This window comes from Salinicoccus hispanicus, assembly GCF_009831115.1.
Lineage (GTDB): Bacteria > Bacillota > Bacilli > Staphylococcales > Salinicoccaceae > Salinicoccus > Salinicoccus hispanicus.
On record NZ_WUUK01000003.1, the window covers coordinates 114,905 to 230,247 of the forward strand.

At 47.1% G+C, this 115,343-nt stretch carries 105 protein-coding genes and 2 riboswitches (2 of these 107 running past the window's edge); of the genes, 26 read left to right on the plus strand and 79 right to left on the minus strand.

Going from position 1 to position 115,343, the window contains the following annotated elements:
• A protein-coding gene (locus GQ671_RS08065) for a M20 metallopeptidase family protein (protein WP_160655376.1) crosses the window boundary here: on the minus strand, positions 1-497 show its 5' end (the start). It extends 664 nt beyond the left edge of the window; only the first 497 of its 1,161 coding nucleotides appear in the window; the start codon lies at positions 495-497; its stop codon lies beyond the left edge, outside the window.
• Between the two features lie 168 nt (positions 498-665).
• On the opposite strand from GQ671_RS08065, the gene GQ671_RS08070 reads away from it, so the two are divergent.
• Positions 666-986 carry a winged helix-turn-helix transcriptional regulator gene (locus GQ671_RS08070; protein WP_160655379.1) on the plus strand — a complete coding sequence of 107 codons (321 nt, stop codon included), beginning with the start codon at positions 666-668 and terminating at the stop codon, positions 984-986.
• Between the two features lie 40 nt (positions 987-1,026).
• Here the strand turns inward: GQ671_RS08070 and GQ671_RS08075 are convergent, their stop codons facing one another.
• From GQ671_RS08075 to gltB, 3 genes are all read right to left on the minus strand, one after another.
• Positions 1,027-2,193 carry an MFS transporter gene (locus GQ671_RS08075; protein WP_160655384.1) on the minus strand — a complete coding sequence of 389 codons (1,167 nt, stop codon included), beginning with the start codon at positions 2,191-2,193 and terminating at the stop codon, positions 1,027-1,029.
• A 103-nt stretch (positions 2,194-2,296) separates the two neighbouring features.
• Positions 2,297-3,757: a glutamate synthase subunit beta gene (locus GQ671_RS08080; protein ID WP_160655387.1), complete on the minus strand. Its 1,461-nt coding sequence runs from the start codon at positions 3,755-3,757 to the stop codon at positions 2,297-2,299.
• 16 nt (positions 3,758-3,773) lie between these two features.
• Positions 3,774-8,243 carry a glutamate synthase large subunit gene (gene gltB / locus GQ671_RS08085; RefSeq protein ID WP_160655390.1) on the minus strand — a complete coding sequence of 1,490 codons (4,470 nt, stop codon included), beginning with the start codon at positions 8,241-8,243 and terminating at the stop codon, positions 3,774-3,776.
• 118 nt (positions 8,244-8,361) lie between these two features.
• Here gltB and GQ671_RS08090 point away from each other — a divergent pair, with 118 nt between their 5' ends.
• Positions 8,362-9,243 (plus strand): LysR family transcriptional regulator, encoded by an 882-nt coding sequence (locus tag GQ671_RS08090; RefSeq protein ID WP_160655393.1) that lies wholly within the window; start codon positions 8,362-8,364, stop codon positions 9,241-9,243.
• A 52-nt stretch (positions 9,244-9,295) separates the two neighbouring features.
• A complete protein-coding gene (locus GQ671_RS08095; protein WP_160655396.1) occupies positions 9,296-9,724 on the plus strand; it encodes a pyridoxamine 5'-phosphate oxidase family protein in 429 nt (142 codons plus the stop codon).
• Between the two features lie 81 nt (positions 9,725-9,805).
• Here the strand turns inward: GQ671_RS08095 and GQ671_RS08100 are convergent, their stop codons facing one another.
• From GQ671_RS08100 to GQ671_RS08130, 7 genes are all read right to left on the minus strand, one after another.
• Positions 9,806-10,255 (minus strand): hypothetical protein, encoded by a 450-nt coding sequence (locus GQ671_RS08100; protein ID WP_160655399.1) that lies wholly within the window; start codon positions 10,253-10,255, stop codon positions 9,806-9,808.
• 3 nt (positions 10,256-10,258) lie between these two features.
• Positions 10,259-11,059, minus strand: coding sequence for a DUF3100 domain-containing protein (locus GQ671_RS08105; protein WP_160655401.1), 801 nt, complete (start codon positions 11,057-11,059; stop codon positions 10,259-10,261).
• A gap of 144 nt (positions 11,060-11,203) precedes the next feature.
• Positions 11,204-12,265 carry a tartrate dehydrogenase gene (locus GQ671_RS08110; protein WP_160655404.1) on the minus strand — a complete coding sequence of 354 codons (1,062 nt, stop codon included), beginning with the start codon at positions 12,263-12,265 and terminating at the stop codon, positions 11,204-11,206.
• A 26-nt stretch (positions 12,266-12,291) separates the two neighbouring features.
• Positions 12,292-13,722, minus strand: coding sequence for an SLC13 family permease (locus GQ671_RS08115; RefSeq protein ID WP_160655407.1), 1,431 nt, complete (start codon positions 13,720-13,722; stop codon positions 12,292-12,294).
• A 147-nt stretch (positions 13,723-13,869) separates the two neighbouring features.
• Positions 13,870-15,351, minus strand: a complete 1,482-nt coding sequence (mqo, locus tag GQ671_RS08120) for a malate dehydrogenase (quinone) (RefSeq protein ID WP_160655410.1) — start codon at positions 15,349-15,351, stop codon at positions 13,870-13,872.
• 52 nt (positions 15,352-15,403) lie between these two features.
• Positions 15,404-17,146, minus strand: coding sequence for an L-lactate permease (locus GQ671_RS08125; RefSeq protein ID WP_160655413.1), 1,743 nt, complete (start codon positions 17,144-17,146; stop codon positions 15,404-15,406).
• Positions 17,147-17,280: 134 nt separating this feature from the next.
• On the minus strand, positions 17,281-18,021 hold the full coding sequence (locus GQ671_RS08130; protein WP_246153210.1) for a FadR/GntR family transcriptional regulator: 741 nt from the start codon (positions 18,019-18,021) through the stop codon (positions 17,281-17,283).
• 141 nt (positions 18,022-18,162) lie between these two features.
• On the opposite strand from GQ671_RS08130, the gene GQ671_RS08135 reads away from it, so the two are divergent.
• Together GQ671_RS08135 and GQ671_RS08140 are read left to right on the plus strand one after the other, a co-directional pair.
• On the plus strand, positions 18,163-19,602 hold the full coding sequence (locus GQ671_RS08135) for a carbon starvation CstA family protein (protein ID WP_160655416.1): 1,440 nt from the start codon (positions 18,163-18,165) through the stop codon (positions 19,600-19,602).
• 19 nt (positions 19,603-19,621) lie between these two features.
• A complete protein-coding gene (locus GQ671_RS08140; protein WP_160655420.1) occupies positions 19,622-20,686 on the plus strand; it encodes a branched-chain amino acid aminotransferase in 1,065 nt (354 codons plus the stop codon).
• Between the two features lie 63 nt (positions 20,687-20,749).
• Here GQ671_RS08140 and GQ671_RS08145 read toward each other — a convergent pair whose 3' ends face one another.
• Positions 20,750-21,496: a 2-keto-4-pentenoate hydratase gene (locus GQ671_RS08145; protein ID WP_160655423.1), complete on the minus strand. Its 747-nt coding sequence runs from the start codon at positions 21,494-21,496 to the stop codon at positions 20,750-20,752.
• Between the two features lie 169 nt (positions 21,497-21,665).
• On the opposite strand from GQ671_RS08145, the gene GQ671_RS08150 reads away from it, so the two are divergent.
• A complete protein-coding gene (locus GQ671_RS08150; RefSeq protein ID WP_160655426.1) occupies positions 21,666-22,835 on the plus strand; it encodes an aminotransferase class I/II-fold pyridoxal phosphate-dependent enzyme in 1,170 nt (389 codons plus the stop codon).
• Positions 22,836-22,862: 27 nt separating this feature from the next.
• Positions 22,863-24,467, plus strand: a complete 1,605-nt coding sequence (locus GQ671_RS08155) for a M20/M25/M40 family metallo-hydrolase (RefSeq protein WP_160655429.1) — start codon at positions 22,863-22,865, stop codon at positions 24,465-24,467.
• Here the strand turns inward: GQ671_RS08155 and GQ671_RS08160 are convergent.
• The 10 genes from GQ671_RS08160 to GQ671_RS08205 all read right to left on the minus strand — a co-directional run bounded on the left by GQ671_RS08160 (position 24,464) and on the right by GQ671_RS08205 (position 35,406).
• Entirely contained in the window at positions 24,464-25,369 is a 906-nt protein-coding gene (locus GQ671_RS08160; protein WP_160655432.1) for an AEC family transporter, read from the minus strand. The genes GQ671_RS08155 and GQ671_RS08160 overlap by 4 nt on opposite strands.
• 95 nt (positions 25,370-25,464) lie before the next feature.
• A complete protein-coding gene (locus GQ671_RS08165; RefSeq protein WP_160655434.1) occupies positions 25,465-26,958 on the minus strand; it encodes an anthrax toxin lethal factor-related metalloendopeptidase in 1,494 nt (497 codons plus the stop codon).
• Between the two features lie 181 nt (positions 26,959-27,139).
• Entirely contained in the window at positions 27,140-29,068 is a 1,929-nt protein-coding gene (locus tag GQ671_RS08170; protein ID WP_160655437.1) for an FtsX-like permease family protein, read from the minus strand.
• Positions 29,058-29,816: an ABC transporter ATP-binding protein gene (locus GQ671_RS08175; RefSeq protein ID WP_160655440.1), complete on the minus strand. Its 759-nt coding sequence runs from the start codon at positions 29,814-29,816 to the stop codon at positions 29,058-29,060. The genes GQ671_RS08170 and GQ671_RS08175 overlap by 11 nt, the downstream gene beginning before the upstream one ends.
• Before the next feature lie 104 nt (positions 29,817-29,920).
• The gene (locus tag GQ671_RS08180) at positions 29,921-30,913 is read right to left on the minus strand and encodes a sensor histidine kinase (protein ID WP_160655443.1); all 993 of its coding nucleotides are present in this window, start codon (positions 30,911-30,913) and stop codon (positions 29,921-29,923) included.
• A 5-nt stretch (positions 30,914-30,918) separates the two neighbouring features.
• A complete protein-coding gene (locus tag GQ671_RS08185; protein ID WP_160655446.1) occupies positions 30,919-31,596 on the minus strand; it encodes a response regulator transcription factor in 678 nt (225 codons plus the stop codon).
• A 90-nt stretch (positions 31,597-31,686) separates the two neighbouring features.
• Positions 31,687-32,679, minus strand: a complete 993-nt coding sequence (locus GQ671_RS08190; RefSeq protein ID WP_160655449.1) for a FecCD family ABC transporter permease — start codon at positions 32,677-32,679, stop codon at positions 31,687-31,689.
• A complete protein-coding gene (locus GQ671_RS08195; RefSeq protein ID WP_160655451.1) occupies positions 32,672-33,643 on the minus strand; it encodes a FecCD family ABC transporter permease in 972 nt (323 codons plus the stop codon). The genes GQ671_RS08190 and GQ671_RS08195 overlap by 8 nt, the downstream gene beginning before the upstream one ends.
• Positions 33,633-34,448 (minus strand): ABC transporter ATP-binding protein, encoded by an 816-nt coding sequence (locus GQ671_RS08200; protein WP_160655454.1) that lies wholly within the window; start codon positions 34,446-34,448, stop codon positions 33,633-33,635. Before GQ671_RS08200 ends, GQ671_RS08195 begins: the two co-directional genes overlap by 11 nt.
• A gap of 19 nt (positions 34,449-34,467) precedes the next feature.
• On the minus strand, positions 34,468-35,406 hold the full coding sequence (locus tag GQ671_RS08205) for an ABC transporter substrate-binding protein (RefSeq protein ID WP_246153211.1): 939 nt from the start codon (positions 35,404-35,406) through the stop codon (positions 34,468-34,470).
• A 145-nt stretch (positions 35,407-35,551) separates the two neighbouring features.
• Here GQ671_RS08205 and GQ671_RS08210 point away from each other — a divergent pair, with 145 nt between their 5' ends.
• Positions 35,552-36,571, plus strand: a complete 1,020-nt coding sequence (locus GQ671_RS08210; protein ID WP_160655460.1) for an NAD(P)/FAD-dependent oxidoreductase — start codon at positions 35,552-35,554, stop codon at positions 36,569-36,571.
• A gap of 8 nt (positions 36,572-36,579) precedes the next feature.
• Here GQ671_RS08210 and GQ671_RS08215 read toward each other — a convergent pair whose 3' ends face one another.
• The 13 genes from GQ671_RS08215 to GQ671_RS08275 form a co-directional block, all read right to left on the minus strand.
• Positions 36,580-37,464 (minus strand): type II secretion system F family protein, encoded by an 885-nt coding sequence (locus tag GQ671_RS08215; protein WP_160655463.1) that lies wholly within the window; start codon positions 37,462-37,464, stop codon positions 36,580-36,582.
• A 35-nt stretch (positions 37,465-37,499) separates the two neighbouring features.
• Complete coding sequence (locus tag GQ671_RS08220) at positions 37,500-38,423, minus strand: type II secretion system F family protein (protein ID WP_160655468.1); 924 nt, start codon at positions 38,421-38,423, stop codon at positions 37,500-37,502.
• Between the two features lie 4 nt (positions 38,424-38,427).
• Positions 38,428-39,843: a CpaF family protein gene (locus GQ671_RS08225; RefSeq protein WP_160655471.1), complete on the minus strand. Its 1,416-nt coding sequence runs from the start codon at positions 39,841-39,843 to the stop codon at positions 38,428-38,430.
• Positions 39,840-40,586: an AAA family ATPase gene (locus GQ671_RS08230; RefSeq protein WP_160655474.1), complete on the minus strand. Its 747-nt coding sequence runs from the start codon at positions 40,584-40,586 to the stop codon at positions 39,840-39,842. The genes GQ671_RS08225 and GQ671_RS08230 overlap by 4 nt, the downstream gene beginning before the upstream one ends.
• A gap of 21 nt (positions 40,587-40,607) precedes the next feature.
• Entirely contained in the window at positions 40,608-41,615 is a 1,008-nt protein-coding gene (gene cpaB, locus GQ671_RS08235) for a Flp pilus assembly protein CpaB (protein WP_160655477.1), read from the minus strand.
• A gap of 10 nt (positions 41,616-41,625) precedes the next feature.
• Positions 41,626-42,528: a TadE/TadG family type IV pilus assembly protein gene (locus GQ671_RS08240; protein ID WP_160655480.1), complete on the minus strand. Its 903-nt coding sequence runs from the start codon at positions 42,526-42,528 to the stop codon at positions 41,626-41,628.
• 1 nt (position 42,529) lies between these two features.
• Positions 42,530-42,904 carry a TadE/TadG family type IV pilus assembly protein gene (locus GQ671_RS08245; protein WP_160655483.1) on the minus strand — a complete coding sequence of 125 codons (375 nt, stop codon included), beginning with the start codon at positions 42,902-42,904 and terminating at the stop codon, positions 42,530-42,532.
• Positions 42,901-43,317, minus strand: a complete 417-nt coding sequence (locus GQ671_RS08250; RefSeq protein WP_246153212.1) for an A24 family peptidase — start codon at positions 43,315-43,317, stop codon at positions 42,901-42,903. The genes GQ671_RS08245 and GQ671_RS08250 overlap by 4 nt, the downstream gene beginning before the upstream one ends.
• A 126-nt stretch (positions 43,318-43,443) precedes the next feature.
• On the minus strand, positions 43,444-43,638 hold the full coding sequence (locus tag GQ671_RS12950; RefSeq protein WP_211364903.1) for a Flp family type IVb pilin: 195 nt from the start codon (positions 43,636-43,638) through the stop codon (positions 43,444-43,446).
• Between the two features lie 53 nt (positions 43,639-43,691).
• Positions 43,692-44,030, minus strand: a complete 339-nt coding sequence (locus tag GQ671_RS08260) for a DUF192 domain-containing protein (protein WP_160655488.1) — start codon at positions 44,028-44,030, stop codon at positions 43,692-43,694.
• Positions 44,031-44,258: 228 nt separating this feature from the next.
• A complete protein-coding gene (locus tag GQ671_RS08265; RefSeq protein ID WP_160655491.1) occupies positions 44,259-44,501 on the minus strand; it encodes a hypothetical protein in 243 nt (80 codons plus the stop codon).
• A 210-nt stretch (positions 44,502-44,711) separates the two neighbouring features.
• A complete protein-coding gene (locus tag GQ671_RS13080) occupies positions 44,712-46,784 on the minus strand; it encodes a response regulator transcription factor (RefSeq protein ID WP_281354843.1) in 2,073 nt (690 codons plus the stop codon).
• A 109-nt stretch (positions 46,785-46,893) separates the two neighbouring features.
• Positions 46,894-47,406 (minus strand): thioredoxin domain-containing protein, encoded by a 513-nt coding sequence (locus GQ671_RS08275; protein WP_160655494.1) that lies wholly within the window; start codon positions 47,404-47,406, stop codon positions 46,894-46,896.
• Positions 47,407-47,576: 170 nt separating this feature from the next.
• A riboswitch (SAM riboswitch) is annotated at positions 47,577-47,678 on the plus strand.
• Between the two features lie 85 nt (positions 47,679-47,763).
• Here GQ671_RS08275 and GQ671_RS08280 point away from each other — a divergent pair.
• Complete coding sequence (locus GQ671_RS08280) at positions 47,764-49,056, plus strand: Na+/H+ antiporter NhaC family protein (protein ID WP_160655497.1); 1,293 nt, start codon at positions 47,764-47,766, stop codon at positions 49,054-49,056.
• Positions 49,057-49,110: 54 nt separating this feature from the next.
• On the opposite strand, the gene GQ671_RS08285 is transcribed toward GQ671_RS08280, so the two are convergent.
• From GQ671_RS08285 to GQ671_RS08300, 4 genes are all read right to left on the minus strand, one after another.
• Complete coding sequence (locus GQ671_RS08285) at positions 49,111-50,280, minus strand: M20 metallopeptidase family protein (protein WP_160655500.1); 1,170 nt, start codon at positions 50,278-50,280, stop codon at positions 49,111-49,113.
• A gap of 25 nt (positions 50,281-50,305) precedes the next feature.
• Positions 50,306-51,835 carry an AbgT family transporter gene (locus GQ671_RS08290; RefSeq protein ID WP_160655503.1) on the minus strand — a complete coding sequence of 510 codons (1,530 nt, stop codon included), beginning with the start codon at positions 51,833-51,835 and terminating at the stop codon, positions 50,306-50,308.
• A gap of 224 nt (positions 51,836-52,059) precedes the next feature.
• Positions 52,060-53,553, minus strand: a complete 1,494-nt coding sequence (locus tag GQ671_RS08295; protein ID WP_160655505.1) for a sodium:solute symporter family protein — start codon at positions 53,551-53,553, stop codon at positions 52,060-52,062.
• 19 nt (positions 53,554-53,572) lie between these two features.
• Entirely contained in the window at positions 53,573-54,952 is a 1,380-nt protein-coding gene (locus tag GQ671_RS08300; RefSeq protein WP_160655508.1) for an LLM class flavin-dependent oxidoreductase, read from the minus strand.
• An 85-nt stretch (positions 54,953-55,037) separates the two neighbouring features.
• Positions 55,038-55,138: riboswitch (SAM riboswitch) on the minus strand.
• A 251-nt stretch (positions 55,139-55,389) separates the two neighbouring features.
• Here GQ671_RS08300 and GQ671_RS08305 point away from each other — a divergent pair.
• From GQ671_RS08305 to GQ671_RS08320, 4 genes are all read left to right on the plus strand, one after another.
• Positions 55,390-57,045, plus strand: a complete 1,656-nt coding sequence (locus GQ671_RS08305) for a catalase (protein WP_170288671.1) — start codon at positions 55,390-55,392, stop codon at positions 57,043-57,045.
• A 171-nt stretch (positions 57,046-57,216) separates the two neighbouring features.
• Positions 57,217-58,044 (plus strand): BglG family transcription antiterminator LicT, encoded by an 828-nt coding sequence (licT, locus tag GQ671_RS08310; protein ID WP_160655511.1) that lies wholly within the window; start codon positions 57,217-57,219, stop codon positions 58,042-58,044.
• Between the two features lie 224 nt (positions 58,045-58,268).
• Positions 58,269-60,233, plus strand: a complete 1,965-nt coding sequence (locus GQ671_RS08315; RefSeq protein ID WP_160655514.1) for a beta-glucoside-specific PTS transporter subunit IIABC — start codon at positions 58,269-58,271, stop codon at positions 60,231-60,233.
• Between the two features lie 25 nt (positions 60,234-60,258).
• Positions 60,259-61,695: a 6-phospho-beta-glucosidase gene (locus GQ671_RS08320; protein ID WP_160655517.1), complete on the plus strand. Its 1,437-nt coding sequence runs from the start codon at positions 60,259-60,261 to the stop codon at positions 61,693-61,695.
• A gap of 85 nt (positions 61,696-61,780) precedes the next feature.
• On the opposite strand, the gene GQ671_RS08325 is transcribed toward GQ671_RS08320, so the two are convergent.
• The 7 genes from GQ671_RS08325 to GQ671_RS08355 all read right to left on the minus strand — a co-directional run bounded on the left by GQ671_RS08325 (position 61,781) and on the right by GQ671_RS08355 (position 67,585).
• A complete protein-coding gene (locus GQ671_RS08325; RefSeq protein WP_160655520.1) occupies positions 61,781-62,551 on the minus strand; it encodes an ABC transporter permease in 771 nt (256 codons plus the stop codon).
• Entirely contained in the window at positions 62,548-63,426 is an 879-nt protein-coding gene (locus GQ671_RS08330; RefSeq protein WP_160655523.1) for an ABC transporter ATP-binding protein, read from the minus strand. Before GQ671_RS08330 ends, GQ671_RS08325 begins: the two co-directional genes overlap by 4 nt.
• A gap of 1 nt (position 63,427) precedes the next feature.
• Complete coding sequence (locus tag GQ671_RS08335; RefSeq protein WP_160655526.1) at positions 63,428-63,625, minus strand: PLDc N-terminal domain-containing protein; 198 nt, start codon at positions 63,623-63,625, stop codon at positions 63,428-63,430.
• A gap of 1 nt (position 63,626) precedes the next feature.
• Positions 63,627-64,721 (minus strand): helix-turn-helix domain-containing protein, encoded by a 1,095-nt coding sequence (locus GQ671_RS08340; protein ID WP_160655529.1) that lies wholly within the window; start codon positions 64,719-64,721, stop codon positions 63,627-63,629.
• A gap of 163 nt (positions 64,722-64,884) precedes the next feature.
• Positions 64,885-65,937, minus strand: coding sequence for a 2,3-butanediol dehydrogenase (locus tag GQ671_RS08345; protein ID WP_160655533.1), 1,053 nt, complete (start codon positions 65,935-65,937; stop codon positions 64,885-64,887).
• Positions 65,938-66,008: 71 nt separating this feature from the next.
• Positions 66,009-66,602, minus strand: a complete 594-nt coding sequence (locus tag GQ671_RS08350) for an alpha/beta hydrolase (RefSeq protein ID WP_160655538.1) — start codon at positions 66,600-66,602, stop codon at positions 66,009-66,011.
• A gap of 23 nt (positions 66,603-66,625) precedes the next feature.
• Positions 66,626-67,585 carry a ring-cleaving dioxygenase gene (locus GQ671_RS08355; RefSeq protein WP_160655542.1) on the minus strand — a complete coding sequence of 320 codons (960 nt, stop codon included), beginning with the start codon at positions 67,583-67,585 and terminating at the stop codon, positions 66,626-66,628.
• 250 nt (positions 67,586-67,835) lie between these two features.
• On the opposite strand from GQ671_RS08355, the gene GQ671_RS08360 reads away from it, so the two are divergent.
• The 3 genes from GQ671_RS08360 to GQ671_RS08370 are packed head-to-tail and all read left to right on the plus strand — an operon-like array spanning position 67,836 to position 72,498.
• A complete protein-coding gene (locus GQ671_RS08360; RefSeq protein WP_322789466.1) occupies positions 67,836-68,846 on the plus strand; it encodes a LacI family DNA-binding transcriptional regulator in 1,011 nt (336 codons plus the stop codon).
• Positions 68,847-68,898: 52 nt separating this feature from the next.
• A complete protein-coding gene (locus GQ671_RS08365) occupies positions 68,899-70,566 on the plus strand; it encodes an alpha-glucosidase (RefSeq protein ID WP_160655545.1) in 1,668 nt (555 codons plus the stop codon).
• A 15-nt stretch (positions 70,567-70,581) separates the two neighbouring features.
• Positions 70,582-72,498, plus strand: a complete 1,917-nt coding sequence (locus GQ671_RS08370) for a PTS beta-glucoside transporter subunit IIBCA (protein WP_160655548.1) — start codon at positions 70,582-70,584, stop codon at positions 72,496-72,498.
• A gap of 68 nt (positions 72,499-72,566) precedes the next feature.
• Here the strand turns inward: GQ671_RS08370 and GQ671_RS08375 are convergent, their stop codons facing one another.
• Positions 72,567-73,577, minus strand: coding sequence for an aldose epimerase family protein (locus GQ671_RS08375; protein ID WP_160655551.1), 1,011 nt, complete (start codon positions 73,575-73,577; stop codon positions 72,567-72,569).
• Between the two features lie 142 nt (positions 73,578-73,719).
• On the opposite strand from GQ671_RS08375, the gene GQ671_RS08380 reads away from it, so the two are divergent.
• Both GQ671_RS08380 and GQ671_RS08385 read left to right on the plus strand, forming a co-directional pair.
• Positions 73,720-74,451, plus strand: a complete 732-nt coding sequence (locus tag GQ671_RS08380; RefSeq protein WP_160655554.1) for a class I SAM-dependent methyltransferase — start codon at positions 73,720-73,722, stop codon at positions 74,449-74,451.
• Positions 74,452-74,555: 104 nt separating this feature from the next.
• Positions 74,556-75,323, plus strand: coding sequence for an SDR family NAD(P)-dependent oxidoreductase (locus GQ671_RS08385; RefSeq protein ID WP_160655557.1), 768 nt, complete (start codon positions 74,556-74,558; stop codon positions 75,321-75,323).
• A 126-nt stretch (positions 75,324-75,449) separates the two neighbouring features.
• Here GQ671_RS08385 and rpsN read toward each other — a convergent pair whose 3' ends face one another.
• Together rpsN and GQ671_RS08395 are read right to left on the minus strand one after the other, a co-directional pair.
• Positions 75,450-75,719 carry a 30S ribosomal protein S14 gene (gene rpsN / locus GQ671_RS08390; RefSeq protein ID WP_160655560.1) on the minus strand — a complete coding sequence of 90 codons (270 nt, stop codon included), beginning with the start codon at positions 75,717-75,719 and terminating at the stop codon, positions 75,450-75,452.
• Between the two features lie 21 nt (positions 75,720-75,740).
• A complete protein-coding gene (locus tag GQ671_RS08395) occupies positions 75,741-76,940 on the minus strand; it encodes a GTP-binding protein (protein WP_160655563.1) in 1,200 nt (399 codons plus the stop codon).
• Between the two features lie 217 nt (positions 76,941-77,157).
• Between GQ671_RS08395 and GQ671_RS08400 the strand changes: the two genes are divergently transcribed.
• Positions 77,158-78,837 (plus strand): glutathione ABC transporter substrate-binding protein, encoded by a 1,680-nt coding sequence (locus GQ671_RS08400; protein WP_160655567.1) that lies wholly within the window; start codon positions 77,158-77,160, stop codon positions 78,835-78,837.
• Positions 78,838-78,900: 63 nt separating this feature from the next.
• On the opposite strand, the gene GQ671_RS08405 is transcribed toward GQ671_RS08400, so the two are convergent.
• Genes GQ671_RS08405 through pfkB form a run of 3 tightly spaced genes read right to left on the minus strand, consistent with a single transcriptional unit; the run spans position 78,901 to position 82,637 of the window.
• Positions 78,901-79,812, minus strand: coding sequence for a tagatose 1,6-diphosphate aldolase (locus GQ671_RS08405; protein ID WP_160655570.1), 912 nt, complete (start codon positions 79,810-79,812; stop codon positions 78,901-78,903).
• Positions 79,812-81,707, minus strand: a complete 1,896-nt coding sequence (locus GQ671_RS08410) for a fructose-specific PTS transporter subunit EIIC (RefSeq protein ID WP_160655573.1) — start codon at positions 81,705-81,707, stop codon at positions 79,812-79,814. Before GQ671_RS08410 ends, GQ671_RS08405 begins: the two co-directional genes overlap by 1 nt.
• Entirely contained in the window at positions 81,708-82,637 is a 930-nt protein-coding gene (gene pfkB / locus GQ671_RS08415; RefSeq protein ID WP_160655576.1) for a 1-phosphofructokinase, read from the minus strand. It abuts the gene before it with no gap.
• A gap of 124 nt (positions 82,638-82,761) precedes the next feature.
• On the opposite strand from pfkB, the gene GQ671_RS08420 reads away from it, so the two are divergent.
• The 6 genes from GQ671_RS08420 (at position 82,762) to GQ671_RS08445 (ending at position 90,110) form a co-directional block, all read left to right on the plus strand.
• Positions 82,762-83,541 (plus strand): MurR/RpiR family transcriptional regulator, encoded by a 780-nt coding sequence (locus GQ671_RS08420; protein WP_160655579.1) that lies wholly within the window; start codon positions 82,762-82,764, stop codon positions 83,539-83,541.
• Positions 83,542-83,916: 375 nt separating this feature from the next.
• Entirely contained in the window at positions 83,917-85,134 is a 1,218-nt protein-coding gene (locus tag GQ671_RS08425; RefSeq protein ID WP_246153213.1) for a hypothetical protein, read from the plus strand.
• A gap of 297 nt (positions 85,135-85,431) precedes the next feature.
• The gene (locus GQ671_RS08430; protein WP_160655581.1) at positions 85,432-86,223 is read left to right on the plus strand and encodes a sugar phosphate isomerase/epimerase family protein; all 792 of its coding nucleotides are present in this window, start codon (positions 85,432-85,434) and stop codon (positions 86,221-86,223) included.
• Between the two features lie 64 nt (positions 86,224-86,287).
• On the plus strand, positions 86,288-87,316 hold the full coding sequence (locus tag GQ671_RS08435; RefSeq protein ID WP_160656350.1) for an ABC transporter substrate-binding protein: 1,029 nt from the start codon (positions 86,288-86,290) through the stop codon (positions 87,314-87,316).
• Between the two features lie 25 nt (positions 87,317-87,341).
• Entirely contained in the window at positions 87,342-89,069 is a 1,728-nt protein-coding gene (locus tag GQ671_RS08440; RefSeq protein WP_160655584.1) for an ABC transporter permease, read from the plus strand.
• Positions 89,070-90,110 (plus strand): ABC transporter ATP-binding protein, encoded by a 1,041-nt coding sequence (locus GQ671_RS08445; protein WP_160655587.1) that lies wholly within the window; start codon positions 89,070-89,072, stop codon positions 90,108-90,110.
• 176 nt (positions 90,111-90,286) lie between these two features.
• Here GQ671_RS08445 and GQ671_RS08450 read toward each other — a convergent pair whose 3' ends face one another.
• From GQ671_RS08450 to GQ671_RS08570, 26 genes are all read right to left on the minus strand, one after another.
• On the minus strand, positions 90,287-91,444 hold the full coding sequence (locus tag GQ671_RS08450) for a M20 metallopeptidase family protein (RefSeq protein WP_160655590.1): 1,158 nt from the start codon (positions 91,442-91,444) through the stop codon (positions 90,287-90,289).
• Positions 91,437-92,465, minus strand: coding sequence for a TRAP transporter substrate-binding protein (locus tag GQ671_RS08455; RefSeq protein ID WP_160655592.1), 1,029 nt, complete (start codon positions 92,463-92,465; stop codon positions 91,437-91,439). The genes GQ671_RS08450 and GQ671_RS08455 overlap by 8 nt, the downstream gene beginning before the upstream one ends.
• 2 nt (positions 92,466-92,467) lie before the next feature.
• Positions 92,468-93,247 carry a creatininase family protein gene (locus tag GQ671_RS08460; protein ID WP_160655595.1) on the minus strand — a complete coding sequence of 260 codons (780 nt, stop codon included), beginning with the start codon at positions 93,245-93,247 and terminating at the stop codon, positions 92,468-92,470.
• A 19-nt stretch (positions 93,248-93,266) separates the two neighbouring features.
• A complete protein-coding gene (locus tag GQ671_RS08465; RefSeq protein WP_160655598.1) occupies positions 93,267-94,544 on the minus strand; it encodes a TRAP transporter large permease in 1,278 nt (425 codons plus the stop codon).
• The gene (locus GQ671_RS08470; protein ID WP_160655602.1) at positions 94,545-95,009 is read right to left on the minus strand and encodes a TRAP transporter small permease; all 465 of its coding nucleotides are present in this window, start codon (positions 95,007-95,009) and stop codon (positions 94,545-94,547) included.
• 16 nt (positions 95,010-95,025) lie between these two features.
• Positions 95,026-95,730, minus strand: a complete 705-nt coding sequence (locus tag GQ671_RS08475; protein ID WP_160655605.1) for a GntR family transcriptional regulator — start codon at positions 95,728-95,730, stop codon at positions 95,026-95,028.
• Positions 95,731-95,933: 203 nt separating this feature from the next.
• Entirely contained in the window at positions 95,934-96,590 is a 657-nt protein-coding gene (locus GQ671_RS08480) for a haloacid dehalogenase type II (protein ID WP_160656353.1), read from the minus strand.
• A gap of 182 nt (positions 96,591-96,772) precedes the next feature.
• Complete coding sequence (locus tag GQ671_RS08485; RefSeq protein ID WP_160655608.1) at positions 96,773-97,123, minus strand: hypothetical protein; 351 nt, start codon at positions 97,121-97,123, stop codon at positions 96,773-96,775.
• The gene (locus GQ671_RS08490) at positions 97,123-97,665 is read right to left on the minus strand and encodes an ADP-ribosyltransferase (protein WP_160655611.1); all 543 of its coding nucleotides are present in this window, start codon (positions 97,663-97,665) and stop codon (positions 97,123-97,125) included. Before GQ671_RS08490 ends, GQ671_RS08485 begins: the two co-directional genes overlap by 1 nt.
• Positions 97,666-97,748: 83 nt before the next feature.
• Positions 97,749-98,156, minus strand: a complete 408-nt coding sequence (locus GQ671_RS08495; RefSeq protein ID WP_160655614.1) for a hypothetical protein — start codon at positions 98,154-98,156, stop codon at positions 97,749-97,751.
• A 102-nt stretch (positions 98,157-98,258) separates the two neighbouring features.
• Positions 98,259-99,308 (minus strand): galactitol-1-phosphate 5-dehydrogenase, encoded by a 1,050-nt coding sequence (locus GQ671_RS08500; protein WP_160655616.1) that lies wholly within the window; start codon positions 99,306-99,308, stop codon positions 98,259-98,261.
• Positions 99,309-99,324: 16 nt separating this feature from the next.
• Complete coding sequence (locus tag GQ671_RS12900) at positions 99,325-99,501, minus strand: hypothetical protein (RefSeq protein WP_170288673.1); 177 nt, start codon at positions 99,499-99,501, stop codon at positions 99,325-99,327.
• A gap of 48 nt (positions 99,502-99,549) precedes the next feature.
• Positions 99,550-100,221: a deoxyribose-phosphate aldolase gene (gene deoC, locus GQ671_RS08505; RefSeq protein WP_160655619.1), complete on the minus strand. Its 672-nt coding sequence runs from the start codon at positions 100,219-100,221 to the stop codon at positions 99,550-99,552.
• A gap of 24 nt (positions 100,222-100,245) precedes the next feature.
• Positions 100,246-101,277 (minus strand): zinc-binding dehydrogenase, encoded by a 1,032-nt coding sequence (locus GQ671_RS08510; RefSeq protein ID WP_160655622.1) that lies wholly within the window; start codon positions 101,275-101,277, stop codon positions 100,246-100,248.
• Between the two features lie 27 nt (positions 101,278-101,304).
• Positions 101,305-102,564 carry a galactitol-specific PTS transporter subunit IIC gene (locus GQ671_RS08515; RefSeq protein ID WP_160655625.1) on the minus strand — a complete coding sequence of 420 codons (1,260 nt, stop codon included), beginning with the start codon at positions 102,562-102,564 and terminating at the stop codon, positions 101,305-101,307.
• Positions 102,565-102,633: 69 nt separating this feature from the next.
• Complete coding sequence (locus tag GQ671_RS08520; protein ID WP_160655627.1) at positions 102,634-102,912, minus strand: PTS sugar transporter subunit IIB; 279 nt, start codon at positions 102,910-102,912, stop codon at positions 102,634-102,636.
• 13 nt (positions 102,913-102,925) lie between these two features.
• Complete coding sequence (locus GQ671_RS08525) at positions 102,926-103,396, minus strand: PTS sugar transporter subunit IIA (RefSeq protein ID WP_160655630.1); 471 nt, start codon at positions 103,394-103,396, stop codon at positions 102,926-102,928.
• A gap of 19 nt (positions 103,397-103,415) precedes the next feature.
• Complete coding sequence (locus tag GQ671_RS08530; protein ID WP_160655633.1) at positions 103,416-105,467, minus strand: BglG family transcription antiterminator; 2,052 nt, start codon at positions 105,465-105,467, stop codon at positions 103,416-103,418.
• 206 nt (positions 105,468-105,673) lie between these two features.
• Positions 105,674-106,216, minus strand: a complete 543-nt coding sequence (locus GQ671_RS08535) for a hypothetical protein (RefSeq protein ID WP_160655636.1) — start codon at positions 106,214-106,216, stop codon at positions 105,674-105,676.
• 12 nt (positions 106,217-106,228) lie between these two features.
• Positions 106,229-107,854 carry a sodium:solute symporter gene (locus GQ671_RS08540; RefSeq protein ID WP_160655639.1) on the minus strand — a complete coding sequence of 542 codons (1,626 nt, stop codon included), beginning with the start codon at positions 107,852-107,854 and terminating at the stop codon, positions 106,229-106,231.
• A gap of 138 nt (positions 107,855-107,992) precedes the next feature.
• Positions 107,993-108,463 (minus strand): hypothetical protein, encoded by a 471-nt coding sequence (locus tag GQ671_RS08545; protein ID WP_160655642.1) that lies wholly within the window; start codon positions 108,461-108,463, stop codon positions 107,993-107,995.
• A 64-nt stretch (positions 108,464-108,527) separates the two neighbouring features.
• The gene (locus tag GQ671_RS08550; protein WP_160655645.1) at positions 108,528-109,718 is read right to left on the minus strand and encodes an alpha-amylase family glycosyl hydrolase; all 1,191 of its coding nucleotides are present in this window, start codon (positions 109,716-109,718) and stop codon (positions 108,528-108,530) included.
• A gap of 314 nt (positions 109,719-110,032) precedes the next feature.
• On the minus strand, positions 110,033-110,728 hold the full coding sequence (locus tag GQ671_RS08555) for an amino acid ABC transporter permease (RefSeq protein WP_160655647.1): 696 nt from the start codon (positions 110,726-110,728) through the stop codon (positions 110,033-110,035).
• Positions 110,721-111,446 carry an amino acid ABC transporter permease gene (locus GQ671_RS08560; RefSeq protein ID WP_160655650.1) on the minus strand — a complete coding sequence of 242 codons (726 nt, stop codon included), beginning with the start codon at positions 111,444-111,446 and terminating at the stop codon, positions 110,721-110,723. The genes GQ671_RS08555 and GQ671_RS08560 overlap by 8 nt, the downstream gene beginning before the upstream one ends.
• A 28-nt stretch (positions 111,447-111,474) precedes the next feature.
• Positions 111,475-112,311 (minus strand): transporter substrate-binding domain-containing protein, encoded by an 837-nt coding sequence (locus tag GQ671_RS08565; RefSeq protein ID WP_160655654.1) that lies wholly within the window; start codon positions 112,309-112,311, stop codon positions 111,475-111,477.
• A 27-nt stretch (positions 112,312-112,338) separates the two neighbouring features.
• A complete protein-coding gene (locus GQ671_RS08570) occupies positions 112,339-113,082 on the minus strand; it encodes an amino acid ABC transporter ATP-binding protein (RefSeq protein ID WP_160655656.1) in 744 nt (247 codons plus the stop codon).
• A gap of 189 nt (positions 113,083-113,271) precedes the next feature.
• On the opposite strand from GQ671_RS08570, the gene GQ671_RS08575 reads away from it, so the two are divergent.
• The gene (locus GQ671_RS08575; protein WP_246153215.1) at positions 113,272-114,453 is read left to right on the plus strand and encodes an acyl-CoA dehydrogenase family protein; all 1,182 of its coding nucleotides are present in this window, start codon (positions 113,272-113,274) and stop codon (positions 114,451-114,453) included.
• 155 nt (positions 114,454-114,608) lie between these two features.
• On the opposite strand, the gene GQ671_RS08580 is transcribed toward GQ671_RS08575, so the two are convergent.
• Positions 114,609-115,343 carry the 3' portion of a GntP family permease gene (locus GQ671_RS08580; RefSeq protein WP_160655659.1) on the minus strand. Its footprint extends 615 nt past the window's final position, so the window shows 735 of its 1,350 coding nt (coding positions 616-1,350); its start codon lies beyond the right edge, outside the window — the gene reads right to left on this strand; the stop codon is at positions 114,609-114,611.

Sequence of the window (115,343 nt, forward strand, 5' to 3'; positions counted from 1 at the left end):
CACGTATGGAACATGATCATCTTGTCTACAGGTATTTCAAGACGCTTCAGTTCGTCATTGATATATTTCGCACCTTCCAGCGTCTCCTCTGCAGGCTGGAAAATGAAGACCAGGTTACATTTGAGATCTTCATGCAGTTCATTGATCACTTTCGCAAACCCATAGACGATGCTCGTATGGATGTCGTGCCCACAGGCATGCATGACGCCTTCATTTTCAGACTTGAAATCAAGATCGTTCTGCTCTGTAACCGGCAGGGCATCCATATCTGCCCGTACACCGATATACTCGTAGCTCGGATCCTTCTCCAATACTCCGATCAGCCCGGTCTCCTCTGACAGTTCATAAAATTTTATATTCGTGTCCTCCAGACCATTGGCTACAAGTTTCGTCGTCTGATATTCCTTGAAGCTCAGTTCCGGTTCCTTATGAAGTCTTCTTCTGAAGTTGATGACATGGTCCAGATGGTTTTCTATTGCGTGATCTTTTACAGTCATGATAAACCCACTTTCTTTTTAATGTCATTGTAGAATCCCATTCATAGTATGTTTAGCCGTTTCAGATGGGACTAAACACCAGATATCAATTTTGAATTGCATGACATTTTCCATTTGATTGTAAAATGCATATAGAAAAGGGTATAATATTACTCAAGGAGTGATGATATGGATTATGCAATCTGTCCAAAATTAGAAAATGCAATGGGTGTTCTCGGCCAGCGGTGGACAGGACTCATCATCTATCAGCTGATGGCCGGTCCGAAGCGCTTCTGCCACCTCGAATCTTCCATGGGTGTCAGTGGCCGTGTGCTTTCGGAACGTCTCAAGACGCTTGAAAAAGAAGGCATTGTAAAACGGGAAGTCTATCCGGAGACACCGGTCAGAATAGAGTATATGCTCACTGATAAAGGCAGGGCCATGGAGACGTTCATCAATGAACTGCAGAAATGGGCCGAAGCATGGTCTGAGGTTCCACAGAAAGTATAAACGCAAAAAGGGATGTGTTCCTAGGAACACATCCCTTTTTCTATGCCCTGCTCCGTTCATACCTTCCATAGACCATGTAGTATACGATGGCACCGAGAACGACAAGCACGACCATCGCGCTGTACAGTCCATTGTAGCCGAGTTTCGGCACCAGTGTACCGAGAATGTACGAGCCGACCCCAAGACCGAAGTCGAGGGCAATGAAATAGGTCGAAGTCGCAAGACCGACATTTTTAGCATCCGCCACCTTGATGCAGAGCGCCTGTGTAATCGACTGGAAATTGCCGTATCCGAAACCGAGCAGCACACCGGACAGCAGCAGCATGAAACCGGAAGATGTCTGCCCGAGCGCCAGATAGCCGAGGGCAAGTACCACAAAGGACGGGTAGATGACGATATTGGCACCGCGCTGATCCATGATCCTGCCTGTAACTGGACGTGTGATCAGGATGATGGTTGCATAGACGAGGAAGAAGTAGCTCGCTGTGGCGACCAGATTCTGCTCTTCCGCAAAAAGTGAAATGAACGACAGTACGGTCGAGTAGGTCATGCAGATGATCAGCACAACAATACCGATCGGCATGGCGTTCTTATCAATCCACTCAAACTTCGGTTTCGGCTCTTTTGTCAGATCGACTGTCGTGTTATCCGTCTTGACGAAGACGGTGAACACACTGGCAATCAGCACAAGCACAAATACGATCAGGAATAATGTCTGATACGTAATATGCTGGAGCAGGAAGAATGCCATGAACGGCCCGAGTGCCGTAGCCATGACAAAGCTCAGGCTGAAGTAGCTGATGCCTTCTCCCCGGCGCGACTTCGGCAGCGCAAGTGCTGCGATGGTGCCGACTGCGGTTGTCGCAACCCCATTGGCCAATCCATTGAAGAAACGGACCAGAAGCAGTGTCGGCAGGTTTCCTGCGATAAAGTACAGCCCATAGGTGACGATGAACATGCCCGTCCCGATATACATGATTTTTTTCGCCCCGAGCAGACCGAGCTGATGCCCGGTCAATATCCGGCCGATCAGCGAACCGACGATGAAGATGCCGGCCACGAGCCCTGCGGTGCTGGTGGAAACATTGAATTCGTCCACTGCGTATCCGCTGATGGTGACCATCAGCAGAAACATTGCGAGCATGATGAAGAAGTTGAAAATGAATACGATCACAAAATCTTTCGTCCAGAGACGTTCTTTTCCCATTTGACCATTCCTTAATATGTATGACTATCCCACTATTCAATCCACATCATACCATATTTGCTGGAAACGCAGAAAATGCCGGTCGCAACGACCGGCACTCCTCTTATGAATATATTCTATTCTGTACAGCGAATTTATGCGCTGAACGAGCTACTTCGCGCCCTTCTTTTATTGCCCACACTACAAGGCTCTGGCCGCGTCTGGCGTCTCCCGCAGCGAAGACCTTCCTGCGGTTCGTCTTGTAGTCATGCTCGTCTGCAGCAATCTTGTTGTTCTCAAGCTGTAGCTGGAATGCTTTCGGCAGTGCACTTTCCACACCTTCAAAACCGATGGAGAGCAGTACAAGGTCCGCCTTGAAATAGCGTTCCTGATCTTCCATCGTCACATCTGTTAGAGGCTGCTGGCTGAGTACCTGCGTCTGTATTCCATTCAGGTCACCGACAAGGTCGACATCGTACGCCATTGTCTGGACACCATACGCACGCGGCTCCTGTCCGAATGCACCTTCGTACTCGGCATGTGCGTAGTCCAGTTTGAACACCTGCTTCTGCAGTGGCCAGAATGGGTTGCCGTCGACCTTGTCCGGCAGACGATCATACTTGTTCAGCTGGAAGACGGATTTGCAGCCTTCCCTGAGTGCCATCGCTACACAGTCGGCACCTGTATCACCGCCGCCGATGACGATGACGTGCTTGTCCTTGGCAGTGATGGATGGGGCGTCGATTTCATCGAACTGGTGCTGGATCTGTTCAGTGAGGTAGTCCATCGCAAACTGGATATCCTTGCTCTGCCTGCCTTCAAGCTTCAGATCCCTCTGCTTGCGCGCGCCTGTGGCGACGATGATGGCATCGTACTTCTCATCGAGTTCCTCATATGAGATATCCTTGCCGACTTCGACGTCGCAGATGAAATTGACGCCGGCTGCTTCCATCAGCTCAACTCTGCGCTCAACAACTGCTTTATCAAGCTTCATGTTCGGAATGCCGTATCTCAGCAGTCCGCCCGGTTTGAAGTCTCTTTCATACACATCCACATTATGACCCCAGGAATTGAGTTCATCGGCTGCTGTCATGCCAGCCGGCCCACTGCCGATGATGGCGATGCGTGTCTCAAGCCTATGGTTCGGCGTTCTCGGTTCCACCCAGCCCTGTTCGAACGCTTCATCGATGATGGTGCGTTCGATGCCTTTGATGGCAACCGGGTCGCTGTTGATCGACAGCACACATGAAGACTCACATGGTGCCGGACATACATTCCCGGTAAATTCCGGGAAATTATTGGTTTCCATCAGACGTCTGTAGGCTTCCTTGAACTGTCCCTTGTAGACAAGATCATTCCATTCAGGGATGTAGTTGCCGATCGGACAGCCGACCGTCTCTTTGCCGACACCTACGCCTGTCTGGCAGAAAGGTGTGCCGCATTCCATGCAGCGCGCGCCCTGCTCACTCGCATCTTCATTGCAGAAGCGATGCTGGAACGCCTCATAATTGGAGAGCCTCTCTTTCAGATCCTCTTCCGCCAGAGCTTTTCGACGATAATTCATGAACCCTTTAAATTCACCCATATTACACCGCTCCTTTCTAAAATATGTTCATTTTATCCAATTCTTTATCTTCGAAGACCAGTTCTCCGTTGAATGCTTTCAGTTCCGCTTCAGCCAGGGAATGCGCGTTTTCAAGACCGTAGCGGATTTTCTGCTGCATTTTTCTATATTCGACAGGGATGACTTTGATGATTTCAAGTTCCCCTGCTTCTATCTTCCTGATTGCATCACTTGCTCTGCCACTATTTGTGAAATCCTGATGATCGTAGAGCATGTGCATCACACTCGCGAGTTCTTCCACATCTTCCACAAGCCCGACCTCAATCATTTCATGGTTCATGTTGACCTGGTTCTCGATGACCGACTTCTCATTGATGATATAGGCGATCCCGCCGCTCATACCTGCAGCAAAGTTCTTGCCGATGCTGCCGATGATGACGACACGACCCCCGGTCATATATTCGAGTCCATGATCACCGATGCCTTCGACAACAACTTCGGCACCACTGTTTCTGACGCCGAAACGCTCTCCGGCAACACCATTGATGAACACCTGACCGTCAATTGCACCGTACAGGCAGACATTGCCGACAATGATGTCATGGCTTCTTTCCGCAACAGGCGCCTCGACAATGATGCGTCCGCCGGAGATGCCCTTGCCGACATAGTCGTTCAAGTCTCCGATGTGGTGCATCGTCAGACCTTTTGGAATGAATGCGCCGTAGCTCTGGCCTGCATGACCGAATGTATTCACCTTGTATGTGCCGGTGTCGAGCGTGGTCATGCCCTGTTTCTTTGTGATCAGGCTGCCAAGCTGGGTACCGATGTTCCTGTGCCTGTTTCTGACATGGTATGCCGCTTCATGCGGTTCGCCTGCCTCCACCTTCTTTTCGAAGTCGGGCAGCAGGTTGAGATCGTCCAGTGACCACTCGAACGGGTGCTTCTGGACATCGACTTTTCTTCTTGCTCCGTCAATCGGTGTGAGGAGTGGTGCCAGATCAAGCTCGCCCAGATGGTGATTGGCCGTCTTCTCCGTATCCACTTCAAGATGCTCCACCGCACCAACGAGGTCGTCCATGGATTTCAGACCAAGTTCGGCCAGAATCTCCCTGATGTCCTCAGCGATGAAGTGCATGAAGTTGACCACATGCTCCGCCTTGCCGGTATAGAGCTTGCGCAGATCGCCATTCTGTGTGGCGATGCCGACCGGGCATGTATCCTTATGGCATACACGCATCATGATGCAGCCGAGTACGACGAGCGGCGCCGTTGCGAACGCAAATTCTTCTGCACCGAGTGCACACGCAATCGCCACATCACGACCCGTCATGAGCTTGCCGTCCGTCTCAAGTGTCACCCTGGATCTCAGACCATTCAGCTGCAGCGTCTGATGGGCTTCTGTCAAACCGAGCTCCCACGGAAGTCCGGCGTGCTGGATACTTGTCAGTGGAGAGGCACCTGTACCGCCATCAAAGCCACTGATGACAATCTTATCTGCGTAGGCTTTCGCTACACCGGCAGCAATCGTACCGACACCGCCCTTGGCAACGAGTTTGACTGAAATATCCGCATCCTTGTTGGCATTCTTCAGATCATGGATCAGCTGTGCAAGATCCTCGATGGAATAGATGTCATGGTGCGGTGGCGGTGAAATCAATCCGACACCCGGTGTCGAGTTGCGGATTTCAGCAACCCATGGATATACTTTCTGTCCTGGAAGCTGACCGCCTTCACCCGGCTTCGCTCCCTGCGCCACTTTGATCTGTATTTCCTTCGCACTGTTCAAATATTCACTGTTGACGCCGAAGCGTCCGGACGCCACCTGCTTGATGGCACTGTTCAGGTTTCTGCCATCCTCTTTCGGTGCAAAGCGTTCCCTGTGCTCCCCGCCTTCACCACTATTGCTTCGTCCGCCAATCTGGTTCATCGCTTCCGCAAGTGTTTCGTGCGCTTCCTGCGACAAGGAGCCGAAACTCATTGCGCCTGTCTTGAAGCGCTTCACAATCTTTTCCTTCGATTCGACCTGGTCGATGTCGATCGGGCGACGGGATTTGAATTTCAATAGATGACGGATGCTTGAGTTCTGGCTGCCATGCATGTATGTCTTATATTCTTCGTATGCTTCCTGGTCATTGGTACGGCAGGCGACCTGAAGCAGTCGGATGGAGTTCGGGTTGATGACGTGGTCTTCACCCTGCTGACGCCATTGGAATCTGCTTCCGGACTCGAGATGTTCAAGTCTTCTGTCCTGCATCTGTTTATTCCTATAATCAATGTCTTCAATCGACAGTCCGCCGATCTTGGACGGTGCATCCCCGAAGTAGTCGTGCATGACGGATTTTCCAAGGCCGACAGCTTCGAATACTTGTGCGCCGTGATAACTCTGGACCGTCGAAATGCCCATCTTTGCCATGACTTTGATGAGTCCTTCCGTCAGGGCCTTGTTGTAGGCACTGACAGCAGTCGTATCCCCTCCGGAAACGGAGACAAGCGTCTCCTGTGCAATATACGGATGGACTGCATTGGCACCGAAGCCGATCAGTGTGGCAACGTGATGCACTTCCCTGACTTCAGCCGTCCTTACGACGATGCTTGTCTTCGTGCGGCATTCGCCGGAGATGAGCGCCTGATGAACTGCACTGGTCGCGAGAAGGGACGGAATGGCGTATCTGCCAGGCTCATCCAGGATACGTTCATCGGTCAGTACGATGACGCCATGTTTTTTTGCCTGCTCGGCAGCCTGGTACCGGATGGATGACAGCGCATCTTTCAATGAACCTGTATACGTCGTATCGATCTCGATGACACCAAGACGCTTTACATCTTCACGGTCCATGACACGCTGGTCGATGACCGGGCGTTCCAGCTGGACGCGGTCAACCGCCTTGACACCTGGTGTAAGCAGGCGCCCTTCCTTGCCAAGATAGGTGATTTCACTTGTGACGATCTTCTCACGATAGGAATCGAGCGGCGGGTTGGTAACTTGCGCAAAGTGCTGTTTGAAGTAGTCGAACAGAAGCTTTGAATGGTTCGACAGGAATGCCAGTGGCTGGTCGAACCCCATCGCTCCAATCGGATCTTTGACCTCGCGCGTCAGCGGCTTCATATACTTCTCGATATCTTCCTTCGTATATCCGAAACGGACCAGTACTTCGTGCAGTACATCCTTATCTATCGGTTCACGCTTGAATGGTGCCGGTTCCACGTATTCACTGCGTTTCTGTGACATCCATTGGCTGTAAGGTTTCTGTGTCGCGATATTGTGCTTCAGTTCATCATTCTCGATGATCTTCGACTGGTCGAAGTCGACCAGCAGCAGCTTTCCTGGACTCAGCTGCCCTTTATATAGTACTGCCGACTCTTCGACATCAACGACGCCGACTTCGGAGGAGTAGATGATTTCATTGCTTTTTGTGACATAGTAGCGTCCTGGGCGCAGACCGTTACGGTCGGTCAGTGCCCCAAGCTTATGATTGTCACAGAAGCTGATCATTGTCGGTCCGTCCCATGGCTCCATCAGATAGCTGTAGAACTCGTAGAAATCCTTGACGGCCGGGTTGTCGTAGTCCTGATACTTCCACGGCTCGGGAATCATGATCATTGCAGCCTGCTCTGGTGACATCGTCAGACTCATGAACTCCATGACATTATCAACAATGGCGGAGTCACTGCCGGATTCATCGATGATGGCTTCTATTTTCCTGCCCTTTTCACCGAATGTGTCGACCAGCCACTGCTTCGTGCGGGCCTTCATCCAGTTCATGTTGCCTTTGATGGTATTGATTTCCCCGTTGTGCATCAGAAGGCGGTTCGGATGCGCCCGCGCCCAGCTCGGGAAGGTATTCGTACTGAAGCGGGAGTGGACGGATCCGAATTTCGACACATAGCGCGAATCATTCAGATCCAGATAGAACTGCTTGATCTGCCCGGCACGCAGCCATCCCTTATAGACGATTGTTTCGCTGGAAAATGAGGCGACATAATGGCCGACATCCGCTGCTTCCAAATTCTGCTCGATCATTTTCCTCATATAATAAAGGTCCAGCGCCGTATGGCAGTCCGTGACCACCTGCATGAACTGCGGTACCGTTTCACGGACATTATCCGCCAGTACATCGTCATTGACAGGTAATGGTCTGAAGGCGATGACATGCTGTCCTTCTGCTGCAACGGTCTCTTCGACCACTTTTTTGAAAGTTTCAAGAGATGCCTCTGTATCAATCAGATACATGCCGACGGAATATTGGCCGAATTCCGGCAGTCCCTGAAGCTCTTCCTGCAGGAGCGCATGTGGTATTTCCGTCATGATACCAGCGCCATCACCTGTCACACCATCATTACCAACACCACCCCGGTGATCCAATCTCTCAAGCATTTCAAGAGATTTGATGACGATGCCATGGGAACGGATATTATCCATGTTGGCATAGAAACCGATGCCGCATGCGTCGTGTTCGTCCATATGATGATATAAACCTTTTTGTTTTATTGGCTGATACAGACTCATACCAGGTCACCTCTTTTTCAGAATATTTTAGTAAGTCTATATTATCATCCCAACCACCTATACAATCAATATATCAATGATATAATATTAATATCAAAATTAGATTGGTGATAAAAATATGGAGATTAAACAACTGAAATATTTCATCGAAACAGCCAGACAAGAACATATGACCGAAGCTGCGCTGTCTTTGAACGTTGCCCAGTCGGCTCTTTCCAGGCAGATCAACATGCTGGAAAGTGATCTCGGGGTCAAACTGTTCAATAGAGTCGGCAGAAATATCAAGTTGACGGATGCAGGCAGGCTTTTTTATGAAGATGCCGTAAGTATCATTGAAGCAGTCGAAAAATCCAAAGAGAAAATCAATGAAGAGAACATACAGAAAAAATATACACTGAATATTCATATCACACGCTCCGATATGACTTCCAAAGTGCTGCAGTCTCTGAATCAATTTCTAAGACAGAATAATGAAGTGGAATTCAATATCCATACATTGGATGAAGCCAGTGTCGAAGAAAAGCTGCTTGATGAGACACTCGATATCGTCATATCTGCCAACAAGTCGGATCACCATGATATACAGAGTGCCCTGCTTTTTGAGCAGAACTACTATTATGTATTCAGGGCAAGCAACAGCGTCCAGCTGCCTACCCGTGCGTCTCTTAATGAACTCGAAGAATTTCCGCTTGTCGCCTATGATCCGGTCTATGACAGCCGTGACCTGTTCAGACGCGAAGATATTGGTATATATAAGGATATGACCATCATCCAGCACCTTCTGATCGATCACGGACATGTCGCCATACTTACACACGAAGAGACAAAGCAGCTTACCTACAGCTACCCGAACTTTACCGTCCATAGCCTGAATCATCTGAACATCAAGCACCCGATGTATGTCAGCATGCGCCACGGCAACCAGAAGACATTTGTGAGGAGATGGTACAACCAGCTGCACCAGTCCTTCAACCCATTATTTCAGCCATATTCAGATTAAATCGGATGATAAAGGGTAGAAGTGACATAGGTATAAATTAGGAGGGAATTTCATGAATAGAGAAGACTTCAAAAACACTTTGAAAGAGATTCTGGACAACAATAAGATTGGGACCCTGGCTACAATCCGTGACAATAAGCCGATCAGCCGTTATATGTATTTCTATAATGACGGACTGACACTGTACACATATACGAAAAAAGATACGTATAAAGTTGAAGATCTCGAAGAAAATCCGAATGCACATGTACTTCTGGGATATGAAGAAAGAGAAGACCTGGGAGAGAGGTATGTAGAGATCCAAGGCAAAGCCAGCCTGCCGGAAGAAGTGACACCCGACGTAGACGAAATGCTCGCAAAACTGGGCAACCTTTATGAAAAACTGAAAGGCGAAGGCGATCTTCAGACAATCAAGATCGATATCGATACAGCAAGAATCATGAATGACGATGATAAAGATCCGAAGACCGTAGAACTATAGATGATGATTGACCGATAGAGCATCATTCCAAAAACTTTAAAAACGACCTGCTTCCATATATAGGAAGCAGGTCGTTTTCTTCTATATGATTCCTTGAATTCTCAATACGACTTCGGCAATCAGGGCAGAGCCTAGAAACGTCCCGATAAATACGAGTATGGCAACAACAAGCGATTTCCAGCCCATTTCTTTGAAATCCAACCAGTTTCTCCCGATGGATATGCCGGCATAGGCAAGAATCGGTGTGGTGATTGCCAGTAATTCAATCTGGCTCGTCCACTCAACAATGTAATCCGAACCAGGAAACCACGGCACGGAAATGATGATGCCGATCAGTGCGATATAACCCACTGCCGGAATATTTACAGGTATGTATTCTTCCATTATCATGCCGAGAAGCGCAATGGCAATCAATACAAATATGCCTGGAACGGCACCCCAGCTGTAGATGTCATAGCCGATCATGTTACCGATCAGTGTCACCCCGGCGAATATCAGAAGTATCAGTGTCCAATCCATTATTTTCCTCATCGTCTATTCTCCTCCAGCCTTGTTCTTATTCATCAGGGCATAGATCTTATTGGCCAGTGGCAGTCCGATCAGCATGCTCACGTAGAGTCCAGTGGCGAGGGATATCAGGTTGCTCGCCCCGGCCAGCGCGATGATCTGCGACTCGAGTTCCGGGTAGGCTGCGATCAGAGTGCCGCTTCCTGCTGCCATCATGCTGCCGCTGCCCACGCCGGAAGCGAGCGCAAAGGATAGAGGATGGATCGGTGTTACCGTCGCCAGAAGTCCTGCGATCAGTCCGAGGAATATTGCACCGAATACCGTACCGAAAATATACATCGTCATGACGCCCCGCCCTTCCGGAGAATCGAAACCATAGCGGTCCATGATCAGACCCACGTTCGGCTCCCGTCCGATGGAGTGTGTCATTCCGACACTTTCACGTTTCATGCCAAGCCATATCGCCACTGGCAATGCAATCAGGATCGTACCGAGATTACCGAGCTCCTGCAGGAGCAGAGCTGGTCCGACTGCGATAAGATCTTCGATTTGCGGACCGATGACGACACCGATTTTGGCAATGAGTACGCCAACACCCATGACAATTAATGGTTCTGCATTTTTTGACTGTTTCTTTGAAATGACTGGTGTAAAATAAAGCCCGAAACCGATCGCCAGGGCATACAGCATCGGCAGCAGCAGTATGGCACCGGGCCCGACCGGTATCGAAATCTGCCCGATGAATTCGGTCAGGATGACGATGATCAGAACTACCGCATGCAGCCGCCAGTCTTTCAGAATAGATTTCATTTCCACTTTTTCACTCATAAAATATCCCTTCTCCCTAAGCATGACTTCCTTCTCATAAGCACCCTTACGATTAAACTGAATATTATCACAAGGACCAGACAACAACAATTTTTATTTTGAAAATAAAAAAGCCGAATGAACATCGGCTTTTACCAGTACTATCTATACTTTTGCTTTCAGCTGCCTGATCAGTGCATCAACCACTTCATCCGTCTGCTTGTCTCCACCGACATCAGGTGTCAGGAATCCATCCGCCGTCACCTGCTCCATCGTATCGAGGAGGAGTCTGCCCATCTCTTCTTCTCCATGATGATCGAGCAGCAGTTTTGCTGTCCAGATCTGTCCAATCGGGTTGGCTATGCTTTTCCCGACGATGTCAGGTGCTGAACCATGCACCGGTTCAAACATGGAAGGGTGTTTGCCGTTCAGGTTGAGGTTCGCAGAAGGGGCGATGCCGATGCTGCCCATGATGCCGGCACCGATATCTGTCAGCACATCCCCGAACAGATTGCTTGCGACAATGACGTCATAACGCTCAGGATGTGTTACAAATGTCGCCGCCAGCGCGTCGATGTGCTGGGAAACTGTATTGATACCTTCATATTCGGCTGCAGTCTCCTTGAACACTTCATCCCAGAAAGGCATGGAGTGGAAGATGCCGTTCGACTTTGTTGCGCTTGTCACATGCCTGCGGCGTGACTGCGCCAGTCTGAATGCATGTTCCATGGCCTGTTTGGTCGCACGCTTCGAGAAGACATTGTTCTGGATGGCGATTTCATTATCCCCCTGGTACATCCTGCCCCCGACCGAGCTGTATTCCCCTTCACTGTTCTCACGCACAACAATCAGGTCGAAACCCTTCGGATTGCGGAGCGGCGACTGTATGCCCTTGAACACTTTTGCCGGACGCACATTGATTTCAAGTTCGAACTCGCGCCTGATTTTAAGCAGCAGACCCCACAGGGAAATGTGGTCCGGCACTTTCGACGCGTCACCAACGGCACCTAGAAATACACTGTCCGACTGCCCCAGGCGGTCCATTCCATCCTCCGCCATCATGTCACCATGTTTGAGATAATAGTCGCATCCGTAATCGAAATGTTCATATTCGAACGATAGTCCACCATGCATTTCTGCGATGGTATCCAGAACCTTTAGAGCGTGTGGGACGACTTCAACACCGATGCCATCTCCTGGTACTACAGCAAGCTTGATCTTCTTCATAGAAATCCTCCTGTTGTTCTAACTATTTAAGGCCAAAAACCGATCCATCTCCAGTAAGTATACGCGATGACGATCATTATTACGATGCTCGCAAGCGTCAGCCAGAGCCCAGGCCACAGGAAATCCTTCTGGCTGACCTGTCCGGTGCCATGTACGACAACATTCGGCATCGTTTCGACGACAAGCAGAAAACCGAGCAGCATGGCGATGGCGGAAGTGATGACGATGACGACCGGATCCACCCCCGCCTGCACCGACAGACTGATCAGCACCGGCATCAGTGTGATGACTGCTGTCGATACATTGGTCACGCCAAGGTGGTAGACCTGGGACAGAATGATGGTGATCGGAATCGCAAGCCATGGATTGCTGAACGTATCCAGAACAATCTGAGGAGAAATCAAAACCTCCAATAGATCGATTGCGCCCGACTCTATCAATGAATAACCGAGGGAGAGTGTCGCACCGATCAGCAGCACCATGCCGAAATTGATATCGAGCATCTTCTTCCAGTCCGCGAAACCGGTGGCCGGAAGCGACATCAGCACAACCGCAAGCAGCGCACCGAATGTCGGATGGTAGCCATGCCAGGATTCTGTGAACCATATCAGAATTGTGATGATCAGTATGGCTGTACATTTCTTTTCATCCACGGTCAGATGGCCGAGCGACTGGTACTTGCCCTTCATTTTATTCTGCAGCCTTTCAAATGAATGTGCTTCAGGCGGATAGCATTTCCAGACGATGTACATCGTTGCGAGTACAAGCATCAGCCATACTGGTGCAGCATAGATGAACCACTGGAGGTAGGATATCGAGACACCTACGTACAATCTCAGAATCTCGACAGCCAGGATGTTGCCGATGGCGGCAGTCAGAACAACGATGCCACTGACACTGCCACCAAAGGCCGCACCGATATACATCAGCTTGTTGAAGTTCGATTGCTTATCGACCCCGGTCTCCTCAATGATGCTGCTGAGGATGGGGACCATGAGCGACGCCCGGACAGCTGTTGCAGGAATGAAAAAAGCCTGGATCTGCATGAGAATGAAAAAGCCCGTATAGATGCCTTTGGCCGAGCCGCCCATGCGTGACAGCAGGAAGTAGGTCATCCTTTTGACAAGAAGCGTCTGGTTCACCCCCATCGCCATCATCATGCCGCCGATTATCAGAAAGACGGCAGGCGAAGCAAACCCGCTCAGAATGACATCCATCTCAGTGCCTTTCATCACCATAAGCAGTATAAGGATGATGATCGAAGTCAGATCGATTGGAATCGGAGCAAACGCCCAAAGGATCAGACCGAACAGCATGATCGCAATCGTACTTCTGGCCGGCCAGGCCACCGTTTCCGGCAACAGTATGAGGACGGCGAAGAACAGTACGACAGCTGAAATGAATACAGCAATCCGACTCCATTTTATACGTCTGTACCTGTTAGGCTTGTCTCTCATCCGACTGCCTCCCCCACTATTCATTTCTTCATTAACATCAATTATATAAAAAGGCTTTGCCGAAGCAAAGCCTTCTATAGTATTCATTTTCCACTACTATATCATTCGGGAGGCTCGAACCGTGTACACCGACGGTCAGTTTCATGTCTATTCCAAACCAAGGTCTTTCGCAGTTGTCTTCCGGATTCCTTTCAGCAAGGCACTGTCTTCTATCAAGGAGTGGCCATATGAAGGAATCATTTCTTTTATTTTAGGCTCCCATTTTTCCATATATTGCGGGAAGTTTTTTTCAAAGACCTCCAGCGCAACAGATACAGATGTAGAAGCGCCTGGAGATTCTCCCAGCAGGGCCATGACAGATCTGTCCTCAGAGTGGACAACCTCCGTTCCAAATTGAATATATCCCTTTCCATACTCATCGGTATCTTTGATTACCTGTACACGTTTCCCAGCTATGATCAGATCCCAATCCTCATCTTTTGCTTCAGGCACAAATTTCCGCAGCTCCTTCATCCGATCTGCCTTGTTCATCATGACCTGCTGAATGGAATATTTGACCAGTGCAACGTTCTTGATGCCGGAAGATACCATGGTCAATATATTATTCCGTTTAATGGATCTGAAAAGGTCCAGATTGGAGCCATTCTTCAGGAATTTAGGCCCTATAGCCGCAAAAGGGCCAAATAATAGACTCTGGTCACCTTGAATGTACCGTCTATCCAAGTGGGGCACAGTCATCGGCGGTGTGTTTGGCGGTTCTTTCCCGTAGACTTTGGCACCATGCTGTTCTACTATTTCTGGATTCTTACAAACTAGAAATGCACCACTTATCGGAAAGCCGCCAAGATTTCTGCTCTCGGGAATTTTTGTTTTCTGCAGCAGTGGAATGGCGTTGCCTCCGGCTCCGATGAAGATATAGTCTGCTACATGATATTCAGCCCTGCCATCTTCAAGGTTACGGACCTTGACGCCCCATTTGTTGTCTCTTCTTCTTTCGAAATCAAGCACCTCATGATTATAATGCACTTCTGCGTTATCATGTCCACTGATGTTTTTCATCATTTTCCGAGTAAGTTCACCAAAATTGACATCAGTTCCTGTGTCTATTTTACTCGCAGCAACAACTGCATCCGGGGCACGTCCTTCTGTCATCAAAGGAATCCATTTTTCCAACTCATCAAGGTCCTCTGAATACTCCATGCCTTCAAACATCGGCAGTGGGGATAACGCCTCATACCGTTTCCTTAGGAAATTCACATTATCCGTGCCCTGTACAAAACTGATATGAGGCAATGGACGAATAAATTCCTCCGGATTTTGTATTTCTTTATTTTTGACCAGGTGCGACCAGAATTGCTTGGAAACTTCGAATTGCTCATTTATTTCCTTCGCCTTTTCAATATCTATCGATCCATCTTCCTGTTCAACTGTATAATTCAATTCACATAAGGCAGCATGGCCTGTTCCGGCATTATTTTTTTCATTTGAGCTTTCTATCGCTGGTTGATCCAATCTTTCAAACAGTTTAATATTCCAGTCCGGCTCTATATTTTTTAGAAATGAACCAAAAGTACTGCTTAAAATACCAGCACCGATCAGAATGACTTTTTTCGGTTCTGCATTATCCATTTTACGGTCACCTTTCCAATTTAAAATAATCTATTTTAATAATACTTCTCTCTTAATTTGTTTCCGCCCGCTTCTGGGAGCGTAGAATCATTGAGAATATGACTGCCAATATGGCGATGATGAGAAAGAGTCCTATATTCAGACCCAGACCGTTCACCCATACATATCCGACGGCACCAGCCAGGATCAGGTAGAAGGTGGTTGGAATGAGGAGCCTTGAAATCAATGTTCCCTCTTTGCCGATCAGGCCTGCGGCTGCACTTGCTGCAACGACGTTATGCACACAGATCATATTGCCTGCAGCTCCTCCTACTGCCTGGAGTGCGACGATATAGAGTGGATTCGCTCCGATCTGATCTGCCACTCCGAACTGGAAAAGACCAAACATCATATTGCTTACCGTATTGCTGCCTGCCGCAAATGCACCGAGTGCACCGATGGCCGGAGAGATGAGCGGCCAGCTATCTCCGAACATATTCGCCGCTCCCTGTGCAAGGACAAGCGGCATGGAATCGAAGCCGCCATCATTGATGCCTGAATTGATGAATACCTGCACAAGTGGCACCGAGACGATCAGTGCGGCCATGGCGGCCACTATGGTCTTGCCGGAAACTTTGAAGGCGCTGGCCATACCTTTGCCATCGAGTCGGTGCAATACCCCTGTAAAAAGGGCGACCACAATGAATACAACCCCTGGAATCATGAATGGTGTCAGACTATGGTCGATGCCTGTCCCCAGTATATTCTCAAAGGAAACAACCCAGCTTGAGACCAGCGCGCGCACTCCCAATGCCTCGATACGAGTCACGACAAGCAACAGTGCGACGAGCACGTATGGCATCCATGCTTTGATCATGGAAATGTTCCTTGCCGGCTTCACTTCGGCAGCAATGTCACTGAACCATGATTTCTGCCATGTTTCACGTGGCTCGAAGTCGAAAGTGTCCTTCGGCATGAGGAAGCCCTTTTTTGCCAGCGGAATGACGATTGCCATACCGATCAGGCCACCGAGGAGTGATGGGAACTCAGGCCCGAGGAAATTGGCGACCAGTGAAAACGGAATGACAAAGGCAAGTCCGGCAAATATTGCGAACGGCCATACCGCGAAACCTTCCCTGAAACTCCTGTTCTTCCCGAAGAACTTTGTCAGCATGGCCGACATGAGCAATGGTACGAACAGTCCGACGATGGCGTGAAAGATCGACACCTGGGCACCGACATCAAAAACAAAACTGGACATTTCCTGCCCATTGGCGCTTATGTAGCTGTCAACGACCGGCTGATTTTCAAGGCTTGTGTTGACTCCGACGAGTATGGGTGTCCCGACTGCACCGTATGAAACAGGTGTAGACTGCAGCATCAGTGCGATCATCACCGCTGCCAGTGCAGGAAAACCGAGTGCTATCAGCAAAGGTCCCACAATTGTTGCCGGCGCCCCCCAGCCTGCCGCACCTTCGAGAAAAGTGCCGAACAGCCAGGCAACGATGATTGCCTGGACCCTTCTGTCCGGAGAAATGCTTGTGAATGATGCGCGGATTGTATCGACTGCGCCGCTCTCCTTCAGTACATTGAGCAGGAGGACTGCACCGAATACGATGACGCCGACTTCAAGCGCAGTCATCACCCCTTTCAGTGATGCTGCTGTAATGCTGACAGCCCCCATCTGCCAGCCGAAATAGGCGATGAGTACCGTAATGATGAAACTGAAAAACATTCCTTTCCGAGCAGACCATCTCAATACGACGAGAAAGAAGAAAATTGACAAAATCGGCAAAATGCTCAATAGAACCAGCATGAATAACCTCCACATCCCATATTAGGCTACAGTCAACCAGTCATCATATGACTATATCTCTCCATATTCTATGAAAGCGATTTCCAAATGTCAAATCAATTTCAAAAAAAAAAAAAAGAGACCTCAGGTCTCTTTCATCCATCATGCCGGGTCAGAAGAACCGATGCCACTTCTTCGAGATGACTCAGCATCGCACCAGTTGCTTCCTTTACATTACGCTTCTCTACGGCTTCATGAATCGCCTGATGCTCATCAAAGATCTTCTGTATGGACTTCTTTTCTTCATACAGCCATATCCTTCTCGTTTCCTTCATTGTCTCGATCATCTTCTCCGAAACATTACCAAGCAGATCGATAAGCATCTGGTTGCCTGTCGATTCCGCAATCGCCATGTGGAATTCATAATCTGCCTGTTCTCCCAGCTCATTATTCATTACAGCTGTACGCATCTTGTCGAGTGCATCCTGCATCTTTTTCAGATCCGCTTCTTCTGCTTGACTGCATGCCAGTTCTACACACCCGACCTCGATGATCTTCCGGAGATCCAGCAGATTTTCGATATCCTTTCGTGTGATGATTTCAAACTCATGCTCAAAACCGAGCGGCATACGTGCTTTTATATAGGACCCCTGCCCATGCTTGACTTCTATGACGTCCATCACACTCAAAGTATTCAACGCTTCCCTGATGGATGCTGAAGAAACCTGGTAGTGTTCGGCCATCCCGGTAATCGAGGGCAGCTTGTCCCCTGGATTCAATACACCGTCCCTGATATCCTTCATGATCAGATCTGCAATTTCTTCATATACTTTTTTCCTTGAAATGCCCATTGGATCGACCTCTTTTGGATTATTACTGTCCGTATATGATAGCATATATACATTCTTTACAGTAACTTATCATTATATAAGTAAATTGTAATGAAAATGAAATCGAAATTATCAGAAAACATGTTGCTTTATGCTGCTGAAATTGTTAAGATGTATACAATTTTCAAATATAGGGAGGCATTAGATATGTTGACGCTCACTTTTTCCATTCTACTACTCGTACTTGGCTATATGGTGTATGGAAAAATTATTGAGAGAATTTTTGTCATCGATGACAACAATGAGACACCCGCCTACAAAAGCGGTGACGGTGTCGACTATATTCCAATGCACCCGATAAAAGGCTGGCTGGTACAACTACTCAATATCGCAGGACTTGGTCCGGTGTTCGGCGCAGTTGCGGGTGCATTATACGGGCCCGTCGCACTCATCTGGATCGTCGTCGGCTGTATTTTCGCCGGCGCAGTACACGATTATTTCTCTGGAATGCTGAGCATCCGCAACAATGGCTCGCAGTTTCCTGCACTTGTAGAGAAATACCTTGGAAAAAGCGTAAAGCTTTTCATCTATGTGGTTTCACTGGCACTCATGATTCTTGTTGCTGCGGCTTTCACTGCAGGGCCTGCGGAGCTGATATCACTGAAGACAGGCGGTGCAATTCCATTCTTCGTTGCACTGATCGTCATTTTCTCGTATTTCCTTATCGCTACAATACTGCCGATCAATAAGATCATCGGCAAAATCTATCCGATATTCGGTGCCATACTGATCATCATGGCAGTGTCGGTATTCATCGGTCTCCTATTCTCTGGAGCGAAAATACCCAACTTGACGCTATCCACTGCCCACCCTGAAGGATTGCCTGTATGGCCGCTTCTGATGGTCACCATATCATGTGGTGCCATTTCAGGCTTCCATTCGACGCAGAGTCCGATCATCGCCCGTACTGTACGTAAGGAATCCGATGCCCGGCGCGTATTCTTCGGTGCCATGATTGCAGAAGGCATCATCGCACTCATCTGGGCCACTGCCGGCATGACGTTCTTCGGTGGTACGAATGGGCTCGGTGCTGCACTCGCCAATGGCGGTCCTGCTGGTGTCATCGACACCATCTCCATCGAATACCTCGGCGCTGCCGGTGCATTCCTGGCATTCATGGGTGCCGTAGTACTACCGATTACTACAGGCGATACGGCACTACGCTCTTCCAGAATGATCCTGACCGAAGCAGTTGGAAACTTCGTCAAAGTCGGCAACAGAAAAAAGATGCTGCTCATGACGTTATGTGTAGCAGTGCCCGCATTCCTGCTCGCTACAATCGACTATTCCTTCCTATGGAGGTATCTCGGCTTTACCAATCAGACCGTTTCAGCTACAATGCTCTGGGTAGCCACCGCCTACCTCATCAAAGAAGGCAAACTGCATTTCATTGCAGGCATCCCGGCATTATTCATGACCGGCGTTGTCGGCACATACTTCTTCTACGCACCTGAAACACTGAATATGAACTATGAAATATCACTGGTACTCGGAATGATTCCAGTTCTCGCTACAGCTGCACTCTACATCAGAGCCGTCTACAAATACAGAGTCAGAAGCATCGCAAAACCTACGCATATCGGCTAACAATTAAGGAGGAATTCATATGGGACAGACATTACAGATAGAACGGGCAAATCAATTGAAGAACAAACCGGACGTTTCAACAATCAAATTCGGTACAGTATTTACAGACTATATGTTTACAAACAGGTATACATCGGAATACGGCTGGTCGGAGCCTTCCATCATACCTTATCAGAACCTGCAGCTTTCCCCGAGCTGCCAGGCACTCCATTACGGCCAGTCCGTATTTGAAGGCCTGAAAGCCTATAAGAATGGCGACGATGTACTGATCTTCAGACCCGATGAGAATTTCAAACGGATGAACCAGTCCCTATCCCGCCTCTCCATGCCCGAAATAAATGAAGAGAATGCACTCAACGCCCTCCTTGAACTCCTGAAAGTCGAACGCGACTGGGTACCGGATGGCGATGGCCAGTCCCTCTATATCAGACCTTTCGTCTTTGCAGATGAGCCATTCCTGGGTGTAAGACCTTCAGAGTCCTACCAGTTCAACATCATCCTTTCACCTGTCGCAAGCTACTACGGTGCACAGCTGAATCCATCGAGCCTTTATGTGGAAAGCGACTTTGTCCGTTCGGTCCGCGGCGGTGTCGGCTTTGCGAAAGCAAGCGGCAACTATGCCGCGAGCCTGCTCGCACAGAAGAAGGCAAATGAACTCGGCTACGAGCAGGTGCTCTGGCTGGATGGCGTCGAGCAGAAATATGTTGAAGAAGTCGGCAGCATGAACATCTTCTTCGTCCGGGATGGCGAACTTGTCACACCTAAACTGAACGGTTCCATCCTGCCCGGCATCACACGCAAATCCCTCATCGAGCTTGCCAACTACAAAGGATACACGGTGAAGGAGGAATCGATCCATATCGATGACCTTGCCAATGATCTGCATAGCGGCAGAATCACGGAAGTTTTCGGCGCCGGTACGGCAGCAGTCATCTCGCCTGTCGGCAGACTCAATATCCATGGCGTCGATCACATCGTCAATGACAATCAGATCGGTCCCGTTTCACAGGATCTCTATGATCATTTCACAGATATCCAGTACGGACGTCAGGAAGATCCATTCGGCTGGGTCGTGAAACTATAGCATCAAAATATAAAATCCCTTTGGAGCAGCACTTTGACAGTGTCCGTTCCAAAGGGATTTTTTCTATGCATTGACTTCAAATGTCACCGTGCCTACATTTTCATACTGGATTTCATATGTACCTGGCTCAAGAGCAATCGGCAGATTGAATGTGCCTGACGAAACGAAAAGACCAGGTTTCAGTACCTTCCCCTCCTCTGCAAGTGTGCCGGCCAGCCACTCGATCGCCTTCGCAGGGTGACCGAGTACTTCTGTCGAACGCCCTTCCTTGAGGATGGTGCCATCGTGCGACAGCGTACCTTTAATATTATCAAGGTCATCGTAATCATATCTCTTTGCTTCACCGTATATGACTGCCCCATTCACTGCACCATCCGCAATGATTTCAACCAGCGCTGTATTCGGGAACCAGTTCTTATAGCGGGCATCCGGTACTTCCGCACCCGGCGCCACCCGGCACTTCTCCATGATCTGCACTGCCGTATCCTCTGCGGTTATCTCCTCATCTATCAGGAAGACAAGCTCCATTTCCAGCAGCGGCATATTAAAATCGGACAGATTGATCTCCTTTTTCACCGTGCGGTCCGTCATCACGCCGTAGAGCGGCGAGCTACTATTGAACAGATCCTGTGTCTCCTGGCTCGTCAGGCTGACCTTATAGCCCATCAGCACCTCGCCATTCTCTTCCTTCATCTTCATGACAGCATTCTGGATGCTGTATGCTTGCTCAATGGAAGCAATATCAAGTGCTCCGAGAGCCAGTGGTTCATTTGCTGAATAGGCAGTGTACAGCTGTTCGACAATCGACATGAAAATCCTCCTTTGCTTTATTCTAATATAACATATCTGAAAATAAATATTTATTGCTATATTCGCATCATTATGAATAAAACATTGTAGCAACGAAACAATATTGATATCATATTCCTATCTATTCATAATGGACTTCATATTCAATATTGTCAGGAGGAGGCAGAACATGCTCGATATCAATCCAATTGTAAAAACAATCCAAGTTCCCGGAATACGGATCTTCTCAAATAAGGTGGCCGAATATCCAGACGGCATCAATCTGACCATCGGACAGCCGGATTTTCCAACGCCTGAGAACGTAAAGGAAGCCGCAGTGGCGGCCATCCGTGAGAGCAGGACAGGCTATTCCCACAATGCCGGACTTCTTGAGCTGAGGCAGAGCGTCGCGGATTTCTTCCAGGATACATATCATTTTTCATACGCCCCTGAGGAGGAGGTCATTGTCACGAATGGTGCGAGCGAGGGACTGGATTCCGTTCTGAGGACAATCATCGAACCGGGTGATGAAGTCATCCTTCCCGCACCGACATATTCCGGCTATGATTCCCTCGTCAGACTGAATGGAGGGATACCTGTCCATATGGACATATCCGGGTCCCACTTCAAACCTGAAGCGGAAGCAATCAGACGCACCGTTACGGATAAGACGAAAGCGATCATATTCAACCATCCGTCCAATCCGACGGGTGTCTCGCTGTCTCATGCCGAAATGGCTGTATTGGCTGATACGCTCGCGGAACTGGACGTGTTTGTCATATCGGATGAAATATACAGCGAGAATACCTTTTCCGGCAAGCATACATCTTTCGGTTCGTTCAATTCGCTCCGTGACAGGCTGTTCATCATCCATGGGCTTTCAAAGTCCCATGCCATGACCGGCTGGAGGCTCGGCTTCATACTCGGGCCGGCCGATGTTATGAAATATGTGCTGAGAGTCCATCTGAACAATTCCATCTGTGCTTCGCTGCCAAGCCAGTATGCTGCTATAGAAGCACTGAAACATACCCGGAACTTTCCTCTGGAAATGAATGAAAAATATATTGAACGCAGAGACTTCGTCCACGGGAAACTGACCGCAATGGGACTCTCGTGTGAAATACCGACAGGCGCGTTCTATATCTTTCCGAGCGTTGAAGGGACAGGCTTTGATGATGTCACTTTTGCAGAGCGTCTGCTTGAGGAGGAGCATGTCGCTGTAGTACCGGGTTCCACTTTCTCCAAAGAGGGCAGAAACCATATCAGAATTTCATATGCCAGTGCCATGATGCATCTTGAAGCAGGCATGGAACGCATGGAACGGTTTGTTAAAAAGTATCAGCCGAAAGTGAATGACTAGCCAGACAGGATATTGGGGGGAATAACAATGTTTTGGGAATCACAGAAGCAGCTTGAGGAGCTGGTATGCCAGCTTGTATCCTGGGATAGCAGGACCGGCACCGAAGGAGAGGTTCTATTTCCTTTCAAATTGAAGGATGAACTGGCGAAGCTGGAATACTTCGAGCAGCATCCGGAATATATTGCGCTTCATGACTCAGGCAGGAACAGGAATGGCCTGTCTGCACTCTATAAGCACGGGTCAGCCAGCAGAACAATCATTCTGATGAGTCATTTTGATACAGTACATACTAAAGAATTCGGTTCAAACAGCCACCTGGCATTTTCACCTCATGAGCTCGGCAACCGGTTCAAGGAAATTGCGGATGACTTTCCGGAAGAAGTCAGAGCGGATATCCTTTCCGGCGACTATCTTTTCGGCCGGGGAACAATGGATATGAAGATGGGCATTGCGCTCCATATGCATCTGGTCGAAAAAGCCATCGCGCACGACTGGCCGATCAATCTGCTCCTTCTGACCGTACCGGATGAGGAAGTCGATTCTGCCGGCATGCGTGCGGCTGTGGGTCATCTTGAAGATCTGGCGTACGCGCATGGCTTGGACTATGCTTTATTTCTGAACAGTGAACCGAGCTTCACCCAGTACCCGGATGATCCGAACTACTATTTCTATTCCGGAACAATCGGCAAGATCATGCCGTCCGTCCTATTCTATGGCGTCGAAACGCATGTCGGCGAACCGTTGCGCGGTCTCAACGCCCACTTCATGGCGTCATTCCTCAATCAGCAGATGGAGTTCAGCAACGTCTTCTCCGAAACGGCATACGGTGAGAAGACACCGCTTCCGGTAACATTGAAATATTATGATATGAAAGCCGACTACTCGGCCCAGACATCCAATCATGCTGCGTCACTATACAACGTCTTTGTCATGGAACAGAATGCAGATGATATTTTCAGCAAGTTCCATCATCTGGTGGAGGAAACGATGGCCCAGTGCCAGAACCATTACGAAGCGATCTGCCGAAGGGAGAATACACGTCCAGCCGGCGGTATCCGCACCATGTCCTATCAGTCGCTTCACGACTATATGCTTAAGAAGTACGGCCAGGTGAAAATTGATGAAATCATCACCCAGTATACTGCGCGCGATGATCTGGACGACCGCGAGAAGTCGATGCACATCACTAACCGCATGATCACCTACTGCAAGGAGCTCGTTCCGCTTGCGGTCACACTATTCGTTCCGCCGTACTATCCTGCTGTAAATGCTTCAGAGGATCCGCTGGTCAGAAGCATTTCTGGTCTGGTCCAGGAATTTCTGGATACTCATTACGGCATCATGCCTAAAGAGATCCACTACTTCAACGGAATATCCGATGCCAGCTATGTCACCTACGACAGTCATGACGACAGCTGGGAAACGTATAAGACCAACACACCTGTATGGGGAAAGACGTATACCATACCATTCGAGTCCATGCAGAATCTGCAAGTGCCGCACATCAATATCGGACCATTCGGCAAAGACCCGCATAAGCTGACCGAGAGGCTTCACAAGCAGAGCGGATACGAAATCACCCCGAAACTGCTGGAGGCAGTCGTCAAGCACTGCATGACCGTCACTGTCTAGACGCCGAGAAGATAGAGGCAGATCGGTATCGTGATCAGACTGAACAGTGTGGTGACGAGTGTCGAGAAGGAGACCAGATTCGGCTTGACGTTGAACTGGACGGCCAGCATGGTCGAATTGGCAGCGACCGGCATGGCATTCAGTATGATAAATACCGCCTTCATCGTATCATCGATTGGCATGAACATTACAAGAATCATCGCGATGATCGGAGAAATGATCATTCTGACGGCAATGACCGTAGTGATATTTTTTACTTTGAATTTTTCCTTCGTGATCTGGGCCAGCTGCATGCCGAGAATGAGCATGACTACAGGAATGGAGGCATTGCCGGTCATCTCGATGATTTCCATCAGCTTATCATCGATGGTGATGTCAGCCAGCTGTATCAGAATGCCTGCCAACGCACCATAGATGACGGGGATTCTGAAGATGCTGACCACCGCCTCCTTTACAGAGATCGTTGCACCGTTGCCGAATGAAGCGATGAAGATGCCGACAGTACTGATGATGAAACCGTGCAGTACCATAAGGACGACTGCATAGTCGAACGCAGTGGCACCGATCGCAAAAAGCACAACCGGGGAACCATAGTTCCCACTGTTCGGAAATAGAGTGCCGAGCAGCATGGCAGAAATATCTTCCTTAGTCGATTTCATGAAAAAACCGATAGCGATTGTGATCCCTGCAAGAATGGCTGTAATGATCAGCGAGAAAAGGAACAGGTAGAAATAATCCATCGTGATTTCATTGCGGTAGAAAGTGTTGAAGGTCAATAGTGGCAATAATATGTATAGCGCAAGTGCAGAAACGGACTTGATATCCATATCAAGCAGCTTCTGTGCAATATACCCTGCACCGAATATAAGAAAAACAGGGAGTATAATCATTAACAGTTGCATCAGTTTTCATCCTCTTTCCATATTTTCCATACTTCCATCATAGGACATTATGAAATGAAAAAGAAGCCGGATTTCATCCGACTCCCATATTTTTACTATTTTCTTCTAGCCAGCAGAACGATTGCAGCTATCGCAGCAAGGACAAAGAGGACGATTCCGCCAATGATCAGCAAGGTGTTGGAAGACTGGGCCGTCGCCTGTTCACTCTCCTGTGCCGTATCGATTTCCGCTTCGCTCGTCTCCTCCTCTGCCGGTTCCTCTTCGGTCGTCACTTCTTCTGTATTTTCTTCAACAGTTGATGCTTCGTCGGTAGAAGGTTCTGCCGTTGCTTCTTCAGTACTTTCCTCGAGAGAAGGCTCTGCGCTCTCCTCCGTTGTTGCTTCTTCAGTACTCTCCTCAAGCATCGGCTCTTCTGTCGATGATTCAGTGCTTTCCTCCGCGGTCGCTTCCTCTGAAGATTCTTCTTCCGGGACTTTTGTCTCATCATTATTTGAAAGTGCTGTTGTCAATACCGTTACAGATTCATCAATCTGATCCTGTCCTGCGTTGTCATCTTCAATTAGCGCATATGCATTTTCAAGTGCAGACTGCAGCTCTGGTGCTCTGGCTTCTGCAGGCACCTCCTCCACTTCACTGATCGTCTGCTCCAGCTCCGCCGTGTCAACTACTGGTGCATCGCTGACGTTTGTAGTCGTTGCTGTTCTGAAATAGGAAGTCAGCAGCGGATTGTCATTCTGATCCATTGCACGCACATGGTAATCATAAGTAGTCGATGTCTCAAGTCCACTGTCCTGGTAGTAGCCGTCCTGCGTCGTGTCTATGAGCTGGTCGTTCCTATACACTTCGTAGTAGGCAGCACCCTCTAGTGGATCCCACGAAAATTCGGCTGTATTGCCTGTCGTCCCCTGGATGGTGACGAGCCTATTGTGGAATGACTCCATGAACTGGTATGTCATCGGTGCACGCTCAGCCAGGCGGGCACTCGCATTCCCACCGAGGTAGTACATTGCGAATGTCTCCGCAAAATATTCTCCTGGCACATCAAAGTAGCCCGGCACTTCATGATCATAGAACAGATTGCCCTTTTCCTGGGCCATGATATCCATGAACTCCTGTGAGCCGCTTACTGTAAAGCCTGCTGCATAACTGTCGACAGCATGTCCGTATTCATGCAGTTCAAGGTTTATCGTCGAATGGCCGTTGCCCGGATTACTGTACCCGATTCTGGCGGCAGTCGTGTATCCACCAGCACCCGGCACGTCATCCCATGTCCGGCCGGTATTTTCCCAGCCTCTCGGGGTGACACCGGAAAGATATTCAAATTCCGGCAGTTCAGTCAACGGCTGGTCCATCAGTATGATACCGACACCGGCGCGGTTCGTATGAGCCAGTATCCTTTCATCCACCCGACCGAGACGGTTGATCATCGCCTGGGCCTCATTCACGTCGTGATTGCCATCCGGATCTCTGATTTCAATCATGTTCTGGAGGCTCGGGCTGGCTGCTGATGCCTGCAATGGGAAGAATGCTGTAATCATCAGCATCAGACCGAGCATCATAGCGATTCCCGAAAGGGTTTTCTGTTTCATATATTTCCCTACCTTCATTCATTCTGATTTCCTTATTATCGTATTCCCCATAATACGCTCTTTAGTCATCCCGGTCATGTAATATGATGGCAAGTTCACCGAATCCTCACAAAGACGGACAGCCTCCATCCATCATCGAACTGGTTGCGGGCTGTCCGTCTCTTGTATCATATTGTTCTTTCTAGTTGAGACTTTCTCTGACAATCCGCTTGTAATAAAGCAGTGACATAATGGCAAATAGAGAGTAGAGGGCGGTATAGACCCCCATAACAGTGAGCATCGGCGTCCACATCTCCGTTCCGAATATGAACCATCCTGCATTTACCGCAAAATATGCATGCAGCAGACCGATCAGCAATGGAATACCGAAGGTGATGGCCATCTTGATGGACAATCCTTTGATGATTTCACGCTCTGAAAAGCCGAGCTTTCTGAGCACGTTATAGCTGCCACGTTCATCCTCGCTCTCACCCACCTGTTTGAAGTATAGAATACAGCCTGAAGTCAGAAGGAAGGAGAGTCCGACAAATGCGATGATGAACATTGTCATCCCGAGTGCCTGCATCTGAACCGTATATTGTTCAATCTTGGATTGGAAGTATGGATTTTCTTCCTGGTCCATCATTTTGAAAATTTCCATACTGTCCTCTCCCGCTATATCGAGCGCATACGTCCGAGTCATTTCCGCTGTACGGGCTTCCTCGGACTGATTATCAGCCAGTTGCTGATAAACCGCTTCATCAACAATGGCGGCAGGAGACCCGAAAGATATCTGGCTCGGCAATATTGCCCGATCCTGTATATCCACCAATTCCAAAGAATGCTTATAGTCACCGGATACGAACGTCACCGGTTCATTCAGACCATAGTCGACGAATGATTGCATCACATCGGAAGTGCCGGTAATGATAGTTTCATTCTCACCAACATCCACCGAATCGAAATATGCTTCACTCACCACCATCATAAGCAGTGTTGAACCATTGATGTCCATAAGTTCGAGATCTGCACTGATTGCGCCGTCTGTATCTGCTTCATATTCCAGGGACGGGAGCTGGATCGTTTCATATTCGATGCCTTCTTCAGTGAGCAGGGATTCGTAGAAATCGAGCCCTTCCGCATCTTCGAAAACATAGTCATACGGCATGGTATTTTCCACCGAGCTGCCGGCTGAATAATAGGTGATGTAGGAAAGTGACATCAGACCGACACTCAATGCACTGATGATACTGATCATTGATAGAAGGAATGAATTGGATTTCATTTTGAACATGATGCTTGTCAATGACAGAACATCTGTTATGCCGACGTGTCCTTTTTTTGATTTTCTGATTACATTCAAAACAAATGCGATCGAGAACTTGAACGTAATATATGTTCCGATGACGACCACGACAAGCACTGTGAATACGAGTGGAACCGCCATTTCTATATAATCGAGCAGTAATGTGGACAGGTAATAGCCCCCTGCAACCATGCTGATGCCGACAATACCCATCAGTACGGTGCCGAACCCGAGACGTCTGCTGTCGGACTCATTTGTCCGATTCAGGGTAATCATGTCAATCAGCTTTGTACGCTTCAGGAAAATGAAGTTCTGAATCAGCAGCAATAGGAATATGGCAATGAACAATCCCGCAGTCTGGAGGACTGCTTCCGTCGAAAAACTCAGCCCGACAGAGAGTTCGATTTGCATGATTCTGAGAAGAACCATCAGCAGTATTCTCGACAGCAGGAAGCCAAAAAGAATGCCAATGATCAGACTGCCGAAGTAGATGATCGCATTTTCCTGCAACAGTATCCGGAAAACCTTGTTTCTGTTCAATCCAATGAGCTGGAAGAGCGCAAGTTCAGTATTTCTACGCTTCAGGAATATGGAGTTGGCGAACATGACAAAAGTGACGATGATAACGACGAGCAGTATGGATCCGATAAGAAAACCAGATGACATCATTGTGCTTGAAGAAAGCTCTTCCGCTGCACTGTCGTCTTTTGACATGAGTACGAATGAGAAATACAGCGACACACTGAAGACGAGCGCAAAAATATAGAGACCGTAGTTCCTGATATTTCTGAAGAAGTTTTTCAGAATGATCCGATTAAGACTCAACGCCGACACCACCCAATACACTCTGAGTACTCATGATTTCCTTGTAGAAATCCTCCTGTGGCCGATCTCCTTTCCTGAGTGTGGAATAGACGAGACCGTCCTTCAGGAAAATAACTCTACTCGAGTAGCTTGCAGCTGTGGCATCATGTGTGACCATCATGATGGTTGAACGACTGTTTGTGTTCATCTGCTTCAGCTTGTTGAGAAGGTTGCTTGCAGACTTGGAATCGAGTGCCCCTGTGGGTTCATCTGCGAAGATGATTTTCGGCTGGTGGACGAACGCGCGCGCCGCACTTGTACGCTGCTGCTGGCCACCGGAAATTTCATTCGGATACTTTTCACTCAGTTCATGGATATCAAGTTCATTCGATACCACATCGAACTGCTTCTCCACTTCATCTTCCTTCATATTTCTGATGGACAGTGGCAGCAGTATGTTCTCCTTTACAGTCAGTGTATCGAGCAGATTATATTGCTGGAAGATGAATCCGAGATCATTCTTTCTGAAGTTCGCAAGTTTCTTATCCTTCATTGCTGTGATGTCTTCGCCCTCGATAAAGATGTGCCCGCTGCTCACCCGGTCGATCGAGCTCAGCACGTTGAGCAATGTGGTCTTCCCCGAGCCTGACGCGCCCATGATGGAGACGAACTCCCCTTTTTCTATCTCCAGATCGATTCCCTTCAGCACTTCAGTGCGGTTGAACCGGTTGCCATATGATTTTTTGATTCCCTTCGCTTCAAGTATCATCATGACGCCTCCTATATTTTTTATTATAATCATATTCTATCTGCATTCTTCCTCCGGGTCGTTTGATTCCGGTGACAGATGCAGAAAACCATGTGACATTTCTGTCACATGGTTTTCACTTTATGGTAGGCGTTCTGTTTTGTGAAGGTAAGCATCATCCGCGTGCCACTGCCATACTCAGACTGGACATCAATACCGAGATGCATGGCCTCTGCAGCCTGACCCGCAAGATACAGTCCCATTCCTGTAGACTGGCCATCTTCGTGATCACTCGTCGAAGTGAAGCCTGCCTCGAATATGCGAGGCAGATCTTCCGACCGAATGCCTCTGCCGTGGTCCTCCACTGTCAGTACGACGGCATCCTCCACAACACTGCTCACAATGCTTATCTCATCATTCTCCGTATATTTCACACTGTTGGCAACAACCTGATCCAGAATGAACGACAGCCATTTGACATCTGTTTCAACTGAAGAAGCAGATAGTGATATGTCGAAGCCGATATCCTTCTCCATGCAGAGTGTCCTCAATTTCCGTATGCTCCGTCTGATAATCGTTTCCAGTTCGGCCGTTTCGATATAGAGGTCATTCTGTATGTTCGGCAGACGCTTCATATAGAGCATCTCGTTCAGCATGCCTTCCAGCCGCTGCCACTCATTCGTCAGCTTCATACGTTTCTGGCCCTCTACATCATCAATGAGCAGTTTGAGCATCGTCATTGGCATCTTCATATCATGGATCCATCGTGTCATTTCATCCATGTTCTCCTCCGTTTTCACCGACTCCGCATCAATGCGCATATTATGCGACTGCCTCACCTGCATCAGCCGTTTCTGGAGGGCATGCTGATATTGGGTTGTTGGGAGCGGGAGTGATTCGATATCGTCGATGTCATCCATTTTCATCAGCTCTTTCGTATACTTCCTGCCCCTGACATACTGCCAGATGGCAAACAGAATGAAAATCAACGTATTGATGAGGGCAATATAAAGAATCGACAAGTCCGATACCGAAACATCCAGCAGACCGATGCCAAGCGTCACACCATTGATCAGAATAAAAAGCAGCCACCATGGCAGATGCTGCGAAAAATACATGACATTCACTCCTTCAGCATATATCCGAGCCCTGTTTTGGTGACGATGGCATCCTCGAGCCCCATTTCTTCGAGTTTCTTGCGTATGCGATTTATATTGACGGTCAGCGTATTGTCACTGATGAATTTAGCATCATCCCACAGCTGCTCGATCAGCTCATCCCTTGAGACGACCTGGTCCTTGTTTGCTGCCAGGATGGAAAGAATGAACGATTCATTTTTCGTCAGCTGGAGGACCTGTCCCGATCGTGCACCAGTCAGTCTCTTGAAATCAAACACAGCGTCCCTGAAACGGATGACGTCCATGCTCTGGTTCTGATACTGGTAGGCACGTCTGAGCAGTGCATCGATCTTCGCCACCAGCACATCAAAATTGAACGGTTTCTGTATATAGTCGTCACTGCCCAGCTGCATGCTCATCACCATGTCGGACGGATGATTCCGCGATGACAGGAAGATGATCGGCAGGCTTGATATATCACGTATTCTTCTGCACCAGTAGAATCCATCATACTTCGGCAATGTAATGTCGATGAGGACGAGTTCAGGCTCGAAGCGGATAAAGTCATTCAGTACATTCGAAAAGTCGGATACCCCGGAAACAGTATGATCCCATTCCTCAAGGCGCGACTTCAGTTCCTCGTACAGCGGCAGATCGTCTTCGATAATGAATATTCTCGACACTGTGATAGCCCCGCTTTCGTTATTTCAAAATAAATATCCAGTTCCCATTATAAAGGAAACTGGATATTTTGCATCGTTTCAATGATTCAACTATATCTGCCTGGCTCTCATCAGCAGCCATAGGAAGTATGGACCGCCGATCAGTGCAACGACAATACCTGTCGGAATGATTGCCGGAGCAAGCAGGAGCTTGCCGAGCAGGTCGGCTGCCGTAAGCAGTACACTGCCGATCAGAATGGATGAGAAGAACAGTACACGCATATTTTGACCGAACAGCATTCTTGAGATGTGCGGTGCAATCAGGCCGATGAAACTGATGGCACCACATACACTGACAGCGAGACTCGACAGCATGGCAGAAAGAATGATGAGGATGATCTTTTCCTTATTCACATTCATGCCGAACCCGGTCAGCATCTCGTCATCAAGGTTCAGCATGCCCATCTCACGGATCCTGAAGAATACGAAGAGCGAGATGAGCAGGATATAAGGGACCGAAATGTAGACGAATGGCCATGTATCACCCCAGATATTGCCTGCAAAGTAGCGGTTCAGCATTTCCATCTGGGTTTCATCGAACACGGATGTAAATACGTAGACGAAGCCCGTTACACCCATTGCTGTCGCGATGCCGATCAGTATGAAGATATTACTTTTGAATGCCCCGCCGATGAACGACAGGAAGAAGATGATGAGCACAGTCAGAAGCCCACCGACAAAACTCATCAGAGGCAGTGCATACAGATGCTGGCTCATCGAACTGCTGATGAAGGTGATGAACAGGACCACACCGAATCCACTGCCGGCGTTGACACCGATGATACCCGGGTCGGCCAGCGGGTTTTTGGAGATGACCTGCAGAATGAGACCACTCAAGGCAAGGGCGGCACCACAGACCAGCACGACGAGTATTCTTGGTAATCTGAACTCGAACAGCACGAGCCTGACATCATCATTCGCCTGGTTGGCAAGTATGTTAAGAAGATCGGTCCATGTCAGACTGAATGTACCCGTAAAAAGATGTGTCAGCACAATTGCAGAGAGCAGTGCGATGATAATGATGAATTTGGCCTGGTTACGCATATTTTGCACCTCTCTTCTTGATGATGTAGATGAAGAAAGGCAGGCCGATGACGGCGATGATCGCGTTGACCGGCGTTTCATTGAAAACTCTCGCCAGCGTGTCGGCCAGGGCAAAGATGATGCCACCAGCCAATCCGGTATAGATGATGGTGAACCGGTGCAGGTTTCCAAACAGCATCTTGATGATATGCGGCACAAGCAGACCAAGGAAAACGACATTGCCGACCATGGCAACCGCCATGCTGGCAAGCATGATTGCCAGTGTCAGCGTCACTCTGCGGTACAGCGTCTGGTTCTGCCCGAGTGATACAGCCATTTCGTCACCGAACAGGAGCACATCCAGTTCTTTTGACAGAAACAGCAGGATGATGACCAGCACAACCGCAATCGGAAAGACGATTGCGATGTTGGACATGGACTGTCCGGCCGCGCCGCCTGCCGTGAAGAAGGCGACGTACTGTCCAAGATTGAATGTGATGACCAGAAAGTCGGTCACTGCATAGAGCAGCAGGCTGATGCCCGCTCCCGCCAGAATGAGATGCATCGGCGAGCGGTAGCGTGTCATGGAAAGGATGAACAGTCCGACAATCATCCCCCCGATGAAGCCGCTTGCCATTACACCGACGAATGGCAGTGCCGGCAAGAGCAGCGCTGCCAGGATGATGGCAAGATTGGCACCGGCATTGACGCCGAGAATGCTCGGTTCACTCAGTTCATTATGGGTCACTGACTGGAGGACCAGCCCCGAGATGCTGATCATGAAGCCGGCAAGCAGTGCACCAAGCACTCTTGGCATCCGGATTTCATAGAGTATCTGATGACTCTGATCTGTCATATTCAGATTGAATATGACATCAAACACTTCTTTCAGCGTATATGTATTTGTCCCAAACATCATTGCCAGCACAAAAGACAAAAGAATACCCATCACAACGATGGGCAGGGGATACCATTTACGATCCATGATGGACCTCTTTGACTGTCTGGCAGAACAGATCATAATCTGCAAGAATCGGCTTGCCTGTCAACGGGTCGGTAGTGATCTTACCATTTATATTGAACACATTGTTGAGGATGTCATTGGTCAGTACATCGCTTGGATGTCCACTTTCAATGATTTCACCCTCGTTCATGATGACAAGATGATCGGAATACTTGATGGCATGGTTGATATCGTGCAGCACCATGACGACTGTCTGCTTTGTCTGCTCGTTGAGACGCCTGACGATGTTCAGTGTCTCGAGCTGATGATGGATATCGAGGTATGTGGTCGGTTCATCCAGCAGCAGTACATCCGCGCCCTGTGCGAGCAGCAGGCTGATCCAGACGCGCTGGGCCTGACCGCCTGACAGTTCGCTCATCATGCGTTCGCTGAATTCGTTGGCACCCGTCTCCTTCAGAGCCCAGTCGATGATCTTATAGTCGTCCGGCTTCAGGCTCTGGAATCTTTTGAGGTGTGGATAGCGGCTGAAGCCGACCAGATCCCGCACCCTGACATCATACTGCAGACGGTTCTTCTGGGAGAGTATGCTTATTTTTTTGGCAATATCCTTCGACTTCATCTGACGGATGTCCATATCATTGATATAGACGCCGCCTTCCTTGGCAGAAATGATTCTTGAAATCGTCTTCAGCATCGTGGACTTTCCGCAGCCGTTCGGCCCGATGATCGTCGTCACTTTGCCTTCCATCAATTCCATATTCGTATGCTTCAGAATTGTACGTTCATTCAGTTCGACTTTGACATCTTTTAGCATTACACTCGTCATGCATGACACCTGCCCAATATTATTTAGTCAATGCTTCCATAATGATATCCTTCTGGTATTCCAGTGAGTACGGATCGTTATAGTAGAAAATGGAAGAATTGAATTCGACGACTCTTTCATTCTGTACAGCTTCAAGGTTGTTCCAGACCGCTGTGTCCCTGTATGCATTATCCGCGCCGGAATCCCCAGAGCCGACAAACATGTAGTCACCGGAGTATTTCTCTATTTCCTCGGCGGATATGGCCTTCCATCCTGTTTCAACCACTTCATCCTGGATGGCCTGCGGCACATCGACACCGAGTCCCTGGTACAGGATTTCAGTACCGCGACCCCAGTTTGTACCGTATACGTAAATATCCTTAGCATACTGTTCGACGACACTGGCTGTCGCATCTTCACCGATGGCTTCCTCGACGGTTGCCCTATCTTCTTCAAGTTCCGCTTCCCAGCCTGCAATCCATTCCTCAGCCTTTTCTTCCGTGTTCGTAATCTTGCCGAGCTCCCTGTGGACATCAAGATAGTTCCACTTGGCGTAATCGATAGGAACAGTTGGTGCGACTGCTTTCAGTTTATCTAAATTCTCGTCGGAATTAAAGGTTATGATCAAATCCGGATCAAGATTCATCACTTGTTCAATATTTCCATCTTCCACAAGTTCAATATCTTCAGTGTACGGCTCGAGTACATCGCTCTCCGTCACTCTTGCGTGCGCACCGACGACATTCGCCTCCAGCTGCATCACATTCCCGAAATAGCTTGTTGCCAGAATGACCACGCGTTGCGGATCTTCCGGAATTTCAATTTCTTCACCGGCATCTGTTGTGTATGATACCATGCCGCCTGACGCTTCTGTGGATTCTTCACTCGAAGCTTCTGACGCCGAGCCTTCATTTTCTTCTACGGAACTTTCTGAAGACTCTTCGGAATTTCCACATGCTGCCAGAACCAATACCATCATCAAAGTAATTATACTGATTAACCTTTTCATTTTTGTTATCCTTCTCTCGCTCAATTTATTTAAAACCTTACGGATTGATAATCATTCTCATTGCCTATATAATATAGTAGAATGAAAGAGATTTCAATAGAAAAGGGGATTATGTATGAATATTTCAGATACACTCATCATAGGTGGCGGCCCTGCCGGACTTTATTCCAGTTTTTATGCCGGATTGAGAGGCATGAGTGTCCAGCTGATCGAACACCATTCCGAGCTTGGCGGCAAGTTGAACATCTATCCTGAGAAAATTATCTGGGATATTGGAGGCATGCCCCCTGCGCCGGCTGAAGATGTAAGAAATCAAATGATAGAGCAGGCCAGGACGTTTGATCCGGAGATCCATGTGTCAACGACATGTGAAACTGTCATCCAGCATGATGACTATTTCGAAACCATCACTGATCAGGGCGCATTTTACAGCAGAACTTTAATTATCGCCTCTGGTGGTGGCATGTATACACCTGTTCGTCTCAAAATTGATGGCGCAGAGGCTTTTGAACTGACAAATTTACATTATACAGTTAAACGGCTCGGAAGCTTCAAGGATCGCAACGTTCTGATTTCCGGTTCCGGCAATACTGCAGTCGATTGGGCTGAGGCTCTTAGTGATATTGCCGCTTCCATTACGATGGTCTACCGGAGCGAGGAGATGAAGGGGCACGAAGCCATGATCGCAGCGCTTAAGAAAAAAGATAATATCCACATGTGCGGCCAGTGTAAAATAGAGAAACTGATATCGAATGAGGCTGGCGATGAAATCGCTGTTGTCGAGCTGACCGATGGAGGCAAGTTTGATGTGGACGATGTTCTGATCAGTCATGGATATGAGTCCAATTGTGCTTTCCTTGAAAATATCAAAGGTGATTTCACCTATAATGAGTATCAGATGATCGAGACGACCGAGACTGCGAAAACCCCTGTCCCCGGCATTTTTGCATGTGGAGACCAGATCACCCATGAGGGTAAAGTCCGTCTGATTGCCGGATGTTTTACAGAGGCTGCACAGGCTGCCAATCATGCCAAGACATTTCTGCAGGCAGATGCACCCACTGGTGGAATGGTGTCGTCGCATAATGACATATTTAAAGAAAAGAACAAGCAGCTCATCAAGGAGATGCACTAGTCCACTTTCTACATCTCCTGCATGGTTGCCATGAACTGCATGATGGCCGGGCTCAATAGGATGATGAAAAGTGTCGGAAAGATGAAGAACACCATCGGAAACAGTATTTTAATTGGTGCTTTGATCGCTTTCTCCTCCGCCCGCTGCTTTCTCAATTCACGGATCTCTTCCGTCTGGACACGGAGGACAGTCACCATGCCGATACCGAGTTTTTCAGCCTGGACAATACTGAACACCAGACTTTTAAGCTCTTCAATCGGAAGGCGTTCGGCCAATGCGGTCAGCGCCTCTTTTCTCGTTCTGCCGAGACGCACTTCTTCTATCACCGATTTGAACTCGCTTGACAGTTCACCAGGCTTCTTTGAAACCACCTTGCTGAGCGCTGCATCAAATCCAAGCCCCGCCTCCAGACTGATGGTCAGAAGATCGAGGAAATCCGGCATCTCTTTCAATGCCTGGGCCTGACGTTTTTTCACCTTCATGCTCATGTATATCCTGGGCAGTGCGATTCCAGTTCCGATGGCTGTAATGAAGAGCAGCAGACCATGGACGAATGTGAGATTCGCAAAATACATGGACAGCGTGGCGAATACCATCAGAAAACCTGTCACCATCCATTGGATCATCTTGAATTCGATGGGGCTGAGCTGCATCCCGGCCTGCTGAAGACGTGCTTCGATCCTGCCCACTTTTTCTTTATCCAGCCTGCGCTGGGATTTCTTTTTCAAACCCTTCCAGAGCGGTTTGATCATGCGGTCCCTGAACGATCCCATTTCATCCGTTTCTACATCGGTCATTTGATGTTCGTCCGGGAAATATAGGCCGATCCGCGCCGGCACCATTCGGTTCCTATGGGCTGGGATGGCCATTGCCGCATATATCAGAAGCGTCATGGAAATAAAAAAGCTGAATGTAAGGAACAGCATATCTACACCTCGATTATTGTCATTTTACGGATGAATATAAAACCGATGATCTCGGAAACAGCTGCTCCGGCGAGAAGCATGCGACCAATCGGTTCAGTGAACAGCAGGCTCATATAGTCGGGGTTGATGACATAGATCAGCGTACCCACGGCAACAGGCAGAAGCCCGATGATCAGGCCGGAGAGCTTGCCCTGGGCGGTCAGCGTGCGGATCTGGTTTGCCAGTCTTGTCCGCTCGCGTATCGTTTCAAGAATCTTATCCAGAAGATACACCAGATTCCCCCCGACCTCGCGCTGGATCAGTATGGATTCCACAAGCATGTCGAGTTCAGGACTCGGCATCCGCTTTTTCCAATCGACCAGTGCATCCTCAAGACGCGTACCATACTGCAGCGCCTTCAGTACGTACTGCACTTCCTCCTTCAGAGGAGAATAGGATTCCTCCTCCACCATCTGGAGTGACTGCAGCAGACTGAAACCTGCCCGGAGCGAGCCACTGATGGAAGTGATCATGCCCGGCAGCGACTCATTGAACTGCTTGACCCGCTTGTTCTTTTTTCGTGTCACCACAATGGTAGGCAGGAAATATCCAAAAGCACCTCCGATGAATGCCAGAAAGAAATTGCTTGTTATGATGTACAGCAGCCCCCCGGCGATGACGAATGCCATTGCCTTGAAAGCAATGAATTCCTCCACTTTCATCATGATGCCGGCAGCTGTCAGTTCACTTTCGAGCGCCTCCCGCCTCCTGCTTTTCTTTCCTCGTCTGACAAGCAGATTTTTGAGGGCATTGTTGGCATTCTTCAGGCTTCCTTTCACAGAGACAGGGGCCTTCGTCTGTTCTTTTTCAGTATTTCTGGACGATGAAATAAATAGAAGCAGCATGAATATGGTCATGAAACTGCCGGCAATCAGAATGACTTCCATGCAATCACTCCTTTTCCACGAACAGGGAAGCCGGCAGATCGATGCCTTCCCGCTCCATGATTTCATAGAATTGCGGCCTTATGCCTGTAGGAATCAGCTTGCCGATGATCTTGCCATTTTCATCCACACCGTTCTGCTTGAAGACGAAGATGTCCTGAAGGACGATGATATCCCCTTCCATGCCCTGCACTTCGGTGATATTGGTGATTCTTCTTGTCCCGTCACTAAGCCGTGTCTGCTGGATGATCAGGTGCAATGCACCTGCAACCTGCTCACGGATGGCTTTGATCGGCAGATCCATGCCCGCCATCAGCACCATCGTTTCAAGGCGTGAGACCATGTCGCGCGGGCTGTTCGAGTGTCCTGTTGCAAGGGAACCGTCGTGGCCGGTGTTCATCGCCTGAAGCATATCGAGTGCCTCACCGCTTCGCACCTCACCGATGACAATTCGATCCGGACGCATACGCAGGGAATTCTTGACGAGGTCCCGGATGGTTACAGCACCTTTGCCTTCGATGTTTGCCGGCCTTGTCTCCAGAGACACCACGTGCTCCTGTCCGAGCTGCAGTTCCGCGGCATCTTCGATTGTTACAATACGATCCTTGTTCGAAATGAAGGAGGAGAGTACATTCAATGTCGTCGTCTTGCCGGAACCCGTACCGCCGCTGACGAAAATATTCAGCTTCGCCTCGACACACGCCTTGATGAAGGCAGCCATCTCTTCAGTCAATGTACCGAACCGCACCAGATCATGTATTGTGAACGGATCTTTCGAGAACTTACGGATCGTGATTGTCGGTCCTGCAAGTGCGAGCGGCGGGATGATCGCATTCACACGGGAGCCGTCCTTCAGACGCGCATCGACCATCGGGCTGCTTTCATCCACCCTTCTGCCAAGCGGGGACAGAATCTTTTCAAGGACCGCCATGACATGGTCCTCATCCCTGAAGGTGACATCCGTCAGAGAAAGCTTCCCACTCCGTTCCGCATAGACCATCTTCGGACCATTGACCATCACCTCGGATACTTCTTCATCAAGAAGCAATGGATTGATGGGGCCATAACCCGTCAGGTCATTCTTCAGTTCTACTTTCAGCTTCTCGATGTTGCTGATGTCCTGAATATGGTCATTCTCCTGAAGAATATCCTGGATGATGTCATCCATATCCATGACAATGTTATCGATGTCTTCATTCTTGCGCTCTTTAAGAATATATTTCAGCGTCAGGTTCTTCAGTTCCATATATTCGCTGTCTGGTGCTTCAACCGGTTTTTGTACCGGCTTTTCCACTGTCTCTTTCTTTGAGGAAGACGGTGGCGCTTCGTTCTTATCCACTACAGATTCGACTGCAGTTTCTTTTGCTGCTGGGACACCATCAACTTTTTCACCTTTTGTCTGCAACCTTGCCAGGAGACTCATGCTTCAACCACCTGTCTGTCATTTTGGGCCAGGATTTGCTCCGCCACTTTTTTCAATTTCTTTGAAAATTTATGCTTCGGACTGCTGGATACTACTGGTACACCCCGGTCGAGCGAATAAGAGATGTCTTTCAATGCATATGGCAGAAAGAAGACATTTTCCTGGTCTATTTTCAGGTGATCATGAACTTTTTTAGTTTCCATCAGCGTCGGTACTGAATGCTTATTGACGATCAGCTTCGTCTTCTCTCCGTGGCCGAGTGCACCAAGCGTCTCTACCATGAGACGGGTGTTCTTCAACGCAGCCATACCTGGTGTCGTCACAACGAGGATACGATCCGCCAGGTCCATCAGAACCATATTCTGTTCGGTCAAGCCATGGTGTGTTTCCACGATGATGACCTCGGCCTGTGATTTCAAGTTTGTAATGGCAGAAGCCAGATCAAGAGCGTCGACCAGATCTGCAAACTCGGGCCGCGTTGGCGCAGGAAGCAGACGGACACCGGAAGAATGTCTTGTGCAGAATGCATGAATATTCGCAAAGTCGTTCCGCTCCACCGCTTCCTTGATGCTGATGCCGGGTGTCAGATCGAGAGCGAGTGCCATATCTCCAAACTGCAGATCACCATCCACCAGTACGGTACGCCTTCCCTCTGCCTGGAATGCCACACCTAAGTTTGTTGTTACAACTGTTTTGCCAGCGCCACCTACGGCGCTCGTTACAAGTATGATTTCAGCGGCCATTGCCACCACACCTTTCTTCCATTATTCGTTACCCATCTTGATGATGCGGCTGCTGATCCAACCCTGTATGCCGGATTTAGTCTCCACATGCAACCAGATGCGGCCGTCCGCATCCGCCGCTTCCTCATTTTTCGTCACCAGTTCATCCCCCGCATCAACAACCGTCAGAACGTTCGCATCAAGAGATGGACCATTTCTGACGTGCGCACGTTCAGGTAGGACAATGATATCAGGAGATGTCGTCTTATCAGTTGTGTCTGCTGTTTCTTCGACTGACAGTTCAGACGCTTCGCCTTCTATTTCAGAAGCTTCAGCTGTATTCGTCATACCATCGACACTTTCAACAGCTACATCCATTACTTCGCCATTCTCTTTCAACCGGCTGATCAATAGGAGATGAAGAGGACCACGATAATTTGCATCTGCCACTTTAACCGCATCAGCTTGTTTCATTTCCACCGTTACAGCAGTATATTCCCCTATAGCTTCACCTTCTGCCGTCTCTTTCATACGCTGATTGACTGCCAATACTTTCACATTTTCAAACAGTATTTCGGCTGGTGCATATCCATTTTCATCAGTCTCATCGTTCGGCAGATGTACGATATCCACCCTATCATTAGGTTGAACCATATTAGATACCGATTGAACGTAATCCAAACCAAACGATACCGCACGGTAGCCATAAGCCACTTTTTTGGATAATATATCCGCCTCGCCCCGCTGTTCGATATGATGACCAAGCAGCACTTCCCCTGCAACAAGTTCTGTCGAAGCGTATTCACCGACCGCTTCATCCTTATCTTTTATGGCTGCCGGATGTACTTCCGACTCGCGCATTTCAGCCATCTGCAGATTCTCATCAGTGAGCTGTACATTCTCCCCGATATCCGCTGCTGCAGAAATCACCTGCACCATGATCGGCTCTTCCACTTCCGCTGCAGTATTCTGCTGCATGAATATATAGAATACACCTGTTGTCAGCAGACCTGAGAAAATCGCCAGCAACAGTATTTTTTTCGGTTTCATTACATTCCACCTACCGTGTTAGTTTAATCGTATATGCGCCGCGGTCTAGAGGAGCATCGCCATTGGATTCGCCTGATCCGGCTCTTTTGATGAAGATGCCGTTAATTTCATCTTTACTATTCATCGAGTCTGTCAGATAGAAGTAGGCGAAACCTGTAATTTCGACTTGACCCATCTGACCCCCGGAATAGTTGTATGGCTTGTACACTGGAACCAACATGATCCTTGCACAGTCCCGCTCTTGAGAGTCAACATTCGGACAACTTGCAATCCTATAATCGACGCCATTTTTAGTCTTTCCTGCAATATTACCTGTTTGGGTGTTGATTACATCTCCAACTTTCAACTCTTCATCAAATCCGTGCTTCAATGTTTCCTCATAAGTTTTCGCACCAGGTCCATCGAGCGCAAGTATGCCGAAGTTTCCATGGTCCGAGTCACCGGCACCTACCTTCAATGGATAAACCTTCCCATATTCAAGCGGCATCGACTCATCCAGCCCGAGCGGCACAACACCAACCCCTGCAGTCATGGCATGCAGACCTGCTTTCGCTTCAGCATTAAGCATGACGTTATCAATACCGAATAAGGAGGAAAAGAATAAAGGCACTTCCCTGCCGACACCAACGTGAAGCAGTTTCTCCGAGTCTACTTTGGAAAAAAGCAGACTTCCTGATTCATTATGATGATTGAGGATCTCTCCTACTACCTGATCCACCTTCTCCTGGGAGTTTGGCAACTCCTGCGCTCCCGATACAGCTGCTGCATTAGCAGTTTTCTGCAAATGACTTTTGGTCATGTAAAGCTGTCCTCCGTCAATTACCAATCCAAGAATCCCAATTGACAGAAACATTGTCAAAGCCATAAGCAGATACATATTGCCTTCCTCATTACGAAACAACTTGCGCATCATATCACTCCACTCTCGTTGTCGAGCTCGTTTTCACCGTAAAGGGAATTGAATAATCCCCCAGCATATTGAATATGCTCTCCGGATAGGTCATTTCCACCGTTACGTATGTGCCCGAGTCTTTTTCACCATCAGGGGAAACAGTGACATCAAGTTTTGATGAATCACCTGAAACAAAATTATCAAGTGCATACGACTTCACCCTCTCATCAGACTCTCCAAGACCAGCCATGCGTGCTGCATCCTGAGTGACCAATTCAAGCTGAAGTTGTGAATGGATGACACGTCCGAAATCCACGATACCTACCAATAGTGCCAAAATCAGAGGCACGAGGATTGCGAACTCCACTAAAGACTGCCCGTCTTCCCTTTTGATCATAACAGTGTCACATCCATCAACAGTGCCATGACAGCACCACCTGCAATTGCCACCCCGTAAGGCATGCCGACGCCAAGAGAGTTCCTAAATCCACCGCGCATGATGATGACGCCTATCGCAAGAATTCCACCAATAACGGCCATATATATGAAAGATTCAAGGACAAATTCATATCCTTTGAATGCACCGACCAATGCCATAAGCTTCACATCACCAGCACCCATCCCACCAAATATATACGGAATAAGGAGTAGAGCAAAGCCGACAATGAAACCAAGAAAGGCTTCTTCAAATCCTCTAAATCCACCCAGCGCTGTATTCAGAACAAATGCAGCAATGAGCGACGGGAAAATCACCTTGTTATATATTTTTCGTTTGCGAATATCAGTTACGACACAGACTCCAAGTATCATCAGTAAAATGACATTGATCGGCATATTTCCTCTTCCTTTCATCTCACCTGATTTTCTATTCTAAAAAAAACAGACCCACTAAAAAGTATGGGTCTGTAGTGCACCAAGTTGAATTATTGCAACTTATTATGGAGTCGAAGTAGTTGCTGCTTCTGGGTCTTTGAGTATATCAGCAACAGATTGCATAAGAGTTTCAAACTGTGGTGTGAGAATAACAAAAGCTGCAACAACTGCGACAACGAGCAATCCAAGAATCAGACCGTATTCCGTCATGCCTTGTCCTTCTTCTTCCATTAACAAACCTTTAAAAAATTCCATCATGTGTATTTCCCTCCATTTATATAGTAAGTAGCGTCAAGCTATAGTACATGGGTTCATTCAGCAAATGCCAGAGTGTCACCTCGGGAGACGCCGTAGAGTTTGCCTGCCGGCAGCTCTACGACTGAGCGGGCTTCTTTATATCTCCAGCCCATCTTTCCCGGAACAAGGTTCGTTTCAATACCGACCACTTCGTTTTCTTCATTGAGGTAGATGACATCGATGTCGAACTTCATGAAGAAAGTGTGGATGGACTTGCACGGATACAGATGCAGTGCGGCGTCACTCGGCATCGAGCACTGGAACATCAATCCTTTGAATCTGGACCAGAAGCTGTGTGCCTGCCTGAGATCTTGTGCCAATACTGTATCCGTTGTGCTGTTGATCAGTTTCATTCCGGTGCTTCCTCCCTGTGCGTCAATGGCTTTGCTGTGTGATTACAATATGAATTATGCGCTTAAATGCAATCTACAACTATCCCCCATCGTTCCCATTGTGCAAAACAGGCTTCAATAAGAACATGCTCTTATATGTATAGGAGCAGTGTCCTACTCTGCTCCTATAGGGCACAAAAAAACGGAGAATGATTTCTCATCCTCCGCCAGTTTCGCTGGTTCATTCCATTATGGATTCATTTCAAATTCTGAAGCGGCCTCGGGCTCATGATATCTATATCTTTCCGGCCCTGATGTGTCAAGCTGTTCAACGATACCTTGTTTCATCAGCAGCTCCATAACAGGTTGAAGATCCTCGACTGTATGATTCAGCCTATCCGAGAGCTCTTCTAATGAATGGGTCGACTGTGGGTTGGATTGAAATAGCATGATGCACTCCATCTGAAGCGGCAGACATGTCCTATTGTTCATCCCTTCCCCCTCCTCACCTGATTCGGCAATACAGATACTATCGATTGCCGTCTTCTTTTAAACGTAAGCAACTTCTACTGCCACTCCATCATAGCTCTATTCGGAAAATAAATAAATCCACTTCCATTCCCTAATTATAAAGCACCGGTCATACGCATAGGAAACGAGAGCTAGAACGCAATGGCCTCATCTCCTATACCCTTTCCGGCGCTATTTATGAAGGTAGCTGTAAACTTTTGATATGGCACCGACCCTGTCTGAGACGTTCAGCTTATGGAAGATCTTTGTCACATGATTCTTGACTGTATGGGTGCTGATATAGAGGGTCTCGGCTATTTCCTGATTATTCTTCCCTTTTGAAAGCAGCGTCAGTACTTCCCTTTCTCTTGGCGATAGATCCTCAAGACTGCTCACTGCACCGGCGATTGCTTCCCTGTCATCTGCTTCAGGTTCACCCGGGAGATCGAAGACCACTTCACTGACATGCTCTGCCCGCATAAATGACAAGTATACTTCGAAGGCCTGTTCATCTATGCATACCAGATTTTTGACTGCTTCCATATCTTCTGCAGTACAAATGGCGTATATATAGCCTGCAATCCTGTGCGGATGATCTTCAGGCAATAGTTTATGTGCTTTGATCAGGTGTCCCGCTTCCATTACTGCACCTATATCCCTTTTTGGAAACATCTTCTTGACGAAGGCAGGTGAGTAGTAGGACAGCTGGCAGGCCCGCACTATCGGGAGGGCAGTATTCTCCGGCAAGTGGAGCCGGGTGGTGATGACTGCGGCCAGTTCAGCGCTGTCTTTTGATCTTTCATAAGCTGTGCTGTCCAGTTCTGCTACAGCAAGCTGGAGTGCTTCGGTCTTCTCTGCAGCGACGCATGTATCCTTGTGCCCTGCAAGCTGGAGCGATACCCCTCCAATGATGGATAGCGTCTGCAGAAAAGCGGTATTTTCAACCATGTCGATTTCTTTTGCTTCATTGATGCCGACTGACAGTATACCCATCAGGTCACTCCCATAGGACAATGGACATTCGATGACCCTTTCTCCATCAGGAAGTACCTGGATATGGGGTTCACTGCTCGTACTTTCAGGAAAACGGGTGAGCTGGTCTGTCCGATCCATCACTGACCTGACATACTGGTTAACATCCCCTCCATAGGTGCCCCGAGTAAAGAGTTTGCCTTTCCCGTCTTTATCATCTTTGATGAGTATAAGTGAAAATGGCCCCTCAACCAGATTGATGCTGATATCAAGAAGGATGAGTACCATCCGTCTCGGGTCGGGCGTCGATGCCATCAGACCGCTCAGCTCCACCAGTGACGTGAGACGGGAGAGCTGTTGTGAATTTTCATGACGCAGTCCTTCTACCAGCATGCTGGATTCGACCAGTATGGAAGCCATCTGCATGATAATTGTGGTGGAAGGACTGGCTTTCTTTTTTGACAGACTGCCCCCGAAGATGACCGATATGGAGCCATCGCCCATTTTTATTACATCTATAAACAGGAACTCGGGCCGTGTATTCATAGGAGAAAAGAACTTTGCACGCCTGTCATGCCCAATGTCTTCCCAATAGGAGCGCTCCTCCATCAATGCAGCCCTGCCGAGAAAACCTTCTCCGACAAGGAATTTTCTGCCCTTGAGCACTTCTGCTTCTTCACCCATGATCTTTGTTACCGTATATGTATCCTCGCCTGTCTGTTCTGCAATCCCCATGAAGTCGACTTCTCCACCTTTCCCGGTCATCTGGGAGAACATCTCGGTGCTGGCATCCTTATGCTCCTGCATGTACTTTCTGAATTTCTCAATGCAGAATCCGGCCAGCGGTGTCTCCGCTTCATTTCTCAGACAGAGCGAGGCGAGTTCTGCCATCCTATCGATGAGATCAAGCCATTCCTGACGATCTTCTTCGTGCAGTACAGGAACTGCATCCTGGACTTTGAGGTGATCTTGCACTTCTGCATCCTGCTCCACCAGCACACCTGCCCATAGATAACATGTTACGCCTTGATCGTCTGTCACCGGGGATACCATGATATGGACTCCTGAACCCACTTCATAGATCAGGGATCTATTTATTCTTCCATTGTTTCTGAGTATGCCTTCAATTTCCTGCAAAAGTCCTTCTTGTTCCAGCATTACCATGCACAGCCTGTTATTTCCTTCGACCGAGGTGAGCATTTCACCTTTTTCATCAGTAAGAAAGAATGTCAATCCATACTGTGATGCGAAAGTCTGCTGAAACTTCTCTATTAATTCAATCGCTGAAGCCATCGTCCAACATCTCCTCTGCAGATTTCTTCGGTTGTATCACTAGGTCGGGAAGTCTATCCTTGATTTTACCCGAAGATGCTAGAAATATGTAGAGTGAATGGAAATGAATTCAAATTGAGTCAATTGCTTTAACCAGTCTTTCTGCAACTTCTCCAATGGGACCCCGACTTTCAAACTTGAATACTTCATCATTGATGAACACGGTGGGAACAGCAGTAATGGAGCGTTCAAGAGCTTCTTTGGTAATATCAAGACTCAGATTCATCGTACTGCGCTGCTCTTCGCATCCGTATTCCTGCTGCATCATCTTCTCAATTTCACTGCTATCCAGCAGACGCCATTCCTGCTGCGTCCGGAAAAGGGAATGCAGAAGGTCGTATGCTCTTCCAGGCTGGTTGTAGTCGATGAACAGATTTGCAATCGTGCCGTGAAGCAGTCGCACTTTAGGCTTGTCATAGTGTTTGATGGTGTACCTTACATCCCCCGCTTCAACTCGTGGCATCAGTGCCTCATGTGCTGCCAGAAAGAAGTTGACACAGTAGGGGCAGGCAGTGTTCAGAAAGACTTCCACATGTTTGTGGGCATCACTACGACCAAGACTGAGTGGTGGTGCATGTTCCATATTGAAAACGCTCCCTTCCATCGTTCTATTTTGCTATTCAAGTATATAGGAAGATTTGACATTTTAAAAGATTGAATAATTACACAATTTTAACATTATATCAAATTTTTATTTCTCATTGACACGAATGTAGAAAGGCGGTAAAGTTTATTTTAAATTAAATTGAATGATTCTTATCCAGAGAGGTGGAGGGACTGGCCCTTCGAAGCCTCGGCAGCAGCTCTATGAGCCCCGTGCCAATTCCAGAAGCCCTAGCGCTTGAAAGATAAGAAGAGATGGATTGCTGCCCTCTTCTTTATGAAGTGGGTTTTTTTATTTCTCTGGATCAATTCCTTTCATTCACTGGAGGCATAAACTATGAAAAACAATATCCGGGGGAGTGCGATTGCTCTATTACCACTCCTCGTCTTCGTCGCACTATTCATCGGGACCGGTATCGCCACGCAGGACTTCCAGGCCATGCCGATTACTGTGGCACTCTTCATCGCCATCATCGTCGCAATGCTCCTGAAGCCGAAAGATCGCTTGAATGAAAAGATTTCCATATTCACTAAAGGTGCGGGCCGTGAGAACATCATGCTGATGGTACTCATCTTCCTGCTTGCGGGTGCATTCTCCCAAGTCGCTGAAAATATGGGTGCTGTGGAATCGACAGTCAACCTTGGTCTGTCGCTGCTGCCAAGCAATCTGCTGCTCGTCGGACTATTCATCATCTGCTGTTTTATTTCCATATCCATGGGAACATCGACAGGCACAGTCATCGCCCTGGTACCGATTGCCATCGGTATCGCTGAACAGACCGAACTGCCGCTTGCGCTGGCAATCGCCACTGTCATCGGTGGGGCAATGTTTGGTGACAACTTGTCCGTCATCTCCGATACCACCATCGTTTCCACACAATCACAGGAAGTCAGGATGGTCGACAAATTCAAGACGAACTTCTTCATTGTTCTGCCGGGCGCGCTTGTGACCATTGTCATCCTATGGTTCATTACATCCGAACAGTCGACCACCCCTGCAACCGATCTGGAATTCAGCCTGATTAAAGTGCTGCCCTACCTTGCCGTTCTGGTCATCGCATTGATGGGCGTCAACGTACTGATCGTTCTGATCGGGGGAACCGTCTTCGCGGGACTCATCGGCCTGGTTGATGGATCCTATACTTTCACTTCCTTCATCACAGCCGCTGGAGAAGGCATCGCCAATATGCAGAATATCGCAATCATCGCCATTCTGATCGGCGGACTGATTGCACTGATCCAGCACTATGGCGGCATCGACTATCTGTTGCATTTCATTACCAGCAGAATCCGCTCGAAGAAAGGGGCGGAGTTCGGTATCGCCGCACTCGTCAGTGCGACGGACTTGAGTACAGCCAACAATACGATATCCATCATCATCACCGGACCATTGGCGAAAGACATCGCCGACGAATACGGCGTCGATCGCAGAAAGTCAGCAAGTCTGCTTGATATATTCGCTGCTGCATTTCAAGGTCTGATTCCTTACGGTGGCCAGATGCTCGCTGCGGCCGGTCTCGCCGCCATATCACCCGTCGCCGTGATTCCCTATTCCATCTATCCTGTCACACTGCTCATTTGCGGCATTATCGCAATACTGCTCGGTTTCCCGAGGAAAAAGAAAGCGTAGTCGGAAGTATCAAATAAAAAGAAGCCCGATCTGCCGATCGGGCTTCTTTTTATTCTATTCTTTTGTCATTCCAAGTGCGGTATGGACCATCATTTTAACGCCATCGATGAAACCATCTTCATCGATGCCGAATTTCGGATGGTGATGCGGGTACTCCATATTCTTATCCTTATTGCCGGCACCGATCCATGCATAGGTTGCAGGGATGATGCGGGAAAATGCGGAGAAGTCCTCGCCACCCATGGCGAGCGGGAATTCGAATACTTTGTCTCCGAACTCGCCTTCAGCAATCTCTTTCACCTTTTCTGTCATCGCTGCATCATTGACGACGGCGGAATAGCCGATATTGAATGAGAAGTCATACGTTGCACCGTACATGGCGCATATGCTCTCAACTGCTTTTTCCATCCGTTCGCTGACCACTGCGCGTGTCTCATCACTCAGTGTCCTTACACTGCCTTCGAGCATCGCAGTGTCCGGAATGATGTTTTTCGCACTGCCCGCATGGAACTTCGTCGTCGAGATGACGACGGAATCGAGCGGCGAGGTGATCCGGGAGACGATCGTCTGGAACTGGTTTAGAATCTGGCCGCCTATGATGATCGGATCAATGGCGTTTTCCGGCTGGGAAGCATGGCCCCCACTGCCCTGGATCCTAAGATCGAAACTGTCGGAGTTCGACGTGATCGGACCTGCCTTGATGCCGATCCGACCTGTTGGAATCGGTGTAAACAGATGCTGGCCATAGATGAAATCCAGATCATCGAACAATCCTGTCGCGACCATCTCAGCGGCGCCGCCTGGCGGCACTTCTTCTGCATGCTGGAAAATCAGATACACTTCCCCATGCAGGGAATCGATATTACCGACGAGCACCTTCGCTGCACCAAGCAGTATTGCCGCATGACCATCATGACCGCAGGCATGCATCGCATTTTCATTTTCAGAGATGAAATCAATATCATCCCGCTCCTCCTGGATCTGGAGCGCATCGATATCGGCGCGCAGGCCGACTTTCCTACCCGGATTGGCACCTTTTATAATGCCGAGCACGCTTGTTTCGGTCGGCCTCGAAATTTCTATCTTGCCGATCTTCTCAAGTTCTCCTTCTATATAACTGCTTGTCCAATGCTCCTCGAATGAAATCTCCGGATGGCGGTGCATCGTACGACGCCATGAAACCACTTCTTCCATTACATTTTCAATTTGCTGATCTATATTCATTTCTCCACTCCTCATTCAGTTTATTTTAGGATTCAGGCAGATGGATCGGTCCATCGACACCTAATGGTATGCCGAGCAGATACCATACGATGAGCAGAAGTGTCCAGGCGAAGAACAGGACAATTGCGTATGGGAGCAGGGCGGCTATGAGAGTACCAAGCCCTGCATTTTTATCGTACTTCTGGGCGAATGCCAGCAGCAGTGGCAAATATGGCAGCATCGGGGTGACCGGATTCGAGAAGGAATCCCCGATACGATAGAGCAGCTGTGTTAGCGCCGGATCATATCCGAGCAGCATGAACATCGGTACGAATACCGGCGCGAGTATGGCCCATTTTGCCGAGGCACTGCCGATCATCATGTTGATCAGCCCCGCCAGAATGATGAAGCCGATGAACAGTGGTATGCCTGAAACGTTCATCGTTTCAAGCAGGTTCGCGCCTTTGATGGCGATGATCGGACCGAGGTTGCTCCAGTTGAAATAAGCAAGCATCTGCGCCGCAAAGAACACAAGAACAATATAGCTTCCCATGGTCCCCATCGCGTCACTCAGCATGCGTCCAAAATCTTTCGACGTACGCAATGTACCGGCCACGAGACCATAGACCAGACCCGGAACAAAGAACAGTATCGTCAGAATGAATACAATCGAGTCCATGAATGGTGATTCCTGCACAATCGAACCGGTTTCAGGGTTTCGCAGAATGCCGTTCTCAGGAATCACGAAGATCATGAAAAAGATGGCAGCGAGAATGACCGAGACATTGGCCCACCTGAGCGCTGTGATCTCTTTACGTTTCAAGGGTTCATTGCTGGTCATCTCCTCTCCTTCATATGTACCGAGACGGGGAATCGTAATCTTCTTCGTCACATAGAAGATGATGATGAGCAAGAAGAGCGTCGCTACAGCTGTAAAATAGTAGTTCATAAGCAGATTTCCGGTGTAGTCCGGATTGAGAATCTGTGCAGCGGGCACAGTGAACGCCATGGCCAGCGCTTCAGACATTCCCGGAATGACATTCGCTGAAAATGCACCCAGTGCCGCAGCATAGGCCATGACCAGACCGACAAAGGGATGGTAGCCGAGACGCATGACCACCATTGCTGCAATCGGCGGGAGAATGATCGGTCCTGCATCGCCGGCCACGTTACCGATGATGCCGACCAGAATGATGGCCGGCAGCATAAGCTTTTGGGGAGATACTTCAATCGCCCGTCTCATCGCAGTCTCGAAGTATCCCGACTTTTCAGCCAGTCCGATACCAATCATGACAACCAGCACCATGCCGAGCGGTGGAAACGCGCTGAAGTTGCTGATGGCTTCAGTCAAAATTTGTACCATACCGCTGCCAGACAGCAGATTGACTGCCTGTATCGTCTCGCCATCTGCCGGATTTTCTGCTTCAAGACCTGCCATTCCTGCAAAGAATGAAGCAATCAGTATCGCAATCATCAATATGATGAACAGGACAATCGGATCCGGCAGTTTATTGCCAAGACGCTCGATTACATTCAGGAACCGGTTGAACAGTCCTGATTTTTCTTTCGTCTGCATAATGGACCTCCTTTTTAAAATTTTCAAACAATACAAATATTATTTCAGACCACCATGCAAAGCACAAGATGGTTATGGAATAGAATTACACAACAGAAAAAGGAGCATCTCCAAAGAGATGCCCCTCCGCTATTTCATATATCCTTTCCATATGAAAATTCCGATAAAAAGCAGTGCAATGATGAATCCGTAGAGCCATATCGACAGCATTTCATTTACAAACATCAGGACCCTCCTTCTTCAGCCGGCTTCACTTCCCGGGATGGCTGGAGCATCCAGGAAGCGATATTTATGGTCGCGATACCGATGAAGGTGGCTGCAGCACCGGCAGACATCGTACTCGGAATGATGCCGCTGAAGTATAGGAAGAGGTACGATCCGAGGCCGACGATCATCGACAGTTCGGCTGCTCTTGCCGGCGCCTTTCTTTTGGCATAGACGGCCTGCAGTATCGGTCCCATAGTGCCAGCGGCGATGCCGGAAATACCGATCCACATGACATCCCCCATGTATTCCGGTGGACGGATGACGATGAGCAGTGCCAGCAGGCCGATAATCGGCACGGTCAGCCGGCTGATATGGAAAGCTGTCCGCTGCGCTTTTTCGTCACTCGTTCTGATGTAGCCTCTTTTGACAAGAAACTTGAGATAGATGTCATTGGCGAACACTGTTGAAATGGAAACGAATATGCCATCGGTCGTGGACATGGCCGCAGCAAGAATCACAACGCCGAACAGGGCGACGAAAACCGCAGGGAATGCCCAGATGATATAGTCGACAAGCGCGAGATCCGTCGCCGCAGCAGAAGCACCAAGTGCCACCCTGCTGTATAGTCCGCCGAACAGTACAAGGACACATAATGCTGCCACAACAACGTATGTCCCAATCATCTTCCCGAGGTCCTTCTCATGCTTCAATCCGAGCACCTTATTGAACAGATGCGGCGCCGAGGCGAAAGCCCACTGGATGGCGATTGCACCGAATACAGCGCCGAAGGAGTAGAAATGCAGGGACTCCGGATTGAAGACCGATACCAGATTGCTGTTTTGGGAAGCAAGGTTTGCCGTGATGCCCCTGAATGTATTTGAAATGCTGCCCTCCCAGAAGATGACGATGCCCGAGATGAAGATGACAACGCCAGTGACTGCCATGAGGACCGCCTGTATGGCATCGGTATATATATCCGCCAGTGCACCCCCTGCAAATACATATGCCACGACGATGACCGTAATCAGGATGAGGCCTGTTGTATAGGACATGCCGAGCAGATATTCGAATATCCTGGCACCGGCGACAAACTGGGCGGCGATATAGAATATATTGAAAAGCAGAATCAGCGCAGTGCCCACCCTGATGATGTCGCTTTTATAGAAATCTCCCAACCAGTCCGGCAGGGAAAGGGATTTCTGTTTCGTATTCAGTTTCCTGATTCTTTTGGCGACCATCAGGACACCGACCGGTCCACCAGCAATCATGGCCAGGAACAGCCAGAGATTGGAAAGCCCCCATTCATAGGACCATCCGGGATAGCCGAGAAACGTGGCGGCACTCAAGTATGTCGCTGCGAACGAAAAACCGAGTACGTAAGGACCGAGACCGCCGCCGGTCGCAAAGTCGCTGATCGTCTTCATTCTTTTTGAACTCAGATAGCCGACCGCGACCATCAGCAGAAGGAAAATTGAGAATCCGATCCATGTATAAAGGGTAATCTGTTCCATTGGTATCTACCTCCTCACCCTAATATGGCTGTCCTGTCAGATTCGATCTTCTGGCCGGATGACTGTCTGCCAGATGCCGACTGCCCTTGCCGAACATGTTTTCACGCAATGTCTCCCCCTCGTAGTCCGTCCGGTAGATGCCACGCGCCTGCAGTTCAGGAACAACGTGATCCACGAACTCTTCGAAGGTACCCGGGGAGTAGCTCTGGGCAACATTGAAACCATCTGCATCGCCGACAGATGCCCATTCTTCAATACGGTCGGCAATCTGCTCAGGAGTCCCGACAAATTTCACGGTGCCATTGCCAAGGCCATGATTCTTGATGGCTTCACGGAGCGTCCATCTGCGATTCGGATCTTTCGTATACATGTCGAGATTCCCCTGCACAGCCTCTGTCTCGAGATCTTCAATATACTGGTCGGGATCATATTGTGAAAAATCGATACCGGTATGGCCCGACAGCAGCGCAGCCGTGCCTTCATAGCTGACACTGTTCTGCAGTGCTTGATATTTTTCATAGGCTTCCGCTTCAGTACGCCCGATGATCGGCAGTATCATGGGGAATACCTTTATATCATCCGCCTGTCTGCCCTGTGCCACAGTCCGTTCCCGTATATCCTTCACATAGGCGGAGAGCGCTTCAAGTGAATGATTTTTCGTAAATACGGCCTCCGCATGTTTCGCTGCAAAGTCGCGCCCTTTGGGAGAGGCACCGGCCTGGAAGAGTACAGGGGTCCGTTGGGGAGAAGGTTCCACCAGATGCGGGCCCGGCACATTGAAAGATTCCCCGTGATGATTGATCGGGTGAACCTTCTTTGGATCAGCGAATGTATCATGCTCGCGGTCGTACACGACTGCGTCACTCTCCCAGCTGTCCTCCCACAGCTTATATACAACTTCGAGGAATTCGTCCGCACGGTTGTACCTCATCTCCTTCGGCAGACGCGTTTCAAGTCCCAGGTTCACGGCTTCACTTTCAAGATATGATGTGACGACATTCCATGCCACCCTGCCTTCTGTCAGATGATCGAGCGTCGACAGCTGCCTTGCCAATGCGTAGGGCTGTGCATATGTCGTCGATATCGTCGGGGCAAATCCGAGATGTCTGGTAACGGACGCCATGGCGGTGATTGCCAGTGTCGGATCATGGGCAGGCAGCTGGACGGCATGCTCCACTGCCGCTTCATGGCTGTCTCCATAGACGCTGTATGTACCTAGGACATCTGCAATGAACATCGCATCAAATTTTCCACGCTCAAGTGTTCTGGCAGTATCCAGCCAGTAGTCTAGACGATTATGACGGGTTCCGTGGTCTTTCTCATGCTTCCATAATCCTGTAGAGTGCGGGGATGGCGAATTCTGGATGAAACCGTTCAAATGAATCTGTTTCTTTGTCATATTCATGCCTCCATTGTTGAAATATTAAAAGCCCCCACTTCTTTTAGATAAGAAGAGGGGGCCTGGATATATATGAAAGCATCCCTTCTTATCTTCTAGCAAAAAGCTACTGGAATTGGCACAGTACACATATGGTCTGTTGCCGAGGTATCAAAGGGCCAGTCCCTCCACCTCTCTGGATAAGAATTTTCAGAAAATATTAAGTTGTGATGACTAGAATAGCCCACTCCATTTATAAAGTCAATACTAAATCTTACTTTTTTAATAGGAATTGAATTCATGCATAATTCTTGTGTATCATTTGATTTTAGATATTTCAGAAATTATACTTATGAGTGTACAGTTTAGAAGAATTATAAATTATAGCCTATCCGATTGATGTGTTTTCAGTACCATACGCATTTGGTTGAACGACTAATTCATAGGAGGTTTTGATTTTGGCAGATAAGAACTATCAAAAAGATTCCGAGATTCCACGCGAAAAGGAAACGAAACGCGATACACTGACGACCCGTCAGGGAAGACCTGTAACAGATAACCAGAATTTGCGCACCATCGGGGACCGGGGACCGGCGACGATGGAGAACTACCATTTCCTTGAGAAGATTTCCCACTTCGACCGCGAGGAAGTACCGGAGCGCGTCGTACATGCACGCGGCACCGGTGCTTTCGGCTACTTTGAGACATACGGCAAAGTCGGCGATGAGCCAGTGGAAAAATATACACGCGCCAAAGTGTTTTCGGGTGCAGGCAAGAAGACGCCACTCATGGTCCGATTCTCTACGGTAGCGGGTTCCAAGGATTCACCGGAAACGGAACGCGATCCGAGAGGATTCGCTGTAAAAATGTATACTGAGGACGGCAACTGGGACCTCGTCGGCAACAACCTCAAAATCTTCTTCATCCGTGATGCCATGAAGTTCCCGGACATGATCCATGCCTTCAAAGCCGATCCAGTGTCCAATGTTCCGGATCCGACACGAATGTTCGACTTTGTTTCCCGTTCACCGGAAGCGACACACATGATCACCTTCCTGTTCTCTCCATGGGGTATTCCTGCGACATATCGGCACATGCAGGGCTCTGGTGTCAACACGTATAAATGGGTCAACGATGAAGGTGAAGCTGTACTCGTCAAATACCACTGGGAGCCGAAACAGGGCATCCGCAATCTGACACAGGAGGATGCAGGGTACATCCAGGCGAAAAATGTCGCCCATGCCACACAAGATCTATATGCCTCAATCGAGCGCGGAGATTATCCGGAATGGGAGCTGTACGTCCAGATCATGGAGGATGGCTACCACGAAGAACTCGACTTTGATCCACTTGATGATACAAAACTCTGGCCGGAAGACAAGTTTCCATGGCTGCCAGTCGGCCGTATGGTGCTGGATGAGAATCCGACAGACTTCCATGCACAGATTGAACAGGCATCATTCGGAACAGGCGTCCTCGTCGACGGCATGGACTTCTCGGATGATAAAATGCTGATCGGCCGCACGTTCTCCTACTCGGATACACAGCGCTACCGCGTCGGTGCCAACTATCTTCAAGTCCCTGTCAACGCGCCGAAAAACAAGGTGCGTACAAATCAGCACCGTGGTCAGCTGGACCACCGTAACCCGGAAGAAGGCAGCGGTGACCCGAGCATCAACTATGAACCATCCATGATCGGGGGACTCGAGGAAGCAGAGGAAAAATCACCACAGCATCAGCCGACATACAATGCGGCAGCAATGACCAAACCGATCGATCGTCCGAACAACTACGGTCAGGCAGGAGAAACCTATCGAAATCTGGCCGACTGGGAACGCGAAGAACTGATCAAGAACCTTTCCAATGTGCTCTCGCAGTGCGATGAACGTATCCAGGAAGCGATGGTCTACCACTTCAGCCAGGCCGATGAAGAATATGGCCGCCTAGTCAAGGAAGGCATCGCAAAGAAAACCGAGGAAATGGAAGACATGCAGGAAGAGGAAATGCCTGGCCGTGAAGCCGGAGAGCAGTCCAGATACGGCAAAGGCACCGCGAACCAGCAAAAAGCTTCCGAAGAAGCGGTGGATAAGGGCAACGAATCCGAACCGTATTAGAATAATCAGCAGCAAAAAGTTTGCAGTCGGGCATCCGGCTGCAACTTTTTATTTCCTGGAGTATATAGTGGATTTTTATCATTCATATGTAAAAAAACGTTATATTACAGTTGAATATCAGCTATTATTTAAATAGTCAAACGTGCTAGAATACATCTGAGGTGTCATATTATGGTGATAAATAGAGTAATCAACAATAATGTAATCAGCGTATTGAACGATGTCAGCGAACAGGTCATCATGGGAAGTGGTGTAGGCTTCCAGAAAAAACCGGGCGACCCTGTGGATGAATCGAAAATCGAAAAGATCTTCAGCCTCGATAATAAGGAACTATCAGATCAGTTCCAGACACTGCTGAGGGAAGTGCCCATCGAAACCATGAAACTGGTGGAGGATATCATACAGTTTGCGAAGACAACCTACAGCAAGAAATTGAATGACATCATTTATGTCGCTCTGACAGACCATGTCAACTTTGCGATCGAACGGCAACTGAACCAGCAGGAAATCAAGAATGGCATGCTCTGGGAAATTAAAAAGTTCTACAAGGATGAGTTTGCAATCGGCCTTGCAGCCGTACAGATGATTGAAGACCGGCTCAATGTAGCCATGTCAGAGGATGAAGCGGGCTTCATTGCGATGCATATCGTAAACGCAGAAATGAATCAGAATCTTTCTGATGTAAATGAGATTACAGAAGTCATCCAAAATATCCTGAACATCGTCAAATATCATTTCAACATCGATTTCGATGAAGATTCCTTGAACTATTTCCGGTTCATCACCCATCTTAAATTCTTTGCACAAAGACTTTTAAGTAACACTTACATGCAAGATCAGGATGATTTTCTCTACAGTGCAATCAGGCAGAAATACCCACATTCCTTCGAATGCACGAACAAGATCAGCACCTTCATTAAAAAGAAATATGACTACCAGCTGCCGAACGAAGAAAAGCTATATCTGACCATCCATATTGAACGTGTTGTCCATCGATAGATCAAATGAAAGCGTTGACATTAATTTTATGTGGTGATATATTATGTTTAACTTGAAAAACAACATATGAATCTTAATGTTATTAGGATTGTTACTGGACAGGCAGGCAAGACCTAAATCATTGATAGTTGCGGTTCCCGGGGAGGACTGTATCTATTTGTGGTTTGGGTCTTTTTTATTTGCTTTTCGAGGCATTGTTTTTCATATTACTGGAGGTGTCGAAAATGGATAACAGAAAACTGGCAAGAGAAATCATTGATCTGGTCGGGGGTGAAGAAAATATCAATAGTGTGACACACTGTGTGACACGGCTTCGCTTCAGACTGAAAGACCGGGACAAAGCAGACAGGAAAGCACTGGAAAATCACGAGGGTGTAGTGACTATCCGGGAAAGTTCCGGACAATTCCAGGTCGTCATAGGCAATCATGTCCCTGACGTCTATAAAGCTGTTTTAGCAGAAGGTGGATTCGGAAACGAAAAAGCAGACAGCGCCGATGGAGAGGATGAGGACGAAAAGAGAGGGATCTTCTCAAAATTCATCGATATCATTTCAAACATCTTCCTGCCCGTCCTGCCACTGCTCATGGCCACAGGAATCATAAAAGGGTTCAATTCGATGTTCGTTGCTTTTGGCTGGCTCGAAAATACGAGTGGTACATATCAGATACTCAACGTCATCGGTGATGGATTCTTCACATTCCTTCCGATTTTCCTAGGGTATACTGCGATGAAGAAATTCGGGGGCACACCATTCCTCGGCATGGCCATTGCAGCTGCGCTTGTACACCCAAGCCTTGCCGCAATCGGTGAAAGTGAACCGACGAGAATCCTGTTCGGCGGCACCGTTCTTGAATCACCAGTACAAGTATCATTTCTTGGAATACCGATCATCCTGATGACTTACACTTCTTCGGTAGTGCCGATCATCCTGTCCACCTACTTTGCTTCCAAAGTGGAACGTTTCTTTGCTTCGATCATTCCACAGGTGGTCAAATCATTCATTGTGCCATTCCTGACGCTGCTGATCATCGTACCTTTGACATTTATCATCATCGGTCCCATTGCAACATGGCTCGCACAATCGATCGGGTTTGCCATCCAGACAGGCTATGAATTTGCACCACTTCTTGCTGGTATCGTAGTCGGAGGTTTCTGGCAGGTACTCGTCATCTTCGGTGTCCATTGGGGGATCATCCCGATCTACTACAACAATCTTGCCGTACAAGGGTACGACATGCTGATCGCAATGACGTTCGCCGCTTCCTTTGCCCAGATTGGTGCCGTCCTTGCGGTATGGATCAAAACGAAGAACCAGAAACTCAAAAGTTTGAGTTTCCCTGCATTCATATCCGGATTCTTTGGAGTGACCGAACCGTCCATATACGGTATCACTCTACCACTGAAAACGCCGTTTATCATGAGCTGTATCGGTTCTGCGTTCGGTGGCGCAATCATCGCCACTACTGGCGCTGCGCTCTATAGTGCCGGGCCGCTCGGGGTATTTAAGATACCGACTTTCATCAGCCCGGAAAACGGCATCGATGGTGGGTTCTGGGGTATGATAATTGCGATTGTCGTTGCCTTTATCGTCGCGTTCGTCCTCACCTACTTCTTCGGTCGCATCAACCAGAAGGAAGATTCACAAGCCGTTGCTGGTGATGAAGAGATAAAGAATGAAGCACGGGAAGAGACACCCGTCGAGGATGTACCGCGTGCATCAGGTTCTGCCGTCAGAAACGAAAATCTGCTGAGTCCGCTGGAAGGGCGAATTGTGCCGCTTTCCGATGTTTCCGACGAAGTATTTTCTTCAGGTACAATGGGCGACGGCGTTGCCATCCATCCTTCGGCAGGTCGTGTCTACGCACCAGCAGATGGCATAGTATCCACACTATTCAAAACGAAGCACGCAGTGGGTATTACATCGGATAATGGTGCCGAAGTACTGATCCACATCGGTATTGACACAGTCCAGCTCGAGGGGGAATTCTATACTGCCCATGTGAATCAAGGAGATCGGATCAAGACAGGTGAGCTTCTCGTGGAGTTCGATATCGATCAGATAGAAGCAGGCGGCTATTCCGTGACAACCCCTGTCATCGTGACCAATACGAATGCTTATGATGAACTTGAAATTGTTTCCGGCAAAACCATTACTGAAAAGGATGTAATGATCACAACCAGATCATAATTATTTAAATCAAGGAGGAACTACAATGACTGAACAAAATAAATTTCCAGAAGGATTTCTATGGGGCGGCGCTATTGCCGCCAATCAGGTCGAAGGTGCATACAAGGAAGATGGCAAGGGACTTACAAATGTTGATCTCCTGCCTACAGGACCCGAAAGAAGAAAAATCATGGAAGGCTATATAAAAGACCTTTCTCCAAATAGAGACCACTTCTATCCGAGCCATCAAGCAATCGACTTCTACCACAACTACAAGGAAGATATCGCTTTATTTGCAGAAATGGGTTTCAAATCGTTCAGACTGTCAATTTCCTGGGCAAGAATTTTTCCAAATGGTGATGAAGATACACCAAACGAAGTAGGATTGAAATTCTATGATGACCTGTTCGATGAACTGATCAAACATGATATCGAACCTATAGTCACCATTGCCCATTTCGATGTACCTGTCTCACTTATCAAACGTTTTGACAGTTGGAAAAGCAGAGCACTGGTCGATATGTTCGAAAATTACTCACGCACCCTCTTCGAACGATATAAGGATAAAGTGAAATACTGGATGACATTCAATGAAATCAACATGCTGCTGCATCTGCCTTTCATGGGTGCCGGCATTGTTCTCAAAGAAGGCGAAAATCGCACACAGTCCCTCTATCAGGCTGCTCATCATCAGCTCGTTGCGAGTGCCAAAGCAGTCAAGGCATGCCATGAAATCATTCCTGATGCGCAGATTGGCTGCATGCTTGCTGCCGGCATGACCTACCCCTATTCATCCAACCCGGAAGATATATGGAAAGCGATGGACAGGGACAGGGAATCCTTCTTTTTCATCGATGTACAGTCCCGCGGTGAATATCCGGGCTATGCGAGACGATTCTTCGAAGACAATGATCTGGATATCCATATGGAGTCAGGTGATGAGTCGCTGCTCAAAGAAAATACAGTCGACTACATTGGGTTCAGCTACTACTCCAGCAGGTGTACAAGCACTGATCCCGAAATAATGAAGAAACAGACATCAGGCAACGTTTTCGGATCCATCAAAAATCCATATCTCGAAGTATCGGAATGGGGATGGACCATCGACCCTAAAGGTTTCAGAATCACTGCCAACCAATTATGGGATAGATACCAGAAACCGTTGTTCGTCGTAGAGAATGGTCTCGGGGCAATGGATGCTCCAGATGAAAATGGAAAAATTGATGATGACTACCGCATTCAATACTTGTCCGAACACCTCAATGCAATGGCCGAGGCGATCAGAGATGGCGTCGACATCATTGGTTATACCAGCTGGGGACCGATAGATATCGTCAGTGCCTCCACAGGTGAAATGAAAAAAAGATATGGCTATATATATGTAGATAGAGATAATGAAGGAAATGGTACATTGGCACGCAGCAGAAAGAAGAGTTTTGAATGGTACAAGGAAGTCATTGAAACCAATGGAGAAAGTTTATAATAAGTGCTTGATGGGCAGACAAATCACCCCCGAAAGTCAGATATCAGATCTGGCTATCGGGGGATTTTAAATTCCTTTTGGAACATCAGTTCATCGGTGCTTTTCTGAATCTCAATACGGCAAGCAGGAAAAGCACCAGCGTTACACCCCCTGTTATGACAGAAGGCCACAGGACATCTCGAGGTTCAACTTCGCCGGCAAGCAGACCGACATTATTCCCAATCAGATATTGTGGTAAGTATTCTGCTACGTCTGGATGAATGCTTGCCATCATCATCATGATGACAATAGCCACCACACTGAGCAGCACTGCAATGAAGCTGTTGGTGAACAGGGTCGATGCGAACATGACCAAACTGATGATGAACAATCCGTACATCCATGTCATTGTGAACGATAGTATTAGATGATCCACTGCCTCATCCCAATAGTATAGGGTGTAGATATAGGTCACCAGTGCACTGACCACATATCCCATCGTCCAGACGAATATGAGAAATACCGATTTTACAACGATGACATTTGTTCTCTTCAGCCCTTTTGTCACGAGGTTCACCAATGTGTTGCGGCTGAACTCATGGGTGAGAATACTGCCGAATACGATGACGAAGATGACCAGCCCCATCTGGTTCATATTGGTGAAAAACTGTGTATAGGAATCCAACGCTGCGGAGTCAGGAATCTCCGCCATAATGCCTGAATCCTTCATCACCATGCCAAGGATATCCGGCAGTATAAGTGCTGTAAAAGGACTGAGCACCCCGATGATGATGAATACGATGAGAATCGCCATCAATCTGAAGTTGCGCCAGGATTCAACGACTTCTTTTCGGAATAAGGCCGACATCTGAATCATGATGTCACCTCCAGGTACACATCTTCAAGCGATTTCTGCTCTTTTACAATTTTTGAAGGATAAATCTTATGGGCGTGCAGTGTATCATAGATCTCCTTCATGGAGTGGTCAGCTATGATGTAAGTGGTACCGACCATACGCCGGATGTCGAGCAGCGGCTTCAATGTTTCATATGCACCCGCATCCAGTTCGACGGCAATGCCCTTTTCGCCGAATGATTCCTGATTCAGGTCAAACGCCTTCACGATTGCGCCATCATAGAGAATTCCCACTCTGTCACAGATCCGTTCGACATCGGTCAATATATGCGTTGAGAATATGACCGTCGTCTCTTTCGTGATCTCCTTCAGGATCTTCAGTATCTCCATCCGCCCTTTCGGATCGAGGGCACTCGTCGGCTCATCGCAGATCAGCAGTTTCGGCCGATGGATGAGTGCCTGGGCAATGCCAAGCCGCTGCTTCATGCCACGGGAATAGTTCTTGATTTTCGTCTTCTCGCCTTTCAGTCCGACAAGTTCGAGCAGTTCATCGATCCGCTCCTTCTGCGCAGACTTCTCCACCCCGGTGATATCAGCACACAGTTTCAGATATTCCACTGCGTTCATATAGGTGTAAAATTCCGGTACATCCGGCAGATAGCCGACATGCCGGTTTGTAAGGGTATCTCCGAAACGTACCTTTTCATCACATACATATATGTCCCCTTCATCTGCCGCGAGCAGGCCGAGCACCATTTTCATCGTCGTCGTCTTACCTGCACCGTTGCTGCCGATGAACCCATATATTTCATGGGAACCCACCTCAAGTTCCAGATTCTCAATGACCGTTTTCTCATTGAATGCCTTCTTCAGCCCTTCTATCCTTAGAATACTCATATCATCTACGCTCCAATACGAAATAAAGGATCGGTCCGACGATATTAAGGATGATCACAATGATGACCCATGCCATCCGATTGAGGTATCTGAAGTCCTGTTGCCTGATGATCATGACCAATGCAGTCGCCACTAGGACCAGCTGCAGCAGGAACAGTGGAATCAGAAACGGCAGATATTCCTGTATATCCATATTCATGTCAATTTTCCTCCACAATCTTTTTCAATTTATGAACAATATTCTTGAACGCTATATCCTCTTTCAACTCCGAGAAGGCTGGGTTATCTACAAGCGCATTCGCCAACTGTTCCTTGGCAATACCGAAATTCACCGGCACATCCTTTCCGATGTCGAAATCCGCCACCCACTCATCGATTTCCGTGAAGAATTCGTCTCCATGCAGATAGTAGTCGCTGATCAGATTTTCTACAGACTCCAAAAACGCCTCGAGATGATGGAAGCACTGTTTCTTGTCACCGACAAGCTGCATGGCTGAAACAAGGTGGAAATTCAGCATCGAATTCGGATGCAGTGCCTTGAGGTTGAATGCCGCATCCATGGTTTCCCCTCTTGAAATCAGATTTTCAAGATCATCGTAGAGTCCGCTCTTTATCATCATTGTCAGGTCTCCGATGATAAAGACGATATTCTGATAGACTTCAATCTGCAGAACAGCTTTCGCTTTTTGATTGCCTCCCTGCATCTGATAGGACTGGGCCAAAAGTGTACTTGCCGGGAGCTTGGGAAGGGCCGCATCCTCGAGGAGGTCGACCGCTTCTGAGGGCTGCTGCTCCATCAGATGAATCATGGCTCTGAAGAATGTGACCTGTTCCTTGAAATGCAGAGAGTCGGAATTCAGAAGGACTCTGGAAATGAGCTGTTTGGCCAACTCGAATGTCTCTGTTTTGTCTTCCTTCAGATAAGCATGATTGAGCAGCAGTCCGGTCAATACGGTTAAAAAACGATAGCAGCTGTAATAGCGGTGGGCATGGTTCCGCACCGCTTCCAGTGCATCATCGTAATCATCTGTCTCGAACATTCCTGCCAGCTTATGATAGAGGGTTCGGATCTGCTGCCTCGAAAGCTGGGGCGAATAGTTGACCAGTTCATCCAGAGTGATATCAAATAGTACAGCCAACCGTGCCAGATAGTTGATCTCGGGCAGGGAATGCCCCTTCTCCCACTTCGACACCGCAGCTTTACTGATATTGAGAAACGCCGCAACATCCGACTGTGTATACCCGATCCGCTTACGATTGCTTAAGATGCTCTGACCCACATTCATATCTTTCATACTTCTGCCTCCTCTTCTTCCATCATAAATAAATTCATGCATATTATGTATCACCAATATATAAACTATCGTAGTTAAAGTAAACTATAGGTTTACTTTATTGACGACAATGCAAAAAGGCAGGAGTGATAATACTCCTGCCTTAAGAAAATAATATTGAATTTTATTTCTCTCCACCAAGTCTCACAAGAATCTTCGACTGGCTCTTGTCATTCAGCAGTGCTTCGAATCCTTTATCCACAATCTCATTCAGCTCGATATGATCTGTAATGACAGGGAATGGATCGATCTGCCCGGTTTCGATCATCTTCACCGTCGCTTCGAAGATATCCGGCTCATATGCCAGGGTAGAAGCAATGCGTACACCGCTTGCGGTCAGATCCATCGGATTCAGCTCGATCGGTTTCTCGAAGATTGAGACGATCGTCACCATGCCGCGGGCGCGCGTCACTTTTATGGACTGGTTCACTGTAATACCGACTCCTGCCACTTCGAAAGTACGGTCGACACCGTCCGGGTAGTATCGGTGGATATACTCGACCGGATCTTGATTACCGGAATTGATCGCGTGCGTTGCACCGACTTCCTTCGCTTTTTCGAGACGGTCATCACTGAGGTCGAAGGCGAAAATATCCTTAGCCCCTGCTGCACGTGCGGCAATGATGGTGAGCAGACCGATCGGCCCTGCGCCGAATACCGCCACGGAGTCGCTGAACTGCATCTCGGACTCCCGGATGGCCTGCAAAGCAACAGCCGTCGGTTCAACCAGTGCACCGAGCTCAAGTGATGTATCCTGATCAAGCTTAATCACATTCTTTCTATCGACCAGAACGTAATCGGCGAAACCACCGTCACTGCCAAGACCGACAAACGTAAACCCTTTATACATATCAACGAGTGGATTTTCATGCGCTTCCTGAGTAATCAGCGGGTTGATCGTCACTTTGTCTCCGACACTAAGTCCTTCTACACCTTCGCCGATTTCTTCGACTGTACCTGAGAATTCATGACCCATCGTGAGTGGTGCCTTCTGATTCGTCAGCGGAGATGCTTCCCCTTCAGGAATGAAAATCGGGCCTGCATTGTACTCATGCAGGTCACTTCCGCAAATACCAGCCCATGCGACTTTGACCTTTACCTTGCCTGCACTTACTTCCGGTGTTTCGATGTCTTCAACTCGAATATCCTTTGCATTGTGGAAAACTGCAGCACGCATATAAAACCCTCCAATATGTTATTTAATTCACAATAATTATATAACAACTATCAGACTAATGGAAATAATAACTATCGGTTCAGCCACTCTTTTGCTTTTTCTGCGGCTTCCTGCGGTAGGCTGTGTCCATTGACCCATGTGGTCGTCACATCGGCGCCTCTTTCTTCAAATATACCGATGACTTTCAGACTCTCCGGTTCAGGAACGATCGGATCGCCCTTGCCCATGGATAGGAAGACTTCCGCATTGCTCAGATCCTTCTCATCTTCAAGTGTCATCGGATAGAGGGGTGCAAACAAAGCAGCTTTTTTGAATTGCGCAGACTCCCTGAGCATCAGATTGATGGCGATGTTAGCACCATTTGAAAAACCGACCAGTACGACATCCTCAAGGTCGAAATCATGTTCCTCAGCGGCCTCGATGATGAAGTCATGCAGTTCCCCACCGCGGAATTCGAGATCTTCAAGGTCATACTGCCCTTCACCATGGCGTTTGAAATAGCGGTTCATGCCGTTTTCCGATACATTGCCACGAATGCTGAGTACGTTGTATTCCGGATTGAGCATGCCAGCAAGTGGCAGGAGATCGTGCTCCGTGCCACCGGTGCCGTGCAGCAGTACGAATACTGGTGCACCTTTTTTCGTCTCATTATATATATGATTCATTGCGAATCCTCCTCAAGTATTGATTATTTGGAGCGTGTCGTATCGAACGGACGGACCTGCGCTTCGATGTACTCGCGTCTTTCTTCAAGGAATGGCGGAAGTGCGAGACTCTCACCTAATGTTTCATATGGTTCATCATCCATGAAGCCCGGACCGTCAGTGGACAGTTCGACCAGAATATGACCGATGCGTGTGTACAATGCCTCAAAATAGAAGCGGTCGACGTTTCCGGAGTGGCGCATGCCACGTTCGTTGTACTTCTCTTCCCACTTCTTGATGACGTCGTGGTCGGCGACTCTGAATGATACGTGGTGCACTTCACCATACCCTTGACTCGCTGAACTTGATTCATCTTTTCTCAAAATGACCTGGCCGCCATTGCCGCCTTCTCCAACATCAAGCAGAGTCACGTCTGCTTCTTCAGCGATCGGTTTCATGTCATAGACATCCATCAGCACCTGTTTGAAATCTTCATAGTAGCTGACGTGGATTTCAATCGGTCCGAGACCATAGATTGCCTTGTCTTCAGGTACAGGTCCGTTCTTCCACGGCTTGCCGGGCGCCACGCCTGTATTATTTTCATCGGAAACCAGCTGGTACTTCTGTCCGTCGGCTTCTTCAAACGGCAGCACTTTCTTGTCGAAAAGGTCCTGGATACCTTCATGTTTCACTTCGAACTGGTCAAAACGATCTCTGTAGTATTCCAGTGCTGCATCGCTCGGTACTCTGAAGGCTGTACGGTAGATCGAATTCGATCCCGGCGAACCTTTCGGATTGTTCGGGAAGTCGAAGAATGTCATATCCGTTCCCGGCGAACCGACATCATCGGCGAAGAATGTATGATACGTATGGATATCATCCTGGTTGACCGTCTTCTTCACCAGACGCATGCCGAGCACATTCGTAAAGAATTCGTAGTTTCTTACTGCATCGTCCGTCATCGCGGTTACGTGGTGGATACCAAGCAGATTTTCATTTGTCATAATAGAATCCCTCCAAGAGTTATTAATATAATAATATCTCGAATTTGAGATAATTTCAAGATGTATGCTTGAACTCCAATAAATCAGGAAAAATTCAAAAACTCATTTTCTATCGAAAATGTATTGCCTTTGCCTTTTGAATGAGGTGACCGGGAAATCAAAGGCATTTACTGTTCAATTCTTCTATTTTTAAGCTTGACTAGTATAGCGCTTTCAATTACTATGAAATCGATACCACATAAACAAGAAGGTGATCTGGATAGCGACAATCAAAGATGTAGCTCATAAAGCGGGTTTATCTGTAACCACAGTTTCAAGATATTTGAACAATCATCCTTATATATCAGATGAGAAGAAAGAAAAGATCAGAGATGCCATGGAGGAGTTGGACTATGTGCCCAGTTCCCTGGCCACTCAACTGCGATCCAATCGTGGAACGATGATTGGAGTACTCGTCTCCAGGCTTACAAACCCCTACTTTGCATATCTCGTCGATGCAATCGAGAAGAAAGCGAAGCAGCAGGGATACCGCCTCCTCATCATGCAGACATACGGTGATAAGCAGGAAGAAATAAATACTTTGGAAATGCTGAAGGAAAAAACAATCAGTGGCTTGATAATGTGTGCAGTGGAAAACGACCTCGAAACAGTGGAATCATATGCAAAGTATGGAGCAATCGCCGTATCCACTCAGACCGATTACAAAAGTGACCGGCTCCGTCTCATTACAACCAATCAGGAACAGGCGACATATGATGCAATCAATTTTCTGATCCGTAAAGGCTATACTGGCATCGCCTATTCTACGGGCGGCGATTTTACCGACCAAAGCCATGGGTCATACAGAAATAAAGGATACTTGAGGGCACTTGAGGAATCAGATATAAAGCTGAATGAGAGATGGATCTTCAAAAACAACCATACAATTGAGGACGGCATGGAGATTGCTGTTCAGCTTTCACGGTTGAATGAAAAAGACCGCCCTGATGCAATCTTCGCAGGCAGTGATGAAGTGGCAATCGGCATCATCCGGAAGTTTGAACAGCTTAATATACGCGTACCTGCAGATATTGCTGTCATGGGTTTTGATAACCAGCCTTTTTCATCCCTGGCAAAGATACCTCTGACAACTGTCGGGCAACCGATGGAAACTCTCGGACAGCAGGCCGCTTCATTAATTATCAGCATGATCGAAGGAACCGAATTTGCAATAGACGAATCGCAACTAAAACTGAAAATTATCGAAAGAGAATCTGCCTAGTCAGATTCTTTAAAATCATATATATGGTATCGATACCATAAGGAGGAAGAGCATGACAAAGTGGTGGCAGGAAGAAATGATATATCAAATTTATCCGAAAAGCTTTAAAGACAGTAATGGTGACGGTATTGGAGACATCAATGGCATCAGGGAGAAACTGCCCTATCTTAAAGACCTGGGTATTACGATGCTCTGGATCTGTCCCATCTTCAAATCGCCGATGATTGATAATGGTTATGATATTTCGGATTACCAGGACATCAATCCGGATTTCGGCACACTTGAAGATCTGGAAAATTTAATAGAGGATTCAAAAAAAGTGGGCATCAAGATTATACTGGACCTGGTTGTGAACCATTCCTCCGACGATCACCCATGGTTTCAGGAAGCGCTGGCCGATCCAGACAGCAAGTACCGCGACTACTACATCTTCAAAAAATCCGTAGATGGCAGACCACCCAACAATTGGCGCTCGATATTCGGAGGCAGTGTCTGGGAGAAGGTTCGCAGCGAGGATATGTACTACTTGCATACATTTGATAAGAGACAGCCGGATCTGAACTTTGAAAATCCTGAACTACGCAGAGAAATCCATAAAATGATCAATTGGTGGCTGGACAGAGGCATTGCCGGATTCAGAATCGATTCGATCACCTTCATCAAAAAAGACCAGGATTATCTTTCACTCGAAGCTGACGGCGTAGATGGACTGGTAACCTGCAAGCATAAAATGCGCAATCGTCCTGGCATCAGTGAGTTCCTGCATGAACTGAAACAGGAAACATTTAATAAATATGATTGCGTGACCGTCGGGGAAGCACCTGGAGTCGGATACGACGAATTCGGTGATTACATCGGTGAAGATGGCTACTTCTCGATGATATTCGATTTCAAATATGCAGATATCGATGTGGAATCAGGCAGTGACTGGTTCAAGCGTACAGACTGGACGGTAAAGGAATTCCGTGATCTGATATTTCAATCGCAGGAAGCAATCCAGAAAGTGGGATGGGGCGCCAACTTCATAGAAAATCATGATCAGCCAAGGGCGATATCCAAACTGATCAGAGAACCGCAATACCAGAACTATTTCGGCGGCAGTGCCCTGGCCCTGATGTACCTCTTCCTGCGCGGTACACCCTTCCTGTATCAGGGACAGGAAATCGGAGCGACAAACTTCACCCGCCAGTTCATTGAACAGTTTGATGATATATCAAGCATCGACAACTACTACCGTTCAATGAGTGAAGGATTCACCAAAGAGGAAGCACTCAACTTCGTCAATCTCCGCAGCCGGGACAACACCCGCACCCCGATGCAATGGGACAGTAGCAGATATGCAGGATTCTCGACGCATACACCCTGGCTTGAGACGAATGAGAACTATGAAACAATCAACGTCGCCTCACAGGAAAATGATTCTGAATCACTCCTTAGTTTCTATAGAATGCTGATTTCAACCAGAAACACATCAGAATATAGAGACACTCTGATATATGGGGATATCAAACCTATATACGATACAAAGGCGCATATCATCAGCTACTATAGAGAACATTCAACAGAAACATTGCAGGTCATCGTCAACATGTCCAGTGATGAAACCAGCATGGAAATACAGCCATTTACGTCAATCATCAGTAATTACAAAGGTATAAAAAATAATGACGGAAGCATTACTTTAAGACCTTATGAAGCAATGCTGATCAAATTGAATTAGACTGGAGAGCAAATTATGACAAACAATAAGTACCAGAAAATTGCTCGGGAAATCGTTGAGACTGTCGGCGAAGGTAATATTGAAAGTGTTTCCCATTGTGCCACCCGGCTACGGCTGTCCGTTCATGACCGTAAAAAGATCAATGATGAAGAAATCCAGCAGATAGATGAAGTGAAAGGTGTCTTCTACACAGGCGGCCAATACCAGATCATTCTTGGTACGGGCATTGTAAATAATGTATATGAAGAAATAAATAGCGAACACGAGTTTACCGAACGCACCAAAGATGAGATGAAAGAGAACAATGAAAAAGGATTTCAACGTGCAATCAGAATACTGGCAGATGTTTTCATCCCCATCATTCCGATACTCGGTGCGACCGGTCTTTTCCTTGGTCTGCAGGGGGTCATATTCAATGAGTCCGTTCTAGGCTTCTTCGGCCTGTCTCCAGATATGATTCCAGACGAGTTCAATACAATCATCAATATACTGACAAGTACCGCCTTTGCATTTCTCCCTGCATTCATTACATGGAGCGCGTTCAAGACATTCGGAGGGACGCCCGTCGTCGGTTTCCTGATCGGTCTGATGCTCGTTTCTCCCGAACTGCCCAATGCATACGCTGTTGCCGAAGGGGATGCCAATCCAATCATGGTATTGGGATATATTCCAATCATAGGGTATCAGGGAAGTATATTGACCGCTTTGTTTGCTGGAATCATCGGTGCAAAGATAGAAAAGTTTCTACGCAAACGCATGCCGAATGCACTTGATCTGATATTTACACCTTTCTTCGTCATCATCATCATGCTGCTGATCTCGCTTTTCATCATGGGACCGGTAGTGAAGGCAATTGAAACGGTAGGCATAGACCTTGTCACAATGTTCATAGGGCTCCCGGTCGGACTGGGCGGATTCCTGATCGGATTCCTGTATCCACTGGCAGTCATGACAGGACTGCATCATATGTTCATCATTGCAGAAACCTCAATGCTCGCAGCCACCGGTTTCAACCCACTGATCACTCTGGCAGCGATGTATGGATTTTCAAATGCTGGAGTCACCCTGGCACTGTCCCTGCGCAGCAGACAGACAGCATTTAAAACAGCAGGTATCAGTGCAACCATTACACAACTGCTGGGCGTCAGTGAACCGGCACTCTTCGGTGTCGTATTGAGATCTGGAATGCGTGCTTTATTCGTTATGCTGGCCTGCTCGTCACTCGGTGGCGGTATACTCGCATTACTCGGCATCCAGGCAAACTCCTACGGACTTGCAGTCATACTCTCTCCGCTCATGTATCTGTATGACTTCAGCCAGCTGCTCACATACGTGATCGTCGGCATCGCTACTTTTGCACTCGCATTTGTCGCTACCCACTTCATAGCCGTTCCTAAAGGAGAGGTTGCTACAGAGAATGCAAGTAGACAAAAAGTGGCTGAAGAAATGAAAAACACAGGTGAAACTGCATCCGGTCTACAATTTGCTGCTACGACTGATGGTGAACTGCTGTCACTTGGCAGCGTAAATGACCCCGTCTTCTCACAGAGAATGATGGGCGAAGGATACGCAGTAGAACCGGAAAACGATGAAATCTACAGCCCGGTATCAGGTACAGTGACCATGATTACAGATACAAACCATGCGATCGGCCTCGAGACGGAGGAGGGCGTGGAAATCCTGGTGCATATGGGCATAGACACGGTAAACCTGAAAGAAAATATATTCAGCATCCATGTGACTGAAGGACAAAAAATCAGTATAAATGACAAATTAGCTGATATGGATAGAGGTATTGCTGAATCTTTAGGATACGAGAGCACAATAATTACAGTCATTACAAACACTCCGGACAAAGTAGACACCTTTAAACTGAAAAATCTGGGTCAGGTCAAACATGGGGAAATGGTTGCAGAAAGTGTTCTAAACTAAGGTATGAAAATAAAGGAGCATCCGTTCAGACTGTTATCTGAGTGGATGCTCCTTTATGGATATTAATACTAATCTTCCACGCTGAAACTGAACACCGTTTCCCACTTCTCACTGTCGCGCGAAACAATATCAAAGCCAAGATCCAGGTACTGGGCGGCCGGCGAACGCTGTGCTTCCATGCAGAAGCCCATATACTGTTTCGGGTTTCTATCTTTCAATGGCAGCCCATCGTCCAGATTGTTTCCTGTGTAGAATACAAGCCCCGGGAAGTCCGTCTTCAGACTCACCTTGCGACCGCTTCCTGGTTCATATACTTCGAAATGATTGCCATCATCGGTCAGGAAGTAATGGTCAAATCCACCATTCACTATTTTTATCTGGTCATCATCGCTATTGAACACCTCTTCAAACCGCTTCCCCTCACTCAGATCGAAGATCCCTTCACACCGCTCAGCTGATAATGGGATCAGTGCTTCATCCATCTTGAGATACTTCCCTGCATCACTTGTCACAATGTGATTCGACACCGGCTGATCCTTATCACTGTTCAGGTTGAAGTATACGTGATTAGTCGGTGCCACCGCCGTTGCACCTGCACTATCCACCTCATACTCGAGCTTCAGTTCATTTTCATCATTCAATGAATAAAGGATGGCGACTTCCGGATTTCCTGGAAATGCATCGTCAATCACTGTATGGAAACGGACCTTGTACGTATCCTCCGCCTCGATGATTTCACTATTCCAGCTTTTATTCTGCATGCCGAATTCCCCGCTATGAAGTGCATTTGATCCTTCATTGCGTTCCAGTGGATAAGTTTCACCGTCCACTCTGATCTCGGCATCCTTCACCCTGCCGGCAATCGGTGCAATCGTCGCGCCTAACAGATGCAGGTTTCCGTAGTATTCTCCGAGCGTTTCGTTCTGCAGTACAACATCGCTGAATTTCCCGTTGCGATCCGGAACATGGATGCCGATGATGCTTGCGCCTACGTTGATGACTTCGACTTTCATGCCATTGTTATTTTCCATCGTATATAGAATAATGTCCCCATCATGGTGCTGCTCACTGATCTTCATTGTCATTCCGCCTTCCCAATCATCATTATCATCCTACATTTCTGCATATACCCGAAGCCACAAGCCGGAACCATTTGATAAACCGTTTATATCTGGTTTTCATATATAATGAAAGAATAGAAATGAAAGGAGCCTGCCCACCATGGACTTGCCCTATGATGACGAAACTTTCTTCAACCAGTATAAGCAACTGCGAAGCAGCCCGCTCAGCTACAACGAAGTCGTCGAGATGCCTGAGATGAAGCGTGCGCTTCCACACCTTGAAAATAAAACGATACTCGACATCGGCTGCGGACTCGGCCATCTGATCGCGCATATGCTCACCCATTCTCCAAAAGCAGTCACCGGTACTGATGCTTCGAACCTTATGATCAATCACTGTACGTCCCACTTTGATCAGGAGGATGCCACTTTCCTCCATGGTGAATTCACTGAGATGGAATGGACAGCGCAGTTCGATGTGATCACCGCTTCACTGGTTTTCCATTATATAGAGGACTTCGATCAGCTATGCCGTAAACTCGCGACAATTCTCAAACCCGGTGGCACACTGCTTTTCACCATGGAGCATCCGATCACCACTGCGTGCAAGACACCACACATCAAAATAGAGGGCGTTCCCCACAAAGTCGACCACTATTTTGAAGAAGGAGAAAGAAGCGCCTACTGGTCGGGTATGGAAACATATGTCGAAAAATATCATCATACCATCGAAACCCTCTTCAATTCACTCATTCAGAACGGCCTTTCCATCGATTATGTCAAAGATCTAGGTCAAAGTCCTGAAGTGTTCGAGCTTTATAGTGAAGAACGCATCGAAAAACTTCGCCATTTTCCACCGTTCATTCTGATTCGATGCAAGCGGATTGATTGATGGTAAAATATACAATACTACAAATTTGTAAGCGTTTTATTTATTGGGTATAGAAGCCTTTGATATACTGATAATAGGTTCAAAAAATCAAAAGGGGGATTTTCATGAAAGGTATGGATGGCAAAGTAGCAGTTGTAACCGGTGGTGCTTCAGGTATCGGGTACTCCATTGTCGAACAGCTACTTGATCAGAACGTAAAAGTTGTGATTGGAGATCTGAATGAAGATAAACTGAAGGAAATCGAGGAGAATTTTTCCGGAAATGCTGTCGGGGTTGTTGCGAATGTAACCTCCGAATCGGACATTAAAAACCTGGTGGACACAGCTGTAGAAAAATTCGGCAAACTGGATTATGCCTTTAACGTAGCAGGCCTCAATAAGTCCGGAAAAATATTGGAACAGCCGTACGAAGATTGGAAAACGACGGTGGATATTGTATTGAATGGCATTTTCCTTTCCACGAAACATGAAGCCAATGCGATGAAGGAAAATGGAGGCGCGATTGTAAATATCTCTTCCTTGAACGCACATGTTCCAATGTTCTACGGGGCAGCCTATGCTTCAGCAAAAGCCGGAGTTGAGATTTTCACAAAAAATGCAGCACTCGAGTTTGCGGAGCATAAGATAAGGGTGAACGCCGTACTTCCAGGATTAGTTAAGACACCACTTACCGCTTCATTCTTTGAAAATGAAGCACTACAAGAAGCATTCATGGAAAGAATACCTGAAAAAAGAGCCGCAGAACCAAGCGAAATAGCAGCGCCATCTCTGTTCCTGGTTTCGGATGACGCTTCCTATATCAATGGCACAAGTCTTGTTGTGGATGGTGCATGGGAAATAACAGGCTATCCAGATCTAAGTAAGCATATGTAATCCTCAATAATTATTAAAGCGTTCCGGAATACTTCGGGACGCTTTAATAATTTGACTGATCAGCGTATATCAATATCATTTATACAAGAACACAAGATATCCTGAAAGTCCACGCCTATCAGACTACTACCAGCTTGCCTTCTTTACGCCAGGTATCTGTCCTTTATGTGCCAGTTCCCTGAACTTGATGCGGGATAGTTCAAAGTCGCGGAGTACTCCTCTTGGACGTCCTGTGACTCTGCACCTCCGAGTCAGCCGCGTCGGTGATGAATCCCTCGGCAGTTTCCTCAATGCTTCGTAATCGTCTTTCTCCTTCAATTCCATTCTCAGTTCACGGTATTTCTCCACCATTTCCTGACGTTTCTTCTCTTTTGCGATCTTCGACTTCTTAGCCATGTATATCTCTCCTTAAAATTTTTATGACTGTTGCAGGACCCATGGATATGTGTCTTCAAGTGTCGTCCAGTCGCTATCCAGCTCTTCTGCCGTAAGCAGACACTCATCAAGCGCTGCAGTAATTTCTTTTTCGTCAATCCCTATTCCAATGAACACCAGCTCGTTTCTGCGGTCGCCGTATTCAATGTCCCATGCTGATGACATTTCCTGATTCTGTTCGAGAATCTGGCGACGGGTTTCGACCGGCATTGCAGCTACCCAGTAGCTGACAGGTTCAATACCGACACTTCTCCCAGCCTGTGAGACCATGATGGCAAAGTCGTTTCTCGAAGCCAGCCACGCAAGCCCTTTCGCACGGACGATATCATCCGGCATGGTCTGGAGGAAGTTGTCGAACCGTTGTGGATGGAATGGCAGTGTCCGTCTATAGACAAAGCTTGAAATACCGTACTCATCCGTCTCTGGTGTGTGGTTCTGATGCCCACCTTCTTCCAGCTCGCGTAACCAGCCTGCAGACATGCTTGCCTTCTCGTAATCGAACTTCTTCGTGTCGAGTACTTTCGCCAGAGGGACATCCGCATTTGTAGTTCTGATGATCTCCGCCTCCGGCTGCAGAATCCTCAGCACTTTCTCAAGCTGTGCCAGCGCTTCTTCTTCAACGAGGTCGCACTTATTCAGGATCAGTACATCACAGAACTCGATCTGATCGATCAGAAGATCACTCACCTCGCGCTCGTCGACGTCGCTCATGCCCTGGCTCCGATCAAGCAGTGTTTCACCGGACTTGTAGTCCGTCCAGAATCTGAAGGCATCAACCACGGTCACCATCGTATCGATCCGTGTCTTCTTGGTCAGATCAATATTCATCTCTTCATCAGTATAGGAGAATGTCTGGGCAACCGGGACGGGCTCTGAAATGCCTGTCGATTCGATGAGAATGTAGTCCACATCTCCCTGGTCGGCAAGCTTTTCCACTTCGACCAGCAGATCCTCGCGAAGCGTGCAGCAGATGCATCCATTCGACAGCTCGACCAGCTTCTCATCAGTCCGGCTCAGACTGCTGCCATCGGCAATCAGGTCTGCATCGATGTTGATTTCACTCATATCATTGACAATCACGGCCACTTTCATACCCTCCGTGTTATTAAGTATATGGTTCATCAACGTTGTCTTGCCTGCACCCAGATAGCCACTGAGTATCGTCACAGGAGTCTTTTTCATCTTATTCATCCTTTAAATCGTAATAATTACGTTTTGAATCATAGCACCTTTATAAATATCTTTCAACATAAACTTCTTTTCAGCATGAAGATTGAGTTGAATATTTCATTTTTTCCATCTTTAAAAAGAATATTGAAAATTCTCTATTGACTCCATGTAAAAACATAGTAGAATTGTATGATATAAAAATAAACATATTTGGAAGTGAGGTCATCAAATGAAGAAGTTTTCGTATTACATACTGCTGACACTTGTCATCGTCGTACTTGCTGCATGTACAGATGATAGTGAGGTGGAAACCGACAACAGTGCAGGTGCAGAATCTGATACCGCATCCGGTGATATTGTACTGTCCCTGCCGAGTGATGCCGTTTCCCTCGACCCGCATGGCAGCAACGACAGCCCATCAGAAAAGGTAAGGTCCCACGTATTCGAAGGACTCGTCGCACAGGATGAGAATCTTGAGATTGTTCCTGAACTCGCGACCGACTGGGAACAGGTGGATGATACAACATGGAGGTTCACGCTGCGTGATGATGTGACGTTCCACGACGGCAGCCCATTCAATGCTGAAGTCGCGAAAGCGAACCTTGACCGCCTGCTTGATCCGAGCCGCTCCTCCACCCGTGCCTTTGTTCTTGAGATGATCGAGGAAGTGAATGCCGTCGACGAACAGACACTGGAAATTGTCACGGAATATCCATTTGCGCCACTTCCCGGTCATCTGACACATGGTGCCGGAAACATCATCAGCAAGGAGCTGATTGATGAAGACTACCAATATGCCCTCGATGAAGCGGGTGTAGATATGACGCTTGAAGAGTATTATGAACTGCGCGAAGCAGGCGGTGACGAACATGAAGCCGTTGCGCAGGATATCTCTGAATTTACCGGCACGATCGTCGAGCAGAATCCTGTCGGCACCGGATATCTGAAATATGAGGATCGCCAGCCTGGCGAATCCACAACGCTTGCCAGAAACGAAGACTACTGGGATGGGCCGGCCAATTTTGAAACATTGACACTGAAAGTGGTCCCTGAAACAGGGTCCCGTCTGGCCGAACTTGAAACCGGCAGCTCGGATGCCATCGCAGATGTCCAGTCCAGTGATGCCGAGCGAGTTGAAAGCAATGATGACACTACGCTCGAAAGATCACAGTCCGTTGCATTGGAATATGTCGGCATCAACACACAGAGTGAACCGCTGAACGATGTGCGTGTCAGACAGGCCATCACCCATGCATTCGATAAGCAGGCCGTGCTTGAAGGTGTCTATAACGGTGCCGGTATCGTCGCTCATTCCCCACTCGCACCGGATGTATTCGGCTACGATGACAGTCTCGAACCGTTAGGTTATGACATGGACGAAGCCCGCGAACTGCTTGAGGAAGCAGGGTATGCTGATGGCTTCTCCCTGAACATCATGGTCAACGATGACAATCCTGAGCGTATCGATACAGCCATCTGGATGCAGGAGTCACTGGCTGAACTGAACATCGATCTTGAAATAAAACAGCTTGAGTGGGGTGCATTCCTCGATGCCACTGGAGAGGGTGAACACGATATGTTCATCATGAGCTGGGGCAACTCGACCGGTGACCCGGATAACGCACTGACACCGCTCTTCCACTCTTCCAGACTTGGTTCTCCAGGAAACAGGGCATTCCTTGAAAATGACGAAGTCGATTCACTGCTTGATGATGCACGCCAGGAATCCGACGAAGAAGAACGTAAGGCATTGTACGGTGAAGTACAGCAGATCCTGATCGAAGAAGCACCTGCCATCTTCATCATGCATCCACAGTATATGAATGCCTACAGCAACAGCATCGAAGGACTCGAAATCGACAGCTATGACCAGTTCAACTTCAGGAACGCAACAGTAGAAAGTGAATAGGCATTAAGCCTTTGGAATAATAAAAATGCGAAGCCGGACCTGCCGGCTTCGCATTTTTTCAAATCATATATTCTTATTGATGTTATTGATATTACTGACACCCGTCTCTTTAAGCCATCTTTCAGCAGCAGCTGTGCCTTTCATCTGGTATTCCTTTGTTGCACCGCTCCATGTGGCACGGCCACATAATATGCCATTGAAGTCTGAACCTGCTTCCTTAGCAAATTTGAGCGTATTCTGGAACAGCTCAGGACTCACTCCAGCACTTAGGAAAATGAAGGGAATGTCGCTTACTGATGATTGCTCCTTGAAATGCTTGGCCGCTTCTTCCTGTGTAAGTATCGACGTGTCGGAAAAACCTTCCACATAATTCATATTGACGGGAACTTCCACTTTCAGTACATCCACATTGTACTTTTTTTTACTGTATTCACGCATTGCACCGATTACTTTTCTTGGCTTCACTTCTGCAAACTCTCTGCTTTTCACGTCTTCGATATTCGCATCATACGTCAGAATTTCCAGGAAGAAAGGAATATCTTCTCCTAGGCATTCGGAACCGACACGTTCGATGAATGCCTCTTTCTGCCGATTGATATCAGGACTCTCATCTACATCAATATATACAAGCAGTTTGATGCCATCTGCACCCCGTGCTTTAAGGGAGTGGACAGAACAATCCGGTATCAGATCAGGCAACCTGCCTGGCGTCTGCTTGTCATATCCGGTCTGTTCATAGGCCATCAGGAGACCACATTCCGAATATCTGTGATCAGCAGCATCCCAACCATATTCAGGATCAAGCAGTATGGCAGAAGCATGTTCAGTCAGATTCTCTGAAACGAGACGTTTAAATTCGCCGAGTGCTTCTGAAGGCGTGTCCTCTCCCATCATTCTTCTCAAGGCGCCCCGCTGGTCAATTGCCAAAGCGGAAATCTTTCCATTTTCATCTCTGAATTTATCCAGATTCTTCATTATTGTTCCCCCAATAGTATATCTTTGATTTCTGCTTTTGAATTCGAAGCATGCAGTCGTTCGATGACGGACTCATGAACCAGTTTCCTTGAAATATCCGCCAGTATTTTCAGGTGTTTATCCCCTGCACCTTCAGGCACGAGAATCGAAATGATGAAATTAGTCTCTTCGCCATCCATTGCCGGCCAGTCGATACCCTGTCTGTTCCTGATGACGATCAGACTCGGCGTTTTAATGGAGGCATCCGATACATGAGGAATTGCGATTCCATTCTCCATTCCCGTACTGCTCTGAGCTTCACGATCGAGCAATCCTTGCAGTACAGCTGATCTGTCGGTTGATATGCCATCCTCGACCGCTGTGGCAGCAATGAATTCAAGTGCTTCCTGCTTATCTTTGAGTTGATGGTCAAGATGCACCTGATCCGTACCAAACTTCAAAGTCTCTTCATCCAATTTAACATTGGAAGCCATATCATCTGCAGAAACTACTGCACCATCGGCAACTGCCAGGCGGTCTACTGCTCGCTTCTGATCAAGACTCATCAAATAACCGGCAACGACTGAACCGAGCAGAATTGCCAAGATCCATAGGAGTGCATGCGTTACGATTGGAAGTACAATGAATCCACCATGTGGTGCAGGCACTTCAACTTGGAACAGGTATGTCAGTATCGCAGCAATCGAAGAACCGATCATCAATATCGGTATGATGGTAAGTGGTCTTTTGGCGGCGAAAGGAATCGCTCCCTCAGTAATATGTGTAGATCCCAGAAGGAAGTTGACAAGTCCGGCACTTCTTTCATCAGCAGAATAGTATTTCCTACCGAAGAGCACAGCGAAACCGGTTGCCAACGGTGGCGCGATACAGGCTGCAGATACACCGGCCATGAACAGATAGTTGCCTTCAGCCAGCAAGACGGTGCCTGTGACATACGCCGCCTTATTAACTGGTCCACCCATATCAAAGGCACTCATGGATCCGATCAGAAGTCCAAGAATGATGGGACTGGAGTATTGGAACCCTGAGATGAAGTCCATCATCGTCTGATTGATCATTTCCATCGGTATGGACAAGTACCAGATGATGAATCCGGCAATAAATATACCAAGCACCGGGTAAAGGAAAATCGATTTCAACCCATCCAGCTGCTTAGGCAACCCTCTCAGTGATCTTGCAAGCATGACCATGACCAGACCGGAAAGGAAACCACTGACAATACCACCAAGGAATCCGGTGCCATTATCCGCCGCGATCAAACCAGTGATGAAACCAATGATCATCCCTGGTCTGTTGGCAATCGACTGTGCGATGAATGCACTCAGTATCGGGACCATAAGTCCCATGGCCACCCCGCCGATGGTGTTCATCTGAGCAGCAATCGGATTATACTGATCAGACGACGGATCCGCTGAATAGATGCCGAACATGAAGGATATGGCGATCATGACACCTCCGGCTACAACAAATGGAATCATGTGTGAGACACCATTCATCAGATGGACATAGATCTGTCGCCATATGGATACTTTTTCTTCAGAAGCACCTGATGGACCTTCATATTTCCTGTCGGTACGGTATGTTGAAACGTCCCCAGACAATGCACGGTCTATCAGTGCATCCGCCTGCTTGATCCCTTTTGATACAGAGACGTTGATCAGTTTCTTTCCATTGAAACGCTCTATATCGACATTCTTATCTGCTGCTACAATAATGACCTCAGCTTTCCTGATTTCTTCTGGTGTAAAGGAATTCTCCACACCCTGCTGGCCATGGGTTTCAACTTTGATGCTGATATCTTTTTCACCTGCCGCCTTCTCAAGTGCCTCCTGTGCCATGAAGGTATGTGCGATGCCCGTTGGACAGCCTGTTACTCCAAGAATTCTATAACTCATCTATAACGCCCCTTCCACTTCTGTTATTTTGATTGTACTTTTCAAATCAGCCACATCTTCAAAATCTGTCAGACCTGAGGTGAACGCCGTCGATGATCCCGCAGCCACTGCTTCAGCCAAGGCATCCGACGGCTCGCTTCCTTGTGCAAGCGTCGCATAGAAAGTTCCCAGCAAAGCATCCCCTGAACAGGCGGTGTTGACCACTTCCCCCTCCGGTGCATTACTTTTCAGCACGCCGGATGCATTGAAGAACCAGGCACCCTCATCACCCATTGAAATAATGAGGTTCTCTACACCTGATTGAACCAATGCTTTGCCATATCGGATGATATCAGCATCCGTGTTAATATCTGCATCAGGAAATATATTCCTGAACTCATCAATATTCGGTTTGATCAGATAAGGGCGATAAGCAACAAGATCACTCAGTATGGTCTCACTGATATCCCAGATAAGCTTGAATCCCTTCTCAACTGAAAGGCTGGCAATATCCAGCAGTATCTCTCGATCTACACCTTTTGGCAGACTGCCAGAAACAAAAAGGACATCGTCGCTGCCAAGCATCGATATTTGCCTGATCAATATGTCCTGTTTCTCTTTCGACACTTCCGGCCCCCCGTTAACAACCTTGTATTCTCCATCTTCAGATTGGATGAAAGTATTGATTCGGGTGATCCCTTCTATATCGACAAAATCATTGGCGATTCCCATACCATCCAGTTCTTCCTTGATGAAGCCACCCGAAAATCCACCGAGAAATCCGAGAGCCGTCGACTGTATTCCAAGCCTATGCAGAACGATCGAGACATTGATTCCTTTTCCGTTTGGCTGGTATTCCTCATAGAAACTTCTGTTCACTGCTTCCGGCACGAAACGCTTCATTTTACAGAACAAGTCTATTGCCGGGTTCATCGTACATGTATAGATCATTGTCGACCTCCTGTATTACTCTATATTTATATTATGTCAGGCTAGCTAATGGAAAGGTTTTCAAATATCATTGGATTAAACGGAAAGTCATGAAAAACTTTTACAACTTGGAAGGTCGGATCAAATGAATTTTCACCAAAGAGTCCAGAGGAACTACAGTCAATTGAGCGAAAGTGACAAGTATCTGATATCATTTCTGGAAAATAACTTTGAAGGTATCAGTCAAATCTCCATTTTAAAGTTGAGCGAGAATGCAAATGTATCCACATCTACAATCGTAAGATGCATGAAAAAACTCGGATATAAAGGATTTACCGACTTCAAATTCAGGATTGCATCTGAAACACTGCATCAGACAGATGAAGAGCTGATCAATTTCAAGAACATGGATAAGCAGATACAGACAGCCATTCTGAAAAATAAGGAAGAAGTCATCAATACAATCAGCTATCTGAGTTCAACCATCATTGAAGATGCTTTGGAGGCAATCAAATACAGTAAAAAGATCACCATTTTCTCAAGAGGATTCTCCGAGTTCATTGCTGCAGAAATGAATACAAAGCTGCAACTGCTGGATAAACATTGCGAATCCCATGGTGACCCGAATATCATCAGACTCAAAGCGGAACATCTTACAAAAGATGACCTCGTAATATTCATATCCTTGAATGGCGAGACTGAGGAGCTGGTTCAAGCAGCACAAATATGCAATAGTAATAGTGTAAAAACCATTCTTCTCACCACCAACAAAGACAGCTCTTTATATAATCTGGCAGATATTAATCTGCTCGGTTATAAATCCAGCAAAAATTTCTATCCTGAATATGAAGTGAGATCCAGACTCCCCCTTCAGGTGCTGGGCCGTATCATGCTTGATGCCTATGTCATCCGATACTACGAGTAGCAGTCCCGCAGACTTCCAAGCAGAACCTGCCATCGCGGACAGTACAAAAAGTCAGTGGGAAGAAAAAGATATTGACACGCGCGCAGAGATGAAACCAATGCTAGGGCAGTAAAAACCTCATTAGTCCACAAGACGGTTGGAGCGAAAAGCCTATCTGGAAACATTGACCTGCAGCTGTACTGTCGCAATGTCCATGACGCCCTGCACAACCCACCGATGGTTGATATGGTCATCATTGGACTTGCCAAAGCATCAATTGATAGAATTAATGAGTAAAATTATAATAAACGGGCATATAAAAAGATGAAGGAAGCATATACCTTCATCTTTTTATATATTTAATTATTCTCTCAATAGTATAGAAGGGAGGTCCATATGACCAAAAAAACACTAGGCCTCATCACTCCGCCCGGCTATGTAAAGCAACTTGGAAAAAATCTGGAAGACGAACTTCCCGAGATGCTTGAATACTACGTCAGTGAAGAATATGAATGGGAAGTTGAATATTATGAAGATACTCTTACCGGGGGCACAAATGATTCAGCCAGAGTCTTTGAAGAAGCTATAAACAAAGGAAGATCGAAAAGTTGGGATTACGTTGTCATTCTAACCGATCTGCCACTATTCGTAGATAACCGTCCTATTGTTGCCGAAGTGGTATGTGATGAAAATGTAGCCCTCCTCAGTCTGCCGGGACTTGGCCTCGTACCAATGCATAGCCGTGTACGTGAGGCCATACTCCAACTGATCAACGAAATTTACTATGGAGCTTCTGATGAAAATCGAGAGCAAGCACAAGCACGCCTGGAAGCACAGGAAAGTAGTGGTTTTGAAAACCTGAGAAATAAGGATCCAAAAAAACTGCTTGGAAAAAGGGCTTTTGAACTCCTCTCCCCTCTCGACCGTCAAACATTCGATGATGAAGATACTTATGTGGATATACGCTATACTGTAAAATCAAAGCTGAACGGAATGATACGAATCGTTTCCGGAATGGTGCATGCCAATCGACCATGGGAGATGTTTCCGGCATTTTTCAAAATCATCGTTGTTGCATTTACGACTGGTGCCTATGCTCTCATATTTCCATCAGTTGCAAGACTCAGTGAAATGTATAGCACGCCCCGCCTGATACTACTTACACTCATCGCCATATCGGTACTTGTCGCATGGATCGTCCTGGCGCATGAACTATGGCAGAAAAAGACTTCGGAAGAAGAAGAAAATGAGAAAAAGGAACACATCAGGAAAATGTATAACACCTCCACCATTTTCACTCTATTGGTTACAGTAATAATGTACTATGCCATTCTATTTTTCATGTTTCTGGCTACTACGACCCTTCTCATACCACCAGAAAAACTGGCAGCTGATTTAAGCGAAACAGAAGTTGTCGGCGTTGAAAATTATCTCGATATGGCATGGACCGTCACTACTTTCGCCACAATCATCGGTGCAATCGGTTCCGTTTTCGAGAACAAGGAAGTCATACTCAACAGCACCTATGGCTATAGACAGAGACAAAGACACGAAGCAGCAAAAAAACAGGAAGAGCAGGAAGAAGAGGAAGCAGGAAAAAAAGAACAGAAGTAGGATGGAAAATTTATTCTGTATGGAACTTTCCGGCTTACATCAGATGGATAAGATACACGACCAATGAATTGGTCGTGTATCTTTTTTATGTCTTTCGCTATTATGAAAATACTTCTGATATTCACAGTAATTTTCTTCAATAATCATTCGATCAGCACATCTCTGCGTAATTTTAACTCCTCTTTACTGAATCATGTCCTTTCCTTTACTGAAGATTAATTATTTCTTAACAATCAATCACTAGAGTGGAGACATGGAAATCACAAGGGAAGGAGTTTTACAGAGGTGCAACTTTATATGTCCTCTACATTATGCTGGTCGTTCAATCCTTCTGAAGTGATAGGAATTGCCCGGGAACACAGGTTTTCTGGTATAGAATTTTGGGCGGAACATGTCTGGCGGTATGATGCAGACCCGTTTGAACTGGCTGAAGCGGCAGCGGCAGCTTCTCTTGATCTCACTGTCCATGCTGCGAGCTGGGATCTTAACATCACTGCCCTTAATCCGGCAATGCGAAAACAATCCGTAGCGGAATTGAAGCGATCTATTGACCTTACCTCGGATCTCGGGGCGAGTCACATGACTTTCCATCCAGGTAAATTGACGCTATCCGACAGAATGATGGATGTCCATTTTCAGATGTTGCTCTCCTCCGTAACGGAACTGATGGATTATGCCGAACAAAAAGGCGTTGTTCTATCGATGGAACTGATGGAGGAGAAGGAGAAGGAGCTCATTTCGCGACCGCCTGCGATGAACAGCTTCCTTTCACTGCTCGACAGGAATCTGCATACGACCATCGACATCGCCCATGTGCCGCTCTATGAAGATTCATGCCAGTATTTCAAACAGACGACCGCCATCAACAGCATCCACCTGAGTGACTCGACAGCGTCCACCTATCATGTGCCGCTCGGTGAGGGCTGCATCGACTTCAGGTCCATTCTGCCGATGATCATGGAAAGTCGTTTGCCGATCGTACTGGAAGGCATGGATGACTCGAGGGAACTCGGTTTCCTGAAGACGCATCTAGACTATTTGAATCACTTCAATATGGAGCAGCAGGATCAGCTAATGTACAAAAAATGACCAAAGTTCAGCAATAAGCGTTCATATCGAATTCTACATATATTAAGGAGAATGAAAAATGGGCATGAAAAAAGTATGGAGTACTTCAGCACTTTCACTTGCACTGATTCTTGGAGCTTGCGGCTCCGGGGAAGAAGACACTTCGGCAGAAGCAGGGTCGAACACTGGATCAGAGATTTCCGGAGAACTCGATTTCTATACATCTCAGCCCGATGCGGATGCTGAGCAGCTGATTTTTGCATTCAACGAAACACATCCAGATGTGGACGTGAACCTGTTCCGTTCAGGTACTGAAGAAGTCATCAGCAAGGTTCAGGCTGAAAATGAAGCAGGTGACGTCCTCGCAGACGTGCTGCTTGTAGCCGACGCGGTCACTTTCGAAGGCCTGAAATCGGATGAGATGCTGATGGGATATGAATCTCCGGAAGCGGATACGATTCCGGAGGATTTCGTCGATCCGGATCATATGTATACCGGTACGAAAATCATGTCTACTGGGCTCATAGTCAATACGGAGAATGTAGATGAGATGCCGACTTCATGGAACACCCTGACTTCCGATGAAGCACAGGATAATATCGTAATGCCAAGCCCACTCTACTCCGGTGCTGCAGCGTACAACCTCAGCGTACTGACGAGGAGTGACGATTTCGGCTGGGAATTCTACGAAGGCATCAAGGCCAACAACCCGATGGTGACCGAAGGGAACGGTGCAGTAATGGAGAACGTCTCTTCTGGCCAGCAGTCCTACGGCATGGTTGTAGACTATCTTGCCGCACGTGCCGCCAATGATGGTTCCCCTGTTGAACTGGTCTATCCGGACGAAGGGGTGCCTGTCATCACTGAACCGATCGGCATTATGCAAAACACGGATAACGTTGCAGCCGCACAGGCATTTGTAGACTTCGTCCTGTCTGAAGAGGGACAGCAGATGCAGAGTGAAATCGGCTATACACCAATCCGCGAAGGCGTAGAACCACCAGAAGGCCTGAAATCACTGGATGAATTCGAAGTCATCGATGCACCGATTGAGGAACTGTCTGAAAACCGCGAGGCGGACAAGGAACAGTTCGACACACTATTCTCCGAATAATAAAACTCATATCTAGCTTAGGATGATGGAATTGACCCAAAATGAACAGAATGGACAGGGGCGCGGAAATGAATCCGCCGCCCCTTCCTTAATCAGAAATATAGTTCGAACCACCGCCATACTGCTCATCATCATATTCTTCGTCGTACCGATCATCCGACTGGTACTGATGAGCTTCATCGGTGACGATGGATTCACCTCTGAATTCTACAGAGAGATGTTCTCTCAAGACCGTACATACGAAGTGCTGAAGAATACGCTGATCGTCGTGGTCGGTTCAACAGTCATCGCCGCTTTTCTCGGCGTGCTGTTTGCATGGCTCCTCGCCTACACCGATGTCAGATTCAAAAATACCATCCAGCTCTTCGTATTCCTGCCGTTCATCATTCCGTCCTACATCACTTCCCTCGCCTGGGTTGAATTCTTCGGCCCCTCAGGCACGCTCAACAGCTTCATGAGTATGCTCGGCCTGGAGCAGGTGGCATGGGATCTCTACTCGATGTCCGGATTGGTGTTTGTCATGGGCATCTCCCATTTCCCGCTGGTCTACCTGTTTACAGTGAATGTATTCAGAAGGATACCAAGGGAGATGGAACTGGCAGGAAGAAGTTCAGGCGCCGGTACGCTGACGGCTTTCCGCAAGATTGTACTGCCGATGGCACTGCCGGGCATTGTCGGTGGGGCGTTCATCGCATTCCTCGGTGGTCTCGACAACTTCGGCATCCCGGCATTTCTCGGAACACCTGCGGATATTCCTGTACTGTCGACCTATATATACCAGCAAATCATCGGTTTTGGTACGAGCACTTTCAATACTGCTGCGGTCATGTCCGTCGTACTCGGCATCATCGCACTCGCCGGCATGGGCATCCAGTGGCTGTTCCTGAGGCGATCCAAAAGACTTGAGACGACCACCATGGACTACACACCAAGACACCATCTCGGGAAGAAGCGGCTGATGGTCGAAAGTGTCATCTGGCTCTTTTTCATCGTGACCGGCATCTTCCCACTACTTTCGATGGCATCCACTTCGTTCCTGAGTGCGTACGGTCTCGACTACTCACTGGAAACATTGACATTCAAAAACTACAGCTACATATTCACAAGCAGCTCGACAGTCGAATCACTGACCAACAGTGTGAAGCTGGCCAGTGTCACGACAATCATCGGCATTCTTATCGGTACCATGATCGCCTACTACCGCGTCAGAAAAGCAGACACCACGATAAAGTTGATTGAAGGTACCATTACTGTCCCCTACGCACTGCCGGGCACCGTGCTCGCCCTTGCGATGATCTTCACCTGGATGGAGCCGATTCCCGGCTGGAACCCCGGCATATACGGTTCGGCACTCATCATGTACATCGCCTACATCACCCGCTTCCTTGTCCTTCAGGTCAGAAGTGCCATTACCGCCTTCCAGCAGCTGGACACGAATATCGAGGAAGCATCTAGGATCAGCGGGACGAACGGCTGGCCGAAGTGGCGGAAGATCATGGTGCCATTGATTACACCCGGCGTGCTGAGCGGGGCCTTGCTCGTTTTTCTGAGTGCACTGACCGAACTGACGGTATCCGCCCTGCTCTACTCTTCTACAACCAAAACAATCGGCGTGACAATACTGAGCTTCCAGCAGTCCGGCTATACTTTATATGCCACGGCATTCTCAAGCATGATCGTCCTCCTGATCGTCGCAGCCTACTGCCTGCTGTTTATTGTCCAGGCCATTTTGAACAGGAAGGTGAATCACTAGATGACGACAGAAGTGGTGAATATCAACAAGTCATTCGGCGACTTCCGGGCGCTGAATGATATCAATGTCACGATCAATGATGGCGAATTCCTCGCCATTCTCGGTCCTTCAGGATGCGGTAAGACGACATTGCTCCGTCTGCTCGCAGGATTTGAATCACCGACGGACGGGATGATCCATATTAATAAAAGCCTGGTGGCAGACCGGAAGACCATCACGCAGCCCGAGCAGCGGAATGTCAGCATGGTCTTCCAGTCATTCGCACTCTGGCCACACATGACCGTCAGCCAGCATATCGAATTCCCCCTCAAGCACCACCGCTACGTCGATGCAGAACTGCGCAATCATTCAAAGGACCGGATCGACGAAGTGCTGAAGATTGTAGAACTAGAACCCTTTGCGGGGCGCCTGCCAGGTGAATTATCCGGCGGCCAGAAGCAGCGCGTATCACTCGCCCGCGCCATTGCACCGAAACCCGAACTGCTGCTGATGGATGAACCGCTCAGCAATCTCGACGCAGAACTCAGGCTTGAGATGAGACGCGAAATCCAGAACCTGCACCGTCTGACCCAGGCTGCCATCGTGTATGTCACCCATGATCAGGGCGAGGCACTCGCAATGGCCGACCGCATCATCGTGATGAATAAAGGACATATCGAACAGATCGGTTCCCCGGAAGAAATCTATCATCATCCGAAAACACCATTCGTCGCTACCTTCGTCGGCAAGGCGAACATCTTCGAAGGTACTTGGGAAAACAATATATTCACGCCTCAGGGTACGAACGAAAAATGGAAGGATATCGGCGTGACAAAAGAACTGATATCCGAGAATATGTATGCCCTCCGTCCTGAACAGATAGAACTGAAGCATGCCGGTCAGAATGAAAATTTCGGCGAGATACTGACCCGGCAGTTTCAGGGCAAGGAATATCATTATTCTGTCCGGTATAACAATCAGACGGTGATCGTCTACAGGCCCGTCTCGGAAAAGTTTCGAGTTGGAGATTATGTATCTTTGAATCCTTTAGGTAATCATTAGCTTGGTTAAAAAGTACTATCCACAAGAATCCATACAATAGAATTTTAACTCAGATGATCGAGAGTATAGATTTTCTTTTCCTATTTTATTTAAACTCATAGAAATATAAAAGAAACAGAGTTAGTCTAGTGTATCTCAATAAAACAGCGCCCGAAAAATATGGGCGCTGTAAAAATTTATGTTGTTGTAAAATTAATCATTCCTTCTATCCCAGCAGAAATCGCCTTCTCGGAAAAAATAATTTTTGAATTATGCAATGAAAGTCGACTCTTTTCCTCTGATGGTATCTGTGTTCCTACTCTGAACAATGCACCTTTGATCTCTTCGAGATAAAAAGCAAAATCTTCTGATCCCATGGAAGGTTGAAGTAACTCTTCCATCAACTCTTCTGAGTTCTCCTCTACAAACTTATCGACTGTGTCAGAACTATTGATGACTGGGGGACAGTAATTATCAAAGTCTATTGTACATTCTGCATTCGACATTTTGGTAATATTATTAATGTATTCTGTAACCAAGCGCTCAGCCAATAAAAGAGACTCTTTTGAAAAGCTCCTGATCGTTCCGCTAAATTTACAACTCCCACTAATAACATTTGTCTTCTCGCCGCCCTTGATTGTTCCTACCGTTATAACTAAAGGATTCACCGGATTATTATAGCGTGATACAATCGACTGAATAAAACCTATGATATCTGATGACAGGAATATCGGGTCTGCTGTTGTATGTGGATGGGCTGCATGCCCTCCACTCGCTTTGATATCAACATGAAAATTCATTGCGCCTGCCATCATGTCACCTTTTCTAAATCCAACTTTTCCTTCATTTAGATAGGGCCATGTATGGTAAGTAACCATTTCATCTATTTTGATATGGAGATGTTCAAGTTCTTTCAATACATACTTTGCACCTTGCATCGTTTCTTCAGCCGGTTGAAATATCACCACAATATTATACTTTAAATCGTCGTATAGTTTAGAAATGACCTTGCAATAACCATACAGAATACTCGTGTGGATATCATGTCCGCACGCGTGCATGATTCCATCGTGTTTAGACGAGAAATCCAAACCGGTATTTTCTTCTATAGGAAGGGCATCTATGTCGGCTCTGATACCAAGAGTTTTGTACTCTGGATTCTTCTCAATTACTCCAATCAAACCGGTTTTTTCGCTGAGTTCATGGAATTCTATAATATCACTTTGTAATTCATTTCTAAGCTTCTGTGTAGTTAAATACTCTTTAAAGCTAAGTTCTGGATTTTCATGCATTTCTCGGCGGAATCTGATTATATCATCGATTTCATCTTCTATAAGTCTCTTTACATCATTCATTTAAATCTTCCTGTCCCATTTCAACAATGCGATTGTATCTTTCTTCACCCCATGTGTCTGTACCAAGATTATCTCTGACACTTTGAGTCGCTTCTTTGAATGCATCAACATTTGGCTCTGTAATTGTAACTTCTTGTTCTTCAAGATCACTCATCATCTGTTCTTCTTCACTCTGTAACTGTTCTGAAGCAACTTCATTAGCTTCTTGAGAGGCATCTCTAAAAATTTGCTGCTCTTCTTCGGTAAGACCTTCAAAGAATTCGTCGTTTACTGTTATAAAAGCAGGCTTATACATATGATTGGTAAGTGAAACATCGGATTGTACCTCCATAAATCCCCCAGCAACTATAGTTTCTAAAGGATTCTCCTGCCCATCTACAATTCCTGTTTCAAGTGCACTGTAAAGTTCCCCAAAGTCGATTGGCGTTGGACTCGCACCCAGTGCCTCGAACGTCTGAACATAGTAATCTCTCTCTGGTGTTCTGAATTTCAAGCCTTGCATATCAGCCGGTTCATTGATTTCTGTATTGGATGAAATAACCCTTGGTCCTCTAGGTAATGTTCCGATATTGATGATACCTTGATCTTCTTTCAAAGTTTCATTCCATTCATCTCCAATATCCGATTCCAAGACATTTGCCCAGTGCTCATTGCTTTCCATAAGATATGGTAGGGAAAGCATTTCAATTTCTATCATTCCTGGATCTCCACTTGACATCAATTCAATGGATCCCATTTTCACTTGTTCCATCTGTTCAGCAGTTGATCCCAACTGGTTTCCAGGGAAAAGGTCTACAGTGTAGTTACCGCCTGTCTCCTCTTCCACTATTTCTTTGAATCTCTCCATACCCACATATGCCGCTTCACCTTCATTTGCCCACGTACTGAATGAAATTGTTCCCCCTTCACTACCTTCAACTTCATTACTATCCTCTCCAGTATCTGCTTCATCTTCATTGCCTCCACCACATGCTGCTAGCACACCGATCATCAAAACTAATAACAATAAGAGCTTTTTCATATTTATCTCTCCCCATATATTTTATTTGTAGCGTTCAGTATATTATCTACAATATAATCAATTGCTTTTTCCCCAATTTCCTTACTTGGTTCAAACGTGTTTGAATAAATTCCGTCTTCAGAGATATCCTGCATATTCACATATATATCGACATTAACGCCGTCAACGTTCATCTGATTTAAATTAAGAATTTCATTCCCATTGTTAAAGCGTTTATTTCTTTCGAAGTTTTCTTGGCTTGCATCAACATGCTCCGGGTATAAATACCTCATTATAGAAGTCAATGGCTCGGCACCATGACCGGAAGGGTCGGATTCCGTAGGATACATCTCCTGTTTCTGCTTCTGCGTTAGTGTTTGCCAAAGGTTGAAAGTATACACTTCCAAATTCTTATGTTCTTCTCCAAGCGTACGTACAGCATTGTTAATTGAGCTCTTATTGCCAGCATGTCCATTTAAAAACACAATCTTATACTGTTCATGATCAATAAAATTTTCAATAATATCAAAAAGTATTTGAGTCACTGTTTCTTCACGAAGGGAAATAGTTCCAGGAAATGATTTGAAATAATTTGAGTTTCCAAAAGGAAGAGTGGGTGCGTAAAGATTATCACTCCTCTCTGCAACTTTCTCTGCAACATGTGTTGCTGCTAGAAAATCACCATTAATCGAATGCTCCCCATGCTGTTCCATCGACCCTAAGGGGAGGAAAATCACCTTGTTTTTTTCAAATTCCTTCTTTATTTCCGGCCAAGTCATAAGATGTAACGCGTGCTTATTCAATATTATTCCTCCTTTTTATTTAGCCATAGAATAAGTCAATCAGTATTAGAGAAAATACTGGGAAGAATCCCACAAGTATAGCTGTCACAATGAGTGGTACATACATTGGCATTACTTCCTTGACCAGTTCCATGAATCTTACTTTTGCTATATCTGCAACAATATAAAGCATTATGCCGACAGGTGGTGATGCACCGCCAATTGTAAGGGTCAAAACCATCAACACTCCAAATTGAATCGGATCCATACCTATCGCGATCATGATTGGTGTCAATATTGGTCCAAACACGAGTATCCCTTCGCTAGGGAGCATAAATAATCCAATGATGAGCAAGAATACGATTATGATCAATATAATCAAGTATTGGTTCGTAGTGACACTGAAGATGAAATCAGCTACCTTGTCGGAAAGTTTCGCTCTCGTAACAACCCAAGCAAAGACTGATGCTGCTGCAATGATAATGAGTATCTTAGCCGATTCGAAGGTAGATTCCTTGGTAATATTCCATAAGTCTTTTAAAGAAACTGTTCTATATACAAACAGGGAAATTATGACTGCATATAAAACAGCTATCGCTGCAGATTCGGTGGCTGTAAAAATACCAGAAACTATACCGATTACGATAATCAAAGGCAGAAATAGTGCAAATGAACCTTTGTAAAGCGAACGTCCTCTTGCTTTAATACTAGCTTTAGGGTAACTTTTATATCCTCTCTTCTTTGAAATGAAGTATGTATATATCATTAGTGATATGGAAACGAGGAGCCCTGGTATGATGCCGGCAATTAACAAAGGACCAATTGGTGTGCCTGTTACGATGCCAAAGATAATAAGCGTAATACTTGGAGGAATAATGGGACCGACGATAGAAGAAGTCGCTGTAATGGCTGCAGCAAATTTCTTGTCATATCCTTCCTTCTCCATTGCTGGAATCAATACAGATCCTAAAGCCACAGTATCCGCTGTAGCAGAGCCGGAAAGTCCCGAGAATATCAGACTTGCGAAAATATTGACTTGTGCGAGCCCTCCTTTAAAGTGTCCAACCATTGTTTTTGCAATTTCGATAATTTTTTCAGTAATTCCTCCGGTATTCATAATTGCACCTAGAAATAAGAAGAAAGGGACTGCGAGTAAAGTGAAGGAATCTATTCCTCCTACCATACTTTGGGCCACCATACTCAAATCATAGCCAGAAACAAATATGTACAATAGTGATGCTGCACCGATAGCAAATGCAACAGGTACCCCGATAACCAGAAGGAGGATCATGAATAGTAAAATCAGAACGACAAGCATTTACCTCCCCACCTTTCTTTCTTTCAATCTAGAGAAAACGTTTACAATGATTGCTAAAATCATTAGCAACGAACCGACAACTACTGAACCTCTCCAATATGACATTGGAATTCCCAGAGCAGGACTCGATGTATAACCAGCGACTCTTAATAGCTCCATCGATGAAAAAACAAGGACACTTAAGAAGATGAGTGATACGGCCACTGAGGCAGCCTTCAGAGCCAACGTGAATCTAGGCGGAATGTAATCGAAAAGAAAATCTACACCTAGATGGGCACCTTTGTAAGAAACAACGCTAGCCCCCAAAAATACCATCCACAACAGAAGAAATCTTGAAAGTTCATCACTCCATACAAGTGGACTATCAAGGACAAATCTAAAAAAGACCTGGGCAATTGAAGCAATTACAATAATGATAAAAAATATAGAACATATATTTAGAATCATGTTGTACAGGTGTTTCATTAAACCACCTCATTTTCTAAAAATTATAGTCGATATGATATTTCCATATTTCAGTATTTACATAGTACTCAACAAATTCTGCCGGAAGATGTTCGGAATCATAAGTCAAACGATTGATTTTTAAAACAGGAGAGCCACTTTCAAGCTCCAGGTGATTTTGGACCAGACGATCTGCTTCAACAGACTCCAACGTTTCATTTGTATACTTAAATTGGATACTTGCCTTACTTTGAATCCAATCCCTCAAGTTATTAACTTCATAGAAGTCCTGTTCCGAAACATGTGAAAGAAAATCTATAGGATAATATGTCTTTAGAAAAAAGACCGGTTTCCCTTTATATTTTCTAACTCTTAAAAGACGTAATAGATTATTATTTTTCAAACTCAGTTTCTCAGCAATTTCAGAATCATTTACTTCACTGATATCCAAAGTGATTGTTTTAATCTCATCCCAATTTTCACTAAAATATTTTGAAAACCCTCCCTTGTAACTAATCGTCCGATTTACTCTTGAACTTGCTATTACTATACTTCCATTCTTAGGGATTCTATTGATATATCCTTCATTCTGAAGTCTCTTCAGTGCATCTCTTACAGGAGAGCGACTGATTGAATACTTTTCCATCAACTCTTTTTCTGTCGGAATTTTTTCTCCAATATTATAGAATCCATTATGAATCTGAGTGAGTAAATCATTATATACCTGTTCGTTAAGTTTCATAACGCAATCATCCTTTTGTTATAACAATTAGACTAATTAACATAATAATATAAAATGTAATCAGAATTGTCAATAAATTTTTATTATTCTGTCTCGTGTATTCCTGTAAATTTGATCAAAAAGATATGCTCCCTCAAGCGTTCACTTTCTCAAGTGTATGCTTTAAAGGGAGCATATTGATATTCCAGAAGGTTCTCTAGGTTTTATAAAAGTTCCAGTATCCCATATAGATCTGTATAGGCCTGGTCCGGCTGGACATCGAGTGTCTCGGGCTGATCTTTATTCCTGTTGATCCAGGCTGTCTGAAAGCCGAAACTTGATGCTCCCATGATGTCCCACGTATTGGAGGACATGAATAGCACTTCATCCCGCTTCAATCCAAGCTGATCCAATGCATACGCATAGGCTGCCGGCGTTGGCTTGTACTGTTTGATCTCATCAGCACTGATAATTCTATCGATATGGGTGTGGATATCCGAGCTTTCGACGAGTGGAACGATCATACTTTCCGAACCGTTCGAAAAGACAACACGTTGCTTATCGCTGCATTTTTCAAGCACATCGGCCACTTCCTCAAAGAGTTCGAGATTCAGATAGGCCATCATCAGCCGTTCCTCATCCTCTGTCTCAAGATCAACGCCTTCTGTCCTGCACGCATAGCGCAGCGCATCCCGTGTCACTTCATCAAATGGACGGTACCCTCCCATCAGCTGGCGCTGGAAGAAATATTTCACTTGCTTCTCCCGCCAGATTGCGCTGATCTTCTCTCCTTTATCCGGAAAAACCGATTCACAAGCCGCTTTTACAGAATGTACATCATACAGTGTGCCATATGCATCGAACACGAGCGCTTTGATCATATCCATTCCCCTTTCACCTGCTGTGATACTCAACTGCTACCCTATCTTAACGATTGATAACCGGGGGGTATCTATATTATTTTATGAAACATTCAAAGTCATTTCAATAAATCTATATAAAAATAGAGAGAAGACTTGATGATCTTCTCTCTGACCCTATGCTATTTAGAGATCTTCTGCCTTTATTTATTTTTAGGTCTATAACCAGTCAGAGTGCTTTTTAGTGACCTTCTAGAAGTTTTATTTTTCTTTGGAAAAGTAACACTGCTTCTCCATTTACGATTTTTGCCATAAGCAGTAGGGACTTCTTTTACAGATGGTTGGTTCGATTCATTCATAAATTTTTGTAGGTGCTCTTCCATTTCTTTCGATGTCACTTTTAATTCATCCCTTTGGCTCTGATACTTTCCTGGATGTTTCTTAGCATCTTCCTCGAACCACTTCGCGTCTGCTTCCCATCTTTGTTCCATGTTGCTTCTTCTAGGTCTTGCAAGATTTTTAGGAGACTCTTTTTGTTCAATCAACCTGACCATCAGATCACCACCTCTAATAAGATATATTTTATATCCTTTTCAATATCGTGAAAATTACTAATCACCTGGTATTTACACCCTCTATTTAATAGAAATTCTTTTTCTCCTGCAAATACAGATAACGGAGCAATATACGCTCCGTTTACCATTGCTGGTAATTTAGCTACAACAATATGTTTCATTGGTGATTGTGTCAATTTCTCAGTAACTTCTTGAGCAATGGACGTACTTTTAAAATCTGCAAAAGCTTCTATTTCATTATGACTTAAAATAAAGTCATATTCTTGCTCACTGACAGTACGGTATACTGTAAAGCTCTTTTCATATTTAAATTTTCTTAGGGCTTTATCTATATTATCTATTGGTTTCTGAATATCGGTAGTTGCTTCCTCATAACGGTCTTCCCTTAATATGGTGTTTATCAACGTATACTTTTGTATACCTGTGTATTCTCTGATAGACCATTTTTCTTCAGTAGTAAGTCTAGGCATCCACTTTTTCAACGCATGTAATAATAAGCTTTTTTCCGATATTTCAGCCATAGGTAACCTCTAATCTTTGATATTATTATACCATCCCTCGAATGAACAGGGTATTATTACTCATTTAAAATCCGACAATCATCCTACTTCGCAGGAGTGATGGATATGCCGTTCTCTTCTGCTTTGAATACCCAGTTCTGTGACAGCATATTTTTCAGATCCTGCTGTTCATCTTCAGCCAGCTGCAGACCGGTCACCTGGTTATTATCATACAAATAATCGAGACCATCCTCTTTGCCGTACTTCATTTTAATAAGGTTCTTCAGACCGTTTTCTGTAACGAACTTCACCTGGTAGCCGTCATTCAATACCGCTTCAAGGTCACCAGAGGCATTCAGCGCATCCAGTACGCTGTAATCCGTATTCTTGTTGAACGACTTGAAATCGTCAGTTTTTCCTTCCTTCACCTTTTCCATAATATCCGAGTTGGTGTAGTCATTGCTTCTTAATGATTCTATTGCGTAGGCATCCGCCAGTGTAATGGATTGCATCACGATTCCTCCTTGATTTTTTTAGCTGCGTTTAACTTATATGATAACAAAAAAAGACCCTTCACCTGGTTCAATTTGCACCACAGTGAAAAGCCTTTAATATCATATTTCAGGATAGAGCATTACTTTACCGAAGCTCTCATCTCTGTTGATGATTCTTTTGAACGTTTCAGGACCTTCGCTCATTGAGACCCTATGGGAAATGATCTTTTCGACATCGATCTGTCCTGTGCTCATGTAATGAAGAGATGCATGCCACTCCTTGCCCGGGAATGGCGTGGAGATGGCGTTCCATGATCCAAGAACCGTCAGTTCATTTCTGACAATCCGTTCAAAATAAAAACGCTCGATATTGATATCCGCATAGGGAATGCCGAGGTAGACGACCTGTCCACCTTTTTTCGGCAATGCCAGCACGTGAGCTGAAGTGATTGGAGAGCCGGCACTTTCAATTGCCAGATCGACGCCTTGTCCTCCTGAATGTTTCGCTACTTCTTCGTGAGCCGGACTTTCCATCGAATTGATTGTGACGTCTGCTCCGACTTGTCTCGCCGTCTCAAGTTTATCGTCGTCGATATCAATGGCGTAGATTTTCTTGGCTCCAAAGATCCGGGCCCACTGGATGGCCAGCAGTCCGATGTTTCCGCAGCCGATGACCGCCACTTCCGCACCGGGCTGGATATTGGTCCTATAGAATCCATGAGCGACAACAGCTGAAGGTTCCACCATTGCAGCCGTATCGAAGTCTACATTGTCCGGCACAGGAACGATATTTTCCTCCGGCAGTCTTGCGAATTCAGCAAATGCACCGGGGTGATAGGCACCCATGACGTGCAAGTGCTCACAACGTGCCAGATCCCCTTTTTTACAGCTGTCGCATTCTCCACAGTAGAATGCAGGGCATCCTGCGACGCGGTCACCTACTTTGATGCTTTTGACATCAGGTCCTATTCTGACCACTTCACCTGCAAATTCATGGCCGAACGTCGTCCCCTCCACATAGGGACCGAGTTTACCAAACCTGGAAATATCGGATCCACAGACGCCTGCAGCTTTGACTTTGATAATGACATCATCTTTATTCTCTATCGTGGGCTTTGGCGTATCTTCGAATCTTAAATCCTGCTTGTCATAGAGATTTAATGCTTTCACCATCATTCCTCTTTTCTCAACTTACTGCTTTTTCTTCCTTCACGTTTCCATCCGCATTCTTTTTTCTTCCAGAAAGAATACTGATCAGTGCCGCACCGATGATGATCGGATTGAAAATCATCTGATTATCAAAATAGAAGCTTCCAATATTACGCATTGGTCCAAGCATGAATTCCAGCATTGTATCTACCATATTCAACCCTCTTTTAAATAGTTTTTGATTTCTCTCATATCACTATGATCAGTAAGTACTTGACGATTGCCCGCCAGAAATGAGTGCCACCGCACCACTCGTACCGATACGGTTGGCGCCGGCTTCAACGATATTCACCGCATCTTCGTAAGTTCGGATGCCGCCTGCCGCCTTGACACCAAAGTCAGGACCGGTCACTGAACGCAGCAGTCTGACATCCTCTACCGTTGCACCGCCACCATTGAAGCCAGTGGCCGTCTTCACATAGTCCGCCCCGGCTTCCTGAATGATTTTACAGACCGTCACTTTCTCATCTTCAGTGAGTAGTGCCGTCTCGATGATGACTTTGGTCGTCAGACCTTCAGATGCTTTGACCACTTCACGGATGTCTGACCCGACCTCATCGAATTCACCGGATTTCAATGCGCCCAGGTTGATGAGCATATCAATCTCCTCGGCACCATTTCCGATGGCCTCTATTGTTTCAGCCACTTTCGTCTGCGTAGTCGCGCCGCCGAGTGAGAAGCCGATCGGCACACCCACTTTGATGTTATGCTCTGATAGGATTCTGTAGGCATGCGAGACATAGCACGGATTCACGAACACCGTCTTGAACCCATGCTCGATGGTCGTATTGCAGAAGTCCGTAATATCATCCTTTGTCGCTGTCGGCTTGAGCAGTGTAAAATCGATCATTTCGATCAGTTGTTGTCTATTCAAGAAATCACCCTGTTTTCAAAGATTTTAGTCGACTGGTGTCAGCAGCACTTTGATTGCTTCGCCGCTTTTAATCTTGTCGTATGCTTCTTCCCACTGTGTAATATCAAATTCGTGGGTCACTAGTGCCTTCGCATCTACGCTGCCATTGTTCATCAGTTCAAGAGAAGGTTCCCAATCCGCAGATTTCTGGCTCCTGCTGCCGACTACCTGGATTTCCTTCTGGATGACTTTCTCCATATCGAAATTGATCTTCGAATCTGCAAAGATGCCGACCTGGCAGTAATGACCTTTCTTTCTTAATAGATCGAGCCCCTGATGGGTGGCAGGAACGGCACCTGAACATTCGAATACAACATCTGCGCCATAGCCGTCGGTCAACTCATCGACGAATGCCTTCAGATCCTGCTCCTGTATATTGACCACATGATCAATGCCGATTTCTTCCGCTTTATCAAGACGTACCTTGTCGTTATTCAGTCCTGTAATGATTACCTCAGCACCTCGGCTTTTTGCAACCTGGGCAGTGAACAGACCGATCGGTCCTGGGCCCAGGACAACAACGACATCGCCTTTTTTCACCTGTGTCTTCTCGACTGCATGATGTGTACATGCCAATGGTTCAGTCATAGCCGCAGACTGGTAGTCGACATGTTCCGGCAGATGATGGACACTGTCCTTCCTCGCGATCAGATAGTTGGCGAACCCGCCATCCTGCTGCGTCCCAAGTCCTTTGCGGTGGTTGCACAAGTTATAGTCACCGCTCTTACAGTATTCACACTCTCCGCAAACATAGAATGTCGTTTCTGAAGTGACACGGTCACCTGGCTTGAAGTCGGTGACGCCTTCTCCGACTTCAACCACTTCTCCTGAGAACTCATGACCGAGAGTAACCGGAACCGCGACCTTGTAGTGCCCTTCATAAGTATGGATGTCAGAACCGCATATGCCTGCATATTTCACTTTGATCTTGACCTGGTCAGGACCAGGCGCCGCCGTTTCTCGTTCCTGAACTTCAAGGTTACCGAAACCGAGCTCAGTCTTTACCAATGCTTTCATCTTATTGGCCTCCTAGTGATTGATAGATCAGTTGAACAGATCGAAAATCTTGAATATGATCCAGTTGACGATGTTACCGCCCTGGTCGATACTGGATACTTGTACTGAGCCCTCTGGCAGATCGAGGTTTGCAGTCTGTGCCATTTCTGTGAATATCGGTGCAACATCGGTTGCAACGTAAAGGGAAATGGCGATCATGACCGTACCGACGATAACAGAATGTACAATATTCCCTCTTGCCGCACCGACAATGAATGCAACAATGAATGGAATTGTAGCCAGGTCACCAAACGGCAGTACCGCATTACCTGGAAGAATAACTGCCATCAGTACAGTGATCGGAACGAGGATCAATGCAGTGGAAATGACTGCAGGATGTCCGAGTGCAACCGCCGCATCAAGTCCAATATAGATATCTCTGTCGCCGAATCTTTTATTCAACCACGTACGCGCAGACTCGGATACCGGCATAAGACCTTCCATAAGAATTTTAACCATGCGTGGCATAAGTACCATGACCGCTGCCATTGCCATACCGATTTCGATGACTTCACCGGCACCGTATCCTGCAAGCGCACCGATTACTGCACCAAGGAAAAGTCCGATGAAGATGGATTCGCCAAACACACCGAATCTTTTCTGGATGGACTCAGGATCCGCATTCCAGTCCTTTACGCCAGGAATCTTCTGCAGTCCTCTGACCAGGAAAATACCTGGTGCGTAGGAAATTGTACTGCCTGTAGCGATGGACACACCTGGAAGGTCGTAGAACTTGCTCATCATCGGTGCTGTCCAGTCAGCGACTTTAAGCGCAACAATCTGGAAGAGTACCGCGCCAATCAGACCTTGGATGATACTGCCGGAAACCGCGTAGATCATCGCCGCCATGAATGTATAGTGCCAGAAGTTCCAGATATCGACGTTCATCGTTTTCGTCGTCTTCGTCAAAAGCATGACGACATTGACAATCAGGCCGAGTGGAATGATGAATGGCGCCACAACAGATGCCCATGCGATGGACGATGTTGCCGGCCAGCCGACATCCAGTACGTTCAGGTTGACACCGAGACGTTCAACCATGCCTTGTGCAGCTGGACCCAAGTTATTGACGAGTAGATCGATGACCAGGAAGATACCGACAAAAGCGACCCCGATGGTCAGACCTGACCTGAATGCCTTGCCTGGCTTCTGTCCAAAGAACAGTCCCAGTAGGAATATGGCAACCGGCAGTATGACCGTCGCACCAAGATCGAGAAATCCCTGTATAAAATCAACAAAACCTTGCATGTTATGTTTCCCCCAGACGTTTTTATAATAATTCTCGATTCCTCAGTAACGAGGAACCGAGTCAAACCATTACTTCTTCAGTTCTTCCAAGATCTGTGCTTTCGTATCTTCCATACCGATGCCTGTCAAAAAGTTTCTCGCATTGATGACCGGGAAGTCATATTCCTTCTGTGTCATCGCTGTAGTGACGAGAAGATCTGCAGAGTCTGCATATGCCCCTACTTCAGAAATCTTGATCTGCTTGAGATCCACTTTGATATTGTTTTCTTTCGCCAGTTCTTCAATTGCGTTGTTGACCACTGTTGACGTTGCGATACCTGCTCCACATGCTACCAATACTGTTTTCATATTATCCATCTCCTTAGAATGTAAAATCGAGTTTATTTTTTAGTACATCGACTATCTTTTTCTTGTCTGTTTCACTTACGAGATACTTGAGCGTCTCTTCATCCCTGAACACCTGCATCAGTCCCTGCAGCAGACTCAGCTGTGAATCCGACTTGTCCATGGCCAGCATGAACACCAGCTGGACATTCACTTTTTCGTCCGGGTCTCCCATCATCCCGAATTCCACCGGGTTCTCCAGCACTGCTACGCTGATTGTTTTTTGGATGACATGTTCGACATCCGTATGAGGAATGGCTACAGAAACCCCACCTGTCGGGAGTCCAGTGGCAAACTCCTTTTCTCTTTCAATGACTGCTTCGAGGTATGACGCCTTTATCAGTCCTTTTTCTTCCAGATTGTTTGCCATGGCTGTTAACACAGCTTCTTTTGAATCCGCTTCCAAATCCAAAAGAATGATAGATTCATCAAAAACCATATCTTTCATATTCTAAACTCCCTCATCACTATTCAACCGAATGTTTTTTTAGTACTTTGCAGATTTCCTGGTCTGTTTCTGCATCAAATAAAGCTTTACGTCCTTTTTTGGACTGCGCCAGATCTTTCAGTTGAAGCAGTGCTTTCAGATGCATTTCCTTATCCACCGCAGCAATGACTACCATGACATGGATCGTGGACCCTGCAAACTCTATCCCTTCATCAACCTTCAAAAGACTCATTGATACAGTGTTCACGCCATCTTCGGGTGCAGCGTGCGGAATAGCGACACCTTCCCCAAGGATGATATATGCATTGTCTTCGGTGTTCTGCTCGACCATCTTCTCAATATAACGCTGTTCGATATGTGCACTTTCGACCAGTGGAGACGCGCATTGGCGAATCCCGGCTTCGAATGACGATACCGACTGCACCCGTCTGATTCGATCCTCGGTGATCAGTTCATCGAGACTGTAGGCATACGTTCCGTTATGACGTGTATTATCCCCGTTGTCCTCATGAGTGATGTACCGCTGCAGGTCTTTCGACAGCTGGCTTTCATTTTTGACATCCGCATGCTTCTTTACGATTTCCATGATTTCCTCAACGTTGATTTCGTGTACGGTGTAGCCTTGTACTTCCAGCATGACCTGTCTTCTCAGGCGATTCTTCTCTTCCTTTTTGAGATAGGAACTTGCGAGAAAAAGCTTTTTCTCGGTCTCAAGGAATACGGGTGAGAAAATGATATCGAAATCGAGTGTGTAGTCATAGAATTCACGGACCGAGAGCGAGTCCAGAAAAACGAATTCCGGAAACAGCTCCTTCAGTTCGGTGAACATCAGCCTTGAAACGGAAACCCCTTTCGGGCAGACGACAATCGCTTTCGTCTTCTGTCTGAGACTCTCACCCTGACGGCGCATCCATCCACCGATCAGCATTGTAAGATAAGCAATCTCGGTTTCCGGTATCCGTGTCCCGATCAGTTCCTTGAGCGGCACAGTGGACTGGCCGATCAGATGGAACAGCTCCTTGTAGTCCTGCAGGATGAAGCTTTTCACATCACCTACTTCAGTAAGATGGTACTTGATACGGTAGTATGCAGGCGTCATATGGAGAAGCAGTTTATCCAACAGCTCCTCCCGCTCCTGCAGGGAAATGCATGCCGTATTTTCAAAGATCTTCAGCATATCCTCCAGCGCCCGCTTCAAGTGCGGAATACTTTCTTCGGTCAGCTGATCGGCCCAGTAGACGTTCGTCGACAACAGATGCAGTGTAATGAAGAGCCGCTCCTGTTCGGAAATATCCGTGTCATGCAGAATCTCTTCCGCCGCCTGAAACTCCTTGGTATGCGAGATCTCCTTATAACCGATCTTGAATGACTCGATCGTCTGGCTTTGGCTGATTCTGCGAAGCACAAGCAATAGATCGAAAGGCATGGTGCGCACTTTATCGTCTGTAAACTTCAAGTTCAACTTACGTTCGACATTCCCAATCCGGGATTCGATCTCAGCGAACTCATCTTCCTTGATACCAACAAGAGATTTGATCCGATCCTCGCCGCCGTTCATCTGAACCAATGTATCAATGACATTGAACAGCAGCTGACGGATATGGAACTCCTCACCTTCGATAAAGTATCCATTGACTCTTGAGTACTTGACTTCAAGACTGTACTCCAAAGCATTCTCACGCACTTTTTTGAAATCGTTCAGAATCGTATTTCTACTGACATCGAGCTCAAAAGCAAAATGATTCAGAGACAGTTCTTCGTTGCTTCCAAGCAGCATCAACAGAATCATGTACTGACGCTGATGTTCTGAATAGATGTTCGTTTCAGCAGAAGACACTTCGTGATCATCTTTCAGATTGGTGATGACTGCCTGATTGATGATGAAGTTCCCCTGGCTGTTTCTTTCTATAATCGGGAGGTTTTTGGATGTGATGAAATCATTGATCTTTTTGAAACTGTAGCCAAACTGGCGACGCGTAAGATTGTACTTCTTTTCGAGCTCCTTACTCGTCACGCCCGGGCTTCTCAATAATTCATCAAGTATGCTTCCACTTCTCTCATCCAGTTGCATGTGACCATTGCTCCTTCCCGTTAATTAAAATATATCAGCTAGAGACTAATAATTGTACACCATTACGGCACAATTAAAGTGCCATGTATTGTACACCCTTGTGATTGAGTATAGCGCAAGGTGTACAGAGTACTGACTGGATAAGCTTTAGAGGGAAAAGGTAATGAAAAAGGCAGCTCATCAAGAGCTGCCTTCAATAATATATTCTAGGTAAGTAACCCCTCGTCGATTTCACACAAGTATGATAACGCAGTATCTTTTATCGGGATGTCGACCTTTCCATTGAGTGCATCCACTGCGACGATATCGTACACGCCATTACGATCATGTGTATAACCAATCCAATAAGGGACATGAATCAGCCATTGATCCAGTATCTCCACTTCGATTTTTTCCCGTCTCTTTTCCTTTGCAAAAAGTTCCCAGTAGATCAAACGTTGTGCACTGTCCTTGTATAGTGGTTTCTGTATAGGGAAAAAGTCCGCTTCCGTCGTTTCGATTTCAAGATCTATCGGCAGAATGGCGTTCATCTGGCTCAACGGCTCGATTGCAATCCGTCCTTGCATCCCTTCAGAGACGGTATGTGTGATGGCTTCATAGTCGAAGCACCAGAAGGGGAGGTAGACTTTTTCAATGGAAACGAGCTTTACAGATCGATTGATCTTCTTCCACCAGTTTGAGTAGAGGAAATCATTCATCAGGAAAGTGGCTTCCTTTTTATCGATGATAGGCTTCAAATAGTTGACCATGATCCAACCCTCCTACATGTTTTGCAAGTAAAGCAGAAATGCGATGACGACGAAGAAGTAGATGATAAGGTAGAGCGGCCATCTCCTGGTCCTTCTCTCTTCCTTCATTTCTTCCGCCGCTTCTGCTTGTTCAGCGCGGGAAGCAAGATTCTTCTGGGCTTTCGTGCTGGTACGTTCAAGAATCAAACCGTCCAGCTTCTCCCGAGGCGGTGCTGGAGCCAGTAGGCTCACGAGATATCCAACGCCGACGGCAATTACTGCACCGACCATGTTATTCCATAAGTAGGATATATCTGAGAAAGCGGTGACTGCCCAGACGGAAAGCATACCGGCGATGACGCCGATGAAAGCTCCAGTACCATTAACGCGTTTTGTAAGAATTGCCAGGATGAATACACCTAGCAGTGCGCCATAGAAGTAGGATCCTATCTGGTTGACGGCTTCAATGACCGGTCCCAAATTGCCTGCAAAGAATGCGAAAATGGTGGCATATATTCCCCAAAAAACAGTCGCATAACGGGACGCTTTCAAATAATGCGCTTCTGATGCATTCTTCTTGAAGAATTTACTATAGAAGTCTCGGATCGATACTGCAGATAAGGAGTTCAGAGCGGAGTCCAGACTGGACATTGCTGCAGCAAATACACCCGCCATAATCAGTCCTGAAATACCCATCGGAAGCTGATTGACGACGAAACGTGGGAAAAGTTCGTTCAGATTATCAACGTTCGGATCCCCTGCGTATTGATAGAAGATGTAAAGGAGGACACCGATCAGTATGAAGAGCAGCATCTGCGGAATCAGCAGGACACCCGTCAGTACGAGAGACAGTTTACTCTCACGGATGGACTTGCTGGTGAGTACCCTCTGTATCTGGCTCTGGTCTGTACCAAAGTAGGCCGCGTGCAGGAAGAAACCACCGATGATGCCCGCCCAGATACTGTATTCGACCGAGAGATCAAATGAGAAGTCCAGCGATTGGAGCATTCCGGTCTGCGCTGCGGTATCCATCACTTCGCCCCATCCACCAGGCACATCCTGGAATATGACATACACACTCAGTAATGCACCAACCCATAGGACGACCATCTGGATGACATCCGTCCAGATGACAGCGCTGATGCCACCGAGTACGGTGTATGATATCGCAATGACTGCCATGATGATGATGGTCCAGGTAATATCCATCCCCGTGACGACAGACAGCACAAGCGCTGGTGCATAGAGGACGACACCTGTGGCAAGACCACGCGCGACAAGAAACAGCCCAGCGGTCAATGTTCTCGTCTTTACATCAAAGCGGCGTTCCAGGTATTCATAGGCCGTGTAGACTTCCGTCTTGTAGAAGAACGGAACGATCGTTGCAATCAGAAAGGCCATTGCCAGCGGCACGTTGATGTAGGTCGCCATGCGGGTCAAACCCCCGTCATACCCCCACCCCGGCGCACCAATGAAAGTGATGGCACTTGCCTGTGTCGCCATGACGGAGAGACCGATTGCCCACCACGGGATGCTCCGTCCGCCGAGAAAGTAATCCTCCGTCGATTTCTGCTTTCTACCAAAAGATGCGCCAATCAGAGCGGTACCAAGTATATATACAATGAAAATCGAATAATCGAGTATAGTGAAATTCTCCATGTATAGCCCCCTCTTTCTTCAACTAGATTTATAGACCTCCAACGGTACTTGTCCTCATTAGAAGCTCAAGATATTCCATAGCGGCTATCGGTATCATCCATGGTCGAAGAACTGATGGTGTCAGTCATCTGTTCATTGTCATGTTCCATTGTCTTTCAGCCACATTGCCTGGTACGGATCAAGCTGCAACGTCGCCTCTTCTGCTCCATAGACCACTTCACCAATCGTATCTTTCAGACTCCCGGCTTCCAGTTCGTCCTTGAGAGCGGTCATTGGCACCTCAATATTTTCTCCAGAGGTATTGATTATCGCCACGAGTTTTTCGCTCGTCTTTTCATAAGTACGCGCAATCGCAAACAGTCGATCATCCAGGAAGAGCACCTTCTGTTCTGCATTCGGATGCAAGGCTTTTTCAGATTTGCGTTTTTCTATACGCTTCATCAATCCATTGAAGATCTGTTCACGCAGGCTGCCTTCGAGTTGGATTTCCTGCTCGAGTTGTTCAATAGACAATTTTTCACGATTGATGGAACGGTATCTGCCGGTGGCCTCTACCCCTTTCTGATCATTCTCAGAACCGAGCAGACTATGGATGTATATTCCCGGCACACCTTTGACAGATAGCAGTAGCGTCTGTGCTGCAATAAACCGTTCTACAGTCAGAGTGGCGGAATCATTCGTTCTTTTTCAAGGCACTCAAGTAGTTGATGTTCAGCTCATACGGGCTCTTTGTACCATCTCCATTATCTTTGTAGGAGACATATCCACCACTGTCTTTGACACTGTCCACCATTTTCTCGACTTCTTGGTCATCCAGTATTCCTTCCACCGGGCGCAATCCGACACCATCGTGAGAAGAAAGGAAATTGAAAAATGAAGTATGCGCACTCGTCGGTTCGAGCGCATCCGCCCATTTCGCCAGGTACTCCGCATTGCCTGACAGAAAGGCGTGCAAGGTGAGTGGCGGAAGCGGGAACTGGTAGACCATATGCGCCTCGTTCAACCCATTTCCGAAGTAGCTGATATTATCTTCGTGAGGGACATTCGTTTCGGTAATAAGTATGGTTCCTGGAGAAATCTCTTCAAGTACATCCCGCATGATTTGGATGATGAGATGGGTCTCCTCAAGGTGGATGCTCGTCGTATCTAAACGCTTCCATAAAAATCCGATTGCATCGAGCCTCAAGTAGCGGGCACCATGCCCGACGTACTGTGCCAGAATTTCAAGTACTGCCAGGAACAGTTTCTCACTTTTATAATTCAGATCAACCTGATCATCACTGAAAGTCGTCCAGACATGCCTCGCCCCTTCCATATGAGCCACCTCCGTCAATAGTGGCAGTGCCCTCGGCCGTACGATGGAACTGTAGTCGGCAGTTGGATCCGATTCGATGAAGTAGTCCTGGAACTCAGCATCCCCCTGCAGATACTTCAGGAACCAGTCACTTTTACTCGAAATATGGTTGATGACCGCATCGAACATGAGATCATAATCCGCTGCAAGCCGATGGACCATTTCCCAGTCCCCGAGCTCCGAACTTACTGTCAGGTAGTCCTGGACAGAAAATCCATCATCCGAAGTATAGGGATAGAAAGGCAGAATATGGACCGAGTTGATTGTATCTCCTACGTACTGCTCTAAAAATTTCCTGAGCGTAACCAGAGGCTTTTCGTCAGTACTCTTAATGGAATCTCCATAGGTGATTAGCATGATGTCCTTTTCATCCACCCAGTCTTTCTTCTGGCCGTCCTGTCTATACTCATTGACAAGATTCTGAATTCCTTCGGAGATCCTTTGACCCTTCTCCTTGCCGTAGACTGCATAAAGGTTATTCTCAATCCGATTCAGAGTTTTAGAATCCATCTGTTCCCTCCTTTATTACTTTCTTCCATAATAAAGAATATTCAGAATACATTCAACCGAGTAGGACTGGCAGAACTCTACTTGGTGGAAATTCCTTTGAAAATAAAAACATCAAGAGGTATCTGATGAGTTTTCTCCATATCTCGGAACTAGCCGACTCTCTGATGTGCACGGGAAATTATAGGTCATCCGTAATTGGGCCAGTATAAGTAATGCATAAAAATATCGCCCTGGTTTTCCAGGGCGACATTAATTTCTTATATGAATGCTCTCAATTTTCTACCAGGATAATGACCTGCTGTTCACTGCTACTCTTATGCATAGCCTCTTCTCATCCTGTTCTCCAGCTTATCGATGGCGTAAGTAAGTATGACGCATATGCCCCAGTATACGAGGGCTGCCGCGACGAAAGCTTCCAGATAGCTGAAGCTCTGTGCACCTACAAGCCTTGCCTGGGCAAATATGTCCACGACCGTCACGAGGAAGGCGAGTGACAATGCTTTGATGATGATCAGGAATGCATTCATCGTATCCGGCAATGCTTCCACCATGACTTGTGGAATAATGACTTTCCTCAGTGTCTGGGTGGTGCTGTAGCCGAGAGACTGCGCCGCTTCGATCTGGTTCTTATCCAGTGAATGCAGCGCCCCTCTGATGATTTCGGATTGGAAGACGGAATAGCAGATGCTGAATGTCACGATGACGATGGCCGTGGAATTGAGACTGGACGGGTCGAGGGTGACATTGAACAGTCCCAGAAACCATGCCGATACAAGTGGCAATGCATAATAGACCAGATACAGGAGTACGACATTCGGTGTGCCGCGGAGAAATGACTGCAGTACACCAATGATCTGTTTGACTACCGGTATGCCGAGGCTCTGGATGTATGTGATGGCTGCGCCGAGCATGAAGGACAGCACAAGGATGATGAGGGCCAGAAGCAGTGTCTTCGGAACGACTTTGAGGATTTCGACGAAACTTTCGAAAACGGTCATGATATCAAACACTGTAGCCGGCCTCCTCTTCTTTCAACTTGTATCCTGTATTTTTGAGCACCTTCTTCTTCCTGCGTTCAAGCAGTCTGATGAGCTGCTCGGATATCATCGAGATGCCCCAGTAGATGAGGGCCACGGTCAGGAACACTTCCACCTGCTTCATTCCGAATGTGTCTCCGCTCATTATCGTTGCCATTCCCATGATGTCCACTACCCCTATTGCGAAAACGAGGGAACTGTCGTGGATCAGATGGATGATCGCATTACCAAGACCAGGCAGTGCAATCGGTGCCATCTGGGGAATGATGACTGTCTTCATTTTCTGGAACGGTGTATAGCCGAGGCTCTCTGCCGCTTCGTGCTGCCCTTTTTCGATGGCCAGGTATGCCGGTCTCAATACTTCCGACATATACGCACCATTGAAGACGATCAGGCAGGCCACTGCAGCTGTGATGGCATCGATTTTCATGATGTCGAACCCGATCAGCTGCAGCAGCACCGGCAGTCCGAAGAAGAACAGGAACAGCTGCAACAGTATGGGTGTACTCCGGGTGAAGGATATATATGCCCCCATCATCTGACTGAGAACAGGAATCTTCCTGATCCGTATCGCAGCCACCGGAATGCTGAGCATCAGACCGAATATGGCGGACAGTACGACAATCAGAATCGTGATGGGAATCACCAATAGGAACCTTGGAAATATCTCTATCATATATTGAATATCCATGACTGCCCCTCCTCTTCATCCATTACCTCTACTCCGCTTCGTACTGAAGAATGTCTTCCCCGTAGAATTCATTCGACAATTCCGAGACGACGCCTTCTTCCTTCAGTTCCGCCAATGCCTCGCTGACCTTATCACGGAGCTCGACATTCTCTTCTGAATCATGGATCAGGAAGTAGGTCGGATTGATTTCGACCGGCTCCGTCACATGAATATCCAGCCCCGCTTCTTCGATGATCTCCTGCTGACCCAGGTTCGATGGATTAACGAACGCATCATAGACACCGTCGTTCACTTCCTGCAGACGGTCAGAAGTCGGAATGCCGCCGTCAGATGTATCGAATTCAATCTGGTCATCCGGATGCTCTTCATTATAGGCATTCAGCAGATTGTATACGCCGCCCGTCGGTGTTACCGGGACGACCTTCTTGCCTGCGAGGTCATCAAGACTCTCGATTTCACCCTCCTGGTCGCCTGTGGCGAAAATTTTCATCAGGCTCGGTCCGTTGCTTTCTTCAGGAATCAGGTAGCTTTCTTCCCTTTCCTCGGAGAGGATCAGTCCCTGGGCGAGCAGGTCATACTGCCCGGTATCAAGTCCGATTTCACCTGCACTGTCGCTGGCACCTTCAATATTGAATTCATAGTCTCCAAGCTTTTCATCAATGGCCCTTAACAGCTCGACTTCATAACCTGTCAGTTCTCCATCGTCACCGACGTAGCTCAATGGACGGGAGGATGAAGATACAGCAACTTCCACCGCCTTGACTGCTTCGTCACCTTCTGAACTTGCTTCACTCTCTTCTCCACCGCATCCTGCCAACACCAGTAGTACCGCCATGAATGACGTCAGTAATAGTAATTTTCTCATTGTATATTTACCTCCTATATAATTGAATTAATGACTTGCCGTATAGAACTTGCGTAGAAACTGCTGGGTCCGTGCGTGATTTGAATGTCTGAATATCTGTTGGGGCGGCCCTTCCTCCGCCACCTTGCCCCTGTCCATGAAAACTACCCGGTCGGATATGTCTTCGGCGAAGGACATCTCATGGGTCACGAGGATGATTGTCATGCCGGAACCCGCAACTTCACCGATCGTCTTCAGCACTTCACCGACCAGTTCCGGATCCAGTGCCGAAGTCGGTTCGTCGAAAAGGATCACTTCCGGTTCCACAGCCAGCGCCCGGGCAATGCTCACCCGTTGCTGCTGGCCGCCGGAAAGCTGGTGGGGATATGCATCCGCCTTCGCTTCGAGACCCACCCGCGCGAGCTCAGCCATGCTCTTATCCCGTGCCGCTGCCTTCGATTTCTTCTGGACCACGATCTGCGCATCCATGACATTCTCCAGCACCGTCTTGTTCTTGAAAAGGTTATACTGCTGGAACACCATCGCCGTCTTCCGTCTGAGGTCGAGGGTCTCCTTTTTGGTGATCGACCCGTAGTCATATGTATCGCCACCGAGTGTGATGCGGCCGCCATCCGGCTTCTCCAACAGGTTGATGCATCGCAGCAGACTCGTCTTTCCCGTACCACTCGGGCCGATGAAAGTGATCACTTCGCCCTTGTGGACTTCCAAGTTTATGTCATCGAGCACTTTGCTGTCGCCAAATGACAGATCCAGATGCTCTATATTCAGCATCCATTTCACCCTCTTTCGCTTTATATTCAGAATAATAAAAATGATATGCTTCATTATAGCTTTTATTTCCTACTTGTCAAATATGAATTTAAAGTATAATATTACGCTTTTCTATTGAAAAACGATGGGTTTGATGGAATAATGAAATAATTCTTATGCTACAGATATGGTTTAGAGAGGAGCAACACTTTGGAGACATTACAGGATCTTGAAATGAACGAACGCTTCCAACTGATAGAAGAAACAGCAAAACAATTCAAAGAGACTTCACAGGAACATGATGAGAACGTCACCTTTCCTTTCGAAAACTTCGAAGCACTGAAGAGAATCGGCTATCCGCAGCTGTCAGTGCCGGCAGAATACGGCGGAGGTGGCATTTCACTGCACGAACTGATGAAGCATCAGGAGATCATCGCGAAATATGACGGGGCCACTGCCCTATCCATCGGATGGCATATGGGCATCATCATGGATATTGGAGAGAAGAAAGCCTGGGATGAAGGCAAGTATAAGAAGGTCGTGGCAGATGTGATCGAGAATGGCGCACTCATCAACAACCTCGCGACAGAACCCGCCACAGGCAGTCCGACAAGAGGCGGCAGACCCGAAACCACCGCTAGAAGAGATGGCGATGAGTGGGTGTTGAACGGCAGGAAGACATTCGCCACACTGTCACCGATATTGAAGTATGCCGTCGTCAGTGCGTCCATCGAAGGCAGTGATGAAGTCGGGAACTTCGTCGTCGATTCCGCACTCAAAGGCGTCCACGTCGATGAGACATGGAACTCCGTCGCCATGCGCGCAAGCGGCAGCCATGACTTCATCATGAAAGATGTCAGAGTCCAGGAAGAAGACCTCGTCTCCTTCAGAACACCAGGCAAGAAAGCACCCGCAGGATGGCTGCTCCACATCCCGGCATGCTACCTCGGCATCGCACGTGCTGCACAGGATTCAGCTTTGGAATTCGCAACCACCTACTCCCCCAATAGCATCAAAGGCACCATATCAGAGCTGCCGAACGTCCAGGAGAAGCTCGGACGCATCGAGATGCTGCTGATGGAATCAGAGCACTTTCTTTACTCCGTCGCCAGACAGTGGGATGAAAGTAATGAAGAAGAAAGAAGCAGTATGGGCAGCGAACTCGGGGCCGTCAAAACATCCATCGTCAACAAGGCAGTCGAAGCCGTCGACCTCGCCATGCGCATCGTCGGCGCAAAGAGCCTGTCTGCAGACAACGAAATGCAGCGGTATTACAGAAACGTCCGTGCCGGCCTCCACAACCCGCCGATGGATGATATGGTCATCATCGGACTCGCAAAAAGTTCAATCGGCAGAGTGGAAAGTACGAAGAAGGAGAAACAGGAAATATAGAAAAAACTTCTGTGAGGATTTAGAATAATGAGAGAAGAGAATAACATTACAATTGTTAATTAATCATAAAAAGGCTCTGGGTTACTAAATAGTACCCCAGAGCCTTCATTCTACTTTTAGCAAACATACTATGCTTCAGCTCCTGCAAACAATAGTTATGGTACAAAAATGCTCAAGATCAAACATACAGCAAACCCTGTCAGACCGACCAGAGTTTTCATGACAGTCCAGGATTTCAGAGTGTCAGCTACACTCATACCAAAGTACCGGTTGGCCATCCAGAAACCTGAGTCGTTTACATGTGAAAAAGCAGTCCCGCCACATGCAATTGCGATAGTTACCACCCCAAGCATTGGTTCACTCACATCGAAATGAGGAATCAATGGCGCCACCAGGCTTGCTGCAGTTATCATGGATACTGTTCCCGATCCTTGGGTAATCCGTATCAGAGAAGCCGTAACGAATCCGAATACCACAAGTGGCATATTGATTGTTTGCATAGCATCAGCAAGAATATCTCCTATTCCAGTTGCTATGAGTGTCTGTCCGAACACACCACCAGCGCCCGTTATAAGTATGATGATACCTGCAGGTTCCAATGCCCTCGTCGTAATTCGCTGCATCTCCTCTTTTGTAAATCCTCTGCGGTGACCATAAAACCATATTGATAAGAGAGTAACGATCAGAAGGGCAATAATAGGGTTACCTATGAACATCAGTATCTCTCTGATGATATTTCCTTCTGGAAGAAGCAAGTCTGAAAAAGTATTACCTAGAATCAGAAGTAGAGGCGTAAGCAGTATAATCAGGATTCCTCTAAAGCCCGGCAATTTTTCTTCATCATATTCAAAAGTTGATTTTTCGAACTGCTCAGGAATACCAACATAAAT

Excerpts from the sequence above, each read along its gene's own strand:
- GQ671_RS08510 (WP_160655622.1), bottom strand. The coding sequence starts at position 101,277 with ATGAAAGCATTGGTAAAGACTGAGCTCGGTTTCGGTAACCTTGAAGTT.
- GQ671_RS08125 (WP_160655413.1), bottom strand. The coding sequence starts at position 17,146 with ATGCTGGTTCTATTGAGCATTTTGCCGATTTTGTCAATTTTCTTCTTT.
- GQ671_RS08355 (WP_160655542.1), bottom strand. The coding sequence starts at position 67,585 with ATGACAAATGAAAATCTGCTTGGTATCCACCACGTAACCGCGATGACG.
- GQ671_RS08485 (WP_160655608.1), bottom strand. The coding sequence starts at position 97,123 with ATGGTCAGGTTGATTGAACAAAAAGAGTCTCCTAAAAATCTTGCAAGA.
- GQ671_RS08405 (WP_160655570.1), bottom strand. The coding sequence starts at position 79,812 with ATGAAGAATCTGGATAAATTCAGAGATGAAAATGGAAAGATTTCCGCT.
- GQ671_RS08380 (WP_160655554.1), top strand. The coding sequence starts at position 73,720 with ATGGACTTGCCCTATGATGACGAAACTTTCTTCAACCAGTATAAGCAA.
- GQ671_RS08200 (WP_160655454.1), bottom strand. The coding sequence starts at position 34,448 with ATGACGAGTGTAATGCTAAAAGATGTCAAAGTCGAACTGAATGAACGT.
- GQ671_RS08330 (WP_160655523.1), bottom strand. The coding sequence starts at position 63,426 with ATGAGTATTCTAAGGATAGAAGGGCTGAAGAAGGCATTCAATGAGAAA.
- cpaB (WP_160655477.1), bottom strand. The coding sequence starts at position 41,615 with ATGAAACCGAAAAAAATACTGTTGCTGGCGATTTTCTCAGGTCTGCTG.
- GQ671_RS08550 (WP_160655645.1), bottom strand. The coding sequence starts at position 109,718 with ATGGATTCTAAAACTCTGAATCGGATTGAGAATAACCTTTATGCAGTC.
- GQ671_RS08250 (WP_246153212.1), bottom strand. The coding sequence starts at position 43,317 with ATGATACTTGGAGTCTGTGTCGTAACTGATATTCGCAAACGAAAAATA.
- GQ671_RS08345 (WP_160655533.1), bottom strand. The coding sequence starts at position 65,937 with ATGCGTGCTGCAGTTTTCCACAATGCAAAGGATATTCGAGTTGAAGAC.
- GQ671_RS08215 (WP_160655463.1), bottom strand. The coding sequence starts at position 37,464 with ATGACGCTTCTGATATATGCGGCAATGGCCATCCCAGCCCATAGGAAC.
- GQ671_RS08290 (WP_160655503.1), bottom strand. The coding sequence starts at position 51,835 with ATGCAGACGAAAGAAAAATCAGGACTGTTCAACCGGTTCCTGAATGTA.
- GQ671_RS08470 (WP_160655602.1), bottom strand. The coding sequence starts at position 95,009 with ATGAAACACCTGTACAACATGATTCTAAATATATGTTCTATATTTTTT.
- GQ671_RS08280 (WP_160655497.1), top strand. The coding sequence starts at position 47,764 with ATGAAAAACAATATCCGGGGGAGTGCGATTGCTCTATTACCACTCCTC.
- GQ671_RS08225 (WP_160655471.1), bottom strand. The coding sequence starts at position 39,843 with ATGAGTCTCCTGGCAAGGTTGCAGACAAAAGGTGAAAAAGTTGATGGT.
- GQ671_RS08340 (WP_160655529.1), bottom strand. The coding sequence starts at position 64,721 with ATGAAAGATATGAATGTGGGTCAGAGCATCTTAAGCAATCGTAAGCGG.
- GQ671_RS08080 (WP_160655387.1), bottom strand. The coding sequence starts at position 3,757 with ATGGGTGAATTTAAAGGGTTCATGAATTATCGTCGAAAAGCTCTGGCG.
- GQ671_RS08195 (WP_160655451.1), bottom strand. The coding sequence starts at position 33,643 with ATGGATCGTAAATGGTATCCCCTGCCCATCGTTGTGATGGGTATTCTT.
- GQ671_RS08175 (WP_160655440.1), bottom strand. The coding sequence starts at position 29,816 with ATGATACTTGAAGCGAAGGGAATCAAAAAATCATATGGCAACCGGTTC.
- GQ671_RS08335 (WP_160655526.1), bottom strand. The coding sequence starts at position 63,625 with ATGAATATGGATATACAGGAATATCTGCCGTTTCTGATTCCACTGTTC.
- GQ671_RS08375 (WP_160655551.1), bottom strand. The coding sequence starts at position 73,577 with ATGAAGATCAGTGAGCAGCACCATGATGGGGACATTATTCTATATACG.
- pfkB (WP_160655576.1), bottom strand. The coding sequence starts at position 82,637 with ATGATCTATACATGTACGATGAACCCGGCAATAGACTTGTTCTGTAAA.
- GQ671_RS08560 (WP_160655650.1), bottom strand. The coding sequence starts at position 111,446 with ATGGATATTCAATATATGATAGAGATATTTCCAAGGTTCCTATTGGTG.
- GQ671_RS08480 (WP_160656353.1), bottom strand. The coding sequence starts at position 96,590 with ATGATCAAAGCGCTCGTGTTCGATGCATATGGCACACTGTATGATGTA.
- GQ671_RS12950 (WP_211364903.1), bottom strand. The coding sequence starts at position 43,638 with ATGATGGAATTTTTTAAAGGTTTGTTAATGGAAGAAGAAGGACAAGGC.
- GQ671_RS08145 (WP_160655423.1), bottom strand. The coding sequence starts at position 21,496 with ATGTCGATTGTCGAACAGCTGTACACTGCCTATTCAGCAAATGAACCA.
- GQ671_RS08400 (WP_160655567.1), top strand. The coding sequence starts at position 77,158 with ATGAAGAAGTTTTCGTATTACATACTGCTGACACTTGTCATCGTCGTA.
- GQ671_RS08520 (WP_160655627.1), bottom strand. The coding sequence starts at position 102,912 with ATGAAAACAGTATTGGTAGCATGTGGAGCAGGTATCGCAACGTCAACA.
- GQ671_RS08090 (WP_160655393.1), top strand. The coding sequence starts at position 8,362 with ATGGAGATTAAACAACTGAAATATTTCATCGAAACAGCCAGACAAGAA.
- GQ671_RS08115 (WP_160655407.1), bottom strand. The coding sequence starts at position 13,722 with ATGAGAGACAAGCCTAACAGGTACAGACGTATAAAATGGAGTCGGATT.
- GQ671_RS08135 (WP_160655416.1), top strand. The coding sequence starts at position 18,163 with ATGTTGACGCTCACTTTTTCCATTCTACTACTCGTACTTGGCTATATG.
- GQ671_RS08100 (WP_160655399.1), bottom strand. The coding sequence starts at position 10,255 with ATGAGGAAAATAATGGATTGGACACTGATACTTCTGATATTCGCCGGG.
- GQ671_RS08110 (WP_160655404.1), bottom strand. The coding sequence starts at position 12,265 with ATGAAGAAGATCAAGCTTGCTGTAGTACCAGGAGATGGCATCGGTGTT.
- GQ671_RS08140 (WP_160655420.1), top strand. The coding sequence starts at position 19,622 with ATGGGACAGACATTACAGATAGAACGGGCAAATCAATTGAAGAACAAA.
- GQ671_RS08070 (WP_160655379.1), top strand. The coding sequence starts at position 666 with ATGGATTATGCAATCTGTCCAAAATTAGAAAATGCAATGGGTGTTCTC.
- rpsN (WP_160655560.1), bottom strand. The coding sequence starts at position 75,719 with ATGGCTAAGAAGTCGAAGATCGCAAAAGAGAAGAAACGTCAGGAAATG.
- GQ671_RS08285 (WP_160655500.1), bottom strand. The coding sequence starts at position 50,280 with ATGAATATAGATCAGCAAATTGAAAATGTAATGGAAGAAGTGGTTTCA.
- GQ671_RS08190 (WP_160655449.1), bottom strand. The coding sequence starts at position 32,679 with ATGCGTAACCAGGCCAAATTCATCATTATCATCGCACTGCTCTCTGCA.
- GQ671_RS08075 (WP_160655384.1), bottom strand. The coding sequence starts at position 2,193 with ATGGGAAAAGAACGTCTCTGGACGAAAGATTTTGTGATCGTATTCATT.
- GQ671_RS08530 (WP_160655633.1), bottom strand. The coding sequence starts at position 105,467 with ATGCAACTGGATGAGAGAAGTGGAAGCATACTTGATGAATTATTGAGA.
- GQ671_RS08220 (WP_160655468.1), bottom strand. The coding sequence starts at position 38,423 with ATGGAAGTCATTCTGATTGCCGGCAGTTTCATGACCATATTCATGCTG.
- GQ671_RS08455 (WP_160655592.1), bottom strand. The coding sequence starts at position 92,465 with ATGAAAAAGCTCTTATTGTTATTAGTTTTGATGATCGGTGTGCTAGCA.
- GQ671_RS08495 (WP_160655614.1), bottom strand. The coding sequence starts at position 98,156 with ATGCAATCCATTACACTGGCGGATGCCTACGCAATAGAATCATTAAGA.
- GQ671_RS08465 (WP_160655598.1), bottom strand. The coding sequence starts at position 94,544 with ATGCTTGTCGTTCTGATTTTACTATTCATGATCCTCCTTCTGGTTATC.
- GQ671_RS08205 (WP_246153211.1), bottom strand. The coding sequence starts at position 35,406 with ATGATGGTATTGGTTCTGGCAGCATGTGGAAATTCCGAAGAGTCTTCA.
- GQ671_RS08165 (WP_160655434.1), bottom strand. The coding sequence starts at position 26,958 with ATGAAACAGAAAACCCTTTCGGGAATCGCTATGATGCTCGGTCTGATG.
- GQ671_RS08420 (WP_160655579.1), top strand. The coding sequence starts at position 82,762 with ATGAATTTTCACCAAAGAGTCCAGAGGAACTACAGTCAATTGAGCGAA.
- GQ671_RS08130 (WP_246153210.1), bottom strand. The coding sequence starts at position 18,021 with ATGCTATCATATACGGACAGTAATAATCCAAAAGAGGTCGATCCAATG.
- GQ671_RS08435 (WP_160656350.1), top strand. The coding sequence starts at position 86,288 with ATGAAAAAAGTATGGAGTACTTCAGCACTTTCACTTGCACTGATTCTT.
- GQ671_RS08240 (WP_160655480.1), bottom strand. The coding sequence starts at position 42,528 with ATGATGCGCAAGTTGTTTCGTAATGAGGAAGGCAATATGTATCTGCTT.
- GQ671_RS12900 (WP_170288673.1), bottom strand. The coding sequence starts at position 99,501 with ATGGTAGATACAATGCTGGAATTCATGCTTGGACCAATGCGTAATATT.
- GQ671_RS08450 (WP_160655590.1), bottom strand. The coding sequence starts at position 91,444 with ATGAATGATGTAAAGAGACTTATAGAAGATGAAATCGATGATATAATC.
- GQ671_RS08150 (WP_160655426.1), top strand. The coding sequence starts at position 21,666 with ATGCTCGATATCAATCCAATTGTAAAAACAATCCAAGTTCCCGGAATA.
- GQ671_RS08540 (WP_160655639.1), bottom strand. The coding sequence starts at position 107,854 with ATGGAGAATTTCACTATACTCGATTATTCGATTTTCATTGTATATATA.
- GQ671_RS13080 (WP_281354843.1), bottom strand. The coding sequence starts at position 46,784 with ATGGCTTCAGCGATTGAATTAATAGAGAAGTTTCAGCAGACTTTCGCA.
- GQ671_RS08385 (WP_160655557.1), top strand. The coding sequence starts at position 74,556 with ATGAAAGGTATGGATGGCAAAGTAGCAGTTGTAACCGGTGGTGCTTCA.
- GQ671_RS08395 (WP_160655563.1), bottom strand. The coding sequence starts at position 76,940 with ATGAAAAAGACTCCTGTGACGATACTCAGTGGCTATCTGGGTGCAGGC.
- gltB (WP_160655390.1), bottom strand. The coding sequence starts at position 8,243 with ATGAGTCTGTATCAGCCAATAAAACAAAAAGGTTTATATCATCATATG.
- mqo (WP_160655410.1), bottom strand. The coding sequence starts at position 15,351 with ATGGATAATGCAGAACCGAAAAAAGTCATTCTGATCGGTGCTGGTATT.
- GQ671_RS08300 (WP_160655508.1), bottom strand. The coding sequence starts at position 54,952 with ATGACAAAGAAACAGATTCATTTGAACGGTTTCATCCAGAATTCGCCA.
- GQ671_RS08275 (WP_160655494.1), bottom strand. The coding sequence starts at position 47,406 with ATGGAACATGCACCACCACTCAGTCTTGGTCGTAGTGATGCCCACAAA.
- GQ671_RS08515 (WP_160655625.1), bottom strand. The coding sequence starts at position 102,564 with ATGCAAGGTTTTGTTGATTTTATACAGGGATTTCTCGATCTTGGTGCG.
- GQ671_RS08180 (WP_160655443.1), bottom strand. The coding sequence starts at position 30,913 with ATGTATTTTTCGCAGCATCTGCCATGGTGGCTGCTTTTTATTCTGATC.
- GQ671_RS08230 (WP_160655474.1), bottom strand. The coding sequence starts at position 40,586 with ATGGCCGCTGAAATCATACTTGTAACGAGCGCCGTAGGTGGCGCTGGC.
- GQ671_RS08295 (WP_160655505.1), bottom strand. The coding sequence starts at position 53,553 with ATGGAACAGATTACCCTTTATACATGGATCGGATTCTCAATTTTCCTT.
- GQ671_RS08365 (WP_160655545.1), top strand. The coding sequence starts at position 68,899 with ATGACAAAGTGGTGGCAGGAAGAAATGATATATCAAATTTATCCGAAA.
- GQ671_RS08320 (WP_160655517.1), top strand. The coding sequence starts at position 60,259 with ATGACTGAACAAAATAAATTTCCAGAAGGATTTCTATGGGGCGGCGCT.
- GQ671_RS08210 (WP_160655460.1), top strand. The coding sequence starts at position 35,552 with ATGAATATTTCAGATACACTCATCATAGGTGGCGGCCCTGCCGGACTT.
- licT (WP_160655511.1), top strand. The coding sequence starts at position 57,217 with ATGGTGATAAATAGAGTAATCAACAATAATGTAATCAGCGTATTGAAC.
- GQ671_RS08105 (WP_160655401.1), bottom strand. The coding sequence starts at position 11,059 with ATGAGTGAAAAAGTGGAAATGAAATCTATTCTGAAAGACTGGCGGCTG.
- GQ671_RS08350 (WP_160655538.1), bottom strand. The coding sequence starts at position 66,602 with ATGAATCATATATATAATGAGACGAAAAAAGGTGCACCAGTATTCGTA.
- GQ671_RS08265 (WP_160655491.1), bottom strand. The coding sequence starts at position 44,501 with ATGAACAATAGGACATGTCTGCCGCTTCAGATGGAGTGCATCATGCTA.
- GQ671_RS08245 (WP_160655483.1), bottom strand. The coding sequence starts at position 42,904 with ATGATCAAAAGGGAAGACGGGCAGTCTTTAGTGGAGTTCGCAATCCTC.
- GQ671_RS08155 (WP_160655429.1), top strand. The coding sequence starts at position 22,863 with ATGTTTTGGGAATCACAGAAGCAGCTTGAGGAGCTGGTATGCCAGCTT.
- GQ671_RS08565 (WP_160655654.1), bottom strand. The coding sequence starts at position 112,311 with ATGAGAAAATTACTATTACTGACGTCATTCATGGCGGTACTACTGGTG.
- GQ671_RS08535 (WP_160655636.1), bottom strand. The coding sequence starts at position 106,216 with ATGGTCAACTATTTGAAGCCTATCATCGATAAAAAGGAAGCCACTTTC.
- GQ671_RS08095 (WP_160655396.1), top strand. The coding sequence starts at position 9,296 with ATGAATAGAGAAGACTTCAAAAACACTTTGAAAGAGATTCTGGACAAC.
- GQ671_RS08160 (WP_160655432.1), bottom strand. The coding sequence starts at position 25,369 with ATGCAACTGTTAATGATTATACTCCCTGTTTTTCTTATATTCGGTGCA.
- GQ671_RS08425 (WP_246153213.1), top strand. The coding sequence starts at position 83,917 with ATGACCAAAAAAACACTAGGCCTCATCACTCCGCCCGGCTATGTAAAG.
- GQ671_RS08490 (WP_160655611.1), bottom strand. The coding sequence starts at position 97,665 with ATGGCTGAAATATCGGAAAAAAGCTTATTATTACATGCGTTGAAAAAG.
- GQ671_RS08430 (WP_160655581.1), top strand. The coding sequence starts at position 85,432 with ATGTCCTCTACATTATGCTGGTCGTTCAATCCTTCTGAAGTGATAGGA.
- GQ671_RS08325 (WP_160655520.1), bottom strand. The coding sequence starts at position 62,551 with ATGATTCAGATGTCGGCCTTATTCCGAAAAGAAGTCGTTGAATCCTGG.
- GQ671_RS08410 (WP_160655573.1), bottom strand. The coding sequence starts at position 81,707 with ATGAGTTATAGAATTCTTGGAGTAACAGGCTGTCCAACGGGCATCGCA.
- GQ671_RS08570 (WP_160655656.1), bottom strand. The coding sequence starts at position 113,082 with ATGCTGAATATAGAGCATCTGGATCTGTCATTTGGCGACAGCAAAGTG.
- GQ671_RS08315 (WP_160655514.1), top strand. The coding sequence starts at position 58,269 with ATGGATAACAGAAAACTGGCAAGAGAAATCATTGATCTGGTCGGGGGT.
- GQ671_RS08445 (WP_160655587.1), top strand. The coding sequence starts at position 89,070 with ATGACGACAGAAGTGGTGAATATCAACAAGTCATTCGGCGACTTCCGG.
- GQ671_RS08440 (WP_160655584.1), top strand. The coding sequence starts at position 87,342 with ATGGAATTGACCCAAAATGAACAGAATGGACAGGGGCGCGGAAATGAA.
- GQ671_RS08370 (WP_160655548.1), top strand. The coding sequence starts at position 70,582 with ATGACAAACAATAAGTACCAGAAAATTGCTCGGGAAATCGTTGAGACT.
- GQ671_RS08260 (WP_160655488.1), bottom strand. The coding sequence starts at position 44,030 with ATGAAACTGATCAACAGCACAACGGATACAGTATTGGCACAAGATCTC.
- GQ671_RS08525 (WP_160655630.1), bottom strand. The coding sequence starts at position 103,396 with ATGAAAGATATGGTTTTTGATGAATCTATCATTCTTTTGGATTTGGAA.
- GQ671_RS08475 (WP_160655605.1), bottom strand. The coding sequence starts at position 95,730 with ATGAAACTTAACGAACAGGTATATAATGATTTACTCACTCAGATTCAT.